General features: G+C 66.2%; 90 protein-coding genes, 7 tRNA genes and 1 pseudogene (1 of these 98 cut by a window edge). 68 read left to right on the forward strand and 30 right to left on the reverse strand.

Annotated elements, in window-relative coordinates; all coding sequences use genetic code 11:
* Together accD and glmM are read left to right on the forward strand one after the other, a co-directional pair.
* Positions 1-686, forward strand: partial view of an acetyl-CoA carboxylase, carboxyltransferase subunit beta gene (accD, locus tag AC06FB_RS05405; protein WP_053520076.1) — the 3' portion only. The gene continues 190 nt to the left of window position 1, outside the view; the window shows 686 of its 876 coding nt (coding positions 191-876); the start codon falls outside the window, past its left edge; it ends in the stop codon at positions 684-686.
* Positions 686-2,050, forward strand: coding sequence for a phosphoglucosamine mutase (gene glmM / locus AC06FB_RS05410; protein ID WP_111186387.1), 1,365 nt, complete (start codon positions 686-688; stop codon positions 2,048-2,050). Before accD ends, glmM begins: the two co-directional genes overlap by 1 nt.
* 85 nt (positions 2,051-2,135) lie before the next feature.
* Here the strand turns inward: glmM and AC06FB_RS05415 are convergent, their stop codons facing one another.
* From AC06FB_RS05415 to AC06FB_RS05425, 3 genes are read right to left on the reverse strand one after another with little or no spacing between them, the layout of a single operon-like run.
* Entirely contained in the window at positions 2,136-2,993 is an 858-nt protein-coding gene (locus AC06FB_RS05415; RefSeq protein WP_478053445.1) for a polysaccharide deacetylase family protein, read from the reverse strand.
* Complete coding sequence (locus AC06FB_RS05420; RefSeq protein WP_053520079.1) at positions 2,986-4,131, reverse strand: glycosyltransferase family 4 protein; 1,146 nt, start codon at positions 4,129-4,131, stop codon at positions 2,986-2,988. Before AC06FB_RS05420 ends, AC06FB_RS05415 begins: the two co-directional genes overlap by 8 nt.
* A gap of 19 nt (positions 4,132-4,150) precedes the next feature.
* Entirely contained in the window at positions 4,151-6,034 is a 1,884-nt protein-coding gene (locus AC06FB_RS05425) for a DUF3413 domain-containing protein (protein WP_478053446.1), read from the reverse strand.
* A 149-nt stretch (positions 6,035-6,183) separates the two neighbouring features.
* Here AC06FB_RS05425 and AC06FB_RS05430 point away from each other — a divergent pair, with 149 nt between their 5' ends.
* The 28 genes from AC06FB_RS05430 (at position 6,184) to AC06FB_RS05565 (ending at position 35,666) form a co-directional block, all read left to right on the forward strand.
* Positions 6,184-7,161, forward strand: a complete 978-nt coding sequence (locus AC06FB_RS05430) for an isopenicillin N synthase family dioxygenase (protein ID WP_053520081.1) — start codon at positions 6,184-6,186, stop codon at positions 7,159-7,161.
* Between the two features lie 621 nt (positions 7,162-7,782).
* A complete protein-coding gene (gene tpiA / locus AC06FB_RS05435; protein WP_065175542.1) occupies positions 7,783-8,538 on the forward strand; it encodes a triose-phosphate isomerase in 756 nt (251 codons plus the stop codon).
* A gap of 33 nt (positions 8,539-8,571) precedes the next feature.
* On the forward strand, positions 8,572-9,009 hold the full coding sequence (gene secG / locus AC06FB_RS05440; RefSeq protein WP_065175541.1) for a preprotein translocase subunit SecG: 438 nt from the start codon (positions 8,572-8,574) through the stop codon (positions 9,007-9,009).
* A 51-nt stretch (positions 9,010-9,060) separates the two neighbouring features.
* Positions 9,061-9,145: transfer RNA gene (locus tag AC06FB_RS05445), tRNA-Leu, on the forward strand.
* A 111-nt stretch (positions 9,146-9,256) separates the two neighbouring features.
* A complete protein-coding gene (locus tag AC06FB_RS05450) occupies positions 9,257-9,613 on the forward strand; it encodes an NADH-quinone oxidoreductase subunit A (protein ID WP_053519909.1) in 357 nt (118 codons plus the stop codon).
* Positions 9,604-10,158 carry a NuoB/complex I 20 kDa subunit family protein gene (locus AC06FB_RS05455; protein ID WP_005410463.1) on the forward strand — a complete coding sequence of 185 codons (555 nt, stop codon included), beginning with the start codon at positions 9,604-9,606 and terminating at the stop codon, positions 10,156-10,158. The genes AC06FB_RS05450 and AC06FB_RS05455 overlap by 10 nt, the downstream gene beginning before the upstream one ends.
* Before the next feature lie 33 nt (positions 10,159-10,191).
* Positions 10,192-10,938: an NADH-quinone oxidoreductase subunit C gene (locus tag AC06FB_RS05460; RefSeq protein WP_065181852.1), complete on the forward strand. Its 747-nt coding sequence runs from the start codon at positions 10,192-10,194 to the stop codon at positions 10,936-10,938.
* A complete protein-coding gene (locus AC06FB_RS05465) occupies positions 10,935-12,242 on the forward strand; it encodes an NADH-quinone oxidoreductase subunit D (protein ID WP_445394232.1) in 1,308 nt (435 codons plus the stop codon). The genes AC06FB_RS05460 and AC06FB_RS05465 overlap by 4 nt, the downstream gene beginning before the upstream one ends.
* Positions 12,243-12,339: 97 nt before the next feature.
* Complete coding sequence (nuoE, locus tag AC06FB_RS05470; protein ID WP_006381132.1) at positions 12,340-12,867, forward strand: NADH-quinone oxidoreductase subunit NuoE; 528 nt, start codon at positions 12,340-12,342, stop codon at positions 12,865-12,867.
* Between the two features lie 4 nt (positions 12,868-12,871).
* Positions 12,872-14,212 (forward strand): NADH-quinone oxidoreductase subunit NuoF, encoded by a 1,341-nt coding sequence (gene nuoF, locus AC06FB_RS05475; RefSeq protein WP_478053447.1) that lies wholly within the window; start codon positions 12,872-12,874, stop codon positions 14,210-14,212.
* On the forward strand, positions 14,209-16,443 hold the full coding sequence (gene nuoG, locus AC06FB_RS05480; RefSeq protein WP_478053448.1) for an NADH-quinone oxidoreductase subunit NuoG: 2,235 nt from the start codon (positions 14,209-14,211) through the stop codon (positions 16,441-16,443). The genes nuoF and nuoG overlap by 4 nt, the downstream gene beginning before the upstream one ends.
* Entirely contained in the window at positions 16,440-17,534 is a 1,095-nt protein-coding gene (nuoH, locus tag AC06FB_RS05485; RefSeq protein WP_053519914.1) for an NADH-quinone oxidoreductase subunit NuoH, read from the forward strand. The genes nuoG and nuoH overlap by 4 nt, the downstream gene beginning before the upstream one ends.
* 4 nt (positions 17,535-17,538) lie before the next feature.
* Positions 17,539-18,027, forward strand: coding sequence for an NADH-quinone oxidoreductase subunit NuoI (gene nuoI, locus AC06FB_RS05490; RefSeq protein WP_053519915.1), 489 nt, complete (start codon positions 17,539-17,541; stop codon positions 18,025-18,027).
* Between the two features lie 9 nt (positions 18,028-18,036).
* Positions 18,037-18,696 carry an NADH-quinone oxidoreductase subunit J gene (locus tag AC06FB_RS05495; protein ID WP_053519916.1) on the forward strand — a complete coding sequence of 220 codons (660 nt, stop codon included), beginning with the start codon at positions 18,037-18,039 and terminating at the stop codon, positions 18,694-18,696.
* On the forward strand, positions 18,693-18,998 hold the full coding sequence (nuoK, locus tag AC06FB_RS05500) for an NADH-quinone oxidoreductase subunit NuoK (RefSeq protein WP_053519917.1): 306 nt from the start codon (positions 18,693-18,695) through the stop codon (positions 18,996-18,998). The genes AC06FB_RS05495 and nuoK overlap by 4 nt, the downstream gene beginning before the upstream one ends.
* Before the next feature lie 7 nt (positions 18,999-19,005).
* A complete protein-coding gene (gene nuoL / locus AC06FB_RS05505) occupies positions 19,006-21,168 on the forward strand; it encodes an NADH-quinone oxidoreductase subunit L (RefSeq protein ID WP_053519918.1) in 2,163 nt (720 codons plus the stop codon).
* A gap of 23 nt (positions 21,169-21,191) precedes the next feature.
* On the forward strand, positions 21,192-22,700 hold the full coding sequence (locus AC06FB_RS05510; RefSeq protein WP_053519919.1) for an NADH-quinone oxidoreductase subunit M: 1,509 nt from the start codon (positions 21,192-21,194) through the stop codon (positions 22,698-22,700).
* A gap of 15 nt (positions 22,701-22,715) precedes the next feature.
* Entirely contained in the window at positions 22,716-24,176 is a 1,461-nt protein-coding gene (gene nuoN / locus AC06FB_RS05515) for an NADH-quinone oxidoreductase subunit NuoN (RefSeq protein ID WP_461289164.1), read from the forward strand.
* A gap of 126 nt (positions 24,177-24,302) precedes the next feature.
* Positions 24,303-24,379 (forward strand) — tRNA-Met (locus AC06FB_RS05520).
* A gap of 82 nt (positions 24,380-24,461) precedes the next feature.
* A tRNA-Met gene (locus AC06FB_RS05525) sits at positions 24,462-24,538 on the forward strand.
* A gap of 367 nt (positions 24,539-24,905) precedes the next feature.
* Complete coding sequence (gene rimP, locus AC06FB_RS05530; RefSeq protein WP_053518672.1) at positions 24,906-25,496, forward strand: ribosome maturation factor RimP; 591 nt, start codon at positions 24,906-24,908, stop codon at positions 25,494-25,496.
* A 4-nt stretch (positions 25,497-25,500) separates the two neighbouring features.
* The gene (gene nusA / locus AC06FB_RS05535) at positions 25,501-27,012 is read left to right on the forward strand and encodes a transcription termination factor NusA (RefSeq protein WP_053518673.1); all 1,512 of its coding nucleotides are present in this window, start codon (positions 25,501-25,503) and stop codon (positions 27,010-27,012) included.
* Positions 27,013-27,104: 92 nt separating this feature from the next.
* A complete protein-coding gene (gene infB / locus AC06FB_RS05540; protein WP_065181857.1) occupies positions 27,105-29,747 on the forward strand; it encodes a translation initiation factor IF-2 in 2,643 nt (880 codons plus the stop codon).
* A gap of 123 nt (positions 29,748-29,870) precedes the next feature.
* A complete protein-coding gene (gene rbfA, locus AC06FB_RS05545; RefSeq protein WP_053518676.1) occupies positions 29,871-30,254 on the forward strand; it encodes a 30S ribosome-binding factor RbfA in 384 nt (127 codons plus the stop codon).
* A 111-nt stretch (positions 30,255-30,365) separates the two neighbouring features.
* A complete protein-coding gene (gene truB / locus AC06FB_RS05550; RefSeq protein WP_065181858.1) occupies positions 30,366-31,274 on the forward strand; it encodes a tRNA pseudouridine(55) synthase TruB in 909 nt (302 codons plus the stop codon).
* A gap of 172 nt (positions 31,275-31,446) precedes the next feature.
* The gene (gene rpsO, locus AC06FB_RS05555) at positions 31,447-31,707 is read left to right on the forward strand and encodes a 30S ribosomal protein S15 (RefSeq protein WP_005417886.1); all 261 of its coding nucleotides are present in this window, start codon (positions 31,447-31,449) and stop codon (positions 31,705-31,707) included.
* 151 nt (positions 31,708-31,858) lie between these two features.
* Positions 31,859-33,967: a polyribonucleotide nucleotidyltransferase gene (gene pnp, locus AC06FB_RS05560; RefSeq protein WP_053518678.1), complete on the forward strand. Its 2,109-nt coding sequence runs from the start codon at positions 31,859-31,861 to the stop codon at positions 33,965-33,967.
* A 136-nt stretch (positions 33,968-34,103) separates the two neighbouring features.
* Positions 34,104-35,666 (forward strand): winged helix-turn-helix domain-containing protein, encoded by a 1,563-nt coding sequence (locus tag AC06FB_RS05565; protein ID WP_478053449.1) that lies wholly within the window; start codon positions 34,104-34,106, stop codon positions 35,664-35,666.
* Here AC06FB_RS05565 and AC06FB_RS05570 read toward each other — a convergent pair.
* Positions 35,635-36,693 carry a serine hydrolase domain-containing protein gene (locus AC06FB_RS05570; protein WP_197571686.1) on the reverse strand — a complete coding sequence of 353 codons (1,059 nt, stop codon included), beginning with the start codon at positions 36,691-36,693 and terminating at the stop codon, positions 35,635-35,637. The two genes, AC06FB_RS05565 and AC06FB_RS05570, sit on opposite strands and share 32 nt — an antisense overlap.
* Before the next feature lie 248 nt (positions 36,694-36,941).
* Between AC06FB_RS05570 and AC06FB_RS05575 the strand changes: the two genes are divergently transcribed.
* The gene (locus AC06FB_RS05575) at positions 36,942-38,132 is read left to right on the forward strand and encodes a glycoside hydrolase family 18 protein (protein ID WP_065181860.1); all 1,191 of its coding nucleotides are present in this window, start codon (positions 36,942-36,944) and stop codon (positions 38,130-38,132) included.
* A 37-nt stretch (positions 38,133-38,169) separates the two neighbouring features.
* On the opposite strand, the gene AC06FB_RS05580 is transcribed toward AC06FB_RS05575, so the two are convergent.
* Genes AC06FB_RS05580 through AC06FB_RS05590 form a run of 3 tightly spaced genes read right to left on the reverse strand, consistent with a single transcriptional unit; the run spans position 38,170 to position 40,299 of the window.
* Positions 38,170-39,729, reverse strand: coding sequence for a PepSY-associated TM helix domain-containing protein (locus tag AC06FB_RS05580; protein ID WP_478053450.1), 1,560 nt, complete (start codon positions 39,727-39,729; stop codon positions 38,170-38,172).
* A 10-nt stretch (positions 39,730-39,739) separates the two neighbouring features.
* Positions 39,740-40,003: a hypothetical protein gene (locus AC06FB_RS05585; RefSeq protein ID WP_053518684.1), complete on the reverse strand. Its 264-nt coding sequence runs from the start codon at positions 40,001-40,003 to the stop codon at positions 39,740-39,742.
* A complete protein-coding gene (locus AC06FB_RS05590) occupies positions 40,003-40,299 on the reverse strand; it encodes a hypothetical protein (RefSeq protein WP_053518685.1) in 297 nt (98 codons plus the stop codon). Before AC06FB_RS05590 ends, AC06FB_RS05585 begins: the two co-directional genes overlap by 1 nt.
* Positions 40,300-40,730: 431 nt before the next feature.
* Between AC06FB_RS05590 and thrS the strand changes: the two genes are divergently transcribed.
* The 10 genes from thrS to AC06FB_RS05640 all read left to right on the forward strand — a co-directional run bounded on the left by thrS (position 40,731) and on the right by AC06FB_RS05640 (position 49,133).
* Entirely contained in the window at positions 40,731-42,632 is a 1,902-nt protein-coding gene (gene thrS / locus AC06FB_RS05595; protein WP_065175534.1) for a threonine--tRNA ligase, read from the forward strand.
* 48 nt (positions 42,633-42,680) lie between these two features.
* On the forward strand, positions 42,681-43,223 hold the full coding sequence (gene infC / locus AC06FB_RS05600; RefSeq protein WP_079222586.1) for a translation initiation factor IF-3: 543 nt from the start codon (positions 42,681-42,683) through the stop codon (positions 43,221-43,223).
* Positions 43,224-43,490: 267 nt separating this feature from the next.
* Positions 43,491-43,688, forward strand: a complete 198-nt coding sequence (gene rpmI / locus AC06FB_RS05605; protein WP_005410436.1) for a 50S ribosomal protein L35 — start codon at positions 43,491-43,493, stop codon at positions 43,686-43,688.
* Positions 43,689-43,699: 11 nt separating this feature from the next.
* Positions 43,700-44,059, forward strand: a complete 360-nt coding sequence (rplT, locus tag AC06FB_RS05610; protein WP_005410435.1) for a 50S ribosomal protein L20 — start codon at positions 43,700-43,702, stop codon at positions 44,057-44,059.
* Between the two features lie 190 nt (positions 44,060-44,249).
* Positions 44,250-45,245: a phenylalanine--tRNA ligase subunit alpha gene (locus AC06FB_RS05615; RefSeq protein ID WP_065181862.1), complete on the forward strand. Its 996-nt coding sequence runs from the start codon at positions 44,250-44,252 to the stop codon at positions 45,243-45,245.
* Between the two features lie 85 nt (positions 45,246-45,330).
* Positions 45,331-47,712 carry a phenylalanine--tRNA ligase subunit beta gene (gene pheT / locus AC06FB_RS05620; protein WP_461289168.1) on the forward strand — a complete coding sequence of 794 codons (2,382 nt, stop codon included), beginning with the start codon at positions 45,331-45,333 and terminating at the stop codon, positions 47,710-47,712.
* Between the two features lie 28 nt (positions 47,713-47,740).
* Positions 47,741-48,040, forward strand: a complete 300-nt coding sequence (locus AC06FB_RS05625) for an integration host factor subunit alpha (RefSeq protein WP_005410432.1) — start codon at positions 47,741-47,743, stop codon at positions 48,038-48,040.
* Positions 48,021-48,377, forward strand: a complete 357-nt coding sequence (locus tag AC06FB_RS05630) for a MerR family transcriptional regulator (protein WP_053518690.1) — start codon at positions 48,021-48,023, stop codon at positions 48,375-48,377. Before AC06FB_RS05625 ends, AC06FB_RS05630 begins: the two co-directional genes overlap by 20 nt.
* 67 nt (positions 48,378-48,444) lie before the next feature.
* Positions 48,445-48,521: transfer RNA gene (locus AC06FB_RS05635), tRNA-Pro, on the forward strand.
* Positions 48,522-48,737: 216 nt separating this feature from the next.
* Positions 48,738-49,133 (forward strand): hypothetical protein, encoded by a 396-nt coding sequence (locus AC06FB_RS05640; RefSeq protein ID WP_197600329.1) that lies wholly within the window; start codon positions 48,738-48,740, stop codon positions 49,131-49,133.
* Positions 49,134-49,152: 19 nt separating this feature from the next.
* Here AC06FB_RS05640 and AC06FB_RS05645 read toward each other — a convergent pair whose 3' ends face one another.
* On the reverse strand, positions 49,153-49,848 hold the full coding sequence (locus tag AC06FB_RS05645; RefSeq protein ID WP_053518692.1) for an aspartate/glutamate racemase family protein: 696 nt from the start codon (positions 49,846-49,848) through the stop codon (positions 49,153-49,155).
* 107 nt (positions 49,849-49,955) lie between these two features.
* Between AC06FB_RS05645 and AC06FB_RS05650 the strand changes: the two genes are divergently transcribed.
* The 3 genes from AC06FB_RS05650 to AC06FB_RS05660 all read left to right on the forward strand — a co-directional run bounded on the left by AC06FB_RS05650 (position 49,956) and on the right by AC06FB_RS05660 (position 51,607).
* Positions 49,956-50,588: a cation efflux transmembrane domain-containing protein gene (locus AC06FB_RS05650; RefSeq protein ID WP_080375309.1), complete on the forward strand. Its 633-nt coding sequence runs from the start codon at positions 49,956-49,958 to the stop codon at positions 50,586-50,588.
* Positions 50,589-50,685: 97 nt separating this feature from the next.
* Positions 50,686-51,327, forward strand: a complete 642-nt coding sequence (locus tag AC06FB_RS05655) for a LysE family translocator (RefSeq protein WP_053518693.1) — start codon at positions 50,686-50,688, stop codon at positions 51,325-51,327.
* Positions 51,328-51,433: 106 nt separating this feature from the next.
* Entirely contained in the window at positions 51,434-51,607 is a 174-nt protein-coding gene (locus AC06FB_RS05660) for a DUF1328 domain-containing protein (protein WP_006380555.1), read from the forward strand.
* Between the two features lie 57 nt (positions 51,608-51,664).
* Here the strand turns inward: AC06FB_RS05660 and AC06FB_RS05665 are convergent, their stop codons facing one another.
* Complete coding sequence (locus AC06FB_RS05665) at positions 51,665-51,898, reverse strand: DUF1653 domain-containing protein (RefSeq protein ID WP_053518695.1); 234 nt, start codon at positions 51,896-51,898, stop codon at positions 51,665-51,667.
* A gap of 11 nt (positions 51,899-51,909) precedes the next feature.
* Entirely contained in the window at positions 51,910-52,185 is a 276-nt protein-coding gene (locus AC06FB_RS05670) for a hypothetical protein (protein WP_128988803.1), read from the reverse strand.
* A gap of 405 nt (positions 52,186-52,590) precedes the next feature.
* Here AC06FB_RS05670 and AC06FB_RS05675 point away from each other — a divergent pair, with 405 nt between their 5' ends.
* From AC06FB_RS05675 to AC06FB_RS05685, 3 genes are all read left to right on the forward strand, one after another.
* Positions 52,591-52,797, forward strand: a complete 207-nt coding sequence (locus tag AC06FB_RS05675) for a hypothetical protein (protein ID WP_065175527.1) — start codon at positions 52,591-52,593, stop codon at positions 52,795-52,797.
* A 129-nt stretch (positions 52,798-52,926) separates the two neighbouring features.
* Complete coding sequence (locus AC06FB_RS05680) at positions 52,927-53,466, forward strand: DUF3011 domain-containing protein (RefSeq protein ID WP_111186452.1); 540 nt, start codon at positions 52,927-52,929, stop codon at positions 53,464-53,466.
* Between the two features lie 170 nt (positions 53,467-53,636).
* On the forward strand, positions 53,637-53,840 hold the full coding sequence (locus AC06FB_RS05685; protein WP_053518700.1) for a hypothetical protein: 204 nt from the start codon (positions 53,637-53,639) through the stop codon (positions 53,838-53,840).
* A 70-nt stretch (positions 53,841-53,910) separates the two neighbouring features.
* Here AC06FB_RS05685 and dxs read toward each other — a convergent pair whose 3' ends face one another.
* The 7 genes and pseudogenes from dxs to AC06FB_RS05720 form a co-directional block, all read right to left on the reverse strand.
* Positions 53,911-55,818 (reverse strand): 1-deoxy-D-xylulose-5-phosphate synthase, encoded by a 1,908-nt coding sequence (gene dxs, locus AC06FB_RS05690; RefSeq protein WP_065175547.1) that lies wholly within the window; start codon positions 55,816-55,818, stop codon positions 53,911-53,913.
* A gap of 105 nt (positions 55,819-55,923) precedes the next feature.
* Positions 55,924-56,589, reverse strand: coding sequence for an HNH endonuclease (locus AC06FB_RS05695; RefSeq protein WP_053518701.1), 666 nt, complete (start codon positions 56,587-56,589; stop codon positions 55,924-55,926).
* A gap of 246 nt (positions 56,590-56,835) precedes the next feature.
* A pseudogene (locus AC06FB_RS05700) lies at positions 56,836-58,624 on the reverse strand (acyl-CoA dehydrogenase C-terminal domain-containing protein).
* 61 nt (positions 58,625-58,685) lie between these two features.
* Complete coding sequence (locus AC06FB_RS05705; protein WP_065181910.1) at positions 58,686-59,162, reverse strand: LEA/WHy family protein; 477 nt, start codon at positions 59,160-59,162, stop codon at positions 58,686-58,688.
* Positions 59,163-59,325: 163 nt separating this feature from the next.
* Complete coding sequence (locus AC06FB_RS05710) at positions 59,326-59,877, reverse strand: lipocalin family protein (protein ID WP_478053451.1); 552 nt, start codon at positions 59,875-59,877, stop codon at positions 59,326-59,328.
* Positions 59,878-60,003: 126 nt separating this feature from the next.
* Positions 60,004-60,079: transfer RNA gene (locus AC06FB_RS05715), tRNA-Phe, on the reverse strand.
* 74 nt (positions 60,080-60,153) lie between these two features.
* A tRNA-Phe gene (locus tag AC06FB_RS05720) sits at positions 60,154-60,229 on the reverse strand.
* Between the two features lie 372 nt (positions 60,230-60,601).
* Here AC06FB_RS05720 and AC06FB_RS05725 point away from each other — a divergent pair.
* Positions 60,602-61,627: an NADP-dependent oxidoreductase gene (locus tag AC06FB_RS05725; RefSeq protein WP_478053452.1), complete on the forward strand. Its 1,026-nt coding sequence runs from the start codon at positions 60,602-60,604 to the stop codon at positions 61,625-61,627.
* 90 nt (positions 61,628-61,717) lie between these two features.
* Here the strand turns inward: AC06FB_RS05725 and AC06FB_RS05730 are convergent, their stop codons facing one another.
* Positions 61,718-62,557, reverse strand: a complete 840-nt coding sequence (locus tag AC06FB_RS05730) for a bifunctional transcriptional activator/DNA repair enzyme AdaA (protein WP_277380904.1) — start codon at positions 62,555-62,557, stop codon at positions 61,718-61,720.
* A gap of 132 nt (positions 62,558-62,689) precedes the next feature.
* Between AC06FB_RS05730 and AC06FB_RS05735 the strand changes: the two genes are divergently transcribed.
* Both AC06FB_RS05735 and AC06FB_RS05740 read left to right on the forward strand, forming a co-directional pair.
* Positions 62,690-63,451 carry an SDR family oxidoreductase gene (locus AC06FB_RS05735; protein WP_253119466.1) on the forward strand — a complete coding sequence of 254 codons (762 nt, stop codon included), beginning with the start codon at positions 62,690-62,692 and terminating at the stop codon, positions 63,449-63,451.
* Between the two features lie 109 nt (positions 63,452-63,560).
* Positions 63,561-63,734, forward strand: coding sequence for a hypothetical protein (locus AC06FB_RS05740; RefSeq protein WP_164972374.1), 174 nt, complete (start codon positions 63,561-63,563; stop codon positions 63,732-63,734).
* A gap of 408 nt (positions 63,735-64,142) precedes the next feature.
* On the opposite strand, the gene AC06FB_RS05745 is transcribed toward AC06FB_RS05740, so the two are convergent.
* The 4 genes from AC06FB_RS05745 to AC06FB_RS05760 form a co-directional block, all read right to left on the reverse strand.
* Entirely contained in the window at positions 64,143-68,708 is a 4,566-nt protein-coding gene (locus tag AC06FB_RS05745) for an AAA family ATPase (RefSeq protein ID WP_478053453.1), read from the reverse strand.
* Positions 68,709-68,747: 39 nt separating this feature from the next.
* Positions 68,748-69,206 (reverse strand): tyrosine-type recombinase/integrase, encoded by a 459-nt coding sequence (locus AC06FB_RS05750; RefSeq protein WP_277380901.1) that lies wholly within the window; start codon positions 69,204-69,206, stop codon positions 68,748-68,750.
* Positions 69,203-69,691, reverse strand: a complete 489-nt coding sequence (locus AC06FB_RS05755; RefSeq protein WP_277380900.1) for a phage integrase central domain-containing protein — start codon at positions 69,689-69,691, stop codon at positions 69,203-69,205. Before AC06FB_RS05755 ends, AC06FB_RS05750 begins: the two co-directional genes overlap by 4 nt.
* Positions 69,692-69,867: 176 nt before the next feature.
* Positions 69,868-69,943: transfer RNA gene (locus AC06FB_RS05760), tRNA-Ala, on the reverse strand.
* A gap of 252 nt (positions 69,944-70,195) precedes the next feature.
* Here AC06FB_RS05760 and AC06FB_RS05765 point away from each other — a divergent pair.
* Positions 70,196-72,490, forward strand: a complete 2,295-nt coding sequence (locus AC06FB_RS05765; RefSeq protein WP_315974026.1) for a TonB-dependent receptor — start codon at positions 70,196-70,198, stop codon at positions 72,488-72,490.
* 67 nt (positions 72,491-72,557) lie between these two features.
* On the opposite strand, the gene rnd is transcribed toward AC06FB_RS05765, so the two are convergent.
* On the reverse strand, positions 72,558-73,637 hold the full coding sequence (gene rnd, locus AC06FB_RS05770; protein WP_053520336.1) for a ribonuclease D: 1,080 nt from the start codon (positions 73,635-73,637) through the stop codon (positions 72,558-72,560).
* 84 nt (positions 73,638-73,721) lie between these two features.
* On the opposite strand from rnd, the gene AC06FB_RS05775 reads away from it, so the two are divergent.
* Positions 73,722-75,605: an SUMF1/EgtB/PvdO family nonheme iron enzyme gene (locus AC06FB_RS05775; protein ID WP_478053454.1), complete on the forward strand. Its 1,884-nt coding sequence runs from the start codon at positions 73,722-73,724 to the stop codon at positions 75,603-75,605.
* An 86-nt stretch (positions 75,606-75,691) separates the two neighbouring features.
* Positions 75,692-76,588, forward strand: coding sequence for a M48 family metallopeptidase (locus AC06FB_RS05780; RefSeq protein ID WP_053520218.1), 897 nt, complete (start codon positions 75,692-75,694; stop codon positions 76,586-76,588).
* A 34-nt stretch (positions 76,589-76,622) separates the two neighbouring features.
* Here AC06FB_RS05780 and xseA read toward each other — a convergent pair whose 3' ends face one another.
* Both xseA and queG read right to left on the reverse strand, forming a co-directional pair.
* Positions 76,623-77,963: an exodeoxyribonuclease VII large subunit gene (xseA, locus tag AC06FB_RS05785; protein ID WP_478053455.1), complete on the reverse strand. Its 1,341-nt coding sequence runs from the start codon at positions 77,961-77,963 to the stop codon at positions 76,623-76,625.
* Positions 77,964-78,032: 69 nt separating this feature from the next.
* Complete coding sequence (gene queG / locus AC06FB_RS05790; protein ID WP_164150595.1) at positions 78,033-79,109, reverse strand: tRNA epoxyqueuosine(34) reductase QueG; 1,077 nt, start codon at positions 79,107-79,109, stop codon at positions 78,033-78,035.
* 23 nt (positions 79,110-79,132) lie between these two features.
* Between queG and AC06FB_RS05795 the strand changes: the two genes are divergently transcribed.
* The 6 genes from AC06FB_RS05795 (at position 79,133) to AC06FB_RS05820 (ending at position 86,641) form a co-directional block, all read left to right on the forward strand.
* Positions 79,133-80,617, forward strand: coding sequence for an NAD(P)H-hydrate dehydratase (locus AC06FB_RS05795; protein WP_478053456.1), 1,485 nt, complete (start codon positions 79,133-79,135; stop codon positions 80,615-80,617).
* Complete coding sequence (gene tsaE, locus AC06FB_RS05800; protein ID WP_065181918.1) at positions 80,614-81,096, forward strand: tRNA (adenosine(37)-N6)-threonylcarbamoyltransferase complex ATPase subunit type 1 TsaE; 483 nt, start codon at positions 80,614-80,616, stop codon at positions 81,094-81,096. The genes AC06FB_RS05795 and tsaE overlap by 4 nt, the downstream gene beginning before the upstream one ends.
* A gap of 82 nt (positions 81,097-81,178) precedes the next feature.
* Positions 81,179-82,723: an N-acetylmuramoyl-L-alanine amidase gene (locus AC06FB_RS05805; protein ID WP_346475811.1), complete on the forward strand. Its 1,545-nt coding sequence runs from the start codon at positions 81,179-81,181 to the stop codon at positions 82,721-82,723.
* 132 nt (positions 82,724-82,855) lie between these two features.
* Positions 82,856-84,751, forward strand: coding sequence for a DNA mismatch repair endonuclease MutL (gene mutL, locus AC06FB_RS05810; RefSeq protein WP_478053457.1), 1,896 nt, complete (start codon positions 82,856-82,858; stop codon positions 84,749-84,751).
* An 11-nt stretch (positions 84,752-84,762) separates the two neighbouring features.
* On the forward strand, positions 84,763-85,692 hold the full coding sequence (locus tag AC06FB_RS05815; protein WP_193396133.1) for a DUF1684 domain-containing protein: 930 nt from the start codon (positions 84,763-84,765) through the stop codon (positions 85,690-85,692).
* A 1-nt stretch (position 85,693) separates the two neighbouring features.
* Positions 85,694-86,641 carry a TraB/GumN family protein gene (locus tag AC06FB_RS05820; protein ID WP_193396134.1) on the forward strand — a complete coding sequence of 316 codons (948 nt, stop codon included), beginning with the start codon at positions 85,694-85,696 and terminating at the stop codon, positions 86,639-86,641.
* A 77-nt stretch (positions 86,642-86,718) separates the two neighbouring features.
* Here AC06FB_RS05820 and phaR read toward each other — a convergent pair whose 3' ends face one another.
* The 3 genes from phaR to gluQRS all read right to left on the reverse strand — a co-directional run bounded on the left by phaR (position 86,719) and on the right by gluQRS (position 89,114).
* Positions 86,719-87,252: a polyhydroxyalkanoate synthesis repressor PhaR gene (gene phaR / locus AC06FB_RS05825; RefSeq protein ID WP_053520096.1), complete on the reverse strand. Its 534-nt coding sequence runs from the start codon at positions 87,250-87,252 to the stop codon at positions 86,719-86,721.
* Between the two features lie 183 nt (positions 87,253-87,435).
* Positions 87,436-88,176: an acetoacetyl-CoA reductase gene (phbB, locus tag AC06FB_RS05830; RefSeq protein WP_053520095.1), complete on the reverse strand. Its 741-nt coding sequence runs from the start codon at positions 88,174-88,176 to the stop codon at positions 87,436-87,438.
* 17 nt (positions 88,177-88,193) lie between these two features.
* Positions 88,194-89,114 carry a tRNA glutamyl-Q(34) synthetase GluQRS gene (gene gluQRS, locus AC06FB_RS05835; protein WP_478053458.1) on the reverse strand — a complete coding sequence of 307 codons (921 nt, stop codon included), beginning with the start codon at positions 89,112-89,114 and terminating at the stop codon, positions 88,194-88,196.
* Positions 89,115-89,207: 93 nt separating this feature from the next.
* On the opposite strand from gluQRS, the gene htpX reads away from it, so the two are divergent.
* On the forward strand, positions 89,208-90,074 hold the full coding sequence (gene htpX, locus AC06FB_RS05840; protein ID WP_053520093.1) for a protease HtpX: 867 nt from the start codon (positions 89,208-89,210) through the stop codon (positions 90,072-90,074).
* A gap of 328 nt (positions 90,075-90,402) precedes the next feature.
* On the opposite strand, the gene AC06FB_RS05845 is transcribed toward htpX, so the two are convergent.
* Entirely contained in the window at positions 90,403-91,230 is an 828-nt protein-coding gene (locus AC06FB_RS05845) for an inositol monophosphatase family protein (RefSeq protein ID WP_053520092.1), read from the reverse strand.
* Positions 91,231-91,350: 120 nt separating this feature from the next.
* Between AC06FB_RS05845 and AC06FB_RS05850 the strand changes: the two genes are divergently transcribed.
* The 3 genes from AC06FB_RS05850 to AC06FB_RS05860 are packed head-to-tail and all read left to right on the forward strand — an operon-like array spanning position 91,351 to position 95,224.
* Positions 91,351-92,121, forward strand: coding sequence for an RNA methyltransferase (locus AC06FB_RS05850; protein WP_053520091.1), 771 nt, complete (start codon positions 91,351-91,353; stop codon positions 92,119-92,121).
* Between the two features lie 47 nt (positions 92,122-92,168).
* The gene (locus AC06FB_RS05855) at positions 92,169-93,101 is read left to right on the forward strand and encodes a phosphate/phosphite/phosphonate ABC transporter substrate-binding protein (protein WP_053520090.1); all 933 of its coding nucleotides are present in this window, start codon (positions 92,169-92,171) and stop codon (positions 93,099-93,101) included.
* Complete coding sequence (locus AC06FB_RS05860; protein WP_053520089.1) at positions 93,098-95,224, forward strand: putative bifunctional diguanylate cyclase/phosphodiesterase; 2,127 nt, start codon at positions 93,098-93,100, stop codon at positions 95,222-95,224. Before AC06FB_RS05855 ends, AC06FB_RS05860 begins: the two co-directional genes overlap by 4 nt.
* A 60-nt stretch (positions 95,225-95,284) precedes the next feature.
* Here the strand turns inward: AC06FB_RS05860 and epmB are convergent, their stop codons facing one another.
* Positions 95,285-96,301, reverse strand: a complete 1,017-nt coding sequence (gene epmB, locus AC06FB_RS05865; protein ID WP_262100362.1) for an EF-P beta-lysylation protein EpmB — start codon at positions 96,299-96,301, stop codon at positions 95,285-95,287.
* A 121-nt stretch (positions 96,302-96,422) separates the two neighbouring features.
* Here epmB and efp point away from each other — a divergent pair, with 121 nt between their 5' ends.
* From efp to AC06FB_RS05890, 5 genes are all read left to right on the forward strand, one after another.
* On the forward strand, positions 96,423-96,989 hold the full coding sequence (gene efp / locus AC06FB_RS05870; protein WP_053520087.1) for an elongation factor P: 567 nt from the start codon (positions 96,423-96,425) through the stop codon (positions 96,987-96,989).
* 162 nt (positions 96,990-97,151) lie between these two features.
* Entirely contained in the window at positions 97,152-98,495 is a 1,344-nt protein-coding gene (locus AC06FB_RS05875) for a TRZ/ATZ family hydrolase (protein ID WP_053520086.1), read from the forward strand.
* Between the two features lie 24 nt (positions 98,496-98,519).
* The gene (gene ubiG / locus AC06FB_RS05880; RefSeq protein WP_478053459.1) at positions 98,520-99,236 is read left to right on the forward strand and encodes a bifunctional 2-polyprenyl-6-hydroxyphenol methylase/3-demethylubiquinol 3-O-methyltransferase UbiG; all 717 of its coding nucleotides are present in this window, start codon (positions 98,520-98,522) and stop codon (positions 99,234-99,236) included.
* A complete protein-coding gene (locus AC06FB_RS05885; RefSeq protein WP_478053460.1) occupies positions 99,233-99,928 on the forward strand; it encodes a phosphoglycolate phosphatase in 696 nt (231 codons plus the stop codon). The genes ubiG and AC06FB_RS05885 overlap by 4 nt, the downstream gene beginning before the upstream one ends.
* Before the next feature lie 11 nt (positions 99,929-99,939).
* The gene (locus AC06FB_RS05890) at positions 99,940-100,644 is read left to right on the forward strand and encodes a squalene/phytoene synthase family protein (protein ID WP_065175504.1); all 705 of its coding nucleotides are present in this window, start codon (positions 99,940-99,942) and stop codon (positions 100,642-100,644) included.
* The last annotated feature ends 27 nt before the right edge of the window (positions 100,645-100,671 follow it).

A 100,671-nucleotide genomic window follows, 5' to 3' on the forward strand; every position in this document is an offset into this window, starting at 1 on the left:
CGCGCCTGGCCGCGCTGTTCGATGCGGACAGCACCACCGAGATCGGTGCGCGCCTGGGGCCGACCGACCTGTTGAAGTTCAAGGACCAGAAGAAGTACAGCGAGCGCATCAAGATCGCGCAGAAGAACACCGGCGAGTACGACGCGCTGATCGCCATGCGCGGCCTGCTCAAGGGCCGTCCGCTGGTCGCATCCTCGTTCGATTTCGCCTTCATGGGCGGTTCGATGGGTTCGGTGGTCGGCGAGCGCTTCTCGCTGGCGGCCGAGGCTGCCGTGGAGATCGGCGCGCCTTACGTCTGCTTCTCCGCCAGTGGCGGCGCGCGCATGCAGGAAGGCCTGTTCTCGCTGATGCAGATGGCCAAGACCTCGGCTGCGCTGGGCAAGCTGCGTGAAGCCGGCCTGCCGTACATCTCGGTGCTGACCCATCCCACCACCGGTGGCGTATCGGCCTCGTTCGCGATGCTGGGTGACATCAACATTGCCGAGCCGCAGGCGCTGATCGGATTCGCCGGCCCGCGCGTGATCGAACAGACCGTGCGCGAAAAACTGCCGGAAGGTTTCCAGCGTTCGGAATTCCTGCTGGAGCATGGTGCCATCGACCAGATCTGCGACCGCCGCGAAATGCGTGACCGCCTGTCCGACCTGCTGGCGATGCTGGGCCGCCAGCCGGCGCCGGAGGTGGCTTGATGGGAGGCCGCAAGTACTTCGGTACTGATGGCATCCGCGGACGTGTCGGTGAGGGAGCGATCTCGGCCGACTTCGTGCTGCGCCTGGGCAATGCATTGGGCCGCGTGCTGGTGGCCCGGCACGGCCATGACGGGCGCCGCCCGATCGTGGTGATCGGCAAGGACACCCGCATTTCCGGCTACATGTTCGAGGCGGCGCTGGAGGCGGGCCTGGTCGCTGCCGGCACCGATGTGCAGCTGCTCGGCCCGATGCCCACCCCGGCGGTGGCGTTCCTGACCCGCACCTTGGGCGTTGATGCAGGCATCGTCATCAGTGCTTCGCACAACCCGCATTACGACAACGGCATCAAGTTCTTCTCCGCACAGGGCGAGAAACTGGACGACGCCACCGAACTGGCGCTGGAAGCCGCACTGGACGTGCCGTTCACCACGGCCGAATCGGAGCGGCTGGGCAAGGCGTCGCGCGCGCGCGAGGCGGTAGGCCGCTACATCGAGTTCTGCAAGGCCAGCGTGCCGCGTGCGTTCGATCTGCGTGGCGTACGTCTGGTGCTGGACTGCGCGCATGGTGCCACCTACCAGATCGCCCCGCTGCTGTTCCGCGAGCTGGGTGCCGAGGTCATCGGCATCGGTGCCGAGCCGAACGGGGTGAACATCAATGCCGGCGTCGGTTCGACCCATATCGACAACCTCGCCGCCAAGGTCCGCGAGACCCGTGCCGATCTCGGCATCGCCTTCGACGGTGACGGCGATCGCGTGCTGATGGCTGACGACCAGGGCAATCCGGTCGACGGCGATGACCTGCTGTACATCCTGGCACGCACCTGGCAGGCGGAAGGTCGCCTGCGTGGGCCGGTGGTCGGCACGCTGATGAGCAACTATGGACTGGAGAAGGCGCTGGCCGACCTGCAGATCCCGTTCCAGCGCAGCAACGTCGGCGACCGCTACGTGCACCAGGCGCTGATCGAAGGTGACGGCGTGCTCGGTGGCGAAGCCTCGGGCCATCTGCTGTGCCTGGACCGGGCCACGACCGGTGACGGCATCGTCAGTGCGCTGCAGGTGCTGCTTGCGCTGCGCAGCAGCGGACAGACGCTGCGGCAGGCGTTGCAGCCGCTGGTGAAGGTCCCGCAGAAGACGGTGAACGTGCGGTTGGGCAATGTCTCGGCCAAGACTACCGTGCAGGCCGAAAGCGTGCAGTCGGCACTGCTGGAGGCGCAGCAGGCCGTGGCCGGCCGTGGGCGCGCATTCCTGCGCCCGTCCGGCACCGAGCCGGTGGTGCGGGTGACGGTCGAGGCCGATGACGCAACACTGATGCAGGACACGCTGGATCGCCTGTCGGCCGCAGTGAAGGCCGCCGCCGCGGCCTGAGCCCGCAGGTGGTTCCGCAACGGACAACGCCCCGGACGACCGGGGCGTTTTCTGTTCAGAGGGCCGCTGCTGGGCCGAGGCGGACTCAGGGGCCCGGCACCATCTTCTTCTGGCGGGCCTTGAAGCCGTTGAACAGCGGCGCGATCAACGGGTTGTAGCTCTGCGCGATGCGCTTGCGCAACCAGCTGGCCGGCCGGTTGCGGATCGCGAAGCGGTAGATGCGTTCGGGATCGCCGCCGATCACGTTGCGGCCGAACGGGTGGGTGGTATGCAGGTAACGGAACCCCTGCTCGCGCGCGACTTCGACATGGTCATCGTCGAAGTCACCGTACGGCCAGCACAATGTGTCCGAAACTTCGCCCAGCTTGTCCTGCAGGACCTGGCGCGAGAGTGCCAGGTCGTTGCTGATGCCGGCCCGGCGCTGCGCGCGGTCCAGGTCGTCGCGGCGCAACCAGCGTGTATGGGTGTGGGTATGGCAATGCACCTCGAAGGTGCCCGCGTCGATCGCCGCGCGCGCTTCGCTCCAGCGCATCATCACATCGTCGCTGCGCCCCTGCTCGTAGATGGCGGCCTCGCAGCCGCGATGGTCCGGCGTTGCCGGCAGTACCGCGCCGGGCAGGCCTGCATGCGGCCGCACCGGGCCTTCGCCCATCCATCCGGTGACCACGAACACCACCGCGTGCATGCCGTACTTCTGCAGGATCGGATGCGCGTAGACCCAGTTGTCCAGGTAGCCATCGTCGAAGGTGATGACGATCGACCGGCGCGGCACCGGCCTGCCGGCCAGGAACCCGGCGTACTGCTCCAGTGTCAGTGAGGTCCAGCCACTGTTGGCCAGCCAGGCAATCTGGCTTTCGAAATTCTCCGGCGACACCGTGATCATGCCGGGCGACGGACTGACGTGATGGTGCATCAGCACCGGTACGGTTCGGGCATCAGCCATGTCCCAGCTCCTTCAGCCACTGGCGGTAGTAGTGTTCGGTGGTCTCGCCGTGGCCGGTGGGTGTGAAGCGGTGCGCAGCGCGCATCCATTCCCAGCCGGCACGGCCCATCTGCCGGCGCCGTTCCGGATCGTCCACCAGCAGGCGCAGAGCGCCTGTCAGGGCAGCATTGTCGCCCAGCCGGGTGAGGATCGCATTGCTGCCGTCCACGACCATCTCCGGCACGCCACCAACCCGCGTCGCCACGATCGGCACGCCGACGTACGCCGCTTCCAGGAACACGGTGCCGGCGGCTTCCTTGTGCGAGGCGAGGGCGAAGATATCGAAGCCGGCCATCAGCCGGCAGGCGCCGTCGCGGTAGCCGAGCAGGTGGACCTGCGACTGCAGGCCGTGCTCGGCGCACATCGCCTGCAGGCGCTCCATCACCGGCTGCCCGTCGCCGATCACCACCAGGTGCAGGTTCGGATTGGCCTTGCACAGCGGCACCATTGCCTGCAGCAGATCGGCATGGCCCTTGGGCTCGCGCAGCACCGCCACGCAGCCGACCACGATGTCCTGTTCGCCGAAGCCGAGCTCGGCACGGACTTCGGCACGCACGTCCTGCAGGCACTGCCACGGATCTTCCTTGCGGATATCGGTCCAGCGCGGTGGAACCGCGATCGGCGGCACGATGCCGATGCGCTCAGCGGGAATGCCACGGTCGGCCAGCAGCTGCTTGACGAAGCTGCTGACGGTCAGCACCCGGTGCGGCAGGCCGGTATAGGTCAGCAGCGAGTTGACCGGACTCATCAGGTGGCGCGAGCGCACCACCAGCGGCGCACCGCCGAGGCGGGCGCCGGCGGCGGCAATCAAGGCGTCGCGACGGCTGGTGGTGTTCACCACGTCATAGCGTTCGCGGCGCACCAGGCGCGAAACCGACCAGATGCCGCGCAGCAGGCGCGCCAGCCCTCCCATGCGCAGCGTATGCACGGTGAAGCCGTCATCGCGCGCCAGCTGCGCCAGCCGTGCCTCGGGCTGGCACAGCAGCGAGACGTCGTGGCCGCGCGCGCGCATGGCCTGCATGTGGCGGAAGATGTAGATCTCCTGCCCGCCCATTCCCTTGGCGGCTTCGGTGTGCAGGATGCGCAGCGAACGTTTCATGCGGACTCGATCCTTGATATCAACGATTGCGGAAGCGCGTCAGCGCTTCCCAGGCGGAACGGATCGCGGCTGCGTCCGGCGCCTGTTGTGGCAGTGGGCGATAGTGCCGATCCAGCGCGGTGGCATTGCCGAACTTGTCGAACACGTAGAGGGCATCGCCGTGGCGGACGGCGCGCTGCGACCAGCTCTCCACCACCAGGGCACGGAGCCCTTCCGGGGCCGCCAGCAGATCCTGGCCGGTGCTGTAGTCGGCCAGCGGGTTCTCGCAGCCCAGGGCGTGCCGCATCAGCGTGGGCACCCAGTCCTCATGCGAGCTGGTGCGCGCATCACGGCCGCTGGCCTCGCCCGGCCAGTGCAGCACGAACGGCACCTGCAACTGGTAGTCGGAGAAGTTGCCGTTGTGGCCCCAGTAGTTCAGCGCGAGGTCGTTGAACTCCTCTGCGTGATCGCCAGTGACCAGCACGATGGTGTCCTGCTCCAGGCCCTGCGCACGCAGGGTATCGAGCAGCGATCCGACCAGGCTGTCGGCGTAGTGGACGGAGGTGTGATAGCGGTTCAGTTCCGGCGTCGGATCGTGGTCCGGCCCGAACTTGAGGAAGTCGATGTCCGCGGCCATCGGCGTGGCCAGGGGCGGATAGTCGGCCGGCAGGTGGTAGGGCGCGTGGGTGGAGTCGAGGAACACGAAACCGAACCACGGGCGCTGCGCGGCCTGGCTGTTACGGATGTCCTGCTGCAGCGACGCGACGATGGCACGGTCGCGGCCATCGGGCTTCAGTGCCGACGGCCCCTGGTGCAGCTGGTCACGGACATCGGCGAACACGGTGCGGTCGAATTCCGGGCTGTACATCGGCGCGCTGCCGTACAGGTGCAGGTCATAGCCCTGCTGTCCCAGGACCTGGAACAGCTGCGAGCCACGCTGCTCGTCAAGCATGCTTGCCCAGTAGCCACCGGGAAGTCCGTAGAGCAGGCCGAACAGGCCGTAGCGGGTGGCGTTGCCGGTGCTGAAGTGATGCTCGTAAACGCGGGAGGACTGCGCCAATGCCGTGGTGTTCGGCATGATCTGTGGCGTCAGCACATCGTGGCGGAGTGATTCGAGTACCACCATCAGCACGTTCGGCCGCTGGTGGCTCTGGCAGCGCAGCGGATGCAGCGGGTAGTGCAGCTGGGCATGGCGGGGGGCGGGCAGGCCCGCCTGCTGCTGGCTGACCACGCCCAGGCGACGCATGAAGCTCTTGGCGGTGATCGGCTGCGCCCAGGGCAGGTAGTTCCACTGGCTGATCACGTCACGCTCGCCGCGTGCATCGTAATAGGCGGTCGCCACCTGGCCACCTGCCATCAGCAGGATGACCAGTGTCCATGCCTGCAGGACGTGGCGCCGTCGGGGCAGGGCGGGCAGCAGCTTCCAGCAGGCCCACGCCAGCAGGGCTTCGGCGGCGAAGATGGCCGATACGAGGGCGATCGCCTGCAGCCAGGTCTTCCACGACAGCGCGACCTGATCGTGCAGCGCGCCGCCGAACACCATGTTCGCCACCATGGCATTGAGGTGGAAGCGGTACAGCGCGAACACCTTGGCATCGACCAGCAGCAGGCACAGCCACAGGCCCTGCAGCACCACCGCGCCGATGCTCAGAGGACGCGCGCTGCGGGCCCACAGACCGAGCAGCAGCGGCAGCAGGCCGGCCAGCGCGCCGAACGCCAGCAGGTGGCCGGGCAGGGCAACGGCCAGATACGCCAGGCCGACGGGGCCGCCGGGGTTGTCCCGCAGCGGCACGTTGCCCAGGGTGATGACGGCTGCCAGTACGGCGTTCGCCGCCACGAACAAGGACCACCAGGCCAGCCGGCGCCAGTGCTGGGTACAACCGGGTCGGGAAGCTGGATCGGCGGCGGGTGGAGCGGAGGGCATCGTCGGTACGTGTTCAGCAGGAGCGGGACAAGGGGGCGGCGCCGCCGCGGCCGGCGGATCCGCGCGCGGGTCGCGCATTGTATCGGTTTGTTTCAACGTATCGGTGTCGACCTGCGGGCGATCTGTCACAATGTTCAGGTGGGCCCTGAATGCGGCGGCCCTCCAGACCCAATGACAAGCCAGGAACCGCTGTGAGCCAGATCCCGACCCTCGACATCACCCGTTTTGACAGCGACCGCGAGGCCTTCGTGGCCGAGCTGGGGGCGGCCTATCGCCAATGGGGATTCGCGGGCATCCGCAACCACGGCATTCCGCAGGCCGACATCGACGCGGCCTACGATGTCTTCAAGGCCTTCTTCGCCCTGCCGGAGGAGATCAAGCGGAAGTACCACGTGGCTGGCGGCGGCGGTGCACGCGGCTATACCCCGTTCGGCGTGGAAACCGCGAAGGGGTCCAAGCACTTCGATCTGAAGGAGTTCTGGCACATCGGCCGGGAGATCGGCGACGACTCCAGGTACCGCGACGTGATGCCGCCGAACCTGTGGCCGACCGAGGTCGAGGGCTTCCGTGAGCGGGGCTACGGCCTGTACCAGGCGCTGGACAACCTCGGGTCGCGCGTGCTGTCGGCGCTGGCGCTGCACATCGGCCTGCCGGAGGATTTCTTCGCCGACAAGACCAATTTCGGCAACTCGATCCTGCGCCCGATCCATTACCCGCCGATCACCACCGACGACATTCCCAACGTGCGTGCCGGTGCGCATGGCGACATCAACTTCATCACCCTGCTGGTTGGTGCCAGTGCGGCGGGCCTGGAGGTGCAGTCGCACGATGGCAAGTGGGTGCCGTTCACGTCGGATGCGGACACCATCGTGGTCAACATCGGCGACATGCTGCAGCGCCTGACCAATCACGTGTATCCCTCCACCATCCATCGCGTGGTCAATCCCCCGGGCGAGCTGGCCCGCCAGCCGCGCTACTCGGTGCCGTTCTTCCTGCACCCGAACCCGGACTTCCTGATCGACGTGCTGCCGTCCTGCATCACCCCGGAGAACCCGAGCCGGTATCCGGAGCCGATCACCGCCCACGGCTTCCTCGAGGAACGCCTGCGCGAGATCAAGCTGAAGTAATGAAAAGGCCGCCGCGAGGCGGCCTTTCCATTACGGGTAGCGCCGGGCCGTGCCCGGCGAGCCAAAGCCAAAGCGGCTCTGGGATGTTCCGTGGGGGGCGGGGAGGCGTCGGATGGCGGGGACGCCGTAAACCCATCCCTGGGGGCTTGGCCGCGGCATCCATGCCGCGGACACCCCGCCATCCGACACCTCCCCGCCTTCGACAGTTTCCCGGTGACGGATGGATGAGATCTGTCGCACCGGGGTGGGGCAGGGGTCAGATCCGGATCTGACCCCGGCAGCCACCCGCAATGCCGCTTTTGCCTTTGATCTTCTTTTCTCTTTCCGTGGCGGGCGGAACCGCCGGAATGTGTCAGAAGCCGGGCGGGTGGGGCTGCGCAGGGGCGTGAGCCGCATGGATGCGGCGATCGAGCTTACAGGGACGTACTTGCAGCGTCCCCTGCGCAGTCCCGCCCGCCCGGCCAGGCCGATCAACTACCCGGGGCTCCCCGCGACCAACCCCACCCCCGCCACGAGGGGCCGCGCCGTTGGCTGGAAATCCATGTAACCGCTTACACGGAAACGGATTTTTGCCGTAACGGGTATCATGACCGGCTGACTTCACACAGGAGCCACCCGCTCATGCGCCGCAAGATCGTCGCCGGAAACTGGAAGCTGCATGGCAGCCGTCAATTCGCCAATGAACTGCTGGGGCAGGTGGCTGCGGGGCTGCCGCTGGACGGGGTCGATGTCGTCATCCTGCCGCCGCTGCCGTACCTGGGCGAGCTGGTCGAGGAGTTCGGCGCGACCGGCATGACCTTCGGTGCCCAGGACGTGAGCAGCAACGAGAAGGGGGCCTACACCGGCGAAGTGTGCGCGGCCATGCTGCACGAGGTCGGTGCCCGTTACGGCCTGGTTGGACATTCCGAGCGTCGCCAGTACCACCACGAGAGCAGCGAACTGGTTGCCCGCAAGTTCGCCGCTGCCCTGCATGCCGGCCTGGTGCCGGTGCTGTGCGTGGGGGAGACCCTGGAGCAGCGCGAGGCCGGACAGACCGAAGCGGTCATCGCCAGCCAGCTGGCGCCGGTGCTGGATCTCGTCGGCGCCGACGGTTTCGCCAGCGCCGTGGTCGCCTACGAGCCGGTCTGGGCGATCGGCACCGGCCGCACCGCAAGCAAGGAGCAGGCGCAGCAGGTGCACGCGTTCATCCGTGGCGAAGTCGCGCGCATCGATGCTAGAATCGCTGATTCACTGCCCATTCTTTACGGCGGCAGCGTGAAGCCCGACAATGCCGGGGAACTGTTCGCGCAGCCGGATGTCGATGGTGGGCTGGTCGGCGGCGCCTCCCTGGTGGCCGCGGACTTCCTGGCCATCGCGAAGGCGGCGGCCGCGAACTAAATCCTAGAAGTATTGTCCGAGGGCGGATTTCCAATGCTGATGTTGATCCTCAATGTCGTCTACGTGCTGGTTGCCGTAGCCATGATCGCGCTGATCCTGATGCAGCGTGGCTCGGGCGCAGCGGCTGGTTCGGGCTTTGGTGCCGGTGCCTCGGGAACGGTGTTCGGTGCGCGTGGCGCCTCGAACTTCCTGTCCAAGTCGACCAAGTGGCTGGCCGTGGTGTTCTTCGGCATCAGCCTCTTCATGGCCTGGTATGCCGGCCACGGCAGCCGTCCTGCCGCCGAGCAGGACCTGGGCCTGATGTCCGCCCCGGCGGCCAGCGCTCCGGCCGCCCCTGCAGGCGAACTGCCGGCCGTTCCGAAGGCCGATGAGGTCCCGGCAGCCCCGGTTCCGGCGGCGACTGTGCCGGCTCAGGCGGAATCTTCGGTTTCTGGTGAAGAAAAGCCGTCGGAAGGCTCCCAGAAAGACTGAAGCCGGTTACAATACGCGGCGCATCGGGAAGATAGTCTGATGTGATCGTTTGCCCAGGTGGCGGAATTGGTAGACGCACTACCTTGAGGTGGTAGCGACGCAAGTCGTAGGGGTTCGAGTCCCCTCTTGGGCACCATTTGTAAGTAAAGCGGGTTCACCTGGCGCGCAATGCGCCAGGGCGATTCCCGTCCACTCCCCCATGCCAAAGCGCCTGCAGGCGCAGCGGCAGAGGCAAGAGAGAATCGCTGTGCTGGCCGAATATTTGCCGTCTCTGCTGTTTCTGATCGTTGCCACCGGTATCGGCGTCGTGCTGATGCTGGTCGGCCGACTCCTCGGTCCCCGCCGCCCTGATCTGGAAAAGCTCTCGCCGTACGAGTGCGGCTTCGAGGCGTTCGAAGACGCGCGCATGAAGTTCGATGTGCGCTATTACCTGATCGCGATCCAGTTCATCGTCTTCGACCTGGAAATCATCTTCATCGTGCCGTGGACCCAGGTCTTCATGGAGCTGGGTGCCCGTTCGCTGGTCACCATGGGCCTGTTCGTCGGCATGCTGTTCCTCGGTTTCATTTACGTCTGGAAGAAGGGAGCGCTGGAATGGGAGTGATTCAGACGCTCGATGGCCTGATGAACAATCCGACCCCGGAAGGGCGGGTTGATGACATCCTGCGGCCGGAAGGCGACAACCCGCTGCTGGAAAAAGGCTTCGTCACCACCAGCGTCGACGCCCTGCTGAACTGGGCGCGTACCGGCTCGATGTGGCCGATGACTTTTGGCCTGGCCTGCTGTGCCGTGGAGATGATGCACGCCGGCGCCGCGCGCCTGGACCTGGACCGCTACGGCGTGGTGTTCCGCCCGTCGCCGCGCCAGTCCGACGTGATGATCGTCGCCGGTACGCTGGTCAACAAGATGGCCCCGGCACTGCGCAAGGTCTACGACCAGATGCCCGACCCCAAGTGGGTGATCTCCATGGGCAGCTGTGCCAACGGCGGTGGTTATTACCACTATTCCTATTCTGTCGTGCGCGGCTGTGATCGCGTGGTGCCGGTGGACGTCTACGTCCCGGGCTGCCCGCCGACCGCCGAGGCGCTGGTGTACGGGATCCTGCAGCTGCAGAAGAAGATCTGGCGTACACAGACCATCGCCCGCTGACCCCTTCACCTGACAAGAGCGCGCCAAGCCCCCATGGCAGAGCAAGCATCCTTCATCGACCGACTCTCCGCACGTTTCGCTGGTGCGAAGGTCATCGTGGTCGAACCCCGCGGCGAAGTGACGCTGGAAGTGCCTGCCGCCGAGTGGCACGCCACCGCCCTGGCGCTGCGTGACGAGTTTGGTTTCGAGCAGGCCGTGGACCTCTGCGGCGTGGACTACCTGGGCTATGGCTCCGACGAATGGGACACCGCCGACGTGTCCTCGCACGGCTTCAGCCGCGGCGTCGAGGGCAAGGCGCAGGGCCGCTTCGCGTGGGGCGAGTTCCCCAGCGAGGAGAGTGCCGAAGGCGCCCGCCCGCAGCACATGCCGACCCAGCGCTTTGCCGTGGTGGCGCAGCTGCGCTCGTACCAGCACAACCTGATGATGCACCTGCGCTGCTTCGCACCTGACGAAGCGCTGCCGGTGGTGTCCTCGCTGACCGGCATCTGGCCGGGCCTGAACTGGTTCGAGCGCGAAGCGTTCGATCTGTATGGCGTGATCTTCGAAGGCCACCCGGACCTGCGCCGGATCCTGACCGACTACGGTTTCGTCGGCCATCCGTTCCGCAAGGACTTCCCGCTGATCGGCAATGTCGAAGTGCGCTACGACGAAGAAAAGAAGCGCGTGATCTACGAACCGGTCACCTCGGTGGAGCCGCGTGTCGGCGTGCCGCGCGTGATCCGCGACGACGCCCGTCTGCAGACCGCAGCCGGCGAGCGCGCGCAGGAGGCAGTGAAGTGAGCCACGTACACCAGGCCGGCGAAGCGTTCGCCAGCAATGCCGCCGAAAGCCGGCAGGAAATCCGCAACTACACCATGAACTTCGGCCCGCAGCATCCGGCCGCGCATGGCGTGCTGCGCCTGATCCTGGAGATGGACGGCGAGACCATCATGCGCGCCGACCCGCACGTCGGCCTGCTGCATCGTGGTACCGAGAAGCTGGCCGAGTCCAAGCCGTTCAACCAGTCGATCGGTTACATGGATCGCCTGGATTACGTGTCGATGATGTGCAACGAGCACGCCTACGTGCGCGCGATCGAGACCCTGATGGGGATCGAGGCGCCGGAGCGTGCGCAGTACATCCGTACCATGTACGACGAGATCACCCGCATCCTCAACCACCTGATGTGGCTGGGTTCCAACGCGCTCGACCTGGGCGCGATGGCGGTGATGCTGTATGCCTTCCGCGAGCGCGAAGAGCTGATGGACTGCTACGAAGCGGTTTCCGGCGCGCGCATGCACGCGGCGTACTACCGTCCGGGCGGTGTCTACCGCGACCTGCCGGACCACATGCCGAAGTACAAGGAATCCCGTTGGCACAAGGGCAAGGCGCTGAAGCAGCTCAATGCTTCGCGCGAGGGCTCGCTGCTGGATTTCCTGGAGAACTTCACCAATGAGTTCCCGGGTCGCGTCGATGAATACGAAACCCTGCTGACCGACAACCGCATCTGGAAGCAGCGCACCGTCGGCATCGGAGTGGTCACTCCGGAACTGGCGCACCAGTGGGGCATGACCGGCGTCATGCTGCGCGGTTCGGGCGTCGCCTGGGACCTGCGCAAGAAGCGTCCGTATGCCAAGTACGATGCCGTTGATTTCGACATTCCGCTGGGCAAGGAAGGCGACTGCTACGACCGTTATCTGGTCCGCGTCGCCGAGATGCGCGAGTCCAACCGCATCATCAAGCAGTGCGTGGCATGGCTGAAGGCCAACCCCGGCCCGGTCATGGTCAAGAACTTCAAGGTCGCTCCGCCCAGCCGCGAGGACATGAAGGACGACATGGAAGCGCTGATCCACCACTTCAAGCTGTTCAGCGAAGGCTACTGTGTGCCGGCCGGCGAGACCTACTCGGCGGTGGAGGCCCCGAAGGGCGAGTTCGGCTGCTACCTGGTTTCCGACGGCGCCAACAAGCCCTTCCGCGTGCACCTGCGTGCGCCGGGCTTCGCCCACCTGTCCTCGATCGACTCGGTCGTGCGCGGCCACATGCTGGCCGACGTGGTGGCGATGATCGGTACCTACGATCTGGTGTTCGGCGAGGTTGACCGGTAATGCCGTCTGCCACGCCAACGCCTGCTGCAGGCAGCCGGCGCAAGCCGGCGCCGCAGTTCCTGGAATTTCACGTTATGCATTTCGCTGAGGTCGGCCGATGAAGGCGACAGGTAATTTCGAGGCGGCGCGCGACGTCGACCCGATGGTGGTGCTGAGCGACAAGACCCGCGCTCACATCGATCACTGGCTGTCCAAGTTCCCGCCGGACCGCAAGCGCTCTGCCGTGCTGCAGGGCCTGCATGCGGCCCAGGAGCAGAATGAGGGCTGGCTGACCGACGAGCTGATCGCCGGCGTGGCCAAGTACCTGGACCTGCCGCCGGTGTGGGCCTACGAGGTCGCCAGCTTCTACTCGATGTTCGAGACCGAGAAGGTGGGCCGCAACAACGTGGCCATCTGCACCAACATCAGCTGCTGGCTCAATGGCGCCGAGGACATCGTGCGCCACTGCGAGAAGAAGCTGGGCATCAAGCACGGCGAATCGACCCCGGACGGCCGCGTCTACCTCAAGCGCGAGGAAGAGTGCCTGGCCGGCTGCGGCGGTGCGCCGATGATGGTCATCAACGGTCACTACCATGAGCGTCTGACCCTGGAAAAGGTCGACGAGCTGCTGGACGGGCTGGAGTAAGGGCATGGCACATCACCACGAATCCAATGGCCCGGTCGGTCCCGCGCCGCTGCCGCACCAGGTGGTCTACACCACCCTGCATTACGACACTCCGTGGTCGTACGAAAGCTACCTCAAGACCGGTGGCTACGCCGCCCTGCGCAAGATCCTCGAAGAGAAGATCCCGCCGGAGCAGGTCATCGAGATGGTCAAGGCCTCCGGCCTGCGCGGCCGCGGTGGCGCAGGCTTCCCGACCGGCCTGAAGTGGTCCTTCATGCCCAAGGGCAACATGCAGAAGTACATCCTCTGCAATTCGGATGAATCCGAGCCGGGCACCTGCAAGGATCGCGACATCCTGCGTTACAACCCGCATTCGGTGGTGGAAGGCATGGCGATCGCCTGCTACGCCACCGGTTCGACCGTGGGCTACAACTACCTGCGCGGCGAGTTCCACCACGAGCCCTTCGAGCACTTCGAACAGGCCCTGGCCGACGCCTACGCGAACGGCTGGCTGGGCAAGAACGTGCTGGGCTCAGGCGTGGACATCGACATCTACGGTGCTCTCGGTGCCGGTGCCTACATCTGCGGCGAAGAAACCGCGCTGATGGAATCGCTGGAAGGCAAGAAGGGACAGCCGCGCTACAAGCCGCCGTTCCCGGCCAACTTCGGCCTGTACGGCAAGCCGTCGACGATCAACAACACCGAGACCTACGGCTCGGTGCCGGCGATCATCCGCAACGGTCCGGAGTGGTTCAAGGGCCTGAGCCGGACCGCCAATGGCGGCCCGAAGTGCTTCTCGGTCTCCGGCTGCGTGCAGAACGGCGGCAACTTTGAAGTGCCGCTCGGCACCACCTTCGACGAGCTGCTGGAAATGGCCGGTGGCCTGCGCCCGGGCCGTACCCTGAAGGGTGCGATTCCGGGCGGCGTCTCCATGCCGGTGCTCACCGCGGCGGAGCTGAAGGGCCTGCCGATGGACTACGACACCATCCGTGCGCTGGGCTCCGGCCTGGGTTCCGGGGCGGTCGTGGTGCTGGATGACAGCGTGTGCTGCGTCAAGTTCGCCTGCCGCATCAGCCAGTTCTTCCACAAGGAATCCTGCGGCCAGTGCACGCCGTGCCGTGAAGGCACCGGCTGGATGCACCGCGTGCTCGAGCGCATCGTCGCCGGCAAGGCCACGATGGAAGACCTGCACCAGCTGAAGGCGGTGGCCGGCCAGATCGAAGGCCACACCATCTGTGCGTTCGGCGAAGCGGCGGCATGGCCCATCCAGGGCTTCCTGCGCCAGTTCTGGGACGAATTCGAGTACTACATCGTCAACGGTCATTCGATGGTTGACGGCAAGAAGGTGGAGGCAGCCGCCGCATGAGCGCGCAACCCGTAAACCCGAACGTGCCACCGGACCATGTGACCATCGAGATCGATGGCAAGTCCCTGGTCGTGCCCAAGGGTTCGATGATCATCCAGGCCGCCGACAAGGCCGGCATTCCGATTCCGCGCTTCTGCTACCACGAGAAGCTGCCGATCGCCGCCAACTGCCGCATGTGCCTGGTGGACGTGGAGAAGTCGCCGAAGCCGGCGCCGGCCTGCGCCACGCCGGTGATGGACGGCATGAAGGTCGCCACCCGCAGCGAGAAGGCGCTGAAGTTCCAGCGCTCGGTGATGGAGTTCCTGCTCATCAACCATCCGCTGGACTGCCCGATCTGCGATCAGGGCGGCGAGTGCGAGCTGCAGGACGTGTCGCTGGGCTATGGCCGTTCGGTCAGCCGCTTCAACGAGCGCAAGCGCGTGGTCCCGGACGAGGACATGGGTCCGCTGGTCGCCACCGAGATGACCCGCTGCATCCAGTGCACCCGCTGCGTCCGTTTCACCGCCGAAGTGGCGGGCACCTATGAACTGGGTGGCATGTACCGCGGCGAGAACCTGCAGATCGGTACCTACGACGGCAAGCCCCTGACCACCGAACTGTCCGGCAACGTCGTCGACGTCTGCCCGGTCGGCGCGCTGACCAACAAGGTGTTCCAGTTCCGTGCCCGTCCGTGGGAGCTGACCGCGCGCGAGTCGCTGGGTTACCACGACGCGATGGGGTCGAACCTGTTCCTGCATGTGCGCCGCGGTGAAGTGCTGCGTTCTGTGCCGCGCGACAACGAAGCGGTCAACGAATGCTGGCTGTCCGACCGCGACCGCTACTCGCACCAGGGCCTGTACAGCGAAGACCGTGCGGTCAAGCCGCTGCGCAAGGTCAACGGCGAGTGGAAGGAAGTGAGCTGGGCGGAAGGCCTGGCCGCTGCCGCCGACATCCTCAAGGCGAACCAGGGCGACACCCTGGGCGTGCTGGTGCACCCGTCGACCTCCAACGAGGAGGGCGCTCTGCTGGCGCGCCTGGCCAAGGGCCTGGGTTCGGGCAATATCGATCACCGCATCAACAACCGCGATTTCTCCGACGCCGCCACCGCCGAAGTGTTCGGCCTGCCGCTGGCGGAGATCGAAGGCGCTGACCGCATCGTGGTTCTGGGCAGCAACATCCGCCATGAACTGCCGCTGCTGCATGCCCGCCTGCGCAAGGCGCAGACCCAGCACGGCGCGAAGATCCACGTCGTCAACCCGGTCGACTTCGACTTCGCCTTCAGCATCGCCGGCAAGCAGATCGTCGCACCGTCGCAGTTCGTCGATGCCCTGGCCAACGCCGAGCTGCGTTCGGCGGTGCAGGGTGGCAGCAAGACCGTGCTGATCGTCGGTGCCATCGCCGAGAACCACCCGCAGGCTGCCGCGATCCGCGCCGCCGCGCGTGATTTCGCCACCGCCACCGGTGCCCGCCTGTGCCGCATTCCGCAGGGCGCCAATGCCGTCGGCCTGACCCGTGCGGGCGTGCTGCCGGCCGGCAGGGACGTCGCCGCGATGCTGGCGCAGCCGCGCCAGGCCTACGTGGTGTACGGCCTGGAGCCGGGCCTGGACTTTGCCGATGCGCCTGCCGCGCGCAAGGCGCTGGCCGGTGCCCAGGTCGTGGCGTTCAGCCACTTCGCCTGCGCCTCGACCCGCGACGTCGCCGATGTGATCCTGCCGATCGGTGCGCTGCCGGAAATCGACGCCACCCTGACCAACCTCGATGGCCGCGAACAGTCGGCCCGTGCCGGTGGCAAGCTGCCGGGCGAGGCCCGTGAAGGCTGGCGCGTCCTGCGTGCGCTGGGCGGTGAGCTGGCGGTGGCCGGTTTCGACTTCATCGATCTGGCGGGCCTGCGTGCCAGCCTGGCACCGGTATCGGTCACCGTGGCTGCGTCGGCCCAGCCGGCCGTTGCAGGCGAAGGCCTGGAAGTGGCCTCGACGGCGGCGATCTACCGCACCGATGCCGTGGTCCGCCGCGCTCCGGCGCTGCAGTCGCATCCGCTGAACAACGCCCCGCGCATCGTCCTCAACACGGAAGATGCCGCACGCCTGCAGCTGCAGGAAGGGCAGATGGCCAAGGTCGGCACCGATGCCGGTCGCGCCACCCTGCCGGTGGTGGTCGACGCCCGCGTCGCTGCGGGTTCGGTCTGGATTGAATCGGGCCACGGCGCGACCGCGCCGCTGGGTGCCGCTCGCGTAACGGTGGTGGCTGCATGAACGAATTGCTGTTGAACGCGGTCGATCCGCTGCACCAGTGGCTGCTCGGCCTCGGTGACATCGGCGCGCTGCTCTGGATCATCCTGAAGATCCTGGTGATCACCGTACCGGTGATCGTCTCGGTGGCCTTCTACGTGGTCTGGGAACGCAAGCTGATCGGCTGGATGCACGTCCGCCATGGCCCGATGTACGTGGGCATGGGCATCTTCCAGGCCTTCGCCGACGTCTTCAAGCTGCTGTTCAAGGAAGTGGTCCAGCCGAGCAACGCCAACAAGGCGATCTACCTGCTGGCACCGCTGATCACCCTGGCCCCGGCGTTCGCGGCCTGGGCGGTGATTCCGTTCGATTCGCAGATCGTGCTGTCCAACGCCAATGCCGGCCTGCTGTACCTGCTGGCGATGACCTCGCTGGGCATCTACGGCATCATCCTGGCCGGCTGGGCGTCCAACTCGAAGTATGCGTTCCTGGGTGCGATGCGTGCCTCGGCGCAGATGATCAGCTACGAAATCGCGATGGGCTTCGCCCTGGTCGGCGTCATGATCGCTTCGGGCAGCCTGAACCTGAGCAACATCGTGATGGCCCAGGCCGGCAGTTCCGGCTTCTTCGACTGGTTCCTGATTCCGCTGTTCCCGCTGTTCGTCGTGTACTGGGTGTCCGGCGTGGCCGAGACCAACCGTGCGCCGTTCGACGTGGTGGAAGGCGAGTCGGAAATCGTCGCTGGCCACATGGTCGAGTACTCGGGCGGCGCGTTCGCGCTGTTCTTCCTGGCCGAGTACGCGAACATGATCCTGATCAGCTTCCTGATCTCGATCTTCTTCCTCGGTGGCTGGCTGAGCCCGATCCAGGGCTGGGTCGATCCGGGCACTGTGTCGCCGCTGGTCGACTGGATCTGGAAGGGTGGCGCGCCGTGGCTGTTCGTCAAGGTGTTCTTCTTCGCCAGTGCCTACATCTGGTTCCGTGCCAGCTTCCCGCGCTTCCGCTACGACCAGATCATGCGCCTGGGCTGGAAGGTCTTCATTCCGCTGACCATTTTCTGGATCGCGGTCACCGCCGTCATGGTGTTCTTCGGCGTGATTCAAAAGGGCGTCTAAAGTGATGAACAGGATTACCCATTACTTCAAGAGCCTGCTGCTGCTCGAACTGCTGGCCGGCCTTTGGCTGACGCTGAAGTACAGCGTCAGGCCGAAGTACACGATGATGTACCCGATGGAGAAGTTCCCGCAGTCGCCGCGCTTCCGTGGCCTGCATGCGCTGCGCCGCTATCCCAACGGTGAAGAGCGCTGCATCGCCTGCAAGCTGTGCGAGGCGGTCTGCCCGGCGCTGGCCATCACCATCGATTCGGCCAAGCGCGAGGACGGCACCCGCCGCACCACCCGCTACGACATCGACCTGTTCAAGTGCATCTTCTGCGGCTTCTGTGAGGAAAGCTGCCCGGTGGACTCGATCGTCGAAACCCACATCCTCGAGTACCACTTCGAGAATCGTGGCGAAAACATCGTTACCAAGCCGCAGCTGCTGGCCCTGGGCGACCGTCTCGAGTCCGAGATCGCCGAGCGTCGCGCCGCCGATGCCGCTTACCGCTGAGGTCGAGAGATGGATTGGGTAAATATCGCTTTCTGGGTCTTCGCCATCGTGGCCGGCATCTCCGCCGCGGCGGTGATCAGCGTGCGCAACCCCGTGCACGCCGTTCTGTGCCTGGTGCTGACCTTCTTCTCCGTTGCCTGCGTGTGGCTGCTGGTGGGCGCCGAGTTCCTCGGTGTGGCGCTGGTGCTGGTCTACGTCGGCGCGGTGATGGTGCTGTTCCTGTTCGTGGTGATGATGCTCGACATCGATCCGTCGAACCTGCGTGAGGGCTGGGTGCGTTACCTGCCGGTCGGCCTGGTCGTGGCCGTGGCGATGCTGGTGCAGATGCTGATGCTGATCGGCGTCAAGGGCAGGGCGGTCAACCCGTTCCCGGCCGACAATGCCGCCGCTCTGGCCGCTGACACGTCCAACGTCACCTGGCTGGCCCGCAGCCTGTTCACCGAGTACCTGCTGCCGTTCGAGTTCGCCGCCGTCATCCTGACCGTGGCCGTGGTGGCCGCGGTGATGCTGACCCTGCGTCGCCGCGAAGGCCTGAAGACCCAGAACCCGACGCAGCAGACCATGGTCAAGGCGCACGATCGTCTGCGCGTGGTCAAGATGAGTGCCGAGCAGCCGGTGGTGCACAGCAACAGCACGCCTGCGGCGGGCGAAGAGGAGACCAAGGCATGATCACTCTGGGCCATATCCTGGCGCTGGGCGCGGTGCTGTTCTGCATCAGCCTTGCCGGCATCTTCCTCAACCGCAAGAACATCATCGTGCTGCTGATGTCCATCGAGTTGATGCTGCTGTCGGTGAACATCAACTTCGTCGGATTCTCGCGCCAGCTGGGCGATCCATCCGGCCAGCTGTTCGTGTTCTTCATCCTGACCGTCGCCGCTGCCGAGGCCGCCATCGGCCTGGCGATCCTGGTGACCCTGTTCCGTACCCGCCGCACGATCAATGTCGGCGAAGTCGATTCGCTGAAGGGCTGATCCACAGATGGAAATCACTCTCTCCAAGAGTCTGTTGATCGCAGTGGTGCTTGCACCGCTGTTCGGCAGCATCATCGCCGGCCTGTTCGGTCGCCAGGTCAAGCGCTTCGGCGCGCAGACCATCACCATCCTCGGCGTTGCGGTTGCGTGCGGCCTGTCGATGTACACGCTCTACCAGCTGCTGTGGGGCGGGGCGCAGCCGTTCAACCAGAACGTCTACACCTTCTTCGAAGTCGGCCAGTACTCGGCCCACGTCGGTTTCATGGTCGACAAGCTGACCGCGATGATGATGGTGGTGGTGACCTTCGTGTCGCTGCTGGTCCACATCTACACGATCGGCTACATGCAGGACGATCCGGGCTACCAGCGCTTCTTCAGCTACATCTCGCTGTTCACCTTCTCGATGCTCACCCTGGTGATGAGCAACAACTTCCTGCAGCTGTTCTTCGGCTGGGAAGCGGTGGGCCTGGTGTCGTACCTGCTGATCGGCTTCTGGTTCAAGCGCCCGACCGCGATCTTCGCCAACATGAAGGCGTTCCTGGTCAACCGCGTCGGTGACTTCGGCTTCCTGTTGGGCATCGCCGGCGTGCTGTGGGTGTTCGGCACCCTGGACTACTCCGAGGTGTTCTCGCAGGCCAGCATGCTGGCCGACCCGCGCGCCCAGCTGCAGATCTGGGACGGCACCCTGTTCGGGATGCAGCTGCTGAACGAGCCGGTGATCTGGTCGATCGCCACGCTGATCTGCATCTGCCTGTTCATCGGCGCCATGGGCAAGTCGGCCCAGGTCCCGCTGCACGTGTGGCTGCCGGATTCGATGGAAGGCCCGACGCCGATCTCGGCGCTGATCCACGCCGCGACCATGGTGACCGCCGGTATCTTCATGGTCACCCGCATGTCGCCGCTGTTCGAGCTGTCGCAGACCGCGCTGGACTTCATCCTGTTCATCGGTGCCACCACGGCCTTCTTCACCGGCCTGATCGGTATCGTGCAGAACGACATCAAGCGCGTGGTCGCGTACTCGACGCTGTCGCAGCTGGGCTACATGACCGTGGCGCTGGGTGTTTCGGCCTATTCGGCTGCCGTGTTCCACCTGATGACCCACGCCTTCTTCAAGGCGCTGCTGTTCCTCGGCGCCGGTTCGGTCATCATCGCCATGCACCACGAGCAGGACATGCGCAAGATGGGCGGCCTGCGCAGGTACATGCCGATCACCTTCATCACCATGTGGATCGGTACCCTGGCCCTGGTCGGTACGCCGTTCTTCTCCGGCTTCTACTCGAAGGACACCATCATCGAGGCCGCCGAGATCCATGCGCATATCCAGGGCAGCTGGGTGGCCACCTATGGCTACTGGGCGGTGCTGGGCGGCGTGCTGGTGACCAGCTTCTACAGCTTCCGCCTGCTGTTCATGACCTTCCATGGCAAGGAGCGCTTCCGCGACGCGCATGACGATCATGGCCACGGCCATGACGATCACCATGCCGCTGATGCGCACCATGCCGACGCCCACCATGACGACCACGGTCATGGGCACGGCGCGCACGAGCCGCACGAGACCCCGTGGGTGGTGACCCTGCCGCTGATCCTGCTGGCCATCCCGTCGATCGCCATCGGCTTCTTCAGCATCGGTCCGATGCTGCACGGCACCGACTGGGCCGGCCACCACGCCCATGAGGCGATCAAGGGCCAGGCGACCACGTTCTTCACCGGCATCGTCGACTTCTACGATCCGGCCAAGAACACCGTGGCCTTCCTCGGCGAGGAGTTCCATGGCCCGGTGGCGTTCGCGCTGCACGGCATGATGCTGCCGCCGTTCTGGCTGACCCTGGCGGGCTTCCTGCTGGCCGCGTTGTTCTACCTGTGGAAGCCGGACCTGTCGGGCAAGGCACGCAAGGCCTTCGCCCCGCTGGTGTCGGTGCTGGAAAACAAGTACGGCTTCGACAAGCTGTGGATCGATGGCTTTGCCGGTGGCAGCGTCAAGCTCGGCAGGGTCTCGCGCTGGATCGACAGCAACATCGTCGACGGCGTGGTCAATCTCTCGGCACGTGTTGTGGACGTCGCAGCCGGCGTGCTGCGTCGTACCCAATCCGGTTTCCTCTATCACTACGCCTTCGCGATGATCATCGGCCTGATTGCCCTGCTGGGCGTGCTGATGCATTACCTGCGTTGATGACCTGTACGGAATAAGAAGACGTGTCGAACTGGCCTCTACTCAGTGTCCTCATCTGGCTGCCGATCATCGGTGGTGCCCTGATCCTTGCGATCCGTGATGCTCAGACCGCCCGCTGGGCGTCGCTGGGCGTGGCGGTGCTGACCTTCGTGGCGAGCCTCTCGCTGCTGGGCGGCTACAACCCGGGCATCGATGGCCTGCAGTTCGTCGAGACCCATGCGTGGATCCCGGCGTACAAGATCGGCTACAACCTGGGCGTGGACGGCATCGCCGTGGCGCTGATCCTGCTGACCACCCTGGTCAGCGTGCTTGCCCTGATCGGTGCCTGGAGCGCGATCGACAAGCGCGTCAACCAGTACGTGGCGGCCTTCCTGATCCTGGAAGGCGTCACCGTCGGCATCTTCGCTGCGACGGACGCGATGCTGTTCTACGTGTTCTTCGAAGCGATGCTGATCCCGATGTTCCTCATCATCGGTGTCTGGGGTGGCCCGCGTCGCATCTACGCCGCACTGAAGTTCTTCCTCTACACCTTCCTCGGCTCCGTGCTGATGCTGGTGGCGCTGATCTACCTGTACATGAAGGGCGGCAGCTTCCAGCTGGCCGATCTGTACGCGCTGCCGCTGACGGCCAAGGAGCAGACCTGGATCTTCTTCGCCTTCCTGATCGCCTTCGCGGTCAAGGTGCCGATGTTCCCGGTGCACACCTGGCTGCCGGATGCGCACGTGGAAGCGCCGACCGCCGGTTCGGTGATCCTGGCCGCCATCGCGCTGAAGATCGGTGGTTACGGCTTCCTGCGCTTCAACCTGCCGATCGTGCCGGATGCTTCGCTGGAGTGGGCCTGGCTGGTGATCGCGCTGTCGCTGATCGCGGTGATCTACGTTGGCTTGGTCGCCCTGGTCCAGGACGACATGAAGAAGCTGATCGCGTACTCGTCGATCGCGCACATGGGTTTCGTCACCCTGGGTACCTTCATTGCCCTGTGGCTGGTGCGTGAAGCCGGCAACGTCGATGCGGCCCGCCTGGGCCTGCAGGGCGCGATGGTGCAGATGATCTCGCACGGCTTCGTGTCGGGTGCGATGTTCTCCTGCGTCGGCGTGCTGTACGACCGCATGCACAGCCGCCGCATCGCCGATTACGGCGGCGTGGTCAATGTGATGCCCTGGTTCGCCACCTTCGCCATGCTGTTCTTCATGGCCAATGCGGGCCTGCCGGGCACCAGCGGTTTCGTCGGCGAGTTCATGGTCATCCTGTCCGCCTTCCAGCGTAACCCGTGGATCGCCCTGGGCGCGGCCACCACCCTGATCATCGGTGCGGCCTATACCCTGTGGCTGTACAAGCGCATCTTCTTCGGCGAAGTGGCCAACAGCCATGTCGCCGAACTGAAGGACATCAACGGCCGCGAATGGCTGGTGCTGGGCGTGTTCGCCATCGGCGTGCTTGCCCTGGGCATCTACCCCAAGCCGCTGACCGACCTGATGGAGCCCTCGATCGCGAAGCTGGCGATGCAGATCGCATCCAGCAAGCTGCTGTAATTCCAGGATTTGATGATGACCACCTCGCCGCTGCTGCCATTGACCGCTGCTGACCTGCCTCCGCTCGCCCCCGAGCTGGTGCTGATCGGCAGCGCCTTCGCCCTGATGATCCTCGACCTGTTCGTCAGCGAGCGGAACAAGATCGTCACCCACCTGTTCTCGGTTGCTGCACTGGCCGTCGTGCTGTTCATGCTGGCGACCGGCGTGGGCGGGCAGGGAGAGGTCTTCCATGGCATGTTCGTGCGCGATACCGCCGCGGACGTGATGAAGACCGGGATCGTGCTGCTCAGCGGCCTGACCCTTGTGTACGGCTGGCGCTACCTGCGCGACCGCAACCTGTTCCAGGGCGAGATCCCGGTGCTGATCCTGTTCGGCACGGCCGGCATGATGATCCTGGTCTCGGCCGGCAGCCTGCTGATGGTCTACCTGGGCCTGGAACTGCTGGCGCTGTGCTCGTATGCGCTGGTGGCCAGCAACCGCGACAGCGGCTTGGCCTCGGAAGCGGCGATGAAGTACATCGTGCTCGGTTCGCTTGCCTCCGGCCTGCTGCTGTATGGCATGTCGCTGATCTACGGCGCCACCGGCAGCCTGCACCTGGACGTGATCCGCGATGCCATCCCGCATTCCGAAGAGCGCGTGCTGCTGATCACCGGCGCGGTGTTCATGATCGCGGGCGTGGCCTTCAAGCTGGGTGCGGCACCGTTCCACATGTGGCTGCCGGACGTCTACCAGGGTGCGCCGGCGCCGATCGCGCTGTTCATCAGCTCGGCACCGAAGCTGGCTGCGTTCGGCATGGCCTACCGCCTGCTGGAAATGGGCGTGGGTCCGCTGTCGACCGAGCTGCAGCTGCTGATCGCCGGCCTGGCCGCCGTATCGCTGGTGATCGGCAACCTGATGGCGATTGCGCAGAGCAATCTCAAGCGCATGCTGGCGTTCTCCACCGTCTCGCACATCGGCTTCCTGCTGATGGGCATCGCCGGTGGTGGCTCGCAGGGCTACGCTGCCGCGCTGTTCTATGCGCTGGCCTACGCCATCATGTCCACCGCTGCCTTCGGCGCGATCATCGCGCTGTCGCGTGCCGGCTTCGAGGCCGAGAACATCGAGGACTTCAAGGGCCTGAACGCCCGCGACCCGTGGATGGCCGGCCTGGTGCTGTGCATCATGGCGTCGCTGGCGGGCATTCCGCCGTTCCTCGGCTTCTGGACCAAGCTGGCGGTGCTGGGTGCGGCCGTCAACGGCGGCCTGCTGTGGCTGGCGATCCTCGGCGTGCTGTGCGCAGTGGTCGGCTGCTTCTACTACCTGCGGGTCATCAAGGTCATGTACTTCGATGAGCCGGTGGGCGAGGCCATTCCGCGCGGCAACGATCGCGTGCTGGGCCTGGTGCTGGGCGTGAACGCGCTGGCGCTGCTGGCCCTGGGCCTGGCCTGGAACCCGATCATGGTCTGGTGCCAGCAGGCTTTTGCGCATCTTGCATAAAAGTTGACACAAAGCTGCGCGATTCGTGTAATATGCGCAGCCTGAGTTGTCACTGCAGCGGTTCAGCCAGAACATCGTTGCGACATCCCCCTCGTCAGGGTGGGGCAGCAGCTCAAACACTTCCGGTGCGGGGTGGAGCAGTCTGGCAGCTCGTCGGGCTCATAACCCGAAGGTCGCAGGTTCAAATCCTGCCCCCGCTACCAACATCAGGCCGGCGCCATCCGGCTTGATGAATGAGGGAAAGCTTGCATTTATTGCAGTTATGCCTCATGATTCCGCTTCTGATGCGGGGTGGAGCAGTCTGGCAGCTCGTCGGGCTCATAACCCGAAGGTCGCAGGTTCAAATCCTGCCCCCGCTACCAAGTAAAGAGATCGCCTTCGAAGTCCTGCTTCGAAGGCGTTTTTCTTTGAGGTCTGTGTGCTTTCCCCGTGTTCGGGGTCAGATCCCTTTTTCCGTGGAAAAGGGATCTGACCCGGGTCCCTGCCTTGCACCAGCGCGGTGCAGCCGCTATCATCATCGGCCTAAGCAGTACCCCTGAAGGCGGCGCTCCCCTGGGGAGACCTCACCCGGAAGGAGGGCTCGCAACATGCCTTCGCGGCGTGCTGCAACCGGAATCCAGTCACCGGAGTCTTTCCGGAAAAAGGGGCCCTGCGGGCCCTTTGTCGTTTCCGGGGCGTCATGTTCACGCCGGCCATGGCCGGCACCCAACCAAGAGATCAAGGCAGGCTGTGAGCGACAAGGCAACCGACATCGCGAATCTGCTCGCCCCGACCGTTGTGTCGCTGGGCCTGGAGCTGCTGGGCGTTGAGTATCTGCCGGCCCCCGGCGGTGCGACCCTGCGCCTTTACATCGACGTGCCGCTGGCCGAACAGCCCGAGCGCATCATCAATGTCGACGACTGCGAGCGGGTCAGCCGCGAAGTGTCGGCGCAGCTGGACGTCGAAGACCCGATCAGCGGCAACTACACGCTGGAAGTGTCCTCGCCGGGCGTTGATCGTCCGCTGTTCAACCTGGAGCAGTTCACTCGCCACCTGGGGGAGTCGGCCAAGGTCACCCTGAAGCTGCCGCAGGACAACCGACGTCGCCTGCAGGGCCGTATCGAAGCGACCGACGAGGCTGCGGGCACCATCACCTTCATCGTCGACAAGGCCGAAGTGGTCGTGTCGGCGGACAACATCGACAAGGCACGGATCCTGCCCGACTGGGTGGCGCTGGGGCTGGCCCCGAGCAAGCCGACCGGTCCGGCACCGAAGCGTCCGAAGCCGAACAAGAATTCTTCTTCCAACGAGCCGGCGGCAAAGAAGCCGCGCGCGGAGTGAGCCAATGAGCAAGGAACTGTTGCTGGTAGTCGACGCGGTCGCCAACGAGAAGGGCGTGCCGCGTGAAGTGATCTTCGATGCCATCGAGGCCGCCCTGGCCTCGGCAGCGAAGAAGCGCTATCCCGACGAGGAAGTGCTGACCCGCGTGGTCATCGACCACAAGGATGGCAGCTACGAAACCTTCCGTCGCTGGGAAGTGGTGGCCGATGACGTGGTCATGGAGTCGCCCGACCGCCAGATCCGCCTGATGGACGCCATCGATGAAGCCGAGGGCGTGGACGTCGGCGATTACATCGAAGAGCAGATCGAGAACCCGGACTTCGGCCGCATCGCCGCCCAGGCCGCCAAGCAGGTGATCGTGCAGCGCGTTCGCGAAGCCGAGCGCCAGCAGGTCGTGGACGCATGGAAGGACCGCGTCGGCGAGCTGATCACCGGTGTGGTCAAGCGTGCCGAGCGTGGCAACATCTACGTCGACCTCGGCGGCAACGCCGAAGGCTTCATCCCGAAGGACAAGGGCATTCCGCGCGACGTGCTGCGCGCCGGTGACCGCGTCCGCGGCTACCTGGCCGAAGTGCGCTCGGAGCCGCGTGGCCCGCAGCTGTTCATCAGCCGCGCCGCGCCGGAGTTCATGATCGAGCTGTTCAAGCTGGAAGTGCCGGAAGTCGGTCAGGGCCTGGTGGAAATCAAGGCCTGTGCCCGCGATCCGGGCGACCGCGCCAAGATCGCCGTGCTGGCCCACGACCAGCGCACCGATCCGATCGGTGCCTGCATCGGCATGCGCGGTTCGCGCGTGCAGGCGGTGTCCAACGAGCTCAATGGCGAGCGCGTGGATATCGTGCTGTGGAACGACAACCCGGCCAACTTCGTCATCAATGCGATGGCGCCGGCCGAGGTGCAGTCGATCATCGTCGATGAGGACAAGCACTCGATGGATCTGGCCGTTGCCGAGGACCGCCTGGCCCAGGCGATCGGCAAGGGTGGCCAGAATGTGCGCCTGGCCAGCCGCCTGACCGGCTGGCAGCTCAACGTGATGACCCAGGACCAGGTCACCGCCAAGTCGGAGGCCGAGCAGGCTTCGGCCCGCCAGCTGTTCATGGACAAGCTGGAAGTGGACGAGGAGATCGCCGGCATCCTGGTCAGCGAAGGCTTCGGCACCGTCGAGGAAATCGCTTATGTCCCGGTCGGCGAACTGCTGGCCGTGGAAGGTTTCGACGAGGATATCGTCGAAGAGCTGCGCGCTCGTGCCCGCGATGCGCTGCTCAATGAGGCCCTGGCAGTCGAGGAAGGCCTTGAAGACGGCCAGCCGGCGCAGGACCTGCTGTCCCTGAAGGGCATGGACGAAGCCACCGCGTATGCGCTGGCCGGCCACGGCGTGCGCACCAGCGAGGATCTCTCCGACCTGGCCGCCGACGAGGTCGTGGACTTCGGCATCGAAGGGCTGGACCAGGAGCGCGCCGCCGCGCTGATCCTGGCCGCGCGTGCCGAGGAGATCGCCCGACTGGAACGCGGCGAATGAGCCGGCAATGAACAGGGCCCTGAGCCGCTCAGGGCGTAGAATCCGCGCCACCTCCAGATGCGGGGGGGCGCCCACAAGATCATAGGATCCGAATGTCGCAGCAAACCACCATCCGCAAGCTTGCCGAACTGGTCAACACACCGGTCGAAAAACTGCTTGAACAGCTGGCCGGTGCCGGCATGAAGTTCAGCGGTCCCGACCAGGTCGTGACCAGCACCGAGAAGGTGAAGCTCCTGGGCTTCCTTCGTCGTTCGCACGGCAAGCCCGAGCAGGCGCCGGAAGAGACCGATCAGTCTGCAAAGAAGATCACCCTCAACCGCCGTAAACAGCAGGAAGTGACGGTCAATTCCGGTCGCAGCAAGACGACCGTGAATGTCGAGGTGCGCCAGAAGCGTACCTACGTCAAGTCCGATGGTGGTCGTGCGATGACTCCGGACGAAGAGCGCGCCGACATCCTGCGCAAGCTGGAAGAGTCGCGCGCCCGCAACCTCGCCGAACAGCAGGCATTGGCCGAGAAGGACCGTCTGCGCGACGAGGCCATCGTCCGTGCACGCGAGGAAGAGATTGCCGCCAAGGAGCGTGCCGAAGCCGAGAAGAAGGCTGCAGAGGAAGCAGCGGTTGCCGCCAAGGCCGCCGAGGCGCTGGCCGCCAGCCAGCCGAAGACGCGCGCTCCGATCGACGAAACCGCACCGCGTCCGCCGCGTACCCCGGCCGCAGCCCCGGCTGCCCCGCGTGGCGCTCCGCCACGCAGCGAGGATCGCAACAACCGCAGCGCGCCGCGCAACGAGCGTGGCCCGGGCGATCGTTTCTCCGGCCAGATGCACCTGTCGGCCGCCGACCGTGCACGTCGTGGCAACAGCAACAGCACGACCCGTGGTCGTCCGGGCGGCCGGAACCAGGCCGGCGGCCGTCGCGACATGTCGCGCGGTGGCAGCAACGCCGGTCCGCATGCCTTCGAACGTCCGACCGCACCGGTCGTGCGTGAAGTGGCGATCGGCGACACGATCACCGTGGCCGACCTGGCGCAGAAGCTCGCGCTGAAGGGCGGCGAGGTGGTCAAGGCGCTGTTCAAGATGGGCGTGATGGCCACCATCACCCAGTCCATCGACCACGACACGGCGGCGCTGGTGACCGAGGAACTCGGCCACAAGGCGATCCGTGCCAACGACAACGACGCCGAAGACGCACTGCTGGCATCGACCGGTGAAAACCAGGGCGAAGCCGTGCAGCGCCCGCCGGTGGTCACCATCATGGGCCACGTCGACCACGGCAAGACCTCGCTGCTGGATTACATCCGCCGCACCAAGGTCGCCACCGGCGAAGCCGGCGGCATCACCCAGCACATCGGTGCGTACCACGTGGATACGCCGAAGGGCGTGATCAGCTTCCTGGATACCCCGGGCCACGCAGCCTTCACTTCGATGCGTGCCCGCGGTGCCAAGCTGACCGATATCGTGGTGCTGGTGGTCGCTGCCGATGACGGCGTGATGCCGCAGACCAAGGAAGCGATCCAGCATGCCCGTTCCGCCGGCGTGCCGCTGATCGTGGCAATCAACAAGATCGACAAGTCCGACGCCGATCCGATGCGGGTCAAGAACGAACTGCTGACCGAGCAGGTCGTGGCCGAAGACTTCGGTGGCGATACCCAGATGGTGGAGATCTCGGCCAAGACCGGCCTGGGCATCGACGACCTGCTGGACGCCATCTCGATCCAGGCCGAACTGCTGGAGCTGAAGGCTGTCGATGAAGGCCGCGCGTCCGGCGTGGTGATTGAATCGTCGCTGGACAAGGGCCGCGGCCCGGTCGCCACCGTGCTCGTGCAGCAGGGCCGCCTGAAGAAGGGCGATTACCTGGTGTGCGGTATCCAGTACGGCCGCGTGCGAGCGCTGTTCGACGAAACCGGCAAGCAGCCGGAGTTCGCCGGCCCGTCCATCCCGGTGCAGGTCCTGGGCCTGTCCGGCGTGCCGGAGGCCGGTGACGACTTCGTGGTGGTCGAGGACGAGCGTCTGGCCAAGGACGTTGCCCAGCAGCGTGAGACCAAGCGCCGCGAGTCGCGCCTGGTCGCCACGGCGGGCAGCCGGATGGAAGACATCATGGCGACCCTGGGCAAGGGTGAGGGCCAGCAGGTCCTCAACCTGGTCATCAAGGCCGACGTGCAGGGTTCGGTGCAGGCGCTGAGCCAGGCCCTGGTCGCGCTGTCCAACGACGACATCCGCATCAACGTGATCCACTCCGGCGTGGGCGGCATCACCGAGTCGGACGCCAATTCGGCTGCCGCCTCCAAGGCCACCGTCATCGGCTTCAACGTGCGTGCGGATGCTTCGGCCCGTCGCATCATCGAATCCAACGGCGTGGACCTGCGTTACTTCTCGATCATCTATGACGTGATCGATCAGGTGAAGCAGGTGGCCTCCGGTCTGCTGGGCGTGGAGATCCGCGAAGAGATCATCGGTATCGCCGAGGTCCGCGATGTCTTCCGCAGCTCCAAGCTGGGCGCCGTCGCCGGCTGCATGGTCATCGAAGGCGTGGTCAAGCGCAGCAAGCCGATCCGCGTCCTGCGCGACAGCGTGGTGGTGTTCGAAGGCGAGCTGGAATCGCTGCGTCGCTTCAAGGAAAACGTCGAGGAAGTCCGCAACGGTACCGAATGCGGTATCGGCGTGAAGGCTTACAACGACGTCAAGCCGGGCGACCAGATCGAGTGCTTCGAGCGCATCGAAGTGCCGCGTACCCTGTAATGCTGCAACGGACCGGCCCTCGCGGGCGGGTCCACCCCAGGTGGCGCCCGACCCCGGTCGGGCCGTCTCTCCCGGTAGGGCCCGACCTTGGTCGGGTCACATTCAATTCAAGAGCCCGACCGCGTGCCCAAGACTTTCCATCGAACCGACCGTGTCTCCGCCCAGCTGCGCCGTGAACTCGGCACCCTGGTGCACAACGCCGTGCGCGAGCACGGGTTGCCCTCGGTGAGCGTGTCCGACGTGGAAATCACCCGCGACATGGCCCATGCCAAGGTCTTCGTCACCGCGCTGATGCCGGAACGTTCGGCCGAAGCGGTGGCCGGCCTGAAGGAACTGGGCTATCGCCTGCGCATGGACCTGGCCCGGGCGATGAAGCTGCGCCACGTGCCGGAGCTGCATTTCCATTACGACGACTCGGTTGATCGGGGCGAGCACATCGACAACATCCTGCGCGATCTGCCCGACACCGTGGCTGCCGAGAAGCGCCGCGAGAGCGACGAAGAGTAACCGCGCGACGCCGGGCATGCCCGGCGTTGCTGCATTCCGGCTGCGCGATGTCTGATGCAGGCCGCGCCGCGCGCTTGCCGGGCATGGTCCGGCGCTACACCCGTATCTGTCATGACCCGAATTCAGTTCCGCCGCCTGGACGGCATCCTGCTGCTCGACAAGTCGACCGGCATGAGCTCCAACGCTGCCCTGCAGGTGGCGCGTCGCCTGTTCCGTGCCGAGAAGGGCGGGCATACCGGCAGTCTCGACCCGCTGGCCACCGGCCTGCTGCCGTTGTGCTTCGGCGAGGCGACCAAGATCGCCGGCCTGCTGCTGGGCTCGGCCAAGGCCTATGACGCCGAGATCGTGCTCGGCCAGACCACCGACACCGATGACGCCGAAGGCGAGGTGCTGCTGCAGCGCCCGGTGCCGCAGATCACTGCTGACGTCCTGCAGGCCGCGCTGGCACCGCTGACCGGCAGCATCCGCCAGCGGGCCCCGATCTATTCAGCGCTGAAGCAGGGAGGCGAGCCGCTGTACGTGAAGGCCCGCCGCGGCGACGCCATCGAGGCGCCGGAGCGGCAGGTCCAGGTGCATGCCATCGAGGTCCTGGAACAGCAGCCCGAGCGGCTGCGCCTGCGCGTCACCTGTGGCTCGGGTACCTACATCCGCAGCCTGGCGCGTGATCTCGGCGAGGCGCTGGGCTGTGGTGCGCACATCAGCGCCCTGCGCCGGCTGTGGGTGGAGCCGTTCCGCGAGCCGGCGATGGTCACCCTGGACCAGCTGCGGGCCATGGTCGAAACGGGCGACCTGGCGGCCATGGATGCGCTGCTGCTGCCGCTGGCCGACGGTCTGGCCGGGTATCCGCGGGTCGAGCTGGACGCCGGCCAGACGCAACGGTTCTGCATGGGACAGCGGTTGCGCGATGCCGGCTGGCCGCGCGGTCTGGTGGCGGTGTTCGGTCCGGACGCCGCTGTCCAGGGCCTCGGTCAGGTCGATGACAGTGGCCTGCTGGCCCCGCAGCGCCGCTTCAACCTCTGAGCAGGGCGGGGCGGTTCAGCCCCGGTCCTTGTCCCCGGAGCCCCTGGCCGTTACAATTTCGCGGCCATTTTCTGGCAGCCTGCCCCGCGCAGGTTTCATCCCTGTAGTCCACGGCGAGCCTGGCGGTGCGCGAAGCGCGTTCCTGCCGGCCACGCATCACTGAGAAAAAGACATGTCGATCGACACCCAGAAGGTCATTGAAGACAACAAGCGCAGCGCCGCCGACACCGGCTCCCCGGAAGTCCAGGTGGCCCTGCTGACCGCCCGCATCGAACTGCTGACCGGCCACTTCAAGACCCACAAGAAGGATCACCACAGCCGCCGCGGCCTGCTGCAGATGGTCAACCGCCGTCGCAGCCTGCTCGACTACCTGAAGAAGAAGGACGTCGAGCGTTACAAGGCCCTGATCGAGAAGCTTGGCCTGCGTCGCTAAGCAACGAATCCCCCGCGGCGCAGCGATGCGCCGCGGTTTTGTTTTGTAGTACCGCAATCCCCGATTCAGGCCGGAACGATCCGGTCACCCGCTGGCGGCAAGGGTCGCCGACGGTCCAAATTCGCAGACAGCATCCCCAAGGACACCCTCCGTGGCAAAAATCACCAAAACCTTCCAGTACGGCAAGCACACCGTCACGCTTGAGACCGGCGAAGTCGCCCGTCAGGCCAGCGGCGCCGTCATCGTCAAGATGGACGACACCGTACTGCTGGTCACCGCCGTCGCCGCCAAGAGCGCGCGCGAAGGCCAGGACTTCTTCCCGCTGACCGTCGACTATCAGGAGAAGTTCTACGCCGGCGGCCGCATTCCGGGTGGTTTCTTCAAGCGCGAAGGCCGTGCGACCGAGAAGGAAACCCTGATCTCGCGTCTGATCGACCGTCCGATCCGTCCGCTGTTCCCGGAAGACTACAAGAACGAAGTGCAGATCATCGCCACGGTGATGTCGCTGAACCCGGACGTGGACGGTGACATTCCGGCCCTGATCGGTGCTTCGGCGGCCCTGGCTCTGGCCGGCACCCCGTTCATGGGTCCGATCGGCGCTGCCAAGGTCGGTTACAAGAACGGCGAGTACATCCTGAACCCGACCGTCAGTGAACTGGCTGACTCGCAGCTGGAACTGGTCGTTGCCGGTACCTCCAACGCCGTGCTGATGGTCGAATCCGAAGCCGCGCTGCTGTCGGAAGAAGTGATGCTGGGCGCCGTGACCTTCGGTCACCGCGAAATGCAGAAGGTCATCAACGCGATCAACGAGCTGACCGTCGAAGCCGGCACCAAGCCGTCGACCTGGGAAGCCCCGGCCAAGAACGAAGCGCTGATCGCCGCCCTGAAGGAAGCCATCGGCCCGCGCCTGGGCGAAGCCTTCCAGGTGCGTGACAAGCTGCAGCGTCGCGATGCCATCTCGGCGATCAAGAAGGACGTGGTCGAAGCCCTGGCCGGCCGCGTGGCTGCCGAAGGCTGGAACCCGGCCGAGCTGTCGAAGGAATTCGGCGAACTGGAATACCGCACCATGCGCGACTCGGTGCTGGACACCAAGGTCCGCATCGACGGCCGTGCGCTGGATACCGTCCGCCCGATCTCCGTGAAGACCGGCGTGCTGCCGCGTACCCACGGCTCCTCGCTGTTCACCCGCGGCGAAACCCAGGCCATCGTGACCATCACCCTGGGCACCGCCCGCGACGGTCAGGTCATCGATGCCGTTGCCGGTGAGTACAAGGAAAACTTCCTGTTCCACTACAACTTCCCTCCGTTCTCGGTGGGTGAGTGCGGCCGCATGATGGGTCCGAAGCGCCGCGAGATCGGCCACGGTCGCCTGGCCAAGCGCGGCGTGCTGGCTGTCATGCCGTCGCTGGAAGCCTTCCCGTACACCATCCGCGTCGTCTCGGAAATCACCGAGTCGAACGGTTCCTCGTCGATGGCCTCGGTCTGCGGTTCGTCGCTGGCCCTGATGGACGCCGGCGTGCCGGTGAAGGCCCCGGTGGCGGGTATCGCCATGGGTCTGGTCAAGGAAGGCGACCGCTTCGTCGTCCTGTCCGACATCCTGGGTGACGAAGATCACCTGGGCGACATGGACTTCAAGGTGGCCGGTACCGCTGAGGGCATCTCTGCCCTGCAGATGGACATCAAGATCGAAGGCATCACCGAAGAGATCATGAAGCAGGCGCTGCAGCAGGCCAAGGCTGGCCGTCTGCACATCCTGGGCGAAATGGCCCACGGCCTGACCGCTCCGCGTTCGGAACTGTCCGACTACGCGCCGCGCCTGCTGACCATCAAGATCCACCCGGACAAGATCCGCGAAGTGATCGGCAAGGGTGGCTCGACCATCCAGGCCATCACCAAGGAAACCGGCACCCAGATCGACATCCAGGATGACGGCACCATCGTCATTGCCTCGGTCAACGCGATCGCTGCCCAGGCCGCCAAGGCTCGCATCGAGCAGATCACCTCGGACGTCGAGCCGGGCCGCATCTACGAAGGCAAGGTCGCCAAGATCATGGACTTCGGCGCGTTCGTCACCATCCTGCCGGGCAAGGACGGCCTGGTCCACGTCTCGCAGATCTCCAGCGAGCGCGTCGAGAAGGTCGGCGACAAGCTGAAGGAAGGCGATGTGGTCAAGGTCAAGGTGCTGGAAGTCGACAAGCAGGGCCGTATCCGCCTGTCGATGAAGGCCGTGGAAGAAGGCGAGGGCGCCAGCGCCGAATGATCGACCCACGGTCGATCACGGCAGGTGTCAACCCGGGTTGAGCACCGCCGCTGACATCGCTGGAATGAGAAAGCGGGCTTCGGCCCGCTTTTTCTTTGTCCGGCATCCTGAGCGGGCTTGCCGCTATGCTGTTGTCATGGACCTCCTGCGCCTGCTCGACCTGGACATCGACCGCCCGGCGCAGCGCGTGAGCCGGGCCGGTGAGGCCCTGCCCATCAGTGGCCTGAGCTGGACCCTGTTCGACGTGCTGCTTGCACACGGCACCCGTGTGGTGGATTTCGACACGTTGGCGGCCCAGGTCTGGGCACCTGCGGTGGTTGGTGAGGATGCGGTCAGTCAGCGGGTGAAACTGCTGCGGCAGGCACTCGGCGATGACAGCCGTCGGCCGCGCTACATCCGTTCGGTGCGCGGGCGCGGCTATCAGCTGTGCGCCGCACCGATACCGATGGCACCGCCGCCAGTGATCCGATCGTCACGAGGGCGCTGGTGGTGGGCTGCAGCGCTGGTGGCGGTGGGCGGGTTGGCGGTGGCGGTGCTGGCGTGGCCGGACCAGGCTCCGCCCGCCGCAGCCACGTCCCTGCTGCAGCGCGCGGACTATTACGCCGGCATCGGCCAGGCGAGCAACAACGAACGCGCGATCGCCCTCTACCGCCAGGCACTCCAGGTCGATCCCGAATCCAGCGCGGCCCGGCGTGGGCTGGCACGTGCATTGTCGGCGCAGGGATGCCTGTTCAACGGTTCTCCGCAGCAGATGCGCGAAGCGCTGGCGCTGGCCGACTCCGAACGTGCACGAGCGCCGCATGACGGTGCCACGTACGCCCTGCGCGGGTATGCGCATGATTGCCTTGGGCGGATGGACGATGCGGTAGCCGACTACGCGCGCGCGATCCAGCTCGATCCTGCGGACGAGCGCACCCGCGCATCGCTGGCCTACCTGCAGCAGGAGCAGGGCCACCTGTCGCTGGCGCTGCGCGCCAACCTCGCGCTCAAGGCACCCGAACGCATCCGCTTCCGTGATGTGCAGGTGGCGCGCGAAATGGAACTGCTCGGTTTCACCCAGGCGGCAGCGCAGCGCCATGCGCGCAACTTCCAGCTTTACCCGGACAACGTGTTCGCCAACATCGCGTGGCCGCGCAGCCTGTACGTTGCCGGGGCCACCGGGCGCGCCCGGGAGGAGCTGGCCATCGCATTGACGCGTGGCACACCACACCCCCAGCTGCTGCGCCTACAGGGAGAACTGGCATTGCTGGCCGGTGACACCGCGGCGGCGGCCGAGGCGTTCGCGACGGCGCACCGGCTGCGGCCGCAGCAATCGTTGGGAGAGACGCTGGCGGGCCTGTACGGATCGACGGCCATCGATCCGGCATGGGCACGTGCGCGATTGCAGCGCCTGCCGGCGGGGAGTGGTGATGGTTGGGCCGATGCTGCGCTCGAGCGGGCTCTGCTGTTGCAGTCGGTGGGTGATGCGAAGGCCGCCGTGGCCGCGCTGCACCAAGCGGTGGACGATGGCTTCCGCGATGCGGCATGGCTGCGTGCCACGCCGCTGTATGCTCCGCTGCGCAGCGCGCCGGAGTGGGAGCCGCTGCTGGCGCGTATCGATGCGGATGTCGCCAAGCAGCGCGCGCAGGTCCTCGCCGCCGCATGGCGACCCTCCGATCTGTCCGGTCTCAGCGCAGTGCCGGAAGCAGGAACTCAGTGAGAATCCGCCGCGACTGCGGATGGGCGAAGCTGCGGTTGTAGGCTTGGCTGGTGACTACGGCCACGGCATTCCTGTCAGGAATCAGGAAGACATAATTGCCACCGTTGCCGGACATCGCCCACACGGTCCGCTGCCTGCCCTGCACCGTCAGCTGCAGGCCCCACCATTGGTAGCCGTACTCGCTGCCATCGCCAGTGCGGGCCTGTGGCTGGATCATTGCAGCGATGAAATCACGGGGAACCAGTTGCCGGCCATTGCCGCGCCCCTGATCCAGCACCAGCTGCCCCAGCCGCGCCAGGTCGCGGCTGCGGTAGCGCGTGCCGCCGCCTCCCATTCCGATGCCCTCCGGTGAACGGTTCCAGTGGCTCTCGGTGATGCCCAGCGGACGCTCCAGTGCCCGGGCGGCATAGTCCGACAGTGGCATGCCGGTGGCCCTCTCGAGCACGGCGCCGAGCACGAACGAGTCGGCCGTACAGTACGCGAAGGAACGGCCATGAGGGCTGTCCTCCGGTCGCTGCATCCAGGGCGCGAAGCCCTTCACCGGCAGGGACAGGGCAAAGTCCAGCCAGCGCTCGCTCACGTACATGCGCTCTTCGTGGCCGCTCGAGAACGGGTTCTCGTCGTCGCATTCCCACAGGCTGCTCATGGTCAGCAGATCCTGCAGGGTGATGGCGCGCAGGCGCGGGTCGACGACGTGGCGCGCGGTGAATCCGGGGAAGTAGTCGTAGACCCGGGCCTGCACGCCCGGCAGCGCCCCCTCGCCGATGGCGGCGCCGATCAGCAGTGCTGTCACGCTTTTGCTGGCCGAGCGCACATCGTGCAGGGTGCCCGCGTCCGCGCCGTTGAAGTAGCCCTCGTAGACGACGTTGCCGTCGACCTGCAGCAGCACGCTGCGGATCTGCTTGAGGTCATCGCGGGCGATGGCCTGCTCCAGGGCGGGCAGGCGGACGGAGGCAGGCGTTGCGGCGCCGGTGGTGTGGGGTATGAATGCCAGCAGCAGAAGGAGGAAGGGCATCAACGGACGCATGGTCGGGCTCCATCGGAAAGGAGACTGGATTGAGCCCGGTCCTTCGCTGAAGTGCTGGAAGCGTGTCTGAAGAATTCTGAAGGGCCAGTACCGGCGACGGCAGCGCGCTGTCCTGCCGTGGGGCGTCAGGGACATGCCGATGTCATCCTGCGGGCGTCCGTGCCTGTCCAGTGGACGACATTCGATGAAGCCGCGCCGGGGCGTGATCGGTTTGCTACCGTGGCTGCGCCTTCGAACCGGGAGATCCCATGTTCCGCCAGACCCTGGCCGTCCTTGCCGTACTCGTCACCGCCGCCGTGCCCGGCGCAGTGCACGCTGCGCCGGCGCAGTCGCCGATCTTCGGCGCCTACTACCCCGGTGGCTCGGCCGGGCGCTATCCGGTGTCGAGCATTCCAGCCGAGCGCCTGACGCATCTGTTCTACGCGTTCTCCACCATCGAAGACGGCCGATGCGTGATCGGTGCGGACGCATCGAAGAACGTTGCCGAGCTGGCTGACCTGAAAAAAGCGCATCCGCATCTGCGCACGCTGATCTCGATCGGCGGCTGGGGCGCCGGTGGGTTCTCCGATGCCGCGCTGACCGAAGCCAGCCGCAGGCGCCTGGTCGACTCCTGCATGGCGCTGTTCTTCGAACGGCACGCAGGCAGCTTCGATGGCGTGGACATCGACTGGGAGTTTCCGGTCAGTGGCGGCCCGAAGGAACTGGCCCATCGTCCGCAGGACCGGGCCAACATGACGCGCCTGGCGCAGGCGTTCCGTACCGCGCTCGATACGTACGGGCGCAGGGCAGGGCAGCCGATGCTGCTGACCGCCGCGCTGGCCGCTGGCCGGCTGCAGACCGATGGCCCCTATGATCCCGCCGCCAGCTACGACCTGCCGGCGCTGGCCCGGATACTCGATTTCATCAACCTGATGAGCTACGACATGGGTACCGGTTTTTCGGCCGTGTCGACCTTCAACGCGCCATTGCATGAAGTGCCGGCCGACCCGCTGGCGCCGGAACTGCGGCGCTGGAACAACGTGGCCGGTGCGGTGCAGTACTACCGCGAACATGGCGTGCCGGCGGACAAGCTGGTGCTGGGCGTGCCGTTCTACGGGCGCGGCTTCAAGGTGACCGGGGAGACTGCCGACGGCCTGTACCAGGCTTACAGTGCGCCGGCCGATGCCGGCGACTGGCGGGTGATCAAGGCGCGTTACCTCGATCAGCCGGGCTGGACCAGGCACTGGCACCCGCAGGCGCAGAGCCCGTGGTTGTACAACCCGCGGGAGAACGTCTTCATCAGCTATGAAGACCCGCGTTCGATCGGCCTGCGGGCGCAGTTCGCCCGCGAACAGGGGCTGGCCGGTGTCTTCATGTGGGAGCTGACCGGCGACGATGAACAGGCCAGCCTGCTCAACGCGATGCTGGCACCCTGGCACAAGGCCCGCGTGGGCGATTGAAGGCGCCGCGCTCCGCCGGCATGGCCCGGCGGGGCGGTCAGTCGGCCCAGACGCTGTTGGGGTCGCCGTTGCGCGCCCGGCGTTGGCTGGCCAGCGCCAGGCGCGCAAAGCCGAAGGCCATCGCCAGGGCGACGGCGTCGATCCAGAACAGCGGCCAGTGCCCGGCAGCGGCGGCACGCCACAGCCAGTCACCGTTCAATGCACCATGCAGGACCGGCACCAGCGCGGTCGCGGCCGCAGCGGCCCACAGCAGTTCCCGGGCAGCCTGTGCGGGCCTGCGCAGGAATGCCCACAGCGCGCACGCGGCCCAACTGCTGAAACAGGCCCAACGGATGCCCGGGTCGACCGCCGCGGGTGCTGCGCGTTCGAGCACCAGCGCTACCACGAACGCCAACGAGATCGCCACGCACAGGCCGATGCAGACACCGACGGTGGCACGCGCCATGTTGACGGCCGCACGCGACTGCTCGGGCTGGCGTCGCTTGCGTCGCGATTCGATCCACAGCAGGTTGCCGGAATAGAACAGGAAGGCGCCGCCGAGCCCCATCAGGAAGTACAACCAGACCACCACGCCGTTGCCGAACTCACCGAAATGAAGCGCATAGGCGGCGCTCAGCGTAGCGTGATTGGCATCGCGCTGGCCCGGCAGCTGCGTGGCCAGCACGTCGCCGGTGGCCACGTCCAGGGCGACCGCGCCCAGCGGGCCCAGCGTGCCGGTGGATTCGCCGGTGATCTCGATGGTGGCCTTGGCGTCGCCACCATTGGCCAGTTTCAGATAGGCCGGTTCGAAGTTGGCCACGCCCTGGGCGCGGGCCACTTCCAGGGCGCGCGCATGCAGGACCTGCAGGCTGCCCGGCGGTGCCGGAACGCCGCTGGCCTCGCGCACCGGAGCGGTATCCATCGCGGTCGGCACGGCCTGCAGCAGCTTGCCCTCGAAGATCAGTGGATTGAGCAGTGCCATCTGCACGAACGCCAGGCAGAGCAGGGCGCCGGTGACGGCGAACATCAGATGGAAGGGCAGACTGAGCACGCCGATCACATTGTGCGCGTCCTGCCACTGCTGCTTGAGGTTGCGGCCCGGGCGCAACGCGAACAGGTCACCCAGCAGTTTCGGCAGGTGGATCACCAGGCCGCTGAGCAGGGCCATGCCGTACAGCAGGCTGACGATGCCCATTACATACACGCCGGCCACCGGCAGGCCCAGGCTGTAATGCAGCTCGTTGACCAGTTCGGCCAGACCGGTCTGCGGCGGCGTCGGGCTGCCGGCGGTGTGTCCCGGCCATGCGTAGCGCCAGCTGCCGTCATCGGTCTGCCAGTAGGCCAGCGGCTGCGGATGGTCGGTGCCGGGGAAGGTCATGCCGACATGGCGGCGTGCCTCCGCGTGGGCTGCCAGCACGTCCTCGAGCAGGTGCTGTGCGTCATCCAGGTCCGCGGGCAATGCCGTCGCCGCGCCCGGCGTCTGCCACAACGGCAGGTCATGGTGGAAGAGGGTCAGGGCGCCTGCATAGAAGGCCACGAACAGGCCAAAGCCGGCGACCAGGCCGACCCAGGTGTGCAGGGTGGTGAACGTTCGCAGCGTCTGCGAGGAGAACTTCATGGGGACGGTCTCATTGCACCGCACCGGCCAGGCGCAGCAGGCCGAGCACGGCGAAGCCGGCGCCAGCACTGCCGGCCAGGGCCAGCCAGGCGTGTGCGGCGCGGCGGAAGCTGAACGCCCAGAGGGCGGCCAGCATCCACAGCGGGATGAAGGCGATCAGGGCCGGTACCAGGGCGTGCTGCCATGGGCCGGGCGGCAGCCAGGCCACCAGTCCGGTGGCGGCCGCGGCCAGCAGGAAGCCGGCGAAGATGCCGGCGAGGGCGCGGGCCCACATCAGCGCGGCTCCGCGCCGGGGCGGTGCCAGGCGGCGATGGCCGGCAGCAGCATCGCCGCCAGCATCCAGGTGCACAGCATCGCCACCAGCCCCGCGGCGAAGCCCAGTTCGGCCATCCACAGCCATAGTGCGGCCGCAGCGGCAACCAGGCCGATCTGTCGGCCAAGCCGGCCAGCCCGGCGCAGGCGCGGCCAGCGGCAATGCGGCGAGGCGGCATAGAAGGCCGTCGCCGAGAACATCGCGGACAGCACGCCCAGGCTGCAGAAGCCGAGCGTGGAAAGGCCGACAGTGATCATTGCCGGCAGCCTGCGCGGCGCGAGGGCGGCGAACGCGGGACACGGGCGGGGCCGGCGTAGGCCGGTCGGAGCGGGTGGCGCATCACGAGGTCCTGGGGGAAAGCGGGCAGGCTGGCACGGGGCGGGCTGCCTGGATATGGTAATCATTGCGATTTCAGGCTGCCAGCGACGGCCATTCAGGGGCGCGACGGGGAGTGCTTGGGCTTTCCCGCGCAGTGGTCTAAAATCGCAGTCATTATCCTGACTGGAACAAGGTGGCCCGCGCCCAGCGCCGGCCGAGCGTGCGACATGAGCACTACCACCGCCCACGGTTGACCTGCCCCCGAAGGCCCTGCGTTCCAGGCGCCCTCGCGGCGCTTTTTTATTGCCCGGGCGCCTGCCCGGAGCCGCTTTCCAGCCCGCAGCGCGGGCCCCCGCACGAAGCCACTGCGATGATCAACATTACCCTTCCCGACGGCAGCCGCCGCGAGTTCGAAAACCCCGTCAGCGTCATGGACGTCGCCCAGTCGATCGGCGCCGGCCTGGCCAAGGCGACCATCGCCGGCTCGGTCGATGGCGTGCTGGTCGATGCCAGCGACGTCATCGATCACGATGCCAGCCTGCGCATCATCACCGCCAAGGACGAGGAGGGCGTGGAGATCATCCGCCACTCCTGCGCCCACCTGGTCGGCCATGCCGTCAAGCAGCTGTACCCGGACGTGAAGATGGTCATCGGCCCGGTCATCGCCGAGGGCTTCTACTACGACATCTACTCCGAGCGCCCGTTCACCCCGGACGACATGGCCGCGATCGAGAAGCGCATGGGTGAACTGATCGCCCAGGACTACGACGTCATCAAGAAGATGACGCCGCGCGCGGAAGTGATCGAGATCTTCAAGGCGCGTGGCGAGGACTACAAGCTGCGCCTGATCGAGGACATGTCCGACGACATCCAGGCCATGGGCATGTACTACCACCAGGAGTATGTGGACATGTGCCGTGGCCCGCACGTGCCGAACACGCGCTTCCTGAAGGCCTTCAAGCTGACCCGCATTTCCGGTGCGTACTGGCGTGGTGACGCGCAGAACGAGCAGCTGCAGCGCATCTACGGCACCGCCTGGGCCGACAAGAAGCAGCTCGATGCCTACATCAAGCGCATCGAGGAAGCCGAAATGCGCGACCACCGCCGCATCGGCAAGCAGCAGGACCTGTTCCACCTGCAGGAAGAGGCGCCGGGCCTGGTGTTCTGGCACCCCAAGGGCTGGGCGCTGTGGCAGGTGGTCGAGCAGTACATGCGCAAGGTCTATCGCAACAGCGGCTATGGCGAAGTGCGCTGCCCCCAGATCCTGGACGTGAGCCTGTGGAAGAAGTCCGGTCACTGGGACAACTACCAGGACAACATGTTCTTCACCGAGTCGGAGAAGCGCACCTACGCGGTCAAGCCGATGAACTGCCCGGGCCACGTCCAGGTGTTCAACCAGGGCCTGCACAGCTACCGCGACCTGCCGATCCGCTACGGTGAGTTCGGTTCCTGCCACCGCAACGAGCCCTCCGGCGCACTGCACGGCATCCTTCGCGTGCGCGGCTTCACCCAGGACGACGGCCATGTGTTCTGCACCGAGGCGCAGATCGAATCCGAGGTGACCGCCTTCCACCAGCAGGCGCTGGCGGTCTACCGGCACTTCGGCTTCGAGGAGATCCAGATCAAGATCGCGCTGCGCCCGGAATCGCGGCTGGGCGATGACGCCACCTGGGACAAGGCCGAGGGCGCACTGCGCTCGGCGCTGGCCAGCTGCGGCGTGGAGTGGCAGGAACTGCCGGGCGAGGGCGCCTTCTACGGCCCGAAGATCGAGTACCACCTGAAGGACGCCATCGGCCGTACCTGGCAGCTGGGCACGATGCAGGTCGACTTCATGATGCCCGGCCGCCTGGGCGCCGAGTACGTGGACGAGAACAGCCAGAAGAAGCACCCGGTCATGCTGCACCGGGCGATCGTCGGCTCCATGGAGCGTTTCATCGGCATCCTGATCGAGCACCATGCCGGCCAGTTCCCGGCCTGGCTGGCGCCGACCCAGGTGGTGGTGGCCAACATTACCGACGCCCAGGCCGACTACGTCTCGGGCGTGACCAAAACCCTTGCGGAGCAAGGCTTCCGCGTCAGCTCGGATTTGCGTAACGAGAAGATCGGCTATAAAATCCGCGAGCATACGTTGCAGCGCGTGCCCTACCTGCTGGTCATTGGTGACCGCGAGAAGGAAAATGGGGCTGTGGCGGTGCGTACGCGTTCTGGCGAAGACCTGGGCAGCATGAGCCTGCAGGCCTTCATCGAGCGGCTCCAGGCCGAGGGCGCGTAAGCAAAGGTCCGGTCCGGGGGCACAGGCACCCGGACCGGTTCGATACCCTTGGGAGAACGTAATATCAGCACCCCTGACAACAAACAGAACCGCAAGAATCAGGAAATCCGTGTGCCGCGCGTCCGCGTGATCGGCAGTGACGGAGAAATGATCGGCGTGTTGTCGCGCGACGAAGCGCTGTCCATGGCCGAAGATGAAGGCCTGGACCTGGTCGAAATCCAGCCGCAGGCCGATCCGCCGGTCTGCAAGATCATGGACTTCGGCAAGTTCAAGTTCGAAGCGCAGAAGAAGGCCAGCGAGGCCAAGAAGAAGACCAAGCAGGTCGAGATCAAGGAAGTGAAGTTCCGTCCGGTCACGGACGAGGGCGACTACCAGATCAAGCTGCGCAAGATGCGCGGGTTCCTTGAAGAAGGCGACAAGATCAAGGTCAACATCCGTTTCCGTGGCCGTGAAATGAGCCACCAGGAACTGGGTCGCGAAATGGCCAACCGGATCGAGACCGATCTGGGCGAGGACATCGTCATTGAATCCCGTCCGCGCCTGGAAGGGCGTCAGATGGTCATGATGATCGCGCCGAAGAAGAAGACCTGAGGCCTGACGGGCCGCCTTCCGGGGCGCCTGGCTGAATGGTTCAGGGTAAAGGGACGCCACTGGCGTCCCTTTGCTTTTGCAGGATGCCGGTGAAATGCCGGCGCAAGGGGGGGGTGGGGCTGGTGGCAGGGCGGTTTTGCCTGTATCATGCCCGGCTCGACCCACCCAGGACGGGTCGTACGCCGATCATGGCAGGACGGAAAGAGCGGCCCAGGCCGCCGCCAGATCAGTCAGAAACCAGGGTCAAATCCCATCAAGGACATTGCAATGCCCAAGATCAAGACCAACCGGGCAGCGGCCAAGCGTTTCCGCAAGACCGCCTCGGGCAAGTACAAGTGCGGCCACGCCAACCGTAGCCACATCCTCACGAAGAAAGCGACCAAGCGTAAGCGTAATCTGCGTCAGACGGGCCATGTCCGTGCAGAAGACGCAGGCCGTCTGGACCGCATGCTCCCTTACCTCTGAGGAACTGAAAAATGGCACGAGTTAAGCGTGGCGTACAGGCGCGTCGCCGCCACAAGAAGATTCTGGATCTCGCCAAGGGCTATTACAACGCCCGCCGCAAGGTCTTCCGCGTCGCCAAGCAGGCGGTCATCAAGGCACAGCAGTACGCCTACATCGGCCGTAAGCAGAAGAAGCGCAACTTCCGTTCGCTGTGGATCACCCGCATCAATGCGGCTGCCCGCATCAATGGTCTGAGCTACAGCCGCTTCATGAACGGCCTGCTGAAGGCCGGCATCACCCTGGACCGTAAGGTCCTGGCTGACATCGCCGTGCACGACGCAGCCGGCTTTGCCGCGCTGGCCGAAAAGGCCAAGGGCGCGCTGGCGGCATAAGTCCTTCCCGATGCCGTTGCCGTTCATCCGGAACGGTGTCAGGTCAAGGCAATGCATGGGGAAGGGCGCAAGTCCTTCCCCATTCTTTTTTGGGTCCCGGCGTGGCCACGGCGACGCGGGGACGGCGGTGGCGACAGGGGTCGGCCCTTCGCCTGCCGCGATGGCAGATCGACTGGAGTTCCGGCCCCCCATGAGCGACATCCAATCCCTCACCACCCAGGCGCTGGCCGAGGTGGCTGCTGCACAGAGCCCCGACGTGCTGGAGCAACTGCGCGTGGCCCTGCTCGGCAAGAGCGGCAGCATCACTGCGCAGCTCAAGCAGCTCGGCGCCCTGCCGGCCGACGAGCGCAAGGCCGCCGGTGAAGCGATCAACCAGGCCCGCGACGCACTGACCCGCGCGCTGGGCGAGCGCAAGGCGCTGCTGGAGGATGCGGCACTGGATGCGCGCCTGGCCGCCGAAGCCATCGACATCACCCTGCCGGGCCGCAATGGCGAACGCGCCGGCCTGCACCCGATCACCCGTACCCTGGAGCGCATCACCGGCATCTTCGGCCGACTGGGCTACGAGTTGTCGGAAGGGCCGGAGATCGAGGATGACTGGCACAACTTCGAGGCGCTGAATTTCCCGCCGCACCACCCGGCGCGCGCCATGCATGACACCTTCTACTTCGGTGACGGCCGCCTGCTGCGCACTCATACCTCCGGTGTGCAGGTGCGCTACATGGGCGACCATGCGCCGCCGCTGCGCATGATCGCCGCCGGCAAGGTGTACCGCAGCGACAGCGACCAGACCCACTCGCCGATGTTCCATCAGGTCGAAGGCCTGCTGGTGGACGAGCACTCGACCTTCGCCGACCTGAAGGGCACGCTTGCCGAATTCGTCCGTGCCTTCTTCGAGCGCGACTTCGAGATGCGCTTCCGTCCCAGCTACTTCCCGTTCGTCGAGCCCGGTGCGGAAGTGGACATCGCCTGGCAGCAGCCCGATGGCAGCACCCGCTGGCTGGAAGTGCTTGGCTGCGGCATGGTCCATCCGAACGTGCTGCGCAGCGTCGGCATCGATCCTGAGCGCTACACCGGTTTCGCCTTCGGCATGGGCGTGGAGCGTTTCGCGATGCTGCGCTACGGCGTCAACGATCTGCGCGCGTTCTTCGAGAACGATGTGCGCTTCCTGAAGCAGTTCGCGTAACGCATTCGGCAACGCCGGGCCCAGCCTGGCGGACTCAAACATTCGACGGCCCAGGCGCCTGCGCCGGGTCCACCAGGGTGACAACATGAAATTCTCCGAAAACTGGCTGCGCAGCCACGTCCCCACCCGCGCGTCGCGCGATGAGCTGAGTGCGGTGCTGACCGCGATCGGCCTGGAAGTGGAAGACGTGACCGCGTTGGGCGAGGGCCTGCAGCACGTGGTGGTGGCGCGCATCGTCGAGGCCGTGCGCCATCCCGAAGCGGACCGCCTGCAGGTCTGCCGGGTCGATGCCGGGCAGGGCGAGCTGCTGCAGATCGTCTGCGGCGCACCGAACGCGCGTCCGGGCCTGGTCGCGCCGCTGGCGATGGTCGGTGCGCAGATCGGCGAACTGAAGATCAAGCCGGCCAAGCTGCGGGGTGTCGAGTCCAACGGCATGCTGTGCTCGGCGAAGGAGCTGGGCCTGGACAACGATGCTTCCGGCCTGCTGGAACTGCCCGCGGATGCCCCGGTCGGCCAGACCCTGGTCGACTACCTGGGTCTGCCCGATGCCAGCATCGAGATCAAGCTGACCCCGAACCGTGCCGACTGTTTCAGCGTGCGCGGCATCGCCTACGACGTGGCGGCCGCCACCCGCAGCCAGGTGCTGGACTTCGCTGCAGCACCGGTCGCCGCCGTCGGCAGCCGCGAGCTGTCGATCCGGCTCGACGCCGGCGCCGAGGCGCCGCGTTACCTGGGGCGCGTCATCGAGGGCCTGAACCCTGCGGCGAAGACCCCGCTGTGGATGGCCGAGCGCCTGCGCCGCAGTGGCGTGCGTCCGGTGTCGCTGCTGGTCGACATCACCCAGTACGTGATGCTGGAACTGGGTCAGCCGATGCATGCCTATGACCTGGGCACCCTGCAGGGCAGCATCGCCGTGCGGCGCGCACGCGCAGGCGAGAACCTGAAGCTGCTCGATGGCCGCGATGCCGTGCTGGACGACAGTTTCCTGGTCGTGACCGATGCTGATCGCGCGGTGGGCCTGGCGGGTCTGATGGGGGGCTTCGATTCCCGTGTGACCGACGCGACCACCAGCGTGTTCCTGGAGGCTGCGCACTTCGCGCCGGCAGCGATCATGGGCCGTGGCCGCAAGCTGGGCCTGCACACCGATGCCGGCCACCGCTTCGAGCGCGGCGTCGATCCGGCGCTGCCGCGCACCGCCATCGAGTACGCCACCCGCCTGGTGCTGGACCTGGCCGGCGGCACCCCGGCACCGGTCACCGAGGCCGTGCGCGAGGCTGACCTGCCCCGGTCGGCCACCATCGCGCTGCGCCGCGCGCGCATTACCCGCGTGCTCGGCATCACCATCGAGGATGCCGAAGTGGAGCGCATCCTGCGCGCGCTGGGCATGGAGGTGGTCGCCACGGCGGACGGCTGGCAGGTCACCGCACCGAGCCGCCGTTTCGATATCGCCATCGAAGAGGACCTGATCGAAGAGCTGGCCCGCATCCATGGCTACGAGCAGATTCCCACCACCCTGCCGGGCGGTGCCGCGCGCGTGGCGATGCCGAGCGAGACCCAGCTCGACACCCTCAGCGTGCGTCGCCAGCTGATCGCGCGCGACCTGCAGGAAACCCTCAATTTCGCCTTCGTCGACGATGCGCTGCTGACCCAGTGGCAACTGCGCGACGATCTGGTGCCTCTGGCCAATCCACTGTCGGCCGAACTGGCGGTGATGCGCCCGTCGCTGCTGCCGGGCCTGGTGGCCACGCTGGGCCGCAACGCCGCGCGCCAGTTGGGCCGGGTGCGCCTGTTCGAGATCGGCCGCGTGTTCGCCCGCCAGGCCGGGGAGGGCCAGCCGGCGCCGCTGGAAACTCCGCGTGTTGCTGCCGCGGTGTGCGGCGATGCGCAGGCGGTGCAGTGGGGTCTGCCTTCCCGCAAGGTCGATTTCCATGACCTGAAGGGTGATCTGGAGTCCCTGGCTGCTGCCAGTGGTGCCTCGCTGGAGTTCCGCCCGTCGAGCCGTGCGCATGGCCACCCGGCGCGCTCGGCCGAGGTGTTCCGCGACGGGGTTGCGATCGGCTGGATCGGCCAGATCCACCCGCGCCTGGCCAAGGCGATGGACATCGAGGCCGACGTCTACGCCTTCGAGCTGGACCTGGAGCCGCTGTCGGCGCGCCGCCTGCCGCGTGCCGGCGAACTGTCGCGCTTCCCGGCGGTACGCCGCGACCTGGCGTTCCTGGTGCCGGAGCAGGTGGCCTGGAGCGATCTGGCCGCTACGGTCCGCCAGGCCGCCGGCCCGCTCCTGCGCGAGCTGAACCTGTTCGACCGCTATGTGGGTCAGGGGGTCGAGCCGGGATTCAAGAGTCTCGCTATGGGCTTGATTTTGCAGGACAAGTCGCGCACTCTGACGGACCGCGACGTGGATGCGGTGGTGGCCGAGGCGGTCACCGCCATCGAGCGTGAACACCACGCCCGGATCCGCGGCTGAGCGGGCAGCACTCGGGGGGTAGCAGGCAATGGCATTGACCAAGGCGGAGATGGCGGAAAAGCTGTTCGACGAAGTCGGTCTGAACAAGCGTGAAGCCAAGGAATTCGTCGACGCGTTTTTCGATGTGCTGCGTGAAGCATTGGAACAGGGACGTCAGGTGAAGCTGTCGGGCTTCGGCAATTTCGACCTGCGGCGCAAGAACCAGCGTCCGGGCCGCAATCCGAAGACCGGCGAGGAAATTCCGATTTCCGCCCGTACGGTGGTCACCTTCCGTCCGGGCCAGAAGCTCAAGGAAAGGGTGGAAGCTTATGCTGGATCCGGGCAGTAACCGCGAACTACCGCCGATCCCGGCCAAGCGCTACTTCACCATCGGTGAGGTGAGCGAGCTGTGCGACGTCAAGCCGCACGTGCTGCGCTACTGGGAAACCGAGTTTCCCAGCCTTGAGCCGGCCAAGCGCCGCGGCAACCGCCGCTACTACCAGCGCCATGACGTGCTGATGGTGCGGCAGATCCGCAGCCTGCTGTACGAACAGGGCTACACGATCGGCGGTGCCCGCCTGCGTCTGGAGGGCCCCGATGCCCGCGAGGAATCGGCGCTGAGCAACCAGATCATCAAGCAGGTGCGGATGGAGCTGGAAGAAGTGCTGCAATTGCTTCGCCGGTGACCCAAATCCCGCGTGATCCGCTATACTTCACGCCCCGCCGCACTGGCGGGAACATCGCAGCATCAGTCGGGGCGTAGCGCAGCCTGGTAGCGCATCTGCCTGGGGGGCAGAGGGTCGTCGGTTCGAATCCGGCCGTCCCGACCACTGTGATGGAACAGAAGGCCCGCGCAGCGATGCGTGGGCTTTTTTGTGGGTGAACCGATGGGCGATGCGGCCGCGTACGCCGGCCCATGCGTGACCGACATCCCGTATCATCGCTGCACATCCGATCGCATCGGTTTCTCCTTCCGTCTCTCTTCCGCGTCCGCTGGCGCAGCATGTGGCTGCGGTCACGGGCGTGCAGCGGGTCCGTGGAGGTGGATGCGCGGACCACGACGACCACAGGGGGTTGCGTTGATCAGCAGTACCGTCATTCATCGCTCGGCTGAGGCAGGTGCCGCCGAGGTGCAGGTCCTGGACACCACGTTCAAGGGCAAGCACGTCTTTGTCAGCTGGGGCCTGCGTGGGCCCGAGTTGACCCGCAGTGCCGACCCGGCCGCAACGGTGGCCGCGCGCCGCGCATTGCAGGCCGTTTCCCGGCACAACGAGGGGCCGCGCAGCCCCGAAGTGTTCATCGCCAACCAGTCGGCGGTGGCGATCACGGTCTATCGGTTGTTGACCGAGGCCCGGTCCGGGGATGCGATCTTCTTCCTGTGCGACTCGCAGGCGGTGGTGGATTGGCTGGTCACGGCGCTGGAAGTGCAGGGGGCGGAGTGATCGCGTCCACGCCGGCCGTCTATCCCGCCAGCGCGGCGTCAACCGCTGCCTGGGCGTGCAGGCTGGTGGTGTCGAACAGCGGCACCGCACTGTCCTGCGGGCGTACCAGCAGCATGATTTCGGTACAGCCGAGAATGATCGCTTCGGCACCACGCGCCACCAGCCGCGCGATCACGTCTGCGTAGACCTGTCGCGAGCGCTCGCTGACCACGCCGGCGATCAGCTCCTGGTAGATGATGTCGTGGACCTGCTGGCGATCTTCGGCGTCGGGTACCAGCACTTCCAGCCCGAAGCGACCGGCAAGGCGTCCCCGGTAGAAGTCCTGCTCCATGGTGAAGGCCGTACCGAGCAGGCCCACCCTGCGCCAACCGGCCGCCACGATGGCGGTGGCAGTCGGGTCGGCGATGTGCAGCAGCGGCAGCGGGCAGGCTGCTTCGATCTGTGCGGTCAGCGCGTGCATCGTGTTGGTGCAGATCAGCAGTACATCGGCGCCGCCCGCCTGCAACCGCTCTGCCGCATCCACCATGTGCCGCGCAAGCGCATCCCAGTCGCCGTCGTGCTGCAACTGCTTGATCGGAGCGAAATCCACCGACCACATCAGCAGCTGCGCCGAGTGCGCGGCCCCCAGGCGACGGCGCACCTCTTCGTTGATGAGGCGGTAGTACTGCGCCGAACTCTCCCAGCTCATGCCGCCGATCAGGCCCAGGGTCTTCATGTGCCGCTCCAGGTGGGGAGGCGCCATTGCAGCACAGGCGGGCGGCGATGTCGCCGCGACCGCTGACAGGCGCGATAATGCGGCCATCGATGATCGAGGGCAGGGTGATGGGCGAATGCTGTGGCTGCGGCAGGACGATGGACCTGGCGGCGATGCAGGCGCGTCACCGCCGCGTGCTGCGGATCGTGCTGCTGGTCAACCTTGCCACGTTCGCGATGATGGTGCTGGCCGCCTGGTACAGCCATTCTTCGTCACTGCTGTCCGGTGCGCTGGATAATCTGGGCGACGCGGCCACCTATGCGCTCAGCCTCGCGGTGGTGGGTGCGGGCATCGTCGCCAAGGCACGTGTGGCGCTGTTCAAGGGGCTGCTGATCCTTGCCGCAGCGGTGGCCGTGGCGGTGCAGATCGGTTGGCGCCTGCTGCATCCGGAGGTGCCGCTGTTCGCCAGCATGGGCTTGGCCGCCCTGCTCAATCTGGCAGCCAATGCACTGTGCCTGTGGCTGCTCACACCCTATCGCAACGATGACGTCAACCTGGCGTCCGCCTGGGAGTGCTCGCGCAACGATCTGTACGAGGGCTCGGCGGTGCTGCTGGCTGCAGGGCTGGTGGCGCTGTTCGGTGCGGGCTGGCCCGATCTGCTGGTGGCGGCCGCACTGCTGGTGCTGTTTCTGCGGTCGGCGATGCGCGTGCTGGGTACGGCGTGGTCGGAGCTGCGCGCGGCACGGCAGGTTCATGCGTGAGTGGCCGCCTGTAACCGTCGCATCGGCATCGCGCTGTATGTGACGTCGCGGTGAGCCACCGCCTATGCTGGGACGGTTCTCTTTCGTGGATGGCCGAATGTCCCTGCAGACCTGGTGGTGGTTCCTGGCTACGGTGTTCGTGCTGTGTGGCACCCCTGGACCGAACATGCTGCATATCCTCGGACGCAGCGTCGGCCTGGGATTCCGCGCCAGCCTCCCGGCCATGGCCGGCTGCCTGCTGGCCATGCTGGCGGTACTGGCGGCCTCCGCCGCCGGGTTGAGCGCACTGCTGCACTCCTCACCCATGCTGTTTGAAGTGCTGCGCTATCTGGGCGTGGCCTACCTGGCCTGGCTGGGCCTGAAAGCGTGGCGCGACAGCAGCCGGCCGGCAGCGCCGGTGGACGTTGAGGCCCCGGCGACGGTGCTGTCAGCGGACGGAGCCTGGGCGGTATTCCGCGGCGGCCTGCTGGTGGGCCTGAGCAATCCCAAGCTGCTGCTGTTCGCCACGGCGTTCCTGCCGCAGTTCGTCGATCCCGCGCGGGGTCAGGCCGTGCAGTACAGCGTCCTGGTGGCAACCTTCGCCAGCTGCGAGCTGTTCTGGTACGTGATGTATGCCGCCGGTGGCCATGGCCTGCGCCGTTGGCTCGGCCGGCCGTTCGCCCGGCGCTGGTTCGAGCGGCTGGTGGGCAGCGTGTTCCTGGCGTTCGCGGTGGCCCTGCTGCGCTTCCGGCCCCGTTGATCCGTATGCGGCTTCACGCCGCACGCGCGGCTCCCTCACGAGGCTGGCATCGGCTGCGGCCTAGGCTGATCACACTGTTTTCAGTCCCTGTGGGGAAAGGATCGACATGATCAAGTGGGCCATCATCTTCGCCATCATCGGTGTGATCGCCGGCGTGCTCGGCTTCGGCGGCATCGCGGGTGCCGCGGTGGGTATCGCCAAGTTCCTGTTCTGGGCCGGCATCATCATTGCCGTGGTGCTGTTCCTGCTGGGCATGACCGTCGCGAAGAAGGTCAGCTAGCGGCTGCCTGCGTGGCAGCGCGCGCAGGCGTGCGCTGCCACGCGAGACGCACAGCCGTCAGTCTTCGATACGTGCGAAACGAGGCTGTGGGCCAAGTGCGCCCGGTACCTGTTCTACGAACATGGCGTACGGTCGCACCCACAATCCGCCTTCGCCATACAGTGCGCGGTACAGCACCATCGGCTGCAGGGTCTCGCTGCTGCGCACGATGTCGATCACTTCATACTCGCCGCCCTTGAAATGGCGATAGCGGCCGCGCGCAAGCGTGGGTAGGGGACTGAGCGCCGTCATGGGGGCGGCACTCATCTGCGCGCCGGCTGTGCCGGCATCGCGCAGTAGGCGTCGATCGCCTCGGCGGTGTTGGCGAGGCCCTGCGCCTGGGCCAGTTCCCAGGGGCGCTCGCAGCGCTGGCTGCGCTCGCACCACTGGTAGCCAGCCGAGCCGATGCAGCCATGGGCATCGCGATCACCGCCGACTACGGGGACGGAAGTGGCTGCCGCTTCGCGCACGGGCGTCTGTTGCGGTGCCGCGCAGGCGGCCAGGGCTAGCAGCATCGGCGCCAGCATGAGGGCTTTCATCGAGGACACTCCGTGGCCTAAACCATCAGTGTGCGGCGGGCCAGCAGCAGCGGCAAGCGCTCAACTCATCGACGCGCGGATCAGTTCCTCGATCAGGACCAGGTAGCAGGCTGCGAAGTAGAACTTCAGCAGCGTCGAGCGCTGCGGCGGTTGGAAGGTGCGCATGTGGAAGGGGCCCCTGTTGGTGACGATAGTGTGAAGCCAAGCTGACTTCGTGACAAGAATCACGAAAGTCATGGGGTGAACGGGCTCAGGGATGTGACGAAGCGCGAATTCCGATCCGCCGGCGGGGATTTTTCGGACAAATCTGATAGGCCCTGCCTGAAGCGCTCGCTAGCCTGAACAGGTATCGGCGCTCTCACCTCATCCCCGGCGCCGCGTCCATTCCCTCCGTTGGAGTCGATCATGGTGTTTACCGTCCACTGCAATGCCCAGCACTGGTTCGTGCTGGACCCCGAGGCGCGCACCACCGCCTCGTTCGCCCGCGGCGCCGACGCGTTCGATGTCGCCACCGAACTGGCCCAGGAACATCACCGACGCACGGGCCAGCACTGCATCGTGCGTGTGGAGGCACTGGGGGGGGCAGTGGATGTACTGCGGATCGGTGCCTAGCGGCCGACCCTGCGCAGTCAGCCGCGGTTGAGCTGTTTGAATGGGGAAAGAACCAACGGTGCGTTGCCCTCTGTGCGCCGCGCCGCGAATCCCGGATGCTTGCCGCCACGCATTCATCTGGAGATCTCGATGGGCAACGCACTCACCTGGCGCACCCTGGCCTGCGCACTGCTGCCGATGCTGGCCGCCGCCGGGGGCGCGCAGGCGCAGAACTATGGTTATGACGACGATCGCCATGGCGGCCGCGACGGCAGCGGCATTGTGCGATGCGAATCGGTCAAGAACCGCAGCAATGAGTGCCGCCTTGAAGGGCGGCCCCGGCTGATCCGCCAGTTGTCCGGCTCGCCGTGCGTGGAGGGCGAGACCTGGGGCCAGTCGCGCTCCGGCGTGTGGGTGACCCGGGGCTGCCGGGCCGAGTTCGTCGGCGAGTCGCGTCGTGGCGGCGGTTGGGGTGGTGGATGGGGCAACGGCAATGGCCGCGGTGGCGAAGTGATCGCCTGTCATTCCAATGGCCATCGACAGGAATACTGTGACACCCGCGTCCGCCGCAGCGTACGCCTGATCCGGCAGGACTCCCGCAGTGCCTGTATCGAGGGCCGGACCTGGGGCTGGGACCGCCGCGGCATCTGGGTCAGCGATGGGTGCCGCGCCCAGTTCCAGGTGAACTGAGTCCTTCCGGCCATCTGCGTCAAAATCAGAAAAATCTGATATTGCTCACAGTTTGAACGCCGTATCGTCTGCAATCAGGGCACGGGTGCCCTGCTTGCATCGGCAGTCCGTGCCGGCACCGATGCACGTCTTCCGCCATCATCGATACGCTGCCTCAAGGAGTGAGCTGCATGTTGATCCGCCTTCAGTGCGAACAGCGCCAATGGCGTGTTCTGCATCCGGATAGACCGGAGCCGATCGAGTTCCGCGACGGCGCCCGCGCCTTCGATTTCGCCCAGGCCCTGGCCAGGCTGCACTTCGTGGACACCGGGCAGCGCGCCGCCGTGCGCGTGGAAGCCAGCGGCGCGTTCGTGGAAGCGATCAGCTACGGTTGAACAGGGACCGGGCGTCGTTCCGCAGCAGGCGCGGGGAAACCGGGCGCCTGCCCGGTTCCACCCGGAACGGTCAGCCCGCCGCGCTCAGCGGCGGAGTGGTGGCAGCCAGCTGCGGCCAGCGCTTGAGCACGGCCGCGCGGATCCCGGCGGCATCGATGCCGGCTTCAGCCAGCAGGTCCTCGCGGCTGGCATGATGCTGGTAGGCGTCGGGCAGGCCGAGATGCAGGATCGGTCGCAGCACCGCTTCGGCATTGAGCAGTTCGGCCACGCCGGAACCGGCGCCACCGGCCACCACGTTGTCTTCGATGGTCACCAGGCCTTCGTGCTGGGCGGCCATTGCCAGCACCAGGTCGCGGTCCAGCGGCTTGATGAAGCGCATGTTGACCACGCTCAGGCCCAACTCGCGGCCCACCTGTTCGGCGGCGGCAACGGTGCTGCCGAACGCCAGCAGGGCGATGTGGCTGCCCTGCACGCGCAGCTCGCCCTTGCCGATCGGCAGCGTGGACAGGTCACTGCCGGCCGCGACGCCGGTACCGCTGCCACGCGGGTAACGCACGGCGGCCGGGCCGGCGTACTGCAGACCGGTGCTGAGCATCTGCCTGCACTCCGCCTCGTTCGACGGGGCCATCACCACCATGTTCGGCACGCAGCGCAGGAAGCTCAGGTCGAGGTTGCCGGCATGGGTCGCCCCATCCGGTCCGACCACGCCGGCGCGATCAATCGCGAACAGCACGTCGAGGTCCTGGATGGCCACGTCATGCACCAGCTGGTCGTACGCGCGCTGCAGGAAGGTGGAATAGATCGCCACCACCGGCTTGCCGCCCTGGGTGGCCATGCCGGCGGCCAGGGTGACCGCGTGCTGCTCGGCGATCGCCACGTCGAAGTAGCGCTGCGGGTATTCCCTGCTGAAGCGCACCAGGCCGGAGCCTTCGCGCATCGCCGGGGTGATGCCGTACAGGCGTGGCTCCGCGGCGGCAGCATCGCACAGCCAGTCGCCGAACACGTCGGTGTAGGTCGGCTTCTTGGCGCCGGTCTTGGCCACCAGGCCCTTGTCGGGATCGAACGGGCCCACTGCGTGATAACCGATCTGGTCGCCTTCGGCAGGCTCGTAGCCCTTGCCCTTGGTGGTCATCACGTGCAGCAGCTTGGGGCCCTTGGAGGCGCGCAGCGTCTTCAGCGTGGACAGCAGGGCGGGCAGGTCATGGCCGTCGATCGGGCCGGTGTAGTGGAAGCCCATCTCCTCGAACATCGTGGAGGGCACGAACATGCCTTTCCAGTGCTCTTCCCAGCGCTTCACGAAGCGCGCCGGATTGTTCTTCTTGTCGCCCAGGATCTTCTTGCCGCCTTCGCGCAGTGCATTGAGCGTGCGGCTGCCGGTGGCGCGGCCGAGCATCTTGGTCAGCCCGCCGACGGCCTCGGAGATCGACATGTTGTTGTCGTTGAGGATCACCAGCAGATTCGGCTCCGGCTCCATGCCGCCCGCGTGCATCAGCGCCTCGAAGGCCATGCCGGCGGTCATCGCGCCGTCACCGATCACTGCCACGATCTTGCGGTCGTCGCCCTGTGACTGGCGGGCGATGGCCATGCCCAGTGCGGCGGAGATCGAGGTCGAGGAGTGACCGACCCCAAAGGTGTCGAACTCGCTTTCCTCGCGCTTGGGGAACGGCGCCACGCCGTCCTTCTGCTTGACGGTGTGGATCTCGTCACGGCGGCCGGTGAGGATCTTGTGCGGGTAGGTCTGATGGCCCACATCCCAGACCAGCTGGTCATGCGGGGTCTGGTACAGGTAGTGAAGGGCGACGGTGAGTTCGATCACGCCCAGGCCGGCGGCGAAATGTCCGCCGCTCTTGCCCACCGATTCGATGAGGTAGGCGCGCAGTTCGTCGGCGACCGCCCTCAGCTCGGATTCGTCGAACGTGCGCAGGTCATCCGGCGTCTGGATGTGCGCGAGGCGGGGATAGCGGGCAGAGTCGATCATCATGTTCGCACGTGTTCTGAACGACCATTTTCGCCCTCAAACGGGGGTGGGGCAAGCAAACGCCGCCGTCCGTGACAGGACGGTGAGGGTTGCCGGCCGGCAGGTTCAGGTGCTGAGCTTGGAACGCTTGGGCAGCTGCGCTTTCAGGAACGCCATCTGGTCGGCCAGGATGTTGCGGTTGGACAGGATCAGGTGCTCGATCCAGCTGGGCCGGTAGGGCACCGCCAGCAGCGGCATGCCGGCCTGCTGGGGGGTACGGTCACTCTTGCGCGAGTTGCAGTGGAAGCATGCGGTGACTACGTTTTCCCAGCAGTCCAGCCCGCCCTTGGACAGCGGCATGACGTGGTCGCGGGTCAGCGAGGGACGGTTGAACTGCTGGCCGCAATACAGGCACAGGTGCGAATCGCGGGCGAACAGGGCCGGGTTGGTCAGGTTCGGGGTAGGGTCGATGGCACGGGATCGCGCGTGGCCGCGCGCGGCGATGATCGGATGCAGGTCCAGGCCACTCTGCAGGCCGCTGAACCGGTTGGTTCCGCCGTGGATGTGCAGGCAGGGGTCGCCAAGGGTCCAGGCGACGGCCTCGCGGGCGTAGAGGCAGGCGGCATCCTGCCAGGTGATCCAGTCCAGTACGCGTCCGTGGGCGTCGAGCGAGAGCAGCCGGACCGAACCGGGGCGGTGCAACGTCGTGACGTTGGGCGATGCTTCGACGCCCGGAGCAGAAAGCGGGGCTCCGGCTTCGATCAGACCCAAGCGTGTAGTGTCTGTCTCCATCGGGAGAACAGCTTATACCTGAATGTTGACGATTTGTGTATCGCCCGTCGGCGATACGCAAATCGCAAGATTCAGGTCCGCGGATTCCTCCTGTCCCCCGCGCCGTTGGCGCGCCCCCCTTAACAAAGGGGGGCTTTTCTCCAGAGGGATGATCAAGGGCGGTCAGGCCGGGGTCGGATCCCTTTCCGAGGGAAAGGGCTCTGACCCCTCATCCACGCATGGCGTGGATCTACCGGCGGGATGGGCTCAGGCGCCGAAGCGCTCGTCGTCCATCGCCATCAGCGGCGCGGCACCGGCCTGGATCGCGGCAGCATGGCTGAGCGTACGCGGCAGCACACGGGCGAAGTAGAAGCGCGCGGTCTCGCGCTTGCCCTGCGCGAATGCCGCGCCGTGCACACTGGCGTCGGCGGCGGCGACACTGCGTGCCCACCAGTACGCCAGCACCACGTAGCCGGAATAGAACAGGTAGTCGTAGCTGGCCGCACCCAGCTCGTCCGGGTTGCCGGCGGCGCGCTGCAGCACGTCCATGGTCAGCTTGCCCCATTCGGCAGCCTTGGCGCGCAGTGGGCCGATGAACTCGGCCAGCGCTTCGTTGCCCTCGTGTTCCCTGGCGAAGGCCTCGATCTCGGCCAGCATCAGCTTGAGGCCGGCCCCCTGGCTGGAGGCGGTCTTGCGGCCGATCAGGTCCAGCGCCTGGATGCCGGTGGTGCCTTCATACAGCGTGGTGATGCGTGCATCGCGCGCCAGCTGCTCCATGCCGTGTTCGCGGATGTAGCCGTGGCCACCGAAGCACTGCAGGGCGTTGTAGGTGTTCTCGATGCCCCATTCGGTCTGGCAGGCCTTGGAGATCGGGGTCAGGAAGCTCACCAGGGTGTCGGCGCGCTCGCGCTCGGCAGCGTCGTCGGCGCGGTGGGCGATGTCGATCAGGGTGGCCGCGTGCAGGGCCAGCAGGCGGCTGCCTTCCACCAGTGACTTCACCGTCAGCAGCATGCGACGCACGTCCGGATGGACCAGGATCGGGTCGGCCGGCCTGTCCGGGAACTTCGCGCCGCTCAGGGCGCGCGACTGCAGGCGCTCACGGCTGTACTTGAGCGCGTTCTGATAGGCGCGTTCGGACAGGCCGATGCCCTGCAGGCCGACGCCCAGGCGCGCAGTGTTCATCATGGTGAACATTGCCTGCAGGCCCTTGTGCGGCTGGCCGACCAGATAGCCCTGCGCGCCGTCGAAGTTCATCACGCAGGTGACCGAGCCCTTGATGCCCATCTTGTGCTCGATGGAGCCGCAGCGCAGCGCGTTGCGCTCGCCGACGTTGCCCTCGCGGTCGACCTTGAACTTCGGGGTGACGAACAGCGAGATTCCCTTTGCACCCGGCGGCGCGTCGGGCAGCTTGGCCAGCACCAGGTGCACGATGTTGCCGGTCAGGTCGTGCTCGCCGGCAGTGATGAAGATCTTGGTGCCGGTGATCGCGTAGCTGCCATCGGCGTTCGGCTCGGCCTTGGTCTTGAGCAGGCCCAGGTCGGTACCGCAGTGGGGTTCGGTCAGGCACATGGTGCCGGTCCAGCGGCCTTCGATCAGGGGCTTCAGGAAGGCGTCGTGCTGCCACGCTTCGCCGTGCTGCTTGAGCGCTTCAATGGCGCCGTGCGAGAGCAGCGGGAAATTGCCCCACGCCAGATTGGCAGCGTTGATCATTTCATTCAGCGGCACGCCCAGGGTGTGCGGCAGTCCCTGGCCGCCCAGCTCGGGTGCGGCGGTCAGGCCGGTCCAGCCGCCGTCGACGAACTGGTCATAGGCCTGCTTGAAGCCAGGCGGGGTGGTGACTTCGCCGGTGGCCTGGTCGAGCACGCAGCCGATTTCATCGCCCACGCTGTTGAGCGGGGCCAGCACGCTCGCTGAAACGGCCGGCTTCCTCCAGCACGGCATCGACCACGTCGGCGGTGGCGTCGGTGAAGCCCAGGCGGGCGAACAGCGGTTCGACCTTGAGCACGTCGTGCAGGGCGAAACGGAGGTCGGAAAGCGGGGCGGTGTAGCTGCTCATCGGATACGTCTCGATCAGGGACAGGGAGAACGGCGCGGTGCGCCGCGATGGAAAGCGGTGTTCAGCGCAGCACGCCCGGCAGGCCCGGCGCCTGGTTCAACGTGCTGCGGCTGCTGACGTCGAAGCTGCGCTGCTTCTTTTCCTGCGGCGTGGCTGTCACCGAACCTTTCAGGCCATAGGCCAGGGTGCGGTTGCCGGCCAGCGCATCGGCCACCACCAGGCGTGCGGCCGAGCTGGGCACCAGGTCGACCGTGATGACGTCGGCGGAGGTGCCGCCGATGGAGATGCCGGGACGGGCCTGCAGGGTGCCGGCTTCGCTGTCGCCGACGCTCAGCGCCAGGGACACATCGTCGAAGGTCATCGGCATCGAGCTGTAGTTCTGCAGGCGCAGCGCCACGGTCCAGTTGCCGTCGGCGCGGACGGTCAGCTGCTGCAGGCTTGCGGCCGGTTCCGAGACGCGCTTGACGATGCCGTCGCTGCAGGCGGCGAGGGCGAGGGTGCACAGGACGATCAAGACGGTACGGAAACGGTGCAACATGGGCGCAAGTCCTCTGAAGGGGGTGCGTTGGCGTAAGCATACTACGGCGTATGGTTCAGTGGATCGCCTGTGGCGACCCGCCGCAGAGGGTAGCGCGTGAAGATGGCGGCCGGACACGCGCAGCGCCGGAGCGGGCGCGTTGCGCGCAGCCGCGCGGGGCGGCTCAGTCGGCCGCTGCGTCGCGTATCGGTGCCATCAGGCGCAGCGGCGCCAGGTCGTAGCCCATCGCCTCGGCCTTGGCCTTCAGCTGTTCGAACCGTGCGCGGTCCATTTCCGGCAGGCGCGACAGGATCCACAGATACTTGCGGTCAGGGCCGCCGACCATGGCCCACTGGTAGTCCGGATCCAGCGCCAGCACCCAGTAGTCGGCCCAGACCAGCGGCACCCAGCTCAGCCAGTCGGGGACGAAGCGCACCTGCAACTGGCCGGGATGTCCGGCCACGGGCCGGGCCACGCCTTCAGCCACCACGCGTTCGCCGTCGCCATTGCGGCAGGCATTGGTGACGCTGATGCGGCCATCGCGGCGCAATGCATAGTGTGCGGTGATGTCGCCGACGCAGCGCTTCTGGAACGACACGGGCAGGTGGGCGATCTCGTGCCACTGGCCGGCATAGCGGTCGATGTCCAGTGCATCGACGGCACGCACGGGTTCGCTGGCGGTCGCGGACAGCGAAGCCAGCAGCAGGCAGGCGAACAGGGCAGGGCGCAGATGCATCGGCAGACTCCGGCAGGACACTGGAGCGTAGGGGGCGTGCTGCGTGCCGGTGTGAATGTTTCGTCAACCGCCTGCATGGCGCGCCGGAAACAAAAAAAGACCCGCATTTCTGCAGGTCTTCAAGCATGGTGGCCGAGGACGGAATCGAACCGCCGACACGGGGATTTTCAATCCCCTGCTCTACCAACTGAGCTACTCGGCCAGATTGTGCGGCAGACCGCGATCGACAGCGGTGGCCGGAAAAAAAAGACCTGCATTTCTGCAGGCCTTCGAACGTGGTGGCCGAGGACGGAATCGAACCGCCGACACGGGGATTTTCAATCCCCTGCTCTACCAACTGAGCTACTCGGCCACGTGTTTCGTTGCAGCGACGTCGCTGCCAAGGACGCGCATATTACGGAGGTCGGCTGTCTTCGGCAAGCATTTTGGAAAAAAACCTTCACATTGCCGTCTGCGCGGGCGCAAGTGGTTGATCCTGCGTCGTGCCGAGGTGGCGGTGCAGGTCGATGGCGGACGAGGTGGGTGGTCGCGGAGGTGGGGGAGGATCGTCGCCTGCAGCGGAAATCAGCGGACCGCCCGCATCGGCAAACACGCAGGGGCAAGGCATGCGGCCGCGGGTCCATCAGGCAGGCGATGGAACGCTGTTTTCGCCGCCGCACGCGCCGATCGTCGCGACGTATTGTCGCCCCTCCCGTCCAATGCTGTCCGCAGCAGAGTCCATCCCATGGCTGATCAACCGACCACCACCCGCATCGTGCTCGCCTCGCGGCCGCAGGGTGCGCCGATCGCTACCAATTTCCGCCTGGAGCAGTCGCCGCTGCCGGCGCCGGCAGCAGGACAGGTGCTGCTGCGCAACCGCTATCTGTCGCTGGATCCGTATATGCGCGGGCGCATGGACGAGGGACCTTCCTATGCGCCTCCCGTTGCCGTGGGTGCGGTGATGGAAGGGCAGACCGTCGCCGAAGTGCTGCAGTCGAATGCGGCGGGAATCGCGGTGGGCGAGTTGTTCCTGGCGCCTGGGGGATGGCAGACCCATGCGGTGCTGGATGCGCAGGTGCTGGGGCGCCGGCTGGACCCGGCGGGCCTGCCGCTGAGCACGGCACTCGGCGTGTATGGCATGCCGGGATTCAGCGCGTATTCCAGCCTGCATGAAATCGCCCGGCTGCAGCCGGGCGAGACGCTGGTGGTCGCCGCTGCGACCGGGCCGGTGGGGGCAACCGTCGCCCAGCTGGCCAAACTGCAGGGCGCCCGCGTGGTCGCCATTGCCGGTGGCGATGGCAAGCGTGCCTACCTGCAATCGCTTGGCGTGGATGTGGCGCTGGACCATCGCGCGGCTGATTTCGCCGCGCAGCTGCGCGCCGCCGTGCCGGACGGCATCGACGTCTACTTCGAGAATGTCGGCGGCCACGTACTCGACGCGGTGCTGCCACTGCTCAACGATTTCGCCCGCATTCCGGTCTGCGGCACCATCGCCACCTACAACGCGCGCGGCGTCGAGCATCCCGGGCCCGATCGCCTGCCGGCATTGTTCAGCCAGATCCTGCGGCAGCGGCTGACGGTGCGCGGCTTCATCGTGCACGACTTCAACCACCTGTGGCCGCAGTTCGAACGCGAGATGGCGCACTGGCTGCGGGAAGGGCGCATCCAGTACCGCGAGGACGTGGTCGAAGGGCTGCAGAGCGCACCGGATGCCTTCTTCGGGCTGCTGCAGGGGCGCAACTTCGGCAAGCTGGTGGTGAAGCTGGACTGAGCCCTCGCCGAGGTCTGCCGGGCATGGCCCGGCGCTGCCACGGCGCGAGCCGGCCACGGGCGGCATCCGCCCGGTCCTGATGCGGCGGCATCAGCCGTTGGCGGCTTTCTCCCGGCGCAGCAGTTCGCGCTTGCGGGCCACACCCCAGGCATAGCCGGACAGATCGCCATCGCGGCGCACCACGCGATGGCATGGCACCGCCACCGCCAGTGGATTGCTGGCGCAGGCACGCGCGACCGCGCGGCCGGAACGCGGCGCGCCGATGCGCGCGGCAATGTCGGCATACGATGCGGTCTGCCCCTGGGGAATCTGCTGCAGCGCCTGCCAGACGCGCTGCTGGAAGGCGGTGCCGCGGATGTCCAGTGGCAGTGTCGCGCCACGTGCCGGATCCTCGACCAGGCCGATCACCTGCGCCACCAGCTGCTCGTAGCCGCTGTCGGCGCCGACCAGCTCCGCCTGGCGGAAGCGTTGCTGCAACGACTGCAGCAGCGCTTCCGGATCGTCGCCGAGCAGGATCGCCACCACGCCGATGCTGCTGCTGGCCACCAGTACGCTGCCCAAGGAGCTTTCGGCGATGGCGAAATGGATCACCTCACCGCGTCCACCGCTGCGCCATTGCCGGGGCGTCATTCCCAGCAGGCGCGGCGCGTTCTCGTAGAAGCGGCCGCTGGAGCCGAAGCCGGCGTCGTGGAAGGCATCGGTAATGCGCGCCTGCTGTTGCAGTCCTGTGCGCAGCCGCTCGGCACGCAGGGCCGCGGCATACTGCTTCGGGGTCAGTCCGGTTGCCTGCTTGAACAGGCGATGCAGGCGGGTCGGGCTGCAGCCCGCCAGTTCGGCAAGCTCCTGCAGCGAGGGTTCGTCGAGGCGGGCCTGCAGGTGGCGGCAGACGCGTTCGACGCGGGCATCGAGGGTTGCGATGGCAGTGTCCATGCGTCGATTCTGGCACGTGCCCCGCTGGCGGAAACTCCGTTTCCTGCACGCGCCGGCAGGGCCCGGAAACGGAGTGTCAACGGGGCAGGGGCGCGACATCGTAGGGTCCACTTCACTGCCTGGACCCCGAACATGCGCCTGCACGACAAGATCGCCCTCATCACCGGTGCCAGCGCCGGCATCGGCCGCGCCTGCGCGCTGCGTTTCGCCGCCGAGGGCGCAAGGCTGGTGCTCAACGCGCGGCAGCCGGAGCCGTTGCAGGCGCTGGCCGATCAAATCCGTGCTGCCGGCGGCGAGGCGGTGGTGCATGCCGCCGATGTCGCCGGGCCGGACACTGCACAGGTGCTGGTCGACCTGGCGAAGCGGGCCTTCGGAGGCCTGGACATCGCGATCAACAATGCTGGGATGCTGGGGCCGGGCGTGCCCGCTGCGGAGTTTCCGGTGGACGCCTGGAGGCAGGTGATGGCCACCAACCTCGATGCAGCCTTCCACGCCGCGCGTGCGCAGTTGCCAGCCCTGCTGGCGCGGGGCGGCGGCTCGCTGGTGTTCGTCGGCACCATCGTCGGCCATACCGTCGGCTTGCCCGGCATGGCCGCTTACGCCTCGAGCAAGGCCGGGCTGATCGGCCTGAGCCAGGTGATCGCCGCGGAGTACGGCGCACGGGGCGTGCGTTGCAACGTGCTGCTGCCCGGCGGCACCGACACCGAGATGGGCCGGCAGGCTGCGCCAGACGAGGATGCGCTGGACTTCGTACGGTCGCTGCATGCGCTCAAGCGCCTGGCCGGGCCGGAAGAGATCGCCAACGCTGCGCTGTTCCTGGCCAGCGATGAAGGCAGCTTCGTGACCGGCAGTGCGATGCGCGTGGACGGCGGGATATCCATCAATCGCACCTGAGGGGACGGCCGGCGGCTGCACATGGCGTTCGCGCCGGACTGACCCGTCCGTTACCCGGCGACGTCTAGCGTGGCACCAGCGTCGGCCTCCGCCGGCGGCGGAGCCACGCATGAGCAGACACGAAAAGGACACGCCCGATCCACGCCAGGGGGTGCAGGAAAGCCGCCAGGACCGGAAGCAGGACGACGTCGCCAAGCAGCGTCCGGGACAGCGCGACCAGCAGGTACGTGACACCCACTCGCGCAGTCCACGGCGCAAGGACGGTGGGCAGGAGCCTGCCTGACGCGTCATTGCTGCAAGCGCCCTCGGCCCGAGCCAGCGGCTGCCCGATGCCGGGTTTGTCGCCACCGGGCTCGGTCATGCGCAGGTCGCGCGTCTCATCGGCCCGTTAGCCCGGGGCGCGCAACGAAAAAGGCCGGACCCTGGGTGTCAGGAGTTCCGGCCTTTTTCATGCCCTGGTGGGCATGTGGGTTGGCGATATAGATGCCGTTGACGCAGAAGAATCAATGCTTGGGCTCATAGGCATGATCGCAGTATGCGTAGCGGGCCTTCGGCTTGCACGCCACCTCTGGCGCTTCTGGTCTTTCGTCTTTATGTGCCAAACGACGGCCCAAGGCACTTCGTCTATAACTCAGAGGTTGTATATCAAGCTGTATGATGTCAGGAACTCCATCTGTGATCTTGTTAGCGGTTATGGCCGCTCGGCCGCCTTCAACCAATCGGCCACGCCGTTGACTCCCAGCAAAAGTAGTGTGTCTTGTGCGACAACCACACGTTGCAGCATCGCGCCACCGTCAGACTCTTCTCGTTCTTCTGCTTCTGCAAAGAGACGGGTCATTAGCTGGGTAAGACTATCCTCATGGTCATATAGATATGGTTTGCAATGGCTGACATACGCTAAATAAATTTCAGTTGCAGCCAAGGCTTGTTCGGGATCACGTTGCGATGTCGCATTTAGCCATTCGTGAAACCCGAAGAGGCGATGGTGTTTTTTCTCTATATCGTTATCGCTTCTGAATAAATCAAAACAACGTCGAATCAGCCCTATCGGAACAGAGATCGTCCCTGGCTTGTCGAAAAGATGCCCCATCTGTTCAGCAATCGCTTCGGCATGAGTGGTGCCGGAATTTAAGCCCGTATCTAACCCTAGAAGGCACTGTTCCCGGTGCTGCTGGATGTTTTCAAGGTTTGTCCAAACAGTGGCAACTCCCTGCCAAGCCTCCGTTTTATCCAGTGCTTTCAGTCCTTCCAGCAGGTCGGCAAGATCCATTTTTTGGTCCATGGTCGCCAGTGCTGAAATGCGTCCCCATGTTTCTAGGTCCTTTTCACTGCCCTCATCACGGAGACGCGCCAGCAAAGGCTTCACCACTTCAAAATGACTGTGGTAGGCGTAATAAAGGCAGGGCTCCGCGACTTCCCAAAGCCTCTCCGAATCTTTCATGGCTAGGTAAAACAAATTCCAGCCCAGATCAAAATCTTTGCTCTGCAAGTATGGTAGGCGGCGCAAGATCAGCGAGCGAATCGCAGGGTGTTCGTCACTAGCAAAACGGCGCAAGGTAGGTATCAGTAGTTTAGGGAATTCAATGTCGCGCTCACCTAAATTATTCGCCAGGATCATCAAGGCTTCGGCAACACCCCCCTTTGCCATATTGATGCCTATGGAGATCAGCTCGAGGTTATCTCCCTTGATCGGATCTTCTTCATGAAGGTCTCCAAATCCTATGGCAAGAAAAATCAACCGCTCAGCACTTTTCGGGTCGTATATGACGTTCGAACAGGCTTCCAGCGCTTGGGCTGCGGAGCGTTTGTGCCTCCAATGCGCGGGGTGCCTTTCCAGCTCATCAAGAATCAGTCCTGCCAAGAAAGAGGCATCTGGCTCATCAATAGGCTCCCATGTGCTATTGGCTTGCAAGTTTCCATAACGATGAGCGAGATGAGTGGCAACGCCGCCTAGGATGTCATCCCGAAATTGCTCAGGAATATCTATCCAATAACTATTCAAAAAGTCAAGGAATCGCGCGGGGTGGCGGGACGAGGCTTCTCGTAGTTGCCAGCCAACCTCGCGTTCACCGCCAACAAGAAAATCATCGAAACAACTTTCATATCCGGAATAATGTGACAATAAGCACGACACTGCGGCATTGCCTGAATTGAGGAAGACCTCATATGAAAACGGCGCCCTTACTATTCCGCCACGTGAGCATATATACGGCTGCCGAATCAGCGTGCCAGCCTTCTTCTCATATGCCTCCAACATTTCCTGTGCTTCCGGCGAGCGTTGGTAGCAAGGGATCGCAACGATAAGTTCAGCTCGTTTTTTTAGTGTCCAGAAACGGCTAGGCTCATCGGAAGACTCTTCACCCCACAGGGTCAAGATGTTCGCCATCACATCATCTTGTACTTGGGCGTCGAGCAGGGGGAATGCCGACTGAATCAGCGTTCCCAATTCGTAGGAAAGCTCAAACTCCAGCAAATTCTTGTCGCACAACATGCGACCTATTAGATCGATGTTGGCTTCAGACGATGCATTGCAAGCGAGGGTGGTGAAGTAAATTAATGCCCCTTCGCGATTGGAGTATAGGCGTTCGCGGTTATTTAGCCGCCAGCCCGAATTTATTTTCGCATGGTGAATGATGGCCGCCTCAAGCGCGTCAAGCAAGACATCCATGCCGCCTGCATGTCGCATATCTTTCTGGCTGTGCACATCATCGTATGATGTTTCCCTCAAAAACCCATATCGGTAACTGATGCGGGTTTCGCCATGGCGCGATGTGCGAACATTGCTCCAGTGCTCAATCGATTCCAAGGCTAAATCCAGCAACGCGGTCGACTGTTTCATGCGTTGACGGATGAAGTTTTCCTCCCGGTCTCCGAACTCATGAGGTTTGCAACGCAATTTGTTATCAAACCTGAACTCAAGTAGGTCATCGTCGCTAACGCCATCTGCGATATAACGCCAAAGTAGAGAGTCATCCGCTACGCCTGCCGCCACACAGCGCGCGATGGCTCTGCCAAGAGAGCTGTGCTCAGAGCGTGGCAGATCGAGTAGCCGCTCAAGCAGCGGAACAAGCAGCGCAGTATTGTCAGACTTGATTTCGGATAGATGAAATCCAAGTTGCTCTGCAATGCCATTTCTGTCCAGCCAATCCAGGGATAGCGCCTCCGTCCATAATGCCAGAACGCCTGCAGCATCTGCATTTCCCCACCGCGCTATTCGATGAATATGCCTTGCCATCCCTTCGGCATCCCGTGCATTCCTCAAGTCGGGAACCAGATGCCTTAACCAGAAATGGTGCCACTCAATTGCCCCAGCGCCATAGATAACCTGAAAAACGTCACGGTGCTTTTCGCGTAAGTCGCGTATTAATGGCCAGTCATCGTCCTGTGGATTCTGCTCTGAGAATGATTCCGCAACCAAGCGCTTGATGTGAAAGGCTGCGCTGCCTGTTAATACGGCACGTATCTGCTTCCTAAATTCGCGACGCTCGCCCAGTGCCAGTTGGCCAACAAAACTGCGGATGCTAGGACGGACGAAAGGGACGGGCGGCAGCCCCTGAAGAAACCCATTAAGCGTGACACCACTGCGGACCGCTCCACTGATGACCAATACGTCCAGCAAGGTTTGATGCCCGAACGTCAGTTTCCCGTCCTGAGTTTCTTGTATCACATTGAGACTGCAAAGCCTCCGGAGAATTTCCTGCGATGCGCCGAAACGTTGATGCGGCACAGCCAGGCTGCGTGAACTCAGCATATCCGAGGCAATGGCTTCTATCGCTTGAATTGCCGCATCCCCCAGTGCGTTGTTGGCCCGCACGATAGTATCGAGATAGCGTTGCGCCAAGGCCTGACTGGTCACCACATTGAAGCTGCCATCGCGTTGTGCAAGCTCGACGAACAGCGCGAGTTCGCGTGGATTTTTTATGAGCTCGCGAGTAACTGTATCGATGGAGTTCGTTGCAATTCCAAGCCTATCAAGCAGCGGCGAAATTTCAGTATCCCAGTCCAACTGCTGACACTTCAATTCGCAATCCCATTTTCTTTCGGCAATTCGACGGTCGTAATGTCTGTCAAAATCTGGGCAAGCAGTAACCACCGTGACATTTGGAACTAACAACAAACGATCCATCTGCGCAAAAAAGTGGGTCAGTACACGATGGTCGCGAGCAATGGAAAGCACATCCAGCGAGTCAATGACCACAATTACATGCGTGGTTTCAGCCAGACGGGCTGCCTTTTCAACCCATTGCTCGGGCAAACCTTGTGATTGTCTATCTTGCGTCGTAACTAGGTCGGCGAACTCACGCGATTGAATGAAGAGTGGCGCAATGTCTGAACGGAATTCAGCTAGTTGCTCCAAAGCATCTTGCAGCTCAAGCATCACGCAGGTTTTTCCAGAGCCGGGCAGTCCGGTGAGTAAAATGGCCTGCTTCTTCGCGTCGATTGCGGTAAGCGGCTCGTTCACGGTCGGGCTGGAAATCCGCTGCCCCGCAATATCTCTCCGCCATGATCTGCCAATAGCGGAGGTTCCGGAAAACGACAACCGCACCTCGACAAGATCCATAGGAGCAACCAACATTGCTCCAGCCTTATGAAGAATGGCTTTGAGATCGTCTTTGGTTAATCGGTGCCGAGTGGCGGATGTGCTGTCACCCCCCATGCGCGCTCCGAGTTGATCGAGGCGTCCCCAGAGGGCATTGAATGCGGCATCCAGATTGCTCGCCATGTTACGCAAGCGCTCGCCTAGCAGGTCGACCATGCGTTCCAGTTCATCGCTGGTCACAAATTTTGTGCGGCGCAGGAATTCATAGGAAGAAAGACCGGGTGCGGACTTAATAAGCCTTGCCTTCAAAGTCGCGTCTGTTACTTGGTGGTCCTTGCCTAAACTCGCTTGATAACTAATTTCATTATCCTGAGTTGAGCTATGTTCTCTCAATTTGGCGAGGTCGCCAAAGTTGTTGCGCGAATAGAAAAGCACCTCGGAATTCTGGACGGTCCCTAGCAAGTTGGCTGCTTTGTCTAGCTCGTCCGCAAGGTCAGCTATAGACCAAGCCTTGAAATTGGTCTGATTCTTCTTGCACTGACATGCAATCAGAGTGCCGTCGGCTTTGCCGACCACTACATCGTCCACTGAATAGGTTGTCGAGTCGATCTCAAGCCACAGATACTCTGGATCGGATAAGATTGTTAATGCCCAGTCAAATGCCACCATTGTCTGGTAACCATCGCCTCGGTTGGAGCGTATTCCCGCGATACTCATTTGCTGACTCCGAGGGCCTGCCGCTGTGTAGTTCTTCGCTCAAAAGAAAGAATCTTGCTCGCAGTGGGGGTCTTCAATGTGCTCAAGTAGTTCGCCCATTCCTGCATCATCCTGCGGCGCTCCTCCAGATATTGCACTTGGTTGTAGATCCCGCGCGCACCCGAGCATTTTGTGATTCGGCGCGGATTCGATTGCATCAGGATTCCAATAGCCCACTTCATTGTGTAGCGTGCTTGCCATGTGTCGAAAGCCGTGGATGGTGCTTTCGTCCTTCTCATTGCCACAGCGTTGTGCCGCTACAAGCATGGCATTGCCGGACATGTGCCTGCGCGGGTCGCGCCCGCCCGGGAACACGAACTCGCCGCGTCCGATAAGAGGATGCAGCTCGCGCAGGATTTCAACCGCTTGCGAGGAAAGAGTGGCGATATGGGGGCGCTTGGTTGTGGCTACGAAGTAGCGCCATCGGCCCACATCCAATTCCAACTCGATGCGCCTCATGCGGACAAGTTCGCCGGGAGGGCGGAGAGCAGTGGAGCTAGGCGCAGCGCGCTCCGGACAATTGGTCTGCTGGTACTGCTGTCGATCTTCCTAAGGAGGGCGGTCGCAGCTGCCGGGATCGTCGCGGCGGCGAATGGCATGGGGCGCCACGGCGTCAGCGCGCCCTTTAGGGCCCCTGTCGAATCTCCGTCGGCCCGCCTTGGCCTCACGGCATAACGGAAGACCGCGCCGCGGGTCTCTAGGGCGCGATGGGCGGTCTCGATAGCTCCGCGTTGCTCGATCCGCGCCAAGTGCTTCAATAGCTCGGGAGCCGTGATGGCCCCAACTGGCAAATTACCGATCGAAGTGAAGATGTCACTTTCCAGAGGGAGGATGATCTTATCCACATCCGGTCGTAACAGTATGTACGGTCCGTTGCCATCGCGCAGCTTCTGCGGCTTGCCCGTAGGTTTTGCCTTGCAGATGGCGGTATCGGTGAGAGGCATCGGGCGGCTCCTTGACGGTAACAGGCTAAGGGAGTGCCCTGGCTACCGCCAAATCTACCGCCACTTACCGCCGGATTCGGCTGGTCTGGGCTGGACTGTGCTGGATACGAAAAAGGCCGGAAAGCCTGTATTTTCAGGTCTTTCCAGCCTTGGTCGCACCGTCTAGGACGGAAATATGGTGGAGCCAAGGAGGATCGAACTCCTGACCTCGTCATTGCGAACGACGCGCTCTCCCAGCTGAGCTATGGCCCCGTAGTGCGGTGTCATTGTATCGCTGGCGGTCGGCCTTGCCAAGCGACGCGCGGCCGTGGCCATAGGCGACTGTGCCGAGTCCGCCGGCTTTCGTGCGATGCCGTTGCGCGAAACGAAATCGTAACAATTTGGAGGATAATCCCCAGTCTGCGCAGCAGTTCCCTTTCTCGCCGCCCGGCCCGCGCAGGCCGCCCGGACGTCTCCTCAGAGCTTTCGATGCCTTCCCATACCGATTCCCGCCGTCTGTCGGGCATGTCGTCTTCCCTCGTTTCCTTCCGTCGCCATCCGCTCGCGCTGGCCTGCGCAGGCCTGGCGCTGGTCGGCAGCTTCGGCGCCGCGGCGCAGGACAGTGCGCCGACCCCCACCGGGCTGGATACCATCACCGTGACCGCCGAACACCGTGAGCAGAACCTGCAGGAGGTGCCGGTGTCGGTGGGCGTCGTGCAGGGCGAGCGCATGCGCGACTTCACCGCCGGCGGCGACGACACCCTGCTGGCGCTGTCCGGCCGCGTGCCGAGCCTGTATGCGGAAACCACCACCGGTCGTATCTTCCCGCGCTTCTACATCCGCGGGCTGGGCAACATCGATTTCTATCTGGGTGCTTCCCAGCCGGTGTCGATCATCCAGGATGACGTGGTGCTGGAGCACGTGGTGCTCAAGTCCAATCCGGTCTACGACGTGGACCAGGTGGAAGTGCTGCGCGGCCCGCAGGGTTCGCTGTTCGGCCGCAACACCACGGCCGGCATCGTCAAGTTCGACACGCTCAAGCCGACGCAGGACTACACCGGCCGCGTCAGCGCCAGCTACGCCAGTTACAACAGCGTGTCGATCGATGGCGGCTTTGGCGGTCCGATCAACGATATCGCCTCGTTCCGCGTGTCGGCCCTGTACCAGCATCGCGACGACTATGTCGACAACACCTACAGCGGCCCGAGTGCGGATGGCACCGTCAGCCCGAAGAAGAACGCCATGGGCGGTTTCGATGACCGCAACGTCCGCGCCCAGCTGCTGCTGACGCCGAGCGAGCAGTTCTCGATCCTGGCCTCGGCACACGCGCGCGATTACGAAGGCACCTCGACCCTGTTCCTGCGCGGCGCGCTGACCAAGGGTTCCAACCGCACCGACGTGCCGCGCGACCAGGTCGCCTACGACGAAGCCGACAACAACCCGCAGGCCTACAAGACCTACGGTGGCTCGGTGAAGGCGCGCTACGACTTCGGCGCGATCGACTTCACTTCGATCACCGCGTACGAAACCACCTCCGGTTACAGCCGTGGCGATACCGATGGCGGTGCTGCGGTGAACTATCCGGTCAACGGCGTGCCCAACGGCTACGGCCAGTCGATGGGCCGGATCCGCGACCTGGACCAGTGGACCCAGGAATTCCGTCTGGCCAGCCATGACGACAGCGCGTTGCAGTGGCAGGCCGGCGCGTTCTATTTCAACGGCAGCGACACCACCGACTTCTACCAGCGTGCCTGGTTCCTGCAGGGCGCTGCGCGCAATCCCAACAACTGGGTACGCCTGCGCAACAAGAACACCTCCTGGGCCGGTTTCGGCCAGCTCAGCTACGCCTTCACCGACAGGTTCACGGTGACCGCCGGCCTGCGCCAGACCCGCGACGAGAAGCACACCCGGCTGCTGAAGACCGCCGACACCGCTGCCGGTGTGGTGACCTACAAGGGCCGCACCGACGTCAGGATGTCCGATACCACGCCCAGCTGGGACCTGAGTGCGATGTACCAGATCACGCCGGACGTCAGCGTCTATGCGAAGGTGGCGCGCGGTTTCCGCGGGCCGACCATCCAGGGCCGTTCGGCCGTGTTCAATGCCGACTTCACCACCGCCGACTCGGAGACCATCCTGTCCTGGGAGGCCGGCGTGAAGAGCAGCCTATGGGACAACCGCCTGCGCCTGAACGCCACCGCGTTCACCTACACCGTCAACGACATCCAGCTCAACGGCAACGATTCGGACGGCAACGGCGTGCTGTTCAACGCAGACAAGGCCAAGGCGTATGGTTTCGAAGCAGACATGGAACTGCGTCCGGTTCCCAACCTGACCCTGAGCGCCGGTGTCAGCCTGCTGCACAGCGAAATCAAGGACAAGCGCGTGTACGCGCAGGTCTGCGGCCTGAATGGCCAGGTGGTGTGCACGGTGGATGATCCGACCATCAAGGTGGGTGCGAACACCTTCGCGCAGATCGACGGCAACCCGTTGCCGAACGCACCGAAGTACAACGTCAACCTGGCCGCACGCTACGATTTCCCGGTCAGCGACGCGGCCACGATGTTCGTGTCCACCGACTGGAACAAGCAGGGCTATACCAGCTTCGTGCTGTATGACAGCAAGGAGTTCAACTCCAAGGGGGACTTCGAGGGCGGCCTGAAGATCGGCTACTCCGGCAACTACGGTGCCTATGAAGTCGCGCTGTTCGCACGCAACATCACCAACGAGAAAAATCTCAAGGGCGTGATCGAGAACTACATGGCCGCGGTGTACAACGAGCCGCGTACCGTGGGCGTGTCGCTGAACATGAACTGGTAATCGAACGGTTGCGGGAAGGGGCGGCCCGGTGATCCTGGCCGCCCCTTTCCGTTGCTGCAGCGGGTTGTCAGCGCACCGGCAGCAATGGCTGCAGGCGCGATTCCAGTGCCTGCTGGCGCCAGCCGGCCAGCGCCGACGGCCACTGGCGGTGCTCCAGGTAGCTTTCCAGGTGCTTGCGCGAGGCCAGTACGCCGTCCGCCAGGCCCAGCTCGCGGCTGCATTCGGCCACGGCGTCCTGCATTTTCTTCAGCGTCTTCTTGCTGCTGTCGGTGGGCTGGGTGGCCAGCGGCGCGTCCTGCTCATCGGCCAGCGGAGTGTCCAGGGCCTGCCACACGGCGGCTGTCAGCTTGCGCGGCGCCTTCGGGAACGGCTCGAACAGCTTGGCGAGCGCGTCGACATCGGCCGGTGGCGAGCGCGCCAGCAGGGCGGCAAGTTCGTTGTCCAGGATCCAGCTGCGCGGCCGGTCGCTCTGGCGTGCCTGCACATCGCGCCAGCGCAGCAGGCGCAGCAGGCGTCGCTGTGCCTCGGCATCGAGGAACTGGGCCGAGCGCATGGACAGGTGCGGCCAGCGGTCCTCATCGTTGGCGACGCTGGCCAACAGGCGTTCAGCGTCGTCGTGCAGCCACTGCTGGCGTCCCATCGCCTGCAGTCTCGCGTCGATCGCGTCATGCAGCGCGAACAGGTGCTCGACGTCATCGGCGGCATACTGCAGCTGCGACTCGGAGAGCGGGCGGCGCATCCAGTCCGAGCGGGTCTCGCCCTTGGCCAGGGTCACGCCGGTGATCTCCTGCACCAGCTTCTGGTAGCCCATGCCGGCACCGATGCCGGCCAGCGCCGCGCCGATCTGGGTATCGAACAGCGGTCGTGGCAGCACGCCGCAGGTCCATTTGAAGGCCACCAGATCCTCGCTGGCGCTGTGCATCACCTTGATGATCGACGTATCGGTCAGCCAGGGGGCCAGTGCTTCGGGCATGCCGGGAATCAGTGGATCGATCAGCAGGATGTCCTCGCCGACCGCCATCTGCACCAGCGCCAGTTGCGGCCAGAAGGTACGTTCACGGATGAATTCGGTGTCCAGGCCGATGCGGGTGGGACGCTGCTGGTAGTACGCATCCAGCTCGGCGGGGGTGGTGATCCAGATTGCCACGGGTCAGGGCCTGCTACTCGGGTTTGCTCAGGCAGGGGAGAATAGCCTAACGTCGGTCCGCGTCCGTGCCGAAGGAGGCTCTGCTTGCGTTTTCCGCTGTCGTCCGCGCTGTGCGCCAGCCTGGCCCTGGCTCTGGTCGCCTGCACCCCGTCACCGCCGACACCGGCAGGCAAGGCCGGCGAGGGTTCCGGCCAGGCGGCATCGCCACCGGCGCCGGAGGATCGGCCGGCGGTGCAGGGCAGCGTGACCATCGCCGGTGAGGATGCCGCCGAAGACGTGCAGCAGTGGACGCCGCCCCGTGTCGATCGGGAGGGGCGCAGCCTGGCGCAGCTGCGCAGGGCCGCCGAGCAGGCGTTTGCCCAGGATCGGCTGTACGAGGATGGCGATGCCGCCATCCCGCTGTGGCTGGCGGTGCAGGAGGAGGTGCCTGACGACCGCCAGGCCCGTGCTGGCCTGCAGCGTGCCCGCCAGCGCCTGCTGCAGCAGACCGACGCCTTGCTGGTGCGGCCGCTGCAGCAGCGCGAGGCGTTGGCCGAAGCGGGACGCCAGGCGCTGGTGTTGCTGACCCTGGCCCCTGACGATGAAAAGGTCCGTGCCCTGCAGGCGCGGGTGGAGACCGCGCAACGCGTGGTGGCCTACAACCGGGCCGGCGAGGAGGACCTGCGCGCGGACCGGATCGGCGAGGACGGTGACGGCGCGATCGGCAGTTTCCGCGAGGCGTTGGCGCTTGACGAGGGCAACCGCCGCGCACGCCAGGGCCTTGCTGCGGCGGAGAGCGGCCTGATCCGGCGTGCCGAGGAGGCCGCCCGCCGCCGTGACTTCGCCAGTGCCGGCACCTGGCTGGCTGAAGCCAGCAAGGTCCGTGATTCCTCGCCGACCATCGCCGACGCCTTCGAGCGCATCGAGCAGATCCGGGCCGACACCCTGGTGCAGCTGCGCGACGAGGGACTGCGCGACCTGGCGACGCCGCAGGGCCTGAAACCAGCGCGCGAGAAGCTGGCCGAAGCACTGCGCATCGCGCTGCCCGGCGACGCGGTCGTGGCGCAGCTGCGCGAGCGCATCGATCTGGCAACCCATTACGGCAGCTTCCGTCCCGGCCAGGTGTTCAGCGACGCGATGCGCGATGGCGGGCGTGGCCCGCAGATGGTGGTGGTGCCGCATGGCGGCTTCCAGATGGGCGCAGGGGATGCCGAGCCCGGCGCCACCGATGCCGAGCGCCCTTCGCATTACGTACGATTTGACCGCGGTTTCGCGATGGCCATCACCGAGGTCACCGTCAGCGATTTCGAGCGCTACGTCAAAGCCACCAATGCCCGCCCACGCGCGACCCGTCGCGGTCATTCGGTGGTCTATGACGAGCGCAGCGGCAACTTCATCCGCCGCAGCGGTGTCGACTGGCGCTCGGATTACGACGGCGCGCGCGCGCTGGGCAACGCGCCTGTGATGCATGTGAGCGTGCGCGACGCGGAAAACTATGCCGCGTGGCTGTCCGAGCAGACCGGCTACAGCTACCGGCTGCCCAGCGAGGCCGAATTCGAGTACGCGCTGCGCGCCGGCAGCAGCGGCCGTTATCCCTGGGGGGATACAGGCACGCCCCCGCCGGGCAGCGGCAACTTCACCGGCAGCAAGGATGTCTCGCCGTCTGGCCGGCATTGGCACAACGCGTTCATCGGCTATGGCGATGGCTGGTGGGGCCCGGCGCCGGTGGCGAACTTCCGGGCCAACGCGTTCGGCCTGCACGACATGGCCGGCAATCTCAGCGAATGGGTGGCCGACTGCTGGCATTCCAGCTACCGGCGTGCGCCCTCCGACGGCGTGGCCTGGTTCAACCCGGGTTGCCGGGCGCGGGTGATCCGCGGAGGCAACTGGGCGAACTCTCCCGAGCAGACCCGGGCGGCCTGGCGGCAGTCGCAGGACTCGGACACCACCAACGCCCGCATCGGGTTCCGCCTGGTACGCGGCATCTGAGCGGCCGGCTTCACCCGGCGCGGGCTCCGGCACACTAAGATTGCGCCGTGCCCGCCGGCCGGCGGGGCCAGCCGGAAGACCACTGCATGCGCAACGACCCATTTTCCCGCTCGCCGCAGGGCCCGCAGCGGCGTGGCCTGTTCGGCAACATCCGCTGGTGGGTACTGCTGCTGGCGGCGGGTTACGCGGCCTTTTACTGGTTTTCGAACCGGACGGTCGATCCCTATACCGGCGAGAAGGTCATGATCGACAGCAGCCTGGATGCCCAGCAGGAAACCGCGCTGGGCCTGCAGGCCTACCAGCAGATCCTGGCGCAGGAGCGGCCACTGGACCCGAACGCGCAGATCTCGCGTGACGTGCGTGCGATTGCCGAGCGGTTGATCGCCAAGGTCGATGTGGTGGAGACCGCATTGGCGCGGGAGCATGGCGTGGAGCCGGCCCATTTCGCACGCAGCTTCCAGTGGGAGGTGAACGTGATCCCCTCCGAGCAGGCCAACGCCTTCTGCCTGCCGGGCGGGAAGATGGCGGTCTATACCGGTCTGGTGCCGGTGGCGCGGACCAAGGATGCGATGGCGGTGGTGATGGGGCATGAGATCGCCCATGCGCTGCTGCGCCATGGAGCGCAGCGCATGGCACAGCAGAAGCTGACCCAGATCGGGCAGATGGCCGGGGCTGCCAGTGGCATGGATGCGCAGCAGCAGCAGATGGTGATGTCGGCGATGGGTTATGGCTATCTGCTGCCCTACGCACGCAGCCACGAGACCCAGGCCGATGAGGTGGGGCTGATGCTGGCTGCGGCTGCCTGTTTCGATCCGCGCGAAGCGGTGCCGCTGTGGCAGCGGATGGGCCAGGCCAGTGGTGGTCAGTCGCCGCCGGAGTTTGCCTCCACCCATCCCAACCCGGGAACCCGGATCCAGAATCTGCAGGCCCTGATGCCGAAGGCGCTGGAGTACCGGAAGCAGTTCTGCGAGGCGGCCAGGTAGGAAGGCGCACGCCGGGCTGCGCCTTGGCCCCCGCTTACCTGACCGAGGTGACCTGCACGTCGATGACGCCGTCGCCCACGCGTGCCTGCAGTGCGTCGCCGGGCTGGACCTGTTCAACCTGTCGTACCAGTGCACCATCATCGGCACGGGTCACGATGCTGTAACCGCGTGCCACCGTGGCCAATGGACTGACCGCTTCCAGGGACCGGGCCAGGCCGCGCAGGCGCAGCGCATCGCGTTGCAGCAGCCGCTGCATCGCTGCATGGGGGCGTCCGCGCAGGGCCGACAGGCGACGCTGCATCGCGTCCAGCTGGCGCTGCGGATGATGGCCACGCAGCACCGCGGCAGCATGGCGCAGGCGCGCGGCACGGCGCTCCTGCTGCTGGTTGAAGGCCGCGTGCAGCCGCCGGCCCAGCTCCAGCTGACGGCGCCGCAACAGGCCCAGCCGGGCCTGCGGACTCTGCGCATTCAATCGCAACAGCGCACGGTCGGCGCGCTGCATGGCCTGTCCTACCGCGTGGCGCTGCAGCTGTGCCAGCCGCGCGGCATTGCGGCGCAGGCGCAGGGCCAGGTCACGCTGGTCGGGGACCAGCAACTCGGCCGCCACCGAAGGTGTCGGCGCGCGCAGGTCAGCGGCAAAATCACTCAGGCTGAAGTCGGTCTCGTGGCCGACGGCCGACACGACCGGCGTATCGCTGGCGGCGATCGCGCGCGCCAGCGCTTCGTCGTTGAACGCCCATAGATCTTCCAGTGAACCGCCGCCGCGGGTCAGCAGGATCACGTCGTAGCGACCACTGGCATCGGCTGCCTGCAGCAGGCGGGTGATCTGCGCGGCGGCGCTGGAGCCCTGCACCAGGGTCGGCAGCAGGTCCACCTCCAGCAGCGGGAAACGACGGCCCAGTACGCTCAGCACATCGCGCACGGCGGCGCCGGTCTGCGAGGTGATCACCGCCAGCCGCCGCACATGCGCGGGCAGCGCCCGCTTGCGTGCAGGATCGAACAGGCCTTCGGCGTCCAAGCGCGCCTTCAGCTCCTCGAACGCCCGCCGCAGCGCGCCTTCACCGGCCTCCTCCATGTGGTCGAGCACCATCTGGTACTCGCCGCGTGCGTCGTACAGGGTCACCCGGCCACGCACCAGCACGCGCATGCCCTCGCGCGGTACGAACTTCAGGTACTGCGCCTTCATCCGGAACATCGCCGCACGCAGCTGTGCCCGTGCGTCCTTCAGGGTGAAGTACAGGTGCCCGGACGCAGGGCGGGCCACACTCCCCAGTTCGGCTTCGACCCAGATCGCCGGGAAGCTGCCTTCCAGCAGGTCGCGCGCCAGCGTGTTGAGCTGGCTGGGAGTGAGAATGTCGGTGTTGCGTGGCTGCATGGGTACGGCGCGCTGCGGGTGGAGCGGGCACTCAGGATCGCACGTTGGCGCGCGCCGGGCACGCCCGGCTCAGGTCGTGCGGTGCTGTGCCAGCGCCCACTGCACGTGCTCGCGCACCAGCGGCGAGGGATCATCGATGCGGGTCTGCAGTGCGGCCAGGGTCTGCGGCGCTGTCGGCGCGTTGCCCAGTGCCACAGCGATGTTGCGCAGCCAGCGCTCATGGCCGCTGCGACGGATCGGGCTGCCTTCGGTGCGGCGCAGGAACTCCGCCTCGTCCCAGGCGAACAGCTGATCCAGGCGCGCGGTGTCCAGGTTGTTGCGTGCGCGGAAATCGGCTTCATCGGTGCGCTTGGCAAACTTGTTCCACGGGCAGACCAGCTGGCAGTCGTCGCAGCCGTAGATGCGATTGCCGATCAGCGGGCGCATGTCCTCGGGGATCGCGCCGTCATGCTCGATGGTCAGATAGGAAATGCAGCGGCGCGCATCCAGCCGCTGCGGGCTGGTGATGGCGCGCGTGGGGCAGATGTCGATGCAGCGCGTGCAGGTGCCGCAGTGCGCAGTGGCGGGCGCGTCGACCGGCAACGGCAGGTCGATGTAGATCTCGCCGATGAAGAACCATGAGCCCCCCTGGCGATCGATCAGGCAGGTGTGCTTGCCGATCCAGCCGAGCCCGGCGTTGCGGGCCAGGGCCCGTTCCAGCACCGGTGCCGAATCGACGAAAACGCGGTAGCCCAGTGGCGCGACTTCATCGTTGATCCGCGCAGCGAGCTTCTGCAGGCGGTTGCGCATCAGCTTGTGGTAGTCGCGCCCCAGCGCGTAGCGCGCCACGTAGGCGCGGCCGGGATCGGCCAGGGTCGCCCAGGCTTCGGTATCGTCGCGGTGGCTGTAGTCCATGCCCACGGAAATGACCCGCACCGTGCCCGGCAGCAGTTCCGCCGGGCGTGCGCGCAGCGTGCCGTGGCGTGCCATCCAGTCCATGGTCCCGTACAGGCCCTGGCCCAGCCAGTCGGCCAGGTGTGCCTCGTCCTCGCCCAGCTCGATGCCGGCAATGCCGCAGCGCTGGAAACCGTGTGCACGGGCCAGTTCGCGGATGCGCTGCACGGCCTGGACCGGGTCGGCTGGGGCAGGGGCGGGGACGGAGGACATGTGCACCAGTATAAAATCCCGGCATGCCCGATCTCTCTCTTCTGTTCGACACCGCTGCTGCGCGCGCGCTGGACGCCCGCGCGTCGGCGCTTGCCGGTGATGGTGGCTGGAGCCTGATGGCGCAGGCTGGCCTGGCGGGCTGGCAGTGCCTGCTGCAGCAATGGCCGGATGCCCGCAGTCTGTATGTGGTGGCTGGCGCCGGTAACAACGGCGGCGATGGCTACGTACTGGCGACCCATGCGCTGCAGGCGGGCCGCCAGGTGCAGGTGATCACCCTGCCGGGCAGGCTGCCCGCCACGCCGCTGGCGCAGCAGGCGGCGGCCGCATTCGCTGCCGCCGGCGGCAGCAGCATCGAGTTCGACGGCCAGCTGCCGGTCGCCGACGTCGGCGTGGATGCGCTGTTCGGTCTCGGCCTGGATCGGGCCCCGGCCGGCATGGCGCAGGCGCTGATCGAAGCACTCAATGCCTCTCCGGCGCCGGTGCTGGCACTGGATGTACCCAGCGGTGTCGATGCCGATCAGGGCGGCGTGCCCGGCGTTGCGGTGCGCGCGGCGGTCACCCTGCAGTTCATTGTCTGCCACCGGGGCCTGTACACCGGCGACGCGCTGGATCATGTCGGCCAGCGTCGGCTGGCGCCGTTGGACCTGCCGCAGGCGGCGCGGGAAGGCATCGCGGCCAGCGCGGAACGCTGGGTCGGCGACCGTCTGCGGGCGCTGCTGCCGCCGCGCCGGGCCAATACCCACAAGGGCGAGTCCGGGCATGTGCTGTGTGTGGGCGGCAACCACGGCAGTGGCGGCGCAGCGGTGATGGCGGCCGAGGCCGCACTGCGTGCCGGTGCCGGACTGCTCAGTGTCGGCACCCGTCGTGAGCATGTGGGGGCGATGCTTGCGCGCCTGCCCGAGGCGATGGCGCATGCGCTGGAAGATGGCGCGGCGTTGCCTGCGCTGCTGGACCGCGCACGGGTCGTTGCGATCGGGCCGGGCCTTGGCCAGGACGACTGGGCGCGTGCGCTGCATGCCAGCGTGCTCGCCTGCGGGCGTCCGATGGTGATAGACGCCGATGCCCTGAATCTGCTGGCGCAGAACCCGCACGCGGTGCCTGATGCCATCCTGACGCCGCATCCGGGAGAGGCTGCACGCCTGCTGGGCTGCAGTACCGCCGAGGTACAGGCCGATCGCTTCGGCAGCGCGCAGGCGCTGGCCGAGCGCTATCACGCCACGGTGGTGCTGAAGGGTGCCGGCAGTGTAGTCGCGGCACCTGCGCGGCTGCCGCGGCTGATCGCGGCCGGCAATCCGGGCATGGCGGTCGGCGGCATGGGAGATCTGCTGACCGGCGTCATTGCTGGACTGCGCGCGCAGGGATTGGACGCATTCGATGCCGCAGCAGGCGGCGCCCTGTTGCACGCGCTTGCCGGCGACGCCGCTGCCATCGACGGCGCGCGTGGTCTGCTTCCCACCGACCTGCTGGCGCCCCTGCGGCGGCTGGCCAATCCGGAACGCTCCCCATGAACGAATACTTCCTTGCCGACAGCGATGCCACCGAACGTCTCGGGCAGTGGCTGGCGGCCACGCGACCGCCGCAGGCGTTGATCGAGCTGCGCGGCGACCTCGGCGCCGGCAAATCCACCACCGCGCGTGCGCTGCTGCGTGCGCTGGGCGTGCAGGGTGCGATCCGCAGCCCAACTTACACCCTGGTCGAGCGCTATCCGCTGGCCAGTGGTGGCGAGGCGTGGCATCTGGACCTGTACCGCATCGGCCAGGCCGGGGAACTGGATTTCCTGGGCCTGGACGAGGGCAGTGCGGTGCTGTGGCTGGTCGAGTGGCCGGAACGGGGGGCGGGCGCATTGCCGCCGACGGACCTGGTCGTGGCGCTGGAGATCGAGGGCCAGGGGCGCCGGGCGCGTCTCAGTGGGCTCAGCGACGCTGGCCGGGAATGGCTGCAGCGGCTGGCCGAAGGCGGAGACTTGCGGCCTGTTTCTGTCGCCTGACGAGAACAAAGATCGGCAGGTTACGGATTATTAAGGAAAAAGGTATTGCATTCCGTTCAGCGCGGTGATTGAATCCTGAGCCATGCGCCTGGGGAACCGTCTCATCGCCATCTGTGCCGCCGTCGGACTGGGTCTGGCGTGCCTCAGCGCGTGGGCGGGTGAAGTCCGCCAGGTACAGCTGAATACAGGTTCCACCGGCACCCGCGCGGAAATCTCTCTGGTTGGCAGTGGCGGCTACAAGACGCTGTCGCTGGCCAACCCGAACCGACTGGTGGTCGATTTCCCGGACTCCACTGCCGTGCGCAACCTGAAGATGCCGGCTGCGCAGGGCGTGGTGACGGCAGTGCGCACCGGACAACCGGTTCCGGGCACCTTCCGTGTTGTTTTCGATCTTGCGGAATCCGTGGCGCCGTTCCGCCCGCAGATGCAGCGCGAAGGAGAGGCGTCGAAGCTGGTGATCGAATGGCCGGGTGACAGCCCGGGCGTGGCCGCTGCGGCGCCGGCGCCGGCTCCGGTTGCCACGACCACGCAGACGACGGCACCCAGCATGCAGACGCGCAGCGACGCCGCCCGCGCTACCGCGTTGTTGACCGCGCAGGTGCAGCAGCAGGCCAGCGCCACGGCTGCCGCCCCGGCCGCGCCCACGCCGGCGCCGTCCACCGCGCCCGTGCAGGTGGCCGCTGCGGGCACCAGCGCCAGCAGCACCCCGCCGGCATCGTCGCCCGCGGCGATCCTGGCCGGCCAGCGCACCGCTGCGGTGGTGAGCAATCCGCCAGCCCCGGCACCGGTACCGGCATCGCCGCCGCCCGAACCGCCGCGTCCGGCGATGCCCAGCGACGCTTCGCGCATCCGCATGCAGCCTGGCATGCGTCACCTGGTGGTGGCGATCGATCCCGGCCACGGCGGACAGGATCCGGGCGCGATCGGGCCCACCGGCAAGCGCGAGAAAGACGTCACCCTGGCGGTGGCGCGTGAGCTGGCCCGTCAGGTCAACGCCACGCCGGGCCTGAAAGCTTATCTGACCCGCGACAGCGACGTGTTCATCCCGCTGCCGATGCGCGCACAGAAGGCCCGCGCGAACAAGGCTGACATCTTCATCTCGATTCATGCGGACGCCGCCGAGAACCGCTCGGCGACCGGTTCATCGGTGTACGTGCTGTCCACCAAGGGTGCCTCGTCGCAGCGTGCGCGCTGGCTGGCGGACAAGGAAAACGCCGCCGATCTGGTCGGTGGCGTGCGCCTGCAGCAGACCGAAGGCACGCTGGCCAACGTTCTGCTCGATCTGGCGCAGAGCGGTTACATGAAGGCCTCCGAGGATGCGGCCGGCCACGTACTGGGTGGACTGAAGCGGATCGGCAACAACCACAAGCCAAACATCGAGCGCGCCAACTTCGCGGTGCTGCGCACCTCGGACATGCCGGCGATGCTGGTGGAAACCGCCTTCATCTCCAATCCGGACGAGGAGCGCCGCCTGATCGACCCGGGCTACCAGCGCAAGATCGCCGGTGCGGTGCTCGATGGCGTGCACACGTTCTTCAGCCGGCAGCCGCCGCCGGGGACGCTCTACGCGGCCCGCGCACAGGCCGAGATCGACGCGGCCGCCACCATGGCCGGCGGCAGCAAGTAGGCCACACCCTGTTTGACCGGCCATGCCTGGGGCGTGGCGCATCATCGGCATCGCACAGGTGATCCGGGCTCGACTCTCCACGCGGTACGTCCGCTATCATCGGCGCATGAAGTCTGCTGCCTACCTTGCCCCATGAGCGCGCCCGGCCCGCGCCCGATCCGGCCCTTGCCGGACATCCTGATCAACCAGATCGCCGCCGGCGAGGTGGTCGAGCGCCCCGCGTCAGTGGTCAAGGAACTGGTCGAGAATGCGATCGATGCCGGCGCCAGCCGTGTCGACATCGACCTGGAAGAAGGCGGCGTGCGCCTGATCCGCATCCGCGACAACGGCAGTGGCATCGCAGCGGAGCAGCTGCCATTGGCCGTCTCGCGGCACGCCACCAGCAAGATCGCCAACCTGGACGATCTGGAGTCGGTGGGCACGCTCGGGTTCCGCGGCGAAGCGCTGCCATCGATCGCGTCGGTCAGTCGCTTCACCCTGGCGTCGCGCCGCGCAGATGACGAGCACGGTTCCGCGCTGCAGATCGATGGCGGCAAGATCGGCGAGGTCACGCCGCGCGCGCACGCACCGGGTACCACGGTGGAAGTGCGCGAGCTGTTCTACAACGTGCCCGCGCGACGCAAGTTCCTGCGCGCCGAGCGCACCGAACTGGGGCACATCGAAGAATGGCTGCGCTCGCTGGCGCTGGCGCGGCCGGACGTCGAGCTGCGGGTCTCGCACAATGGCAAGGCATCACGCCGCTACAAGCCGGGTGACCTGTATTCGGACGCGCGCCTGTCCGAGACACTGGGCGATGATTTCGCGCTGCAGGCGGTGCGCGTGGACCACAGCGGCGCGGGCCTGCGCCTGCACGGCTGGATCGCGCAGCCGCATTATTCGCGGGCCAGTACCGACCAGCAGTACCTGTACGTCAACGGCCGTTCGGTGCGCGACCGCAGCGTTGCCCACGCGGTGAAGATGGCCTACGGCGATGTGCTGTTCCATGGCCGGCAGCCGGCCTACGTGCTGTTCCTGGAACTCGACCCCACGCGCGTTGACGTCAACGTGCATCCGGCCAAGCACGAAGTGCGTTTCCGTGATGCGCGGCTGGTCCATGATTTCGTCTACCGCACGCTGAAGGACGCGCTGGCCGATACCCGAGCCGGCGTGTCGGCGCAGGAGATCGGTGCAGGTGCCGGGCAGGCAGCGGACGCCGGGGCAGCAGCGGCGGCATCGACCGTGGGCGCGTCCGGATTCGGTCTGGTCCGTGGTCCTGCTCCGGGGGCGGGCGGCGGTGGCGGATATCAGGGATGGCGCCCGCAGCAGCCGCTGGGCCTGCAGGTTGCCGATGCGCCGGCCGCCTACGCTGCGCTCTATGCCACGCCTGCTGCAGGCGAAGGCGGCACCGCGCAGCCTGCGATGCCGAGCGGAAACGGCCTGCCGGACACCCGTGCAGACGCGGGCGTGCCGCCCCTGGGCTATGCGATCGCGCAGCTGCACGGCATCTACATCCTGGCCGAGAATGCCGAAGGCCTGATCGTGGTCGACATGCACGCGGCGCACGAACGCATCGGCTACGAGCGGCTGAAGAACGCGCACGATGGTATCGGCCTGCAGTCGCAGCCATTGCTGGTGCCGATCACGCTGGCGGTGGGCGAACGCGAAGCGGATACCGCAGAGAGCGAGGCGGCGACGCTGGCCGCGCTTGGTTTCGAGGTGACGCGGGCCGGCCCGGGCTCGCTGCATGTGCGCAGCATTCCCGCGCTGCTGGCCCACGCCGAGCCGGAGGGGCTGCTGCGCGATGTGCTGACCGACCTGCGTGAGCACGGCCAGAGCCGCCGCGTAGCGAGCGCGCGCGATGAACTGCTGTCGACCATGGCCTGCCATGGCGCTGTGCGTGCCAATCGCCGGCTGACGGTGCCGGAAATGAACGCCCTGCTGCGCGACATGGAGATCACCGAGCGATCCGGCCAGTGCAACCACGGCCGGCCGACCTGGGCCCGTTTTTCGCTGGCGGAGATCGACCGCTGGTTCCTGCGCGGACGTTGAGGGGAGCATCGATGGCGTATCGGGGAATGGGCGGCCTGCTGGCTGTCTTGTTGCTGGCAGCCTGCAGCCCGGCGCCGCCGCCGGCGCCTGCGGTGGTGGAAGATCCGGCATACGCCGCCGCGCAGCAGCAATGGCGCGTGGCGCGTTATCAGGACCTGACACGGCCTGATGGCTGGACGGCGCTGGTCGGTCTGCACTGGCTGCAGAACAGCTCGCACTTCGTTGGCAGCGGTGCCACCAATGGCATCCGCCTGGCAGTGGGGCCGGACAAGCTCGGCCTGCTGCGGCGCGAGGGCCGGCAATGGTGGTTCACGCCGGAAGCCGGGGCGGAGCTCACTCACAATGGCCAGCCGGTGAAGGGGCGCATCCGCATGGATACCGACAAGGATCCGCAGCCTACCCTGCTTGCCTTCGACGGTGGCAAGGGCCAGCTCAGCCTGATCCGGCGTGGTCCGCGCGATGCGCTGAGGGTCAAGCATGCCGATGCGCCTGCACGCCGGGACTTCGCCGGCCTGCAGTACTGGCCGGGAGGGCCCGACTGGCAGGTGCAGGCGCGCTTCGTTGCGCACGCACCGGGCAAGACCTTGCCGATCGTCGACATCACCGGACTGACCACCGATATGCCCAATGCCGGTGCGGTCGAGTTTGAGCGTGATGGCCGGACCTGGCGGCTGGAGGCGATCGGTGCCCCCGGCGAGCCCCTGTTCCTGATTTTCGCGGACCGCACCAGCGGCCGCGGCAGCTATCCCGCTGGCCGCTATCTGGATACCGGCGCCCCCGGCGCCGATGGCCGCGTGCTCATCGATTTCAACCACGCCTACAACCCGCCCTGCGCGTTCACGCCCTACGCGACCTGTCCGTTGGCACCGCCGGAGAACCGGCTGGACCTTCGCGTGGACGCGGGCGAAAAGGCCTACCACCTGCCTGAAGGAGAAGGCTGACATGCTGATCAGACACCTGTTACACGCCGCCCTGTTGCTGCTGGCCTGCGCGGTGGCGCCACTGGCGCAGGCCCGCAATGCGCCGGCCGCTGAAGGTGCGTCGGTCAAGCCGCCGGTACCGCTGCTGTGGAAGGTCACCGGCCCCGGCGATTCACGGCTGTATCTTCTCGGCTCGTTCCATCTGTTGAAGCCGCAGGACTATCCGCTGTCGGCTGATGTGGAGCAGGCCTTCGGGGCCTCGCAGCGCGTGTTGTTCGAACTGTCGCCGGAAGACATGCAGTCGCCGCAGCTGGCCAGCCGCATGGTGCAGGCCGCCGTGCGCACCGACGGCAGCGAACTGAAGCGTGATCTCGATGCAGCGACCTGGCAGAAACTGCAGGCCTTCGCCACCGCGAACAAGCTGCCGCTGGCGCAGATGCAGGGCATGAAACCCTGGTTTGTCGGTCTGAGCATTTCAGTGGGGCAGATGCAGAAGATGGGCCTGGACCCGGCGCTCGGTCTGGACCGTCACTTCATGGAGCGCGCACAGGCGACCGGGCGCAGCACCGGTGGTCTGGAGGACATCGATACGCAGATCGGCATGCTTGATGGGATGTCGGTGCAGGAACAGCGGCAGATGCTGTCCGAAGCCCTCGATCAGGCCGACAAGGGCGATGAACAGGCACGCATGCTGCACGACGCATGGCGCCGCGGTGACGAGCGCCTGCTGTGGACGAAAATGGCTGCCGAGATGCGCCAGCAGTATCCGCAGCTGTATCAGCGCATCAATACCGGCCGCAATGATGCCTGGGTGCCGAAGCTGGTGCCCTATCTGCAGGCGGGGCAGGGTGGCACGCTGGTGGTGGTTGGCACGCTGCATCTGCTCGGCAGCGATGGCGTGGTCGAGAAGCTCAGGGCAAAGGGCTACAAGGTCGAGCGCGTCTGCACGGCGTGCAAGGCGAAGCGCTGACGTCTGCCTGCGGATGACCCGCAGACGAAAACGGCGCGCCAGTGGCGCGCCGTTTTCATGTCAGTCCCTGCCGTAGCTCAGCGGCGGGTCTTGCCGCCGGTGCCGGTGCCCGGTTCGTTCGGCTTGCTGCCGGTTCCGGTTCCCGTGCCGGTTCCGCCGGGGCGGGGGCCGCCGAAGCCGGTGCCCATGCTGCGCTGGAATTCCTGCCACAGCTCCAGGTTGCGTTCGGTCAGCTGGTTCATCATCGCCCACGGCGTCTGGCCCAGCAGGTTGCCCATCTGCTGGCGGAACTGCTGCTGCTGGTCCAGGAACACCTGCATGCTGCGTTCCAGGTAGTTCCCCATGAATCCCTGCAGGGAGTCGCCGTAGAAGCGGATCAGCTGGCTCAGCAACTGGGTGGAGAGCATCGGCTCGCCGTCCTGCTCCTGGTCGGCGATGATCTGCAGCAGGACCGAACGGGTAAGGTCGTCGCCGCTCTTGGCGTCGCGGACCTCGAAGTCTTCACCGTCCAGTATCAGCTGGCGGACGTCCTCGATGGTGATGTAGCTGGAAATCTCGGTGTCGTAGAGACGGCGGTTCGGATACTTCTTGATGATGCGGGTCGCAGCCATGAAGCGGTCACTCGTCACAGTAGACGCGCAGCATGGCGCAGTGCAGCAGCCGTTGCAACCGCCCCAGCCCCCGCCAGGCTTGGCTTTCACGGCGGATCATGTTGCGCAACAAGGGTTTGCGTGCTGCGCAGCATGACCGCAGGCAGGTGCGGTCCGGCACGTGACCGGCCGCGCCCGCGCGGATCACCAGCCCATGTGGTGGCCGCCGTTGATGTCCAGGTTGCTGCCGGTGATCCACGAGGCCTCCTCGGCCACCAGGAAGGACACGCCGTAGGCGATCTCCTCCGGCTTGCCCAGGCGCCCGGTCGGAATGTCGGCGATGATCTTGGCCCGCACTTCCTCCGGCACGGCCATGACCATGTCCGTGGCGACGTAGCCCGGCGAAATGGTGTTGACGGTGATGCCGAAGCCCGCGTTCTCGCGCGCCAGTGAGATGGTGAAGCCGTGCATGCCGGCCTTGGCGGCGGCGTAGTTGGCCTGGCCGTACTGGCCCTTCAGACCGTTGATCGAGCTGATCTGGATGACCCGGCCCCAGCCGCGGCGACGCATGCCTTCGATGACCGGGCGGGTGACGTTGAACACCGAATTGAGGTTGGTGTTGATCACGTCATGCCACTGGTCCGCACGCATCCGGTGGAAGGTCGTATCGCGGGTGATGCCGGCGTTGTTGACCAGGATCTCGACCGGGCCCAGTTCGTTTTCGACGGCGCGCACCAGCGCTTCGGCACTGTCCGGATCGGACACGTCGCCGGCGAAGATGGACACGTTGAAGCCGCGTTCGGTCATCGCCTGCTGCCAGGCGCGGGCCTTGGTTTCATCGCGATAGTTGGTGGCGACCCGGTGGCCCTGGTCGGCCAGGCGTTGGCAGATGGCGGTACCGATGCCGCCGGTTCCGCCGGTGACCAGTGCGACGCGAGATGTCATGGAATGCAGTCCGGGTTTCAGGTGGGGGAAGGGGGATTCTGCAACATCGGCGCGGAAAGTGCGCCCGTCGGCAACAGGATGTCCGTGCGTGGCAGGCGGGCCGGATCGAATGCCTGCCGGGCCGCCGCGAGCAGGTCGTGCAGATCGTCGTGACCCTCGAGTGCGGCGGGCGACTGGCCGAGCAGGCCCCACAACTGACGCAGCACCGGCACCGGGCGGGCGCTGTCGACCGGCAGCGCGGCCAGCGACTTGGACAGCTTGTGCCCGGGCGCGTCCAGCAGCAGGGGCAGGTGCCAGTACTGCGGCACTGCCAGTCCGAGTGCCTGCTGCAGCAGGATCTGCCGCGCGGTGGAGTCGAGCAGGTCGGCGCCGCGCACCACGTCGGTGACGCCCTGCGCGGCATCGTCGACCACCACCGCCAGCTGGTAGGCCCAGCACCCGTCGACGCGGCGCAGCACGAAATCACCCACCTCGGCGTGGACGTCCTGCACCTGACGGCCGCGCAGGCCATCGTCGAACTGCACCACGCTGCCGGCCGGTACGCGGAAGCGGACGGCAGGGTCCGGTCGGGGCTGCCGCGCGACGCAGCGATGGTGGATGCCCCCCCGGGCTGCCAGTTCGCTGCGGCTGCAGTGGCAGATGAAGGCCAGCCCGCTGGCCAGCAGCCTGTCCAGAGCCTGCTGGTAAGCATCGCCACGTTCGCTCTGCCACAGCACCGGACCATCGTGGGCCAGGCCGAATGCCGCCAGTGCCTGCAACTGCGCGTGCGCAGCCCCGGGCACGGTGCGTGGGGGATCGATGTCCTCGATGCGCAGCCGCCACAGGCCGTGGTGATGGCGCGCGAGCAGCCAGCTGCCGAATGCAGCCAGCAGGGAGCCGGGGTGTAGCAGGCCGGTAGGCGAGGGCGCGAAGCGGCCGCAGGAAAGGGGGGAGGTCATGCTGGCTGAATCGTCGGTCAGGTTGGTGCTTGAATTCAAGCTGACCGCACCGCAAATTGACGGATATCGACCCCTTCCGAGCCGGAATTTCCCATGTTTACCCGCATCGCACTCTTTCTAGCCACCAACTTTGCAGTGCTGATCCTGGCCGGCATCGTGATGTCGCTGCTGGGGGTCAATCCGAACCAGATGAGCGGCCTGCTGGTGATGGCTGCGATTTTCGGCTTCGGCGGTTCCTTCATTTCGCTGCTGCTGTCCAAGTGGATGGCCAAGCGCTCCACCGGCGCGGTGGTGATCACCGAGCCACGCAACCAGACCGAGCGCTGGCTGCTGGCCACCGTCGAGCGCCAGGCCAAGGCGGCCGGCATCGGCATGCCCGAAGTGGCGGTCTACGATGGCCCGGAGATCAACGCATTCGCCACCGGCGCCAACCGCAACAACGCGCTGGTGGCGGTGTCCACCGGTCTGCTGCAGAACATGAGCGAAGATGAGGCCGAAGCCGTACTGGGCCACGAGATCGCCCACGTGGCGAATGGTGACATGATCACCATGGCGCTGCTGCAGGGTGTGCTGAATACCTTCGTGATCGTGCTGGCGCGCGTGGTCGGCGGCGTCATCGACAGCGCGCTGTCGGGCAACCGCGAAGGCGGCGGCCGCGGGTTCGCCTACTACATCATCGTGTTCGTGCTGGAGATGGTGTTCGGCCTGTTCGCGACCATGATCTCGATGTGGTTCTCGCGCCATCGTGAGTTCCGCGCCGATGCCGGTGGCGCCTCGCTGGCGGGTCGCCAGAAGATGATCGCCGCGCTGGAGCGCCTGCAGCTCAACCACGGCCAGAGCACGCTGCCGACCCAGATCGCCGCCTTCGGCATCGCCGGTTCGACCGCGAAGAAGCTGTTCATGAGCCATCCGCCGCTGGAAGAGCGCATCGCCGCGCTGCGGGCCTCGACGGTGGTGTAAGCCTCCGGTTGCAACGCACTGCTACAGGAACGCCCGGCCCCGTGCCGGGCGTTTCTGTTTGCGCGTCGGCAGCATCGACGCGTGCCCGCAGGATCGTTTCCGCGACTGCGGAGGGGTGTCACTTTCAAGGTCGAAGGCGAAGCGGCCGCTTCGCTCGCCGGGCATGGCCCGGCGCTACCCGTCATCGTCGTGCACAGCACGTCGGCTCGCGTCCTGGCGGCGTGTTTCTTTCTTTGCACGAGCAAAGAAAGTGACAAGCACGATCACTGCGGATACGAAAACGGCACCTTCACAGGTGCCGTCTCCATGAACCGCTTTACAGGGAAGCTCAGAACTTCGCGTCGAACTCGGCCGCATAGCCCGTGTTGACCAGCACCTTCTGCAGCGACTCGGCCACCTTCAGGTTGCCCGCCACCACCTGCTGGGTTTCCGGACCGCGGTTGTCCATGCGTGCAAGCGGTGCTCCCTTGAAATCGCACACCTTGCCACCGGCCTCACGCACCAGCAGCACGCCGGCCGCGATGTCCCAGGCCTTGACCCCGGCCTCGAAGTAGGCGTCGGCGCGACCGCAGGCGACATAGGCCAGGTCCAGCGCAGCGGAACCGGTACGGCGGATGTCCTCGGCCTGCACCAGCAGAGCATCGACCGCCTTCAACTGGGCGCCGGCACGGGCGCGCTCGCGCGGAGCGAAGCCGGTCTGGATCATGGTGCCGCCCAGGTCCTTGCGATCCGCCACGCGGATGCGACGGTCGTTCAGCACGGCGCCCGCGCCACGGCTGGCGGTGAACAGCTCGTTGCGCAGCGGATCGAAGATGACCGCGTCGGTCGGCTCGCCGTTCTCGACCAGGGCGATCGATACACAGTAGTGGGGGACGCCGCGCAGGTAGTTGCTGGTGCCGTCCAGCGGATCGATGACCCACATGTGGCGATGTTCGCCCTGCACGCCGCCTTCCTCGCCAAACACGCCGTACTCGGGATACGCGCGCTTGAGCTCCTTGACGATGACCTTTTCCGCGTCCGCATCGACTTCGCTGGCGTAGTCCATCCGCCCCTTCTGCACCACGTTCAGTGCCTCGAGCTTGTTGATGTTGCGCAACAGGACGTTGCCGGCGAGGCGGGCGGCCTTGACCATGACGGTGACGGCGGGTTTCTGCATGGCGTGGGCTCCCGGAAAGGCAGAAGGGTAGGACTGGCGGGGGAAAAGAGCGGGTCCGGCGCAGTGGCCGGCCGCACAGTTTACCATTGGTCATCGTCCAGCTCGACCTTTTCCCTGTTCATGTCCCAGTTCCCCGCCGCCACCCGCCTCCGATTCGTCCTGGTCGGAACCCAGCATCCCGGCAACATGGGCGCCGCCGCCCGCGCCCTGAAGACCATGGGCCTGGCCCGCCTGGTACTGGTGGCCCCGGAAAAACCGCTGGACGAGGAGGCATTCCGCCGCTCGGCCGGCGCCGAGGACGTGCTCGGCGATGCGCCCGTGGTGGCCACCCTGGCCGAGGCCGTCGCCGACTGCCGTCTGGTGTTGGGGTGTACGGCCCGCGCACGCCGGGTCCAGCTGGAGGAGTACCTGCCCGCCGACGCAGCGGCCCGTGCGGTCGCCAAGGCCGGTGAGGGTGCCGAGGTGGCGCTGGTGTTTGGCCGGGAACGGACCGGCCTGACCAACGAGGAGCTGCAGCTGTGCCACGCGGCGGTGCACATTCCGTCCGATCCGGCGTTCAGTTCGCTCAACCTCGCCGCCGCCGTGCAGGTGTTGGCCTACGAGGTGCGCATGCAGCTGCTCGGCGCCCAGCCTGCCGTTGGCGCCGAACCGGGCTTTCGTGAGCAGGTGGCCAGCCACGAACAGATGGAGAGCTTCTTCGCCCAGCTTGGCGACACCCTGGACGAGATCGATTTCCACAAGGGCCGTGCGCCGGAGTCGGCGATGCGCAAGCTGCGCCGCCTGTTCCTGCGCAGCGAGCCGAGCGAGCAGGAAGTGCGGTTGCTGCGCGGCATCCTGGCCGATGCCCAGCGCATGGCGCGTCTGGCCAAGCCGGGCAGTCACAACGGCTGACGACGTTCTCATTTTTTCGGGTAGTCTGTCCGGATACCCAGGGGGGGATGAAACCGGTGTCGGGTCTGCGAACGGCAATGCAGGGGGCGCTGCTGAGCCTGGCCATGGTCCTGCTGGCCGGAACGGTGCGCGCTGCGCCGGATCCGGTGCTGGTGCTGGGCCGGATCAGCGACGATCCCAAGGCCCATTACCAGCAGCTGCAGCCGCTGCTGGACTACGTGGTGGCACGCATGCACGACGTCGGCATCCAGGAGGGGAGGATACTGATGGCGCGTGATCCGCAGCAGATGGCCAGCTATCTGCGGCGGGGGCAGGTCGACTGGGTCACGGAGACCGCCGGAACCGCAGTGGCGCTGGGTCAGCGCAGCGGTGCGCGGCCGTTGCTGCTGACCGAGCGCAATGGCGTGCGTGAGTACCAGACCGTATTCTTCGTGCGCCGCGACAGCCCGTTCCAGCGGCTGGAGGACCTGCGGGGCCACCGCCTTGCGCTGCAGAACACCGCATCCACCAGCGCCTACCTGGTGCCGGTGATGACGTTGCTGGGCCACGGGTTGTCCCCACAGATCCTCGCGGGTACGTGGGACGCTCCGGGCACGGACAGCGTCGGCTATGTGTTCGCCCGCAGCGAGCTGAACATCGCCACCTACGTGCACAAGGGCGTGGCCGATGGGGGGGCGGTGAGCAGCGTGGACTGGAACGATGAACGGCGCATGCCGCGGGCGTTCCGGCGCGACTTCCGCGAACTGTTGCGCACGGAGCCCTATCCTCGCGCCGTGGAGGTGGTGCGCGCCGACCTGGACGCACGCGTCCGTGACCGCCTGCAGGAGGTCCTGCTGCAGGCGGCCAGTGATCCACAGGCACAGGCGGCGCTTCACCGTTTTTTTGGTACTTCCGGTTTCCACCGCGTCGACGCGCATGCGCAGCAGCGGCTGGATGAATTGAAACAAGGATTGACGCGCGTGCGGATGGAAGTGGAATGAAGTGGCTCGGCTCGGGAATGCAGGCGCGGTTCCTGCTCGCGATGGGCGGGGCGATGCTTGTGGTGGTGGCGATCCTGGCGGTGCTGCTGGGGCGGCAGGCGGCGATGCAGAGCGAGGTGCGCAACCTCAGCGGCGGCGTCATCCATGAATTGTTCGACCGCAGCGTGCGCAGCCGCGGCGAAGCGATCGCCCGTGAGCTTTCCGATGCGCTGGCCAACCCGCTGTACTACCACGATCTGGACCAGGTCGGCGCACTGGTGCGCAGCACGTCGCGGCAGCCCGTGGTGCGCTATGTGCTGGTGTTCGACGAACGTGGCCGGCTGGTGCACGACGGTTCGGTGGAGGTCGCCGCCTTCGGTCAGCCGATGGGAGACCCCCTTGCACCGGGCGCGATCGCCGCGCGGACGCTGGTGGTGCAGCAGTCGCCAAAGGTGCTCGACAACACGATGCCGATCATGGTCGGCAACCAGCGCATCGGCGGCGTCCGCGTCGGCATGGCGCTGGACGAAGTGCAGCAGCGCGAGCAGGCCGCCAACGCAACGCTGGGCGAGCGCCTGCAGCAGGTCGGCAGCCGTCATCTGGGCTGGCTGCTGCTGATGCTCGGCCTGCTGGTGGTGATCGGCGTGGCGGTGATCTTCTACGTGCAGCGCACCCTGGTCGCGCCGATCCGCGACCTGGCGGTGGCGGCCCGTCGCATCGAAGCCGGCGACTACCAGGCGCCACTGCTGGAGAATACCCGCGACGACGAGGTCGGCGAGCTGGTGCGGGGGTTCGCCCGCATGCGTGATGCCATCGCCCGCCACGACCGCGAGGTGCGGCACATGGCCTACACCGACGCACTGACCGGCCTGACCAACCGCTTGGCGTTCCGCGAAGCTCTGGACCACCGGCTGATGGCCGCGCGTGCGTCCAAGCAGCGGTTGGGCCTGTTGTTTGCGGACATCGACGATTTCAAGCGGGTCAACGATACCCTCGGGCATGAAGCGGGCGACGAAGCACTGCTGCAGTTTGCCCAGCGGATCGGCCGCGCCGTCGCCGAGGCCGGGGGCGATGAGGCGCTGCTGGCCCGTTTTGGCGGCGACGAGTTCGTGATCCTGGTCGGCGACGGCGATGTCGCTGCCAATGCGCGGCTGCTGGCCGAGGTGCTGGTGCGCGAACTGGGCAAGCCGCTGGTGGTGCAGGGCAGGGAGCTGTTCCTGGGCACCTCCATCGGCGTGACCCTGTTCCCGGACGATGCCGCAGACGCGACCACACTGCTGAAGAACGGCGACATCGCCATGTACCAGGCGAAGATGGCCGGCAAGAATTGCTACCGGTATTACAGCCGGGCGATGGACCATGCGGTCGAGCGCCGCGTGCACATGGAACAGGAACTGCGCGGCGCCTGGGAGCGCGGCGAGCTGCGCCTGGCCTACCAGCCGATCTTCCGCACCCGCGACCGGCGGATGGTCGGCGTCGAGGTGCTGCTGCGCTGGCAGCACCCCACTCTGGGCACGATCCCGCCGTCGGTGTTCATCGAAGTGGCCGAGCAGAGCGGGCTGATCGAGGTGATCGGGCCGAAGGTGCTGCGCGCGGCCTGCATGGAAGCGTCGCAGTGGCCGCGCAGTGCGGGCGGCGATGATCTGTTCGTGTCGGTGAACGTGTCGCCCCGGCAGCTGCGTGGCGGCGAGCTGCCGTCACTGGTCGCACAATGCCTGCATGAGTCGGGGCTGCCGGCTTCGCGCCTGCATCTGGAACTGACCGAGACCGCGGTGATCGGTGATGAGATGGTGGCCGCGCAGTTGCTGGACAAGCTGCATCGCACCGGCGTCAAGGTGTGGCTGGACGACTTCGGCACCGGTTTCTCGGGCTTGAGCCACCTGCGCCAGGTGCCGGTGGACGGCGTGAAGATCGACAAGAGTTTCATTGCCGACATGCAGCGTGATCCTGACGACCTGGCGCTGACCACGGCGATCATCGCCATGGCCCACGCGCTGGGCATCACGGTGGTGGCCGAGGGCATCGAGCAGCAGGCACAGTTCGAGCTGCTGGCCCAGCGCGGCTGCGATCTTGGCCAGGGCTACTGGCTGAGCCACCCGGTCACCGCGACCGAAGTGGTGCGGATGATCGAGTCCGGCGTCTGAATCCTGGTCCAGGGGGCAGCTCGCTCTCCGCAGGAAAGGGCTCTGACCCGGGCGGTATCGTTACAGCGGGCGCTTGCTCGGGTCGCCGGGCAGTTCCCGCACCAGCTTGGGAACCAGGTAGCCGGACAGGCGCGCGGTCAGGCCGGCGATCAGCTCCCTGGCGCGGGTGTCATCCACCTCGAAGTGGGCCACGCCCTCGACCCTGTCCAGCTGGTGCAGGTAATAGGGCAGCACGCCGGCGGCAAAGCTGCGTTCGCTCAGCGCCTGCAGCGCCTGCACGCTGTCGTTGACGCCACGCAGCAGCACCGCCTGGTTCAGGAGTTGGGCGCCGGTGCCACGCAGGCGCGCCATTGCCGCGTCCACACTGGCATCGAACTCATTGCCATGGTTGGCATGGACCACGATCGCCAGCGGCCACGGCAGGCTGCCCAGCCAGGCCAGCAGCTCGTCGTCGACCCGTTCCGGCAGCACGATCGGCAGCCGGGTGTGGATGCGCAGGCGACGGATGTGCGGAATCCGCCGCAGCGCGTCGGTCAGTTCGACCAGCTTGTGGGTGGCCAGCGACAGCGGATCCCCCCCGGACAGGATCACTTCGTCGATATCCGGATCGGCGGCGATGGCGTCCACCGCTTCCCACCAGCCGCCCTTGGCGGCATTCTCAGCGGCGTAGTCGAAGTGCCGGCGGAAACAGTAGCGGCAATTGATTGCACAGCTGCCGGTGGCGATCAGCAGCGCCCGGCCCCGGTACTTCTGGATGACCCCGGTCGCCTTCCTGGCCGCACCATCGCCCACCGCGTCGAAGCTGAACCCGGGAACGACCTGCATCTCGTCATTGACCGGCAGCACCTGGCGCAGCAGCGGGTCGGCCGCATCGCCCTTGCGCATTCGGGCCACGAACCCGTCCGGTACGCGCAGCGCGAACTGGGCCATGGCCGCCTCGGACACGCCCAGTGCGACCGGATCCAGCTCCAGCCGCGCCAGCAGTGCGTGCGGGTCGCGCAGCGCCTGGCGCCAGAGTTCCTGCCAGCGTGCGGGTGCACCCGGCGACGACGGGCGGGGAAAGGCGGAAAGCTGCATGGAGAGGGGGCCTGCGGTTATCATGGGGGCAGAAAAACAGTCGCCCACCGGCATCCGGTGGGCTTTCCATTCTACCGGCTCGCCGCACCCGCGGCGGTTTTGCCATTTGAGGAGCTTGAGCATGGCCACTGTGGGCATGAATGACGTCAAGAACGGGATGAAGATCCTGGTCAACAATGAACCGGCGGTCATCACCGATACCGAATACGTCAAGCCGGGCAAGGGCCAGGCGTTCACCCGCGTCAAGTACCGCTTCATCCGTTCGGGCCGCGTGGTCGAACTGACCATGAAGGCGACCGACGACCTGGAAGTGGCCGACGTGGTCGACACCGACATGAACTACATGTACAGCGATGGCGAGTACTGGCACTTCATGGATCCGGAGACCTTCGAGCAGGTCCAGGCCGACAAGGCCGGCATGGGCGGCGCCGAAAAGTGGCTGAAGGGCGAGGAAGCCTGCATCGTGACCCTGTTCAACGGTGCGCCGATCTTCGTGCAGCCGCCGAACTTCGTCGAGCTGAAGATCACCGAAACCGATCCGGGCGTCCGCGGTGACACCTCCGGCGGTGGCGGCAAGCCGGCCACGCTGGAAACCGGTGCTGTGGTCCGCGTGCCGCTGTTCGTCAACCAGGATGAAGTCATCCGGGTCGACACCCGTTCGGGCGAGTACTCCTCGCGCGTGAAGTAATCCGGCGCAGCCGGATGACCTGTGAGCCGGGCCCAGGCCCGGCTTTCCGGGCATCGCCCGGAACCCGTTGCCGGCGTCCACGGCGCCGCAACGGACAGCCGCCGGGCGTGGCCCGGCGCTACCGCCTCCCGTGAGGTTCTCCCCCCAGCCAAGTGAGCCTGCATGAGCGACAGCCCGCACCTCCCCGAAGCCTGCGACCTGCTCATCGAAGCTGGCTACGTCGTTCCGATCGAACCGCATGCCGTGGTGCTGGAAGACCATGCCGTAGCCGTGCGTGGCGGCGAGATCGTGGCCGTGCTGCCGCGTGCCGAAGCGCGGGCGCGCTTCCGTGCCGCGCAGGTGGTCAGCCGTCCGGACGCCGCGCTGATGCCGGGCCTGGTCAACGCGCACACGCACAACCCGATGACCCTGCTGCGCGGCGTTGCGGATGACCTGCCGCTGATGACCTGGCTGCAGGAGCACATCTGGCCGGTGGAAGCGGCGGTGATCGGCCCCGAGTTCGTCGCCGACGGCACCACGCTGGCGATTGCCGAGATGCTGCGCGGCGGCACCACCTGCGCCAACGAGAACTACTTCTTCGGCGACGTGCAGGCGGCGGTCTACAAGAAGCATGGTTTCCGCGCGCTGGTGGGGGCGGTCATCATCGATTTCCCGACCGCCTGGGCGAAGAGCGACGACGAGTACTTCGCCAAGGCCGGGGAACTGCACGACCAGTGGCGCAACGACAGTCTGATCGGCGTCGCGTTCGCACCACATGCGCCCTACACGGTCAGCGATGCCAATTTCGAGAGGGTGCGGATGCTGTCCGACCAGCTCGACATGCAGGTGCACCTGCATACCCATGAGACCGCGCAGGAAGTCAGCGACTCGATCAGGCTGCATGGCCAGCGTCCGCTGGCGCGGCTCGACCGCCTCGGCCTGGTCAACGACCGGTTGATCGCGGTGCACATGACCCAGCTGACCGACGCGGAGATCCACCTGTGCGCCGAGCGTGGCGTCAGCGTGGTGCACTGCCCGGAATCGAACCTGAAACTGGCCTCCGGCTTCTGCCCCGCCTGCGCCCTGCAGCGCGCAGGCGTGAACCTGGCCATCGGTACCGATGGCTGTGCCAGCAACAACGACCTGGATATGTTCAGCGAGAACCGCACCGCGGCGATCCTGGCCAAGGCTGTCGCCAACGACGCCACCGCGCTGGACGCGGCCACCACGTTGCGCGCTTCCACCCTCGGCGGTGCCCGTGCGCTGGGCTTCGGCGAGCGGATCGGCTCGATCGAGGTGGGCAAGCAGGCCGATCTGGTCTGCGTGGACCTGTCCGCGCTGGAAACCCAGCCGCTGCACAACGTGCTTTCGCAGCTGGTGTACGCCACCGGCCGGCAGCAGGTGAGCGACGTCTGGATTGCCGGCAAGCCCAAGCTGGTGCAGCGCGAGCTGGTCGGCATGGACCTGCCGGGCATCATCGCCAACGCGCGCCAGTGGCGCGAGCGCATCCGCCATATCCGCGCCTGAACCCTGGCGCTGCAAGGATTCCCCATGACTGTCCCCCATGCTTCCTCCAATTTCGATCAGGCCGAGCTGGACAAGTTCGCCGCACTGGCCAACCGCTGGTGGGACGCCGATGGTCCGCAGAAGCCGCTGCATGCGCTGAACCCGGTGCGCCTGAAGTACGTGGCCGACCGCGTGCCGCCGCGCGGCGCACGCGTGCTCGACATCGGCTGCGGTGGCGGCCTGCTGAGCGAAGCACTGGCCCAGGCCGGTGCCGATGTCACCGCTATCGATCTGGCCCCGGAGCTGGTCAAGGTCGCGCGGCTGCACGCACTGGAAAGTGGTGCCAAGGTCGACTACCGGGTGCAGGCCGCCGAGGACCTGGCCGCTGAACAGCCGGGCAGCTTCGATGTGGTGACCTGCATGGAGATGCTCGAGCACGTGCCGGACCCCGGCGCGATCATCGAGGCCTGCAGGCGGCTGCTGAAGCCGGGCGGTCACCTGTTCCTGTCGACCATCAACCGCACGGCCGCCGCATTCGCGGTGGCCATTGTCGGTGCCGAATACGTGGCGCGCCTGTTGCCGAAGGGCACCCACCACTACCAGGAATTCATCAAGCCGGCCGAACTGGCACGCTGGTTGCGCGAGGCTGATCTGCAGCTGGCCGATGTCAGCGGCATGGCGTATGAGCCGTGGCGCAACCGTGCCCGCCTCAGCACCCGCACCGACATCAACTACCTGGCCTACGCGGTCAAGCCGGCATGACCGCCACGCACTTCCCGTGCGCGGTGCTGTTCGACCTGGACGGCACCCTGCTGGACAGTGCGCCGGACTTCGTTGCCACCTGCGACGCCATGCTGGCCGCACGTGGACGCGCGCCGATCGATCCGGCGCAGCTGCGCCCGGTGGTGTCCAAGGGCTCGCGGGCGATGATCGCGGCGGCCTTCCCGGACCTGGATGCGCATGCGCGCGACGCGCTGATCCCGGAGTTCCTGCAGCGCTATGAAGCGTTGATCGGCCAGCACGCGGTGCTGTTCGATGGCGTCGCCGGCATGCTCGCCGCGCTCGATGCTGCTGGAACGATATGGGGCATCGTTACCAACAAGCCCGAGTACCTGGCGCGGTTGATCCTGCCGCAGCACGGTTGGCAGCAGCGCTGCGCCGTGCTGGTCGGCGGCGACAGCCTGGCCGAGCGCAAGCCGCACCCGCTGCCTCTGCTGCACGCTGCGCAGGCGATCGGTGTCGCGGCAAGCGACTGCGTGTATGTCGGCGACGACGAGCGCGACATCATCGCGGCGCGCGCCGCGGCCATGCCATCGGTGGCAGCGCTGTGGGGCTACCGCCTGCACAGCGACGACCCGTTGGCCTGGCAGGCCGATGTACTGGTCGAGAACGCCGCACTTCTGCAACTGGCCAGCCTGTGGCCAACCCGGCCGGCACGCCCGGCCCACCCGTAAGGACGATCGTAGTGAGCAGCACCGCGCTGGAAAGCTTCCTCGACAAATGGCGCAGCCGTTGGCCGGAATGGTCGGTGGCCGCGCCGTTCGTGGCCGAATCGCACCGTGAGTTGGCCGTAGCGTGGTTCGCGCTGCTGCAGGAATTCGACGACATGCTCAATACCAGCGGCGATCCGTTGCCGGCCGATGCCAAGCTGGCATGGTGGGGCGAGGAGCTGCGCAGCTGGGAAGGACAGCGTTCGCGCCATCCGTTGGGTCGTGTGCTGGAACCGGTGCGTGCGCCGTGGGCGCGGTTGGCGGAAACGCTGCCGGATCTGGTGGAGGCACGCACCGTCGCGCCGGATGCGGCCAGTGCCGAAGCCGCGCTGGCCCGCTACGCTGAAGCAGTCGCGGCCGTGGAAGTGGTGTTGTTCGATGACAGGCCGCGGACCGGTGCGGGCCGGGCCGTGCAGTTGCAGACGCTGGCCCAGCGCCTGCAGGACGCAGGCGTGGCCGGCGTGCCGCGCAGCCTGCTGGACGAGGACACCCGCTCCGCCGCGCAGCGCTGGGCGCAGCACCTGTTGAAGGGGTGGGGCGCGCGCGTGCCCGGGCCGCGCCCGCGCCGCGTGTGGTCCAGCCTGGCCCGTGCACGCCTGACGGCCCAGGCGGCCGGCAAGCCGATCGAGGCGACCCCGCTGCGCACCCTGCTGCGGGTGTGGTGGGCCGCACGCGGCTGATTCCGTTGCCGCTGCGCTCGCCGGGCA

It is taken from the genome of Stenotrophomonas sp. Steno-C15, assembly GCF_056393265.1.

What these genes read in the sequence shown, in the direction of transcription:
- AC06FB_RS05415 (WP_478053445.1), bottom strand. Translation starts at nt 2,993, where the DNA reads ATGGCTGATGCCCGAACCGTACCGGTGCTGATGCACCATCACGTCAGT.
- AC06FB_RS05585 (WP_053518684.1), bottom strand. Translation starts at nt 40,003, where the DNA reads ATGTGGGCCCGCGCCCTCGCCGGCATCTTCGCCGGCTTCCTGCTGGCC.
- nuoI (WP_053519915.1), top strand. Translation starts at nt 17,539, where the DNA reads ATGAACAGGATTACCCATTACTTCAAGAGCCTGCTGCTGCTCGAACTG.
- phbB (WP_053520095.1), bottom strand. Translation starts at nt 88,176, where the DNA reads ATGACATCTCGCGTCGCACTGGTCACCGGCGGAACCGGCGGCATCGGT.
- nuoH (WP_053519914.1), top strand. Translation starts at nt 16,440, where the DNA reads ATGAACGAATTGCTGTTGAACGCGGTCGATCCGCTGCACCAGTGGCTG.
- AC06FB_RS05795 (WP_478053456.1), top strand. Translation starts at nt 79,133, where the DNA reads ATGCCCGATCTCTCTCTTCTGTTCGACACCGCTGCTGCGCGCGCGCTG.
- AC06FB_RS05845 (WP_053520092.1), bottom strand. Translation starts at nt 91,230, where the DNA reads ATGCAGAAACCCGCCGTCACCGTCATGGTCAAGGCCGCCCGCCTCGCC.
- AC06FB_RS05850 (WP_053520091.1), top strand. Translation starts at nt 91,351, where the DNA reads ATGTCCCAGTTCCCCGCCGCCACCCGCCTCCGATTCGTCCTGGTCGGA.
- AC06FB_RS05780 (WP_053520218.1), top strand. Translation starts at nt 75,692, where the DNA reads ATGCGCAACGACCCATTTTCCCGCTCGCCGCAGGGCCCGCAGCGGCGT.
- gluQRS (WP_478053458.1), bottom strand. Translation starts at nt 89,114, where the DNA reads ATGACCTCCCCCCTTTCCTGCGGCCGCTTCGCGCCCTCGCCTACCGGC.
- AC06FB_RS05820 (WP_193396134.1), top strand. Translation starts at nt 85,694, where the DNA reads ATGCTGATCAGACACCTGTTACACGCCGCCCTGTTGCTGCTGGCCTGC.
- AC06FB_RS05640 (WP_197600329.1), top strand. Translation starts at nt 48,738, where the DNA reads ATGCGCGGACCACGACGACCACAGGGGGTTGCGTTGATCAGCAGTACC.
- AC06FB_RS05425 (WP_478053446.1), bottom strand. Translation starts at nt 6,034, where the DNA reads ATGCCCTCCGCTCCACCCGCCGCCGATCCAGCTTCCCGACCCGGTTGT.
- AC06FB_RS05565 (WP_478053449.1), top strand. Translation starts at nt 34,104, where the DNA reads ATGGACCTCCTGCGCCTGCTCGACCTGGACATCGACCGCCCGGCGCAG.
- xseA (WP_478053455.1), bottom strand. Translation starts at nt 77,963, where the DNA reads ATGCAGCCACGCAACACCGACATTCTCACTCCCAGCCAGCTCAACACG.
- AC06FB_RS05670 (WP_128988803.1), bottom strand. Translation starts at nt 52,185, where the DNA reads ATGAAAGCCCTCATGCTGGCGCCGATGCTGCTAGCCCTGGCCGCCTGC.
- AC06FB_RS05730 (WP_277380904.1), bottom strand. Translation starts at nt 62,557, where the DNA reads ATGGACACTGCCATCGCAACCCTCGATGCCCGCGTCGAACGCGTCTGC.
- AC06FB_RS05660 (WP_006380555.1), top strand. Translation starts at nt 51,434, where the DNA reads ATGATCAAGTGGGCCATCATCTTCGCCATCATCGGTGTGATCGCCGGC.
- AC06FB_RS05650 (WP_080375309.1), top strand. Translation starts at nt 49,956, where the DNA reads ATGGGCGAATGCTGTGGCTGCGGCAGGACGATGGACCTGGCGGCGATG.
- AC06FB_RS05805 (WP_346475811.1), top strand. Translation starts at nt 81,179, where the DNA reads ATGCGCCTGGGGAACCGTCTCATCGCCATCTGTGCCGCCGTCGGACTG.
- AC06FB_RS05495 (WP_053519916.1), top strand. Translation starts at nt 18,037, where the DNA reads ATGGATTGGGTAAATATCGCTTTCTGGGTCTTCGCCATCGTGGCCGGC.
- AC06FB_RS05735 (WP_253119466.1), top strand. Translation starts at nt 62,690, where the DNA reads ATGCGCCTGCACGACAAGATCGCCCTCATCACCGGTGCCAGCGCCGGC.
- nuoN (WP_461289164.1), top strand. Translation starts at nt 22,716, where the DNA reads ATGACCACCTCGCCGCTGCTGCCATTGACCGCTGCTGACCTGCCTCCG.
- htpX (WP_053520093.1), top strand. Translation starts at nt 89,208, where the DNA reads ATGTTTACCCGCATCGCACTCTTTCTAGCCACCAACTTTGCAGTGCTG.
- AC06FB_RS05685 (WP_053518700.1), top strand. Translation starts at nt 53,637, where the DNA reads ATGTTGATCCGCCTTCAGTGCGAACAGCGCCAATGGCGTGTTCTGCAT.
- queG (WP_164150595.1), bottom strand. Translation starts at nt 79,109, where the DNA reads ATGTCCTCCGTCCCCGCCCCTGCCCCAGCCGACCCGGTCCAGGCCGTG.
- AC06FB_RS05740 (WP_164972374.1), top strand. Translation starts at nt 63,561, where the DNA reads ATGAGCAGACACGAAAAGGACACGCCCGATCCACGCCAGGGGGTGCAG.
- AC06FB_RS05630 (WP_053518690.1), top strand. Translation starts at nt 48,021, where the DNA reads ATGCTGGATCCGGGCAGTAACCGCGAACTACCGCCGATCCCGGCCAAG.
- AC06FB_RS05745 (WP_478053453.1), bottom strand. Translation starts at nt 68,708, where the DNA reads ATGAGTATCGCGGGAATACGCTCCAACCGAGGCGATGGTTACCAGACA.
- AC06FB_RS05625 (WP_005410432.1), top strand. Translation starts at nt 47,741, where the DNA reads ATGGCATTGACCAAGGCGGAGATGGCGGAAAAGCTGTTCGACGAAGTC.
- AC06FB_RS05570 (WP_197571686.1), bottom strand. Translation starts at nt 36,693, where the DNA reads ATGCGTCCGTTGATGCCCTTCCTCCTTCTGCTGCTGGCATTCATACCC.
- nuoE (WP_006381132.1), top strand. Translation starts at nt 12,340, where the DNA reads ATGAAGGCGACAGGTAATTTCGAGGCGGCGCGCGACGTCGACCCGATG.
- nuoF (WP_478053447.1), top strand. Translation starts at nt 12,872, where the DNA reads ATGGCACATCACCACGAATCCAATGGCCCGGTCGGTCCCGCGCCGCTG.
- AC06FB_RS05750 (WP_277380901.1), bottom strand. Translation starts at nt 69,206, where the DNA reads ATGAGGCGCATCGAGTTGGAATTGGATGTGGGCCGATGGCGCTACTTC.
- pheT (WP_461289168.1), top strand. Translation starts at nt 45,331, where the DNA reads ATGAAATTCTCCGAAAACTGGCTGCGCAGCCACGTCCCCACCCGCGCG.
- secG (WP_065175541.1), top strand. Translation starts at nt 8,572, where the DNA reads ATGCTGATGTTGATCCTCAATGTCGTCTACGTGCTGGTTGCCGTAGCC.
- tpiA (WP_065175542.1), top strand. Translation starts at nt 7,783, where the DNA reads ATGCGCCGCAAGATCGTCGCCGGAAACTGGAAGCTGCATGGCAGCCGT.
- AC06FB_RS05885 (WP_478053460.1), top strand. Translation starts at nt 99,233, where the DNA reads ATGACCGCCACGCACTTCCCGTGCGCGGTGCTGTTCGACCTGGACGGC.
- AC06FB_RS05860 (WP_053520089.1), top strand. Translation starts at nt 93,098, where the DNA reads ATGAAGTGGCTCGGCTCGGGAATGCAGGCGCGGTTCCTGCTCGCGATG.
- AC06FB_RS05855 (WP_053520090.1), top strand. Translation starts at nt 92,169, where the DNA reads ATGAAACCGGTGTCGGGTCTGCGAACGGCAATGCAGGGGGCGCTGCTG.
- glmM (WP_111186387.1), top strand. Translation starts at nt 686, where the DNA reads ATGGGAGGCCGCAAGTACTTCGGTACTGATGGCATCCGCGGACGTGTC.
- nuoG (WP_478053448.1), top strand. Translation starts at nt 14,209, where the DNA reads ATGAGCGCGCAACCCGTAAACCCGAACGTGCCACCGGACCATGTGACC.
- phaR (WP_053520096.1), bottom strand. Translation starts at nt 87,252, where the DNA reads ATGGCTGCGACCCGCATCATCAAGAAGTATCCGAACCGCCGTCTCTAC.
- AC06FB_RS05705 (WP_065181910.1), bottom strand. Translation starts at nt 59,162, where the DNA reads ATGTTGCACCGTTTCCGTACCGTCTTGATCGTCCTGTGCACCCTCGCC.
- thrS (WP_065175534.1), top strand. Translation starts at nt 40,731, where the DNA reads ATGATCAACATTACCCTTCCCGACGGCAGCCGCCGCGAGTTCGAAAAC.
- AC06FB_RS05875 (WP_053520086.1), top strand. Translation starts at nt 97,152, where the DNA reads ATGAGCGACAGCCCGCACCTCCCCGAAGCCTGCGACCTGCTCATCGAA.
- tsaE (WP_065181918.1), top strand. Translation starts at nt 80,614, where the DNA reads ATGAACGAATACTTCCTTGCCGACAGCGATGCCACCGAACGTCTCGGG.
- truB (WP_065181858.1), top strand. Translation starts at nt 30,366, where the DNA reads ATGACCCGAATTCAGTTCCGCCGCCTGGACGGCATCCTGCTGCTCGAC.
- rpsO (WP_005417886.1), top strand. Translation starts at nt 31,447, where the DNA reads ATGTCGATCGACACCCAGAAGGTCATTGAAGACAACAAGCGCAGCGCC.
- ubiG (WP_478053459.1), top strand. Translation starts at nt 98,520, where the DNA reads ATGACTGTCCCCCATGCTTCCTCCAATTTCGATCAGGCCGAGCTGGAC.
- epmB (WP_262100362.1), bottom strand. Translation starts at nt 96,301, where the DNA reads ATGCAGCTTTCCGCCTTTCCCCGCCCGTCGTCGCCGGGTGCACCCGCA.
- AC06FB_RS05460 (WP_065181852.1), top strand. Translation starts at nt 10,192, where the DNA reads ATGGCAGAGCAAGCATCCTTCATCGACCGACTCTCCGCACGTTTCGCT.
- AC06FB_RS05655 (WP_053518693.1), top strand. Translation starts at nt 50,686, where the DNA reads ATGTCCCTGCAGACCTGGTGGTGGTTCCTGGCTACGGTGTTCGTGCTG.
- dxs (WP_065175547.1), bottom strand. Translation starts at nt 55,818, where the DNA reads ATGATCGACTCTGCCCGCTATCCCCGCCTCGCGCACATCCAGACGCCG.
- AC06FB_RS05680 (WP_111186452.1), top strand. Translation starts at nt 52,927, where the DNA reads ATGGGCAACGCACTCACCTGGCGCACCCTGGCCTGCGCACTGCTGCCG.
- AC06FB_RS05580 (WP_478053450.1), bottom strand. Translation starts at nt 39,729, where the DNA reads ATGAAGTTCTCCTCGCAGACGCTGCGAACGTTCACCACCCTGCACACC.
- AC06FB_RS05755 (WP_277380900.1), bottom strand. Translation starts at nt 69,691, where the DNA reads ATGCCTCTCACCGATACCGCCATCTGCAAGGCAAAACCTACGGGCAAG.
- AC06FB_RS05695 (WP_053518701.1), bottom strand. Translation starts at nt 56,589, where the DNA reads ATGGAGACAGACACTACACGCTTGGGTCTGATCGAAGCCGGAGCCCCG.
- AC06FB_RS05575 (WP_065181860.1), top strand. Translation starts at nt 36,942, where the DNA reads ATGTTCCGCCAGACCCTGGCCGTCCTTGCCGTACTCGTCACCGCCGCC.
- AC06FB_RS05765 (WP_315974026.1), top strand. Translation starts at nt 70,196, where the DNA reads ATGTCGTCTTCCCTCGTTTCCTTCCGTCGCCATCCGCTCGCGCTGGCC.
- nusA (WP_053518673.1), top strand. Translation starts at nt 25,501, where the DNA reads ATGAGCAAGGAACTGTTGCTGGTAGTCGACGCGGTCGCCAACGAGAAG.
- nuoL (WP_053519918.1), top strand. Translation starts at nt 19,006, where the DNA reads ATGGAAATCACTCTCTCCAAGAGTCTGTTGATCGCAGTGGTGCTTGCA.
- AC06FB_RS05420 (WP_053520079.1), bottom strand. Translation starts at nt 4,131, where the DNA reads ATGAAACGTTCGCTGCGCATCCTGCACACCGAAGCCGCCAAGGGAATG.
- AC06FB_RS05430 (WP_053520081.1), top strand. Translation starts at nt 6,184, where the DNA reads ATGCGGCGGCCCTCCAGACCCAATGACAAGCCAGGAACCGCTGTGAGC.
- nuoK (WP_053519917.1), top strand. Translation starts at nt 18,693, where the DNA reads ATGATCACTCTGGGCCATATCCTGGCGCTGGGCGCGGTGCTGTTCTGC.
- infB (WP_065181857.1), top strand. Translation starts at nt 27,105, where the DNA reads ATGTCGCAGCAAACCACCATCCGCAAGCTTGCCGAACTGGTCAACACA.
- efp (WP_053520087.1), top strand. Translation starts at nt 96,423, where the DNA reads ATGGCCACTGTGGGCATGAATGACGTCAAGAACGGGATGAAGATCCTG.
- AC06FB_RS05710 (WP_478053451.1), bottom strand. Translation starts at nt 59,877, where the DNA reads ATGCATCTGCGCCCTGCCCTGTTCGCCTGCCTGCTGCTGGCTTCGCTG.
- AC06FB_RS05725 (WP_478053452.1), top strand. Translation starts at nt 60,602, where the DNA reads ATGGCTGATCAACCGACCACCACCCGCATCGTGCTCGCCTCGCGGCCG.
- rpmI (WP_005410436.1), top strand. Translation starts at nt 43,491, where the DNA reads ATGCCCAAGATCAAGACCAACCGGGCAGCGGCCAAGCGTTTCCGCAAG.
- AC06FB_RS05815 (WP_193396133.1), top strand. Translation starts at nt 84,763, where the DNA reads ATGGCGTATCGGGGAATGGGCGGCCTGCTGGCTGTCTTGTTGCTGGCA.
- AC06FB_RS05590 (WP_053518685.1), bottom strand. Translation starts at nt 40,299, where the DNA reads ATGATCACTGTCGGCCTTTCCACGCTCGGCTTCTGCAGCCTGGGCGTG.
- rplT (WP_005410435.1), top strand. Translation starts at nt 43,700, where the DNA reads ATGGCACGAGTTAAGCGTGGCGTACAGGCGCGTCGCCGCCACAAGAAG.
- AC06FB_RS05615 (WP_065181862.1), top strand. Translation starts at nt 44,250, where the DNA reads ATGAGCGACATCCAATCCCTCACCACCCAGGCGCTGGCCGAGGTGGCT.
- AC06FB_RS05645 (WP_053518692.1), bottom strand. Translation starts at nt 49,848, where the DNA reads ATGAAGACCCTGGGCCTGATCGGCGGCATGAGCTGGGAGAGTTCGGCG.
- mutL (WP_478053457.1), top strand. Translation starts at nt 82,856, where the DNA reads ATGAGCGCGCCCGGCCCGCGCCCGATCCGGCCCTTGCCGGACATCCTG.
- AC06FB_RS05675 (WP_065175527.1), top strand. Translation starts at nt 52,591, where the DNA reads ATGGTGTTTACCGTCCACTGCAATGCCCAGCACTGGTTCGTGCTGGAC.
- AC06FB_RS05665 (WP_053518695.1), bottom strand. Translation starts at nt 51,898, where the DNA reads ATGACGGCGCTCAGTCCCCTACCCACGCTTGCGCGCGGCCGCTATCGC.
- AC06FB_RS05455 (WP_005410463.1), top strand. Translation starts at nt 9,604, where the DNA reads ATGGGAGTGATTCAGACGCTCGATGGCCTGATGAACAATCCGACCCCG.